Annotated in this window: 103 protein-coding genes (1 of these 103 only partly in view); 46 read left to right on the plus strand and 57 right to left on the minus strand. The window is 74.9% G+C overall.

Annotated elements, in window-relative coordinates:
• The first annotated feature begins 229 nt into the window (after positions 1-229).
• The 6 genes from ACFQ8Y_RS04830 (at position 230) to ACFQ8Y_RS04855 (ending at position 8,693) form a co-directional block, all read left to right on the plus strand.
• On the plus strand, positions 230-1,156 hold the full coding sequence (locus ACFQ8Y_RS04830) for a carbohydrate ABC transporter permease (protein WP_430563441.1): 927 nt from the start codon (positions 230-232) through the stop codon (positions 1,154-1,156).
• Complete coding sequence (locus tag ACFQ8Y_RS04835) at positions 1,153-2,088, plus strand: carbohydrate ABC transporter permease (protein WP_430551575.1); 936 nt, start codon at positions 1,153-1,155, stop codon at positions 2,086-2,088. Before ACFQ8Y_RS04830 ends, ACFQ8Y_RS04835 begins: the two co-directional genes overlap by 4 nt.
• Positions 2,089-2,158: 70 nt before the next feature.
• Positions 2,159-3,478, plus strand: coding sequence for an extracellular solute-binding protein (locus tag ACFQ8Y_RS04840; RefSeq protein WP_430551574.1), 1,320 nt, complete (start codon positions 2,159-2,161; stop codon positions 3,476-3,478).
• Positions 3,478-5,382 carry a BNR-4 repeat-containing protein gene (locus tag ACFQ8Y_RS04845; protein ID WP_430584761.1) on the plus strand — a complete coding sequence of 635 codons (1,905 nt, stop codon included), beginning with the start codon at positions 3,478-3,480 and terminating at the stop codon, positions 5,380-5,382. Before ACFQ8Y_RS04840 ends, ACFQ8Y_RS04845 begins: the two co-directional genes overlap by 1 nt.
• Before the next feature lie 90 nt (positions 5,383-5,472).
• The gene (locus tag ACFQ8Y_RS04850) at positions 5,473-7,755 is read left to right on the plus strand and encodes an FAD-dependent oxidoreductase (RefSeq protein ID WP_430584762.1); all 2,283 of its coding nucleotides are present in this window, start codon (positions 5,473-5,475) and stop codon (positions 7,753-7,755) included.
• An 83-nt stretch (positions 7,756-7,838) separates the two neighbouring features.
• Complete coding sequence (locus ACFQ8Y_RS04855; protein ID WP_430551571.1) at positions 7,839-8,693, plus strand: LacI family DNA-binding transcriptional regulator; 855 nt, start codon at positions 7,839-7,841, stop codon at positions 8,691-8,693.
• Between the two features lie 38 nt (positions 8,694-8,731).
• Here the strand turns inward: ACFQ8Y_RS04855 and ACFQ8Y_RS04860 are convergent, their stop codons facing one another.
• Complete coding sequence (locus ACFQ8Y_RS04860; RefSeq protein WP_430551570.1) at positions 8,732-9,523, minus strand: DeoR/GlpR family DNA-binding transcription regulator; 792 nt, start codon at positions 9,521-9,523, stop codon at positions 8,732-8,734.
• Between the two features lie 81 nt (positions 9,524-9,604).
• Here ACFQ8Y_RS04860 and ACFQ8Y_RS04865 point away from each other — a divergent pair, with 81 nt between their 5' ends.
• Positions 9,605-10,636 carry an acetylxylan esterase gene (locus tag ACFQ8Y_RS04865; protein ID WP_430584763.1) on the plus strand — a complete coding sequence of 344 codons (1,032 nt, stop codon included), beginning with the start codon at positions 9,605-9,607 and terminating at the stop codon, positions 10,634-10,636.
• A 4-nt stretch (positions 10,637-10,640) separates the two neighbouring features.
• On the opposite strand, the gene ACFQ8Y_RS04870 is transcribed toward ACFQ8Y_RS04865, so the two are convergent.
• The 5 genes from ACFQ8Y_RS04870 to ACFQ8Y_RS04890 all read right to left on the minus strand — a co-directional run bounded on the left by ACFQ8Y_RS04870 (position 10,641) and on the right by ACFQ8Y_RS04890 (position 14,158).
• Positions 10,641-11,084, minus strand: a complete 444-nt coding sequence (locus ACFQ8Y_RS04870) for an SRPBCC domain-containing protein (RefSeq protein ID WP_430584764.1) — start codon at positions 11,082-11,084, stop codon at positions 10,641-10,643.
• A 28-nt stretch (positions 11,085-11,112) separates the two neighbouring features.
• Complete coding sequence (locus ACFQ8Y_RS04875) at positions 11,113-11,460, minus strand: ArsR/SmtB family transcription factor (protein WP_430584765.1); 348 nt, start codon at positions 11,458-11,460, stop codon at positions 11,113-11,115.
• The gene (locus ACFQ8Y_RS04880) at positions 11,457-11,927 is read right to left on the minus strand and encodes an SRPBCC family protein (protein ID WP_430584766.1); all 471 of its coding nucleotides are present in this window, start codon (positions 11,925-11,927) and stop codon (positions 11,457-11,459) included. Before ACFQ8Y_RS04880 ends, ACFQ8Y_RS04875 begins: the two co-directional genes overlap by 4 nt.
• A gap of 87 nt (positions 11,928-12,014) precedes the next feature.
• A complete protein-coding gene (locus ACFQ8Y_RS04885; RefSeq protein ID WP_430551565.1) occupies positions 12,015-13,232 on the minus strand; it encodes a pyridoxal phosphate-dependent aminotransferase in 1,218 nt (405 codons plus the stop codon).
• An 8-nt stretch (positions 13,233-13,240) separates the two neighbouring features.
• On the minus strand, positions 13,241-14,158 hold the full coding sequence (locus tag ACFQ8Y_RS04890) for a helix-turn-helix transcriptional regulator (RefSeq protein ID WP_430551564.1): 918 nt from the start codon (positions 14,156-14,158) through the stop codon (positions 13,241-13,243).
• 102 nt (positions 14,159-14,260) lie between these two features.
• Between ACFQ8Y_RS04890 and ACFQ8Y_RS04895 the strand changes: the two genes are divergently transcribed.
• On the plus strand, positions 14,261-15,709 hold the full coding sequence (locus ACFQ8Y_RS04895) for an MFS transporter (protein ID WP_430584767.1): 1,449 nt from the start codon (positions 14,261-14,263) through the stop codon (positions 15,707-15,709).
• 85 nt (positions 15,710-15,794) lie between these two features.
• A complete protein-coding gene (locus tag ACFQ8Y_RS04900; RefSeq protein WP_430563456.1) occupies positions 15,795-16,475 on the plus strand; it encodes an SDR family oxidoreductase in 681 nt (226 codons plus the stop codon).
• 42 nt (positions 16,476-16,517) lie between these two features.
• Here the strand turns inward: ACFQ8Y_RS04900 and ACFQ8Y_RS04905 are convergent, their stop codons facing one another.
• Genes ACFQ8Y_RS04905 through ACFQ8Y_RS04915 form a run of 3 tightly spaced genes read right to left on the minus strand, consistent with a single transcriptional unit; the run spans position 16,518 to position 18,187 of the window.
• Complete coding sequence (locus ACFQ8Y_RS04905) at positions 16,518-17,201, minus strand: class I SAM-dependent methyltransferase (RefSeq protein WP_430584768.1); 684 nt, start codon at positions 17,199-17,201, stop codon at positions 16,518-16,520.
• A 5-nt stretch (positions 17,202-17,206) separates the two neighbouring features.
• A complete protein-coding gene (locus tag ACFQ8Y_RS04910) occupies positions 17,207-17,572 on the minus strand; it encodes a cupin domain-containing protein (protein WP_430551560.1) in 366 nt (121 codons plus the stop codon).
• Positions 17,573-17,602: 30 nt separating this feature from the next.
• Positions 17,603-18,187, minus strand: a complete 585-nt coding sequence (locus tag ACFQ8Y_RS04915) for a hypothetical protein (RefSeq protein WP_430584769.1) — start codon at positions 18,185-18,187, stop codon at positions 17,603-17,605.
• A 236-nt stretch (positions 18,188-18,423) separates the two neighbouring features.
• Here ACFQ8Y_RS04915 and ACFQ8Y_RS04920 point away from each other — a divergent pair, with 236 nt between their 5' ends.
• Positions 18,424-20,163, plus strand: coding sequence for a pyruvate dehydrogenase (locus tag ACFQ8Y_RS04920; protein WP_430551558.1), 1,740 nt, complete (start codon positions 18,424-18,426; stop codon positions 20,161-20,163).
• 48 nt (positions 20,164-20,211) lie between these two features.
• On the opposite strand, the gene ACFQ8Y_RS04925 is transcribed toward ACFQ8Y_RS04920, so the two are convergent.
• From ACFQ8Y_RS04925 to ACFQ8Y_RS04935, 3 genes are all read right to left on the minus strand, one after another.
• A complete protein-coding gene (locus ACFQ8Y_RS04925; RefSeq protein ID WP_430551557.1) occupies positions 20,212-20,463 on the minus strand; it encodes a hypothetical protein in 252 nt (83 codons plus the stop codon).
• Between the two features lie 85 nt (positions 20,464-20,548).
• Positions 20,549-21,634, minus strand: a complete 1,086-nt coding sequence (gene hisC / locus ACFQ8Y_RS04930; RefSeq protein ID WP_430584770.1) for a histidinol-phosphate transaminase — start codon at positions 21,632-21,634, stop codon at positions 20,549-20,551.
• Positions 21,635-21,655: 21 nt separating this feature from the next.
• Positions 21,656-22,612 (minus strand): RimK family alpha-L-glutamate ligase, encoded by a 957-nt coding sequence (locus ACFQ8Y_RS04935; RefSeq protein ID WP_430584771.1) that lies wholly within the window; start codon positions 22,610-22,612, stop codon positions 21,656-21,658.
• 107 nt (positions 22,613-22,719) lie between these two features.
• On the opposite strand from ACFQ8Y_RS04935, the gene ACFQ8Y_RS04940 reads away from it, so the two are divergent.
• Positions 22,720-23,118: a phage holin family protein gene (locus ACFQ8Y_RS04940; RefSeq protein WP_430584772.1), complete on the plus strand. Its 399-nt coding sequence runs from the start codon at positions 22,720-22,722 to the stop codon at positions 23,116-23,118.
• 21 nt (positions 23,119-23,139) lie between these two features.
• Here the strand turns inward: ACFQ8Y_RS04940 and ACFQ8Y_RS04945 are convergent, their stop codons facing one another.
• From ACFQ8Y_RS04945 to ACFQ8Y_RS04955, 3 genes are all read right to left on the minus strand, one after another.
• The gene (locus tag ACFQ8Y_RS04945) at positions 23,140-24,870 is read right to left on the minus strand and encodes a hypothetical protein (protein WP_430584773.1); all 1,731 of its coding nucleotides are present in this window, start codon (positions 24,868-24,870) and stop codon (positions 23,140-23,142) included.
• Positions 24,867-25,106, minus strand: a complete 240-nt coding sequence (locus ACFQ8Y_RS04950) for a hypothetical protein (protein ID WP_430563462.1) — start codon at positions 25,104-25,106, stop codon at positions 24,867-24,869. The genes ACFQ8Y_RS04945 and ACFQ8Y_RS04950 overlap by 4 nt, the downstream gene beginning before the upstream one ends.
• Positions 25,107-25,255: 149 nt before the next feature.
• Positions 25,256-26,170, minus strand: a complete 915-nt coding sequence (locus tag ACFQ8Y_RS04955) for a sigma-70 family RNA polymerase sigma factor (RefSeq protein WP_430584774.1) — start codon at positions 26,168-26,170, stop codon at positions 25,256-25,258.
• A gap of 105 nt (positions 26,171-26,275) precedes the next feature.
• Here ACFQ8Y_RS04955 and ACFQ8Y_RS04960 point away from each other — a divergent pair, with 105 nt between their 5' ends.
• The 3 genes from ACFQ8Y_RS04960 to ACFQ8Y_RS04970 all read left to right on the plus strand — a co-directional run bounded on the left by ACFQ8Y_RS04960 (position 26,276) and on the right by ACFQ8Y_RS04970 (position 30,695).
• Complete coding sequence (locus ACFQ8Y_RS04960) at positions 26,276-27,640, plus strand: FAD-binding oxidoreductase (RefSeq protein ID WP_430584775.1); 1,365 nt, start codon at positions 26,276-26,278, stop codon at positions 27,638-27,640.
• Between the two features lie 95 nt (positions 27,641-27,735).
• The gene (gene purB / locus ACFQ8Y_RS04965; protein ID WP_430584776.1) at positions 27,736-29,241 is read left to right on the plus strand and encodes an adenylosuccinate lyase; all 1,506 of its coding nucleotides are present in this window, start codon (positions 27,736-27,738) and stop codon (positions 29,239-29,241) included.
• A 101-nt stretch (positions 29,242-29,342) separates the two neighbouring features.
• The gene (locus tag ACFQ8Y_RS04970; RefSeq protein WP_430584777.1) at positions 29,343-30,695 is read left to right on the plus strand and encodes a glycoside hydrolase family 6 protein; all 1,353 of its coding nucleotides are present in this window, start codon (positions 29,343-29,345) and stop codon (positions 30,693-30,695) included.
• A 295-nt stretch (positions 30,696-30,990) separates the two neighbouring features.
• Here ACFQ8Y_RS04970 and ACFQ8Y_RS04975 read toward each other — a convergent pair whose 3' ends face one another.
• Entirely contained in the window at positions 30,991-31,860 is an 870-nt protein-coding gene (locus ACFQ8Y_RS04975) for a helix-turn-helix transcriptional regulator (protein ID WP_430551546.1), read from the minus strand.
• A gap of 113 nt (positions 31,861-31,973) precedes the next feature.
• On the opposite strand from ACFQ8Y_RS04975, the gene ACFQ8Y_RS04980 reads away from it, so the two are divergent.
• Complete coding sequence (locus ACFQ8Y_RS04980; protein WP_430584778.1) at positions 31,974-32,747, plus strand: SDR family oxidoreductase; 774 nt, start codon at positions 31,974-31,976, stop codon at positions 32,745-32,747.
• Between the two features lie 9 nt (positions 32,748-32,756).
• On the opposite strand, the gene ACFQ8Y_RS04985 is transcribed toward ACFQ8Y_RS04980, so the two are convergent.
• Positions 32,757-33,719, minus strand: coding sequence for an SH3 domain-containing protein (locus tag ACFQ8Y_RS04985; RefSeq protein WP_430563469.1), 963 nt, complete (start codon positions 33,717-33,719; stop codon positions 32,757-32,759).
• Between the two features lie 174 nt (positions 33,720-33,893).
• Here ACFQ8Y_RS04985 and ACFQ8Y_RS04990 point away from each other — a divergent pair, with 174 nt between their 5' ends.
• Entirely contained in the window at positions 33,894-35,522 is a 1,629-nt protein-coding gene (locus ACFQ8Y_RS04990; protein ID WP_430584779.1) for a family 10 glycosylhydrolase, read from the plus strand.
• Positions 35,523-35,540: 18 nt separating this feature from the next.
• On the opposite strand, the gene ACFQ8Y_RS04995 is transcribed toward ACFQ8Y_RS04990, so the two are convergent.
• On the minus strand, positions 35,541-37,103 hold the full coding sequence (locus ACFQ8Y_RS04995; RefSeq protein ID WP_430584780.1) for an AbgT family transporter: 1,563 nt from the start codon (positions 37,101-37,103) through the stop codon (positions 35,541-35,543).
• Positions 37,104-37,248: 145 nt separating this feature from the next.
• Here ACFQ8Y_RS04995 and ACFQ8Y_RS05000 point away from each other — a divergent pair, with 145 nt between their 5' ends.
• Positions 37,249-38,625, plus strand: coding sequence for a M20 family metallopeptidase (locus tag ACFQ8Y_RS05000; RefSeq protein ID WP_430584781.1), 1,377 nt, complete (start codon positions 37,249-37,251; stop codon positions 38,623-38,625).
• Between the two features lie 19 nt (positions 38,626-38,644).
• Here the strand turns inward: ACFQ8Y_RS05000 and ACFQ8Y_RS05005 are convergent, their stop codons facing one another.
• On the minus strand, positions 38,645-40,585 hold the full coding sequence (locus ACFQ8Y_RS05005) for a calcineurin-like phosphoesterase C-terminal domain-containing protein (RefSeq protein WP_430584782.1): 1,941 nt from the start codon (positions 40,583-40,585) through the stop codon (positions 38,645-38,647).
• 279 nt (positions 40,586-40,864) lie between these two features.
• Between ACFQ8Y_RS05005 and ACFQ8Y_RS05010 the strand changes: the two genes are divergently transcribed.
• From ACFQ8Y_RS05010 to ACFQ8Y_RS05035, 6 genes are all read left to right on the plus strand, one after another.
• Positions 40,865-42,223, plus strand: coding sequence for an acetamidase/formamidase family protein (locus ACFQ8Y_RS05010; protein WP_430584783.1), 1,359 nt, complete (start codon positions 40,865-40,867; stop codon positions 42,221-42,223).
• 53 nt (positions 42,224-42,276) lie between these two features.
• Positions 42,277-43,968 carry a phosphoglucomutase (alpha-D-glucose-1,6-bisphosphate-dependent) gene (gene pgm, locus ACFQ8Y_RS05015; protein WP_430584784.1) on the plus strand — a complete coding sequence of 564 codons (1,692 nt, stop codon included), beginning with the start codon at positions 42,277-42,279 and terminating at the stop codon, positions 43,966-43,968.
• A 13-nt stretch (positions 43,969-43,981) separates the two neighbouring features.
• Complete coding sequence (locus tag ACFQ8Y_RS05020; protein ID WP_430584785.1) at positions 43,982-44,833, plus strand: SDR family oxidoreductase; 852 nt, start codon at positions 43,982-43,984, stop codon at positions 44,831-44,833.
• Between the two features lie 69 nt (positions 44,834-44,902).
• Positions 44,903-45,367 (plus strand): MarR family winged helix-turn-helix transcriptional regulator, encoded by a 465-nt coding sequence (locus ACFQ8Y_RS05025; protein WP_430551536.1) that lies wholly within the window; start codon positions 44,903-44,905, stop codon positions 45,365-45,367.
• Positions 45,368-45,414: 47 nt separating this feature from the next.
• Positions 45,415-47,910: an MFS transporter gene (locus tag ACFQ8Y_RS05030; protein ID WP_430584786.1), complete on the plus strand. Its 2,496-nt coding sequence runs from the start codon at positions 45,415-45,417 to the stop codon at positions 47,908-47,910.
• Between the two features lie 5 nt (positions 47,911-47,915).
• Positions 47,916-48,731, plus strand: coding sequence for a YceI family protein (locus ACFQ8Y_RS05035; protein ID WP_430563476.1), 816 nt, complete (start codon positions 47,916-47,918; stop codon positions 48,729-48,731).
• A gap of 9 nt (positions 48,732-48,740) precedes the next feature.
• On the opposite strand, the gene ACFQ8Y_RS05040 is transcribed toward ACFQ8Y_RS05035, so the two are convergent.
• The 4 genes from ACFQ8Y_RS05040 to ACFQ8Y_RS05055 form a co-directional block, all read right to left on the minus strand.
• The gene (locus ACFQ8Y_RS05040) at positions 48,741-50,012 is read right to left on the minus strand and encodes a glycosyltransferase (protein ID WP_430584787.1); all 1,272 of its coding nucleotides are present in this window, start codon (positions 50,010-50,012) and stop codon (positions 48,741-48,743) included.
• 65 nt (positions 50,013-50,077) lie between these two features.
• A complete protein-coding gene (locus ACFQ8Y_RS05045; RefSeq protein WP_430584788.1) occupies positions 50,078-51,112 on the minus strand; it encodes a DUF1524 domain-containing protein in 1,035 nt (344 codons plus the stop codon).
• Positions 51,109-51,429: a GNAT family N-acetyltransferase gene (locus ACFQ8Y_RS05050; protein WP_430584789.1), complete on the minus strand. Its 321-nt coding sequence runs from the start codon at positions 51,427-51,429 to the stop codon at positions 51,109-51,111. The genes ACFQ8Y_RS05045 and ACFQ8Y_RS05050 overlap by 4 nt, the downstream gene beginning before the upstream one ends.
• Before the next feature lie 61 nt (positions 51,430-51,490).
• Entirely contained in the window at positions 51,491-52,162 is a 672-nt protein-coding gene (locus ACFQ8Y_RS05055) for a YitT family protein (protein WP_430563479.1), read from the minus strand.
• Positions 52,163-52,253: 91 nt separating this feature from the next.
• Here ACFQ8Y_RS05055 and ACFQ8Y_RS05060 point away from each other — a divergent pair, with 91 nt between their 5' ends.
• On the plus strand, positions 52,254-53,558 hold the full coding sequence (locus ACFQ8Y_RS05060; RefSeq protein WP_430584790.1) for an MFS transporter: 1,305 nt from the start codon (positions 52,254-52,256) through the stop codon (positions 53,556-53,558).
• Between the two features lie 21 nt (positions 53,559-53,579).
• Here the strand turns inward: ACFQ8Y_RS05060 and ACFQ8Y_RS05065 are convergent, their stop codons facing one another.
• The 5 genes from ACFQ8Y_RS05065 to ACFQ8Y_RS05085 form a co-directional block, all read right to left on the minus strand.
• The gene (locus tag ACFQ8Y_RS05065; protein ID WP_430584791.1) at positions 53,580-54,548 is read right to left on the minus strand and encodes an NAD(P)-dependent alcohol dehydrogenase; all 969 of its coding nucleotides are present in this window, start codon (positions 54,546-54,548) and stop codon (positions 53,580-53,582) included.
• A 91-nt stretch (positions 54,549-54,639) separates the two neighbouring features.
• Entirely contained in the window at positions 54,640-55,962 is a 1,323-nt protein-coding gene (locus ACFQ8Y_RS05070; RefSeq protein ID WP_430551527.1) for an MFS transporter, read from the minus strand.
• Positions 55,963-56,218: 256 nt separating this feature from the next.
• The gene (locus tag ACFQ8Y_RS05075; protein ID WP_430584792.1) at positions 56,219-59,998 is read right to left on the minus strand and encodes a beta strand repeat-containing protein; all 3,780 of its coding nucleotides are present in this window, start codon (positions 59,996-59,998) and stop codon (positions 56,219-56,221) included.
• An 83-nt stretch (positions 59,999-60,081) separates the two neighbouring features.
• Positions 60,082-61,941 (minus strand): hypothetical protein, encoded by a 1,860-nt coding sequence (locus ACFQ8Y_RS05080; protein WP_430584793.1) that lies wholly within the window; start codon positions 61,939-61,941, stop codon positions 60,082-60,084.
• A 150-nt stretch (positions 61,942-62,091) separates the two neighbouring features.
• Positions 62,092-63,231 (minus strand): VIT1/CCC1 transporter family protein, encoded by a 1,140-nt coding sequence (locus ACFQ8Y_RS05085; protein WP_430551524.1) that lies wholly within the window; start codon positions 63,229-63,231, stop codon positions 62,092-62,094.
• Between the two features lie 205 nt (positions 63,232-63,436).
• Here ACFQ8Y_RS05085 and ACFQ8Y_RS05090 point away from each other — a divergent pair, with 205 nt between their 5' ends.
• Both ACFQ8Y_RS05090 and ACFQ8Y_RS05095 read left to right on the plus strand, forming a co-directional pair.
• Complete coding sequence (locus ACFQ8Y_RS05090; protein WP_430584794.1) at positions 63,437-64,051, plus strand: ribonuclease H; 615 nt, start codon at positions 63,437-63,439, stop codon at positions 64,049-64,051.
• Positions 64,044-65,015: a DNA-3-methyladenine glycosylase family protein gene (locus tag ACFQ8Y_RS05095; protein WP_430584795.1), complete on the plus strand. Its 972-nt coding sequence runs from the start codon at positions 64,044-64,046 to the stop codon at positions 65,013-65,015. The genes ACFQ8Y_RS05090 and ACFQ8Y_RS05095 overlap by 8 nt, the downstream gene beginning before the upstream one ends.
• Before the next feature lie 4 nt (positions 65,016-65,019).
• Here ACFQ8Y_RS05095 and ACFQ8Y_RS05100 read toward each other — a convergent pair whose 3' ends face one another.
• From ACFQ8Y_RS05100 to ACFQ8Y_RS05115, 4 genes are all read right to left on the minus strand, one after another.
• Positions 65,020-65,199: a hypothetical protein gene (locus tag ACFQ8Y_RS05100; protein ID WP_380244887.1), complete on the minus strand. Its 180-nt coding sequence runs from the start codon at positions 65,197-65,199 to the stop codon at positions 65,020-65,022.
• A 154-nt stretch (positions 65,200-65,353) separates the two neighbouring features.
• The gene (locus ACFQ8Y_RS05105) at positions 65,354-66,025 is read right to left on the minus strand and encodes a DsbA family protein (protein ID WP_430551521.1); all 672 of its coding nucleotides are present in this window, start codon (positions 66,023-66,025) and stop codon (positions 65,354-65,356) included.
• An 83-nt stretch (positions 66,026-66,108) separates the two neighbouring features.
• Positions 66,109-67,578, minus strand: a complete 1,470-nt coding sequence (locus ACFQ8Y_RS05110; protein ID WP_430551520.1) for a flotillin family protein — start codon at positions 67,576-67,578, stop codon at positions 66,109-66,111.
• 56 nt (positions 67,579-67,634) lie between these two features.
• Positions 67,635-68,108 (minus strand): NfeD family protein, encoded by a 474-nt coding sequence (locus ACFQ8Y_RS05115; RefSeq protein ID WP_430551519.1) that lies wholly within the window; start codon positions 68,106-68,108, stop codon positions 67,635-67,637.
• Positions 68,109-68,254: 146 nt separating this feature from the next.
• On the opposite strand from ACFQ8Y_RS05115, the gene ACFQ8Y_RS05120 reads away from it, so the two are divergent.
• Together ACFQ8Y_RS05120 and ACFQ8Y_RS05125 are read left to right on the plus strand one after the other, a co-directional pair.
• Entirely contained in the window at positions 68,255-68,893 is a 639-nt protein-coding gene (locus tag ACFQ8Y_RS05120) for a histidine phosphatase family protein (protein ID WP_430551518.1), read from the plus strand.
• A gap of 64 nt (positions 68,894-68,957) precedes the next feature.
• Positions 68,958-69,491: a PH domain-containing protein gene (locus tag ACFQ8Y_RS05125; RefSeq protein WP_430551517.1), complete on the plus strand. Its 534-nt coding sequence runs from the start codon at positions 68,958-68,960 to the stop codon at positions 69,489-69,491.
• Positions 69,492-69,555: 64 nt separating this feature from the next.
• Here ACFQ8Y_RS05125 and ACFQ8Y_RS05130 read toward each other — a convergent pair whose 3' ends face one another.
• Positions 69,556-70,404: a type II CAAX prenyl endopeptidase Rce1 family protein gene (locus ACFQ8Y_RS05130; RefSeq protein WP_430584796.1), complete on the minus strand. Its 849-nt coding sequence runs from the start codon at positions 70,402-70,404 to the stop codon at positions 69,556-69,558.
• A 168-nt stretch (positions 70,405-70,572) separates the two neighbouring features.
• Between ACFQ8Y_RS05130 and ACFQ8Y_RS05135 the strand changes: the two genes are divergently transcribed.
• Complete coding sequence (locus ACFQ8Y_RS05135) at positions 70,573-71,853, plus strand: sensor histidine kinase (protein WP_430584797.1); 1,281 nt, start codon at positions 70,573-70,575, stop codon at positions 71,851-71,853.
• 4 nt (positions 71,854-71,857) lie between these two features.
• Complete coding sequence (locus tag ACFQ8Y_RS05140) at positions 71,858-72,547, plus strand: response regulator (RefSeq protein WP_430551514.1); 690 nt, start codon at positions 71,858-71,860, stop codon at positions 72,545-72,547.
• 37 nt (positions 72,548-72,584) lie between these two features.
• Here ACFQ8Y_RS05140 and ACFQ8Y_RS05145 read toward each other — a convergent pair whose 3' ends face one another.
• Positions 72,585-74,015 carry a DUF222 domain-containing protein gene (locus ACFQ8Y_RS05145; protein ID WP_430584798.1) on the minus strand — a complete coding sequence of 477 codons (1,431 nt, stop codon included), beginning with the start codon at positions 74,013-74,015 and terminating at the stop codon, positions 72,585-72,587.
• A 717-nt stretch (positions 74,016-74,732) separates the two neighbouring features.
• Here ACFQ8Y_RS05145 and ACFQ8Y_RS05150 point away from each other — a divergent pair.
• The gene (locus tag ACFQ8Y_RS05150) at positions 74,733-75,926 is read left to right on the plus strand and encodes a hypothetical protein (RefSeq protein ID WP_430584799.1); all 1,194 of its coding nucleotides are present in this window, start codon (positions 74,733-74,735) and stop codon (positions 75,924-75,926) included.
• Here the strand turns inward: ACFQ8Y_RS05150 and ACFQ8Y_RS05155 are convergent.
• The gene (locus ACFQ8Y_RS05155; RefSeq protein WP_430584800.1) at positions 75,880-76,542 is read right to left on the minus strand and encodes an MOSC domain-containing protein; all 663 of its coding nucleotides are present in this window, start codon (positions 76,540-76,542) and stop codon (positions 75,880-75,882) included. The genes ACFQ8Y_RS05150 and ACFQ8Y_RS05155 overlap by 47 nt on opposite strands.
• A 35-nt stretch (positions 76,543-76,577) precedes the next feature.
• Between ACFQ8Y_RS05155 and ACFQ8Y_RS05160 the strand changes: the two genes are divergently transcribed.
• Positions 76,578-77,909, plus strand: coding sequence for an NAD(P)/FAD-dependent oxidoreductase (locus tag ACFQ8Y_RS05160; protein WP_430584801.1), 1,332 nt, complete (start codon positions 76,578-76,580; stop codon positions 77,907-77,909).
• Here the strand turns inward: ACFQ8Y_RS05160 and ACFQ8Y_RS05165 are convergent.
• The 4 genes from ACFQ8Y_RS05165 to ACFQ8Y_RS05180 all read right to left on the minus strand — a co-directional run bounded on the left by ACFQ8Y_RS05165 (position 77,881) and on the right by ACFQ8Y_RS05180 (position 82,758).
• Positions 77,881-79,293: an amino acid permease gene (locus ACFQ8Y_RS05165; protein WP_430584802.1), complete on the minus strand. Its 1,413-nt coding sequence runs from the start codon at positions 79,291-79,293 to the stop codon at positions 77,881-77,883. The genes ACFQ8Y_RS05160 and ACFQ8Y_RS05165 overlap by 29 nt on opposite strands.
• 89 nt (positions 79,294-79,382) lie before the next feature.
• A complete protein-coding gene (locus tag ACFQ8Y_RS05170) occupies positions 79,383-81,038 on the minus strand; it encodes an ABC transporter permease (RefSeq protein ID WP_430584803.1) in 1,656 nt (551 codons plus the stop codon).
• Entirely contained in the window at positions 81,035-82,021 is a 987-nt protein-coding gene (locus tag ACFQ8Y_RS05175) for an ATP-binding cassette domain-containing protein (RefSeq protein WP_430584804.1), read from the minus strand. Before ACFQ8Y_RS05175 ends, ACFQ8Y_RS05170 begins: the two co-directional genes overlap by 4 nt.
• Entirely contained in the window at positions 82,018-82,758 is a 741-nt protein-coding gene (locus tag ACFQ8Y_RS05180) for a TetR family transcriptional regulator (RefSeq protein WP_430551030.1), read from the minus strand. Before ACFQ8Y_RS05180 ends, ACFQ8Y_RS05175 begins: the two co-directional genes overlap by 4 nt.
• Before the next feature lie 113 nt (positions 82,759-82,871).
• Here ACFQ8Y_RS05180 and ACFQ8Y_RS05185 point away from each other — a divergent pair, with 113 nt between their 5' ends.
• A complete protein-coding gene (locus tag ACFQ8Y_RS05185; RefSeq protein WP_430584805.1) occupies positions 82,872-83,720 on the plus strand; it encodes an SAM-dependent methyltransferase in 849 nt (282 codons plus the stop codon).
• A gap of 76 nt (positions 83,721-83,796) precedes the next feature.
• Positions 83,797-84,240, plus strand: coding sequence for a pyrimidine dimer DNA glycosylase/endonuclease V (locus tag ACFQ8Y_RS05190; RefSeq protein WP_430584806.1), 444 nt, complete (start codon positions 83,797-83,799; stop codon positions 84,238-84,240).
• Positions 84,241-84,282: 42 nt separating this feature from the next.
• On the opposite strand, the gene ACFQ8Y_RS05195 is transcribed toward ACFQ8Y_RS05190, so the two are convergent.
• The 6 genes from ACFQ8Y_RS05195 to ACFQ8Y_RS05220 are packed head-to-tail and all read right to left on the minus strand — an operon-like array spanning position 84,283 to position 89,452.
• Positions 84,283-85,197, minus strand: coding sequence for a prenyltransferase (locus tag ACFQ8Y_RS05195; protein ID WP_430584807.1), 915 nt, complete (start codon positions 85,195-85,197; stop codon positions 84,283-84,285).
• On the minus strand, positions 85,194-85,514 hold the full coding sequence (locus ACFQ8Y_RS05200; RefSeq protein WP_430563049.1) for a lycopene cyclase domain-containing protein: 321 nt from the start codon (positions 85,512-85,514) through the stop codon (positions 85,194-85,196). Before ACFQ8Y_RS05200 ends, ACFQ8Y_RS05195 begins: the two co-directional genes overlap by 4 nt.
• Positions 85,511-85,861, minus strand: coding sequence for a lycopene cyclase domain-containing protein (locus ACFQ8Y_RS05205; protein ID WP_430584808.1), 351 nt, complete (start codon positions 85,859-85,861; stop codon positions 85,511-85,513). Before ACFQ8Y_RS05205 ends, ACFQ8Y_RS05200 begins: the two co-directional genes overlap by 4 nt.
• Complete coding sequence (gene crtI, locus ACFQ8Y_RS05210) at positions 85,858-87,480, minus strand: phytoene desaturase family protein (protein ID WP_430584809.1); 1,623 nt, start codon at positions 87,478-87,480, stop codon at positions 85,858-85,860. Before crtI ends, ACFQ8Y_RS05205 begins: the two co-directional genes overlap by 4 nt.
• On the minus strand, positions 87,477-88,376 hold the full coding sequence (locus tag ACFQ8Y_RS05215; RefSeq protein ID WP_430584810.1) for a phytoene/squalene synthase family protein: 900 nt from the start codon (positions 88,374-88,376) through the stop codon (positions 87,477-87,479). The genes crtI and ACFQ8Y_RS05215 overlap by 4 nt, the downstream gene beginning before the upstream one ends.
• Positions 88,373-89,452, minus strand: coding sequence for a polyprenyl synthetase family protein (locus ACFQ8Y_RS05220; protein WP_430584811.1), 1,080 nt, complete (start codon positions 89,450-89,452; stop codon positions 88,373-88,375). Before ACFQ8Y_RS05220 ends, ACFQ8Y_RS05215 begins: the two co-directional genes overlap by 4 nt.
• 52 nt (positions 89,453-89,504) lie before the next feature.
• Between ACFQ8Y_RS05220 and ACFQ8Y_RS05225 the strand changes: the two genes are divergently transcribed.
• Complete coding sequence (locus ACFQ8Y_RS05225; RefSeq protein WP_430584812.1) at positions 89,505-90,029, plus strand: MarR family winged helix-turn-helix transcriptional regulator; 525 nt, start codon at positions 89,505-89,507, stop codon at positions 90,027-90,029.
• 15 nt (positions 90,030-90,044) lie between these two features.
• Here ACFQ8Y_RS05225 and idi read toward each other — a convergent pair whose 3' ends face one another.
• Together idi and ACFQ8Y_RS05235 are read right to left on the minus strand one after the other, a co-directional pair.
• Positions 90,045-90,632 (minus strand): isopentenyl-diphosphate Delta-isomerase, encoded by a 588-nt coding sequence (gene idi, locus ACFQ8Y_RS05230; protein ID WP_430584813.1) that lies wholly within the window; start codon positions 90,630-90,632, stop codon positions 90,045-90,047.
• The gene (locus ACFQ8Y_RS05235) at positions 90,629-91,438 is read right to left on the minus strand and encodes a tryptophan-rich sensory protein (RefSeq protein WP_430584814.1); all 810 of its coding nucleotides are present in this window, start codon (positions 91,436-91,438) and stop codon (positions 90,629-90,631) included. The genes idi and ACFQ8Y_RS05235 overlap by 4 nt, the downstream gene beginning before the upstream one ends.
• A 137-nt stretch (positions 91,439-91,575) precedes the next feature.
• Here ACFQ8Y_RS05235 and ACFQ8Y_RS05240 point away from each other — a divergent pair, with 137 nt between their 5' ends.
• Positions 91,576-93,069: an SDR family oxidoreductase gene (locus ACFQ8Y_RS05240; RefSeq protein WP_430563054.1), complete on the plus strand. Its 1,494-nt coding sequence runs from the start codon at positions 91,576-91,578 to the stop codon at positions 93,067-93,069.
• Between the two features lie 6 nt (positions 93,070-93,075).
• Here the strand turns inward: ACFQ8Y_RS05240 and ACFQ8Y_RS05245 are convergent, their stop codons facing one another.
• Entirely contained in the window at positions 93,076-93,429 is a 354-nt protein-coding gene (locus ACFQ8Y_RS05245) for a hypothetical protein (RefSeq protein WP_430551017.1), read from the minus strand.
• A gap of 60 nt (positions 93,430-93,489) precedes the next feature.
• Entirely contained in the window at positions 93,490-94,908 is a 1,419-nt protein-coding gene (locus ACFQ8Y_RS05250; RefSeq protein ID WP_430551016.1) for an adenylosuccinate lyase family protein, read from the minus strand.
• A 110-nt stretch (positions 94,909-95,018) separates the two neighbouring features.
• Between ACFQ8Y_RS05250 and ACFQ8Y_RS05255 the strand changes: the two genes are divergently transcribed.
• Positions 95,019-95,756 (plus strand): VOC family protein, encoded by a 738-nt coding sequence (locus ACFQ8Y_RS05255; protein WP_430584815.1) that lies wholly within the window; start codon positions 95,019-95,021, stop codon positions 95,754-95,756.
• Between the two features lie 16 nt (positions 95,757-95,772).
• On the opposite strand, the gene ACFQ8Y_RS05260 is transcribed toward ACFQ8Y_RS05255, so the two are convergent.
• Positions 95,773-96,399: a uridine kinase gene (locus ACFQ8Y_RS05260; protein WP_430584816.1), complete on the minus strand. Its 627-nt coding sequence runs from the start codon at positions 96,397-96,399 to the stop codon at positions 95,773-95,775.
• 47 nt (positions 96,400-96,446) lie between these two features.
• Entirely contained in the window at positions 96,447-96,791 is a 345-nt protein-coding gene (locus tag ACFQ8Y_RS05265) for a TraR/DksA family transcriptional regulator (protein WP_430551013.1), read from the minus strand.
• Between the two features lie 132 nt (positions 96,792-96,923).
• On the opposite strand from ACFQ8Y_RS05265, the gene ACFQ8Y_RS05270 reads away from it, so the two are divergent.
• The gene (locus ACFQ8Y_RS05270) at positions 96,924-98,591 is read left to right on the plus strand and encodes a glycerophosphodiester phosphodiesterase (protein ID WP_430584817.1); all 1,668 of its coding nucleotides are present in this window, start codon (positions 96,924-96,926) and stop codon (positions 98,589-98,591) included.
• Between the two features lie 85 nt (positions 98,592-98,676).
• On the opposite strand, the gene ACFQ8Y_RS05275 is transcribed toward ACFQ8Y_RS05270, so the two are convergent.
• Entirely contained in the window at positions 98,677-100,221 is a 1,545-nt protein-coding gene (locus ACFQ8Y_RS05275) for an amidohydrolase (protein WP_430584818.1), read from the minus strand.
• 39 nt (positions 100,222-100,260) lie between these two features.
• On the minus strand, positions 100,261-100,746 hold the full coding sequence (locus ACFQ8Y_RS05280; protein WP_430584819.1) for a heme-degrading domain-containing protein: 486 nt from the start codon (positions 100,744-100,746) through the stop codon (positions 100,261-100,263).
• An 81-nt stretch (positions 100,747-100,827) separates the two neighbouring features.
• Here ACFQ8Y_RS05280 and ACFQ8Y_RS05285 point away from each other — a divergent pair, with 81 nt between their 5' ends.
• Positions 100,828-101,766 carry a hypothetical protein gene (locus ACFQ8Y_RS05285; protein WP_430584820.1) on the plus strand — a complete coding sequence of 313 codons (939 nt, stop codon included), beginning with the start codon at positions 100,828-100,830 and terminating at the stop codon, positions 101,764-101,766.
• Between the two features lie 39 nt (positions 101,767-101,805).
• Here the strand turns inward: ACFQ8Y_RS05285 and ACFQ8Y_RS05290 are convergent, their stop codons facing one another.
• Positions 101,806-102,231, minus strand: a complete 426-nt coding sequence (locus ACFQ8Y_RS05290; RefSeq protein ID WP_430584821.1) for a hypothetical protein — start codon at positions 102,229-102,231, stop codon at positions 101,806-101,808.
• Positions 102,232-102,365: 134 nt separating this feature from the next.
• On the opposite strand from ACFQ8Y_RS05290, the gene ACFQ8Y_RS05295 reads away from it, so the two are divergent.
• On the plus strand, positions 102,366-103,247 hold the full coding sequence (locus tag ACFQ8Y_RS05295; RefSeq protein WP_430584822.1) for an alpha/beta fold hydrolase: 882 nt from the start codon (positions 102,366-102,368) through the stop codon (positions 103,245-103,247).
• A gap of 9 nt (positions 103,248-103,256) precedes the next feature.
• On the opposite strand, the gene ACFQ8Y_RS05300 is transcribed toward ACFQ8Y_RS05295, so the two are convergent.
• Positions 103,257-104,015: a TipAS antibiotic-recognition domain-containing protein gene (locus tag ACFQ8Y_RS05300; protein WP_430584823.1), complete on the minus strand. Its 759-nt coding sequence runs from the start codon at positions 104,013-104,015 to the stop codon at positions 103,257-103,259.
• Positions 104,016-104,122: 107 nt separating this feature from the next.
• Here ACFQ8Y_RS05300 and ACFQ8Y_RS05305 point away from each other — a divergent pair, with 107 nt between their 5' ends.
• Positions 104,123-104,758: a PepSY domain-containing protein gene (locus ACFQ8Y_RS05305; protein ID WP_430584824.1), complete on the plus strand. Its 636-nt coding sequence runs from the start codon at positions 104,123-104,125 to the stop codon at positions 104,756-104,758.
• Positions 104,759-104,841: 83 nt separating this feature from the next.
• A complete protein-coding gene (locus ACFQ8Y_RS05310) occupies positions 104,842-106,233 on the plus strand; it encodes a pyridine nucleotide-disulfide oxidoreductase (RefSeq protein ID WP_430584825.1) in 1,392 nt (463 codons plus the stop codon).
• Between the two features lie 13 nt (positions 106,234-106,246).
• Here the strand turns inward: ACFQ8Y_RS05310 and ACFQ8Y_RS05315 are convergent, their stop codons facing one another.
• A complete protein-coding gene (locus tag ACFQ8Y_RS05315) occupies positions 106,247-107,125 on the minus strand; it encodes an alpha/beta fold hydrolase (protein ID WP_430563065.1) in 879 nt (292 codons plus the stop codon).
• A gap of 240 nt (positions 107,126-107,365) precedes the next feature.
• Between ACFQ8Y_RS05315 and ACFQ8Y_RS05320 the strand changes: the two genes are divergently transcribed.
• The 4 genes from ACFQ8Y_RS05320 to ACFQ8Y_RS05335 all read left to right on the plus strand — a co-directional run bounded on the left by ACFQ8Y_RS05320 (position 107,366) and on the right by ACFQ8Y_RS05335 (position 111,717).
• The gene (locus tag ACFQ8Y_RS05320; protein WP_430584826.1) at positions 107,366-108,013 is read left to right on the plus strand and encodes a hypothetical protein; all 648 of its coding nucleotides are present in this window, start codon (positions 107,366-107,368) and stop codon (positions 108,011-108,013) included.
• A 139-nt stretch (positions 108,014-108,152) separates the two neighbouring features.
• Positions 108,153-108,476 (plus strand): hypothetical protein, encoded by a 324-nt coding sequence (locus ACFQ8Y_RS05325; RefSeq protein WP_430584827.1) that lies wholly within the window; start codon positions 108,153-108,155, stop codon positions 108,474-108,476.
• Positions 108,473-110,794 (plus strand): hypothetical protein, encoded by a 2,322-nt coding sequence (locus tag ACFQ8Y_RS05330; protein WP_430584828.1) that lies wholly within the window; start codon positions 108,473-108,475, stop codon positions 110,792-110,794. The genes ACFQ8Y_RS05325 and ACFQ8Y_RS05330 overlap by 4 nt, the downstream gene beginning before the upstream one ends.
• Entirely contained in the window at positions 110,791-111,717 is a 927-nt protein-coding gene (locus tag ACFQ8Y_RS05335; RefSeq protein WP_430584829.1) for a hypothetical protein, read from the plus strand. Before ACFQ8Y_RS05330 ends, ACFQ8Y_RS05335 begins: the two co-directional genes overlap by 4 nt.
• On the opposite strand, the gene ACFQ8Y_RS05340 is transcribed toward ACFQ8Y_RS05335, so the two are convergent.
• Positions 111,660-112,230: the 3' portion of a LacI family DNA-binding transcriptional regulator gene (locus ACFQ8Y_RS05340; protein WP_430584830.1), read on the minus strand. Its footprint extends 464 nt past the window's final position; the window shows 571 of its 1,035 coding nt (coding positions 465-1,035); its start codon lies off the right edge, out of view — the gene reads right to left on this strand; it ends in the stop codon at positions 111,660-111,662. The two genes, ACFQ8Y_RS05335 and ACFQ8Y_RS05340, sit on opposite strands and share 58 nt — an antisense overlap.

Below are 112,230 nucleotides of genomic sequence, written 5' to 3' on the forward strand. Positions count from 1 at the left end.
CGCCCCCGGGGGCCCTTTAAACCCCTCAACCCCCCCCCGGGGGGGCCCGCCGGCCTCTCGCGTGTTCACTGTTGTGTGATTTTGTGTTCTGATCTGTTCGCTCGCGGGCCAAGTTGTTACCGCACCGAGACCGCAGGAGTTTGACCAGATCGGCCAAGATCGGCCAGAGTGTGTCGCGGACACCAGCTCATCACCCTCGTTGCCGAGGTTGACCCACAGGGACGTGGACATGACGAGTTCACAAACTCACACTCTTGAACACAGAAACTCACAGACGACACCACGACGGCTCAGCGACGGACAGTTCGCCGTCCTGCTGCTCCTGCCGGGCGTCGCTCTGCTGGCCGGCGTCGTGCTCTACCCGCTCATCGCGGCACTGGTCACGGCGTTCTTCGAGCAGAGCCTCGTGCTGCCCGGACGCACGTTCGTCGGGCTGCAGAACCTCGTGGACGTGCTGCAGGGCGACTTCCTGCGGCTGCTGCGCCAGACGCTCGTCTTCACGCTCGGCACCACGATCCTGCCGTTCGTGGTCGGCTTCGCCCTCGCGCTGGCGCTGAACACGAGGATCCGCGGCGCCAAGGTGCTGCGCGGCCTCATGCTCATCCCCTGGCTCGTGCCCGGCGTCGTCGTCTCGTTCCTGTGGATGTGGATCTTCAACGCCAACTACGGCGTGATGAACGCGCTGCTCCAGACGGTCGGCCTCGTGGACGAGCCGCAGGCGTGGCTCGCCCAGCCGGGCACCGCGATGGGCGCCGTGATCCTCGCGAAGACCTGGCAGTCGTTCCCCTGGATGATGGTCATGCTCCTGGCCGGCCTCCAGACCGTGCCGGTCGAGCTGCACGAGGCCGCCGAGATGGACGGTGCGGGCACCGTGCGCCGGTTCTTCTCCATCACGCTGCCCCACCTCAAGGGCATCGTCGGCCTGGTGCTGCTGCTGGAGTTCATCTGGAACTTCCAGCACTTCGACATCATCTACGTCCTCACCGGCGGCGGCCCCGCGGGTGCCACCCAGACGTTCGCCACCGCCGTGTACGAGACCGCCTTCCAGGGCTACGACCTCGGCAAAGCCGGCGCGCTCGGCCTGCTGTGGATGGTCCTGCTCATGGCGCTCGTCGTCGTGTACGTCCGCTTCTCGGAGAAGGGAGAGGAGCGATGAGCGCGACGACGCAGCTCCCCGCCGCGCCCACCCCACCGTCGGCGTCCTCCCCGGCCGACGACGCGCCCCGCCCGCCGCAGCGCCTCCGCCGCGGCGCGCTGCGGTCGGAGCGCCCCGGCGTGCGGATCGCCGCCTGGGCCACCGTCGTCGTCTGCGGCGGGTTCGGCCTGCTGCCGGTGTACTGGCTGCTCGCCACGTCGCTCACGCCGCGCGACCAGGTGTTCAGCTACCCGCCGAAGTTCTTCCCGTCGGCGCCGACGCTGGACGCGTTCGCCTCGCTCGCCTCGAACGACCAGCTGTTCGGCTACCTGCGCAACAGCGTCATCGTCTCGGTGATCACCGCGGTGCTGTCGGTGCTCGTCTCGGCGTACATGGGCTACTCGTTCTCCAAGTTCCGCTACCGCGGCCGTCGCTCGCTCATGTACCTGGTGCTGGCGTCGCAGATGTTCCCGCAGGCGCTGCTGCTGGTCACGCTCTACAGCGTGTTCAGCGCCTACAACCTGCTGAACACGTACACCGCGCTGGTGCTGAGCTTCACCACGTTCACGCTGCCGCTGTGCGTGTGGATGCTCAAGGGCTTCTTCGACACCATCCCCGACGAGCTCATCGAGGCGGCGCGGGTCGACGGCGCCTCCCGGCTGCGGATCATCCACTCGATCGTGCTGCCGCTGGCCGCGCCGGGCCTCATCGCCGCGGGGCTGTTCGCCTTCGTCCGCGGGTGGAACGACTTCGTCTTCGCCCTCACCCTCGCCGGCCCGGAGAAGCAGACCCTGCCGCCCGGCCTGGTCAACACGTTCATCGGCGAGGCCTCGACGGCGTGGCCGGAGCTCATGGCGGCGTCGCTCGTCGTCTCGCTCCCGGTCGCCATCGCGTTCATCGCCCTGCAGAAGTACCTCGTCGGCGGCCTCACCGCCGGCGCCGTCAAGGGCTGACCGAGCCCGCGACGCCCGTCGTCTCCACCCACCTTCCCACCCCGAACGACCCTCGATGCGGAGGACCCCCATGTCTCTCACCCTTCCCCAGAGCGCCATGTCGCGACGTCGCGTGCTCCAGCTGCTCGGCATCGGCGCCGGCACCGCCGCCCTCGCCGCCTGCGCGCCGTCCGCCGGCTCCGCGACCGGCAGCGCCGCGTCGGCCGCCGCGACCGGCGGCGCGAAGACGGACTTCGCGTTCTCGTCGTGGTCGTTCACCGAGGAGGCCGCGGCCCCGGCCCTCGAGGCGATCGTCAAGGCCTACCAGGACCAGGCCGGCGTCACCGTGAAGGACGTCTCGTTCCCCTACAACGAGTACATCAACCAGCTCACGCTGCAGGTGAAGGGTGGCCAGTTCACCGGCGCGGCGCACGTCGACGTCGCGTGGCTCGGCTCGCTCGCCGCCATGGGCAAGCTGCAGGACCTGTCGGCGCTGACCGAGGGCCGCGGCTACACCGACGCGGCGCTGTCGGCGGCCCAGTTCGACGGCGTGCAGTACGGCCTGCCGTGGACCATCGGCGCCATCGGCCTCGTCGCGAACTCCGAGATCCTGCAGAAGGCGGACATCGACCCCGACGCCTTCCCGGCCACGGTCGACGAGTTCGAGAAGGCGCTCAAGGACCTCAAGGGCCTCGGCGGCGGGCTGATCCCCTACGCCGCGTCCACCAAGGCGGCCCAGCTCAAGGACATCCTCATCTGGATGGAGACGTTCGGCAGCCCGCTCGTCGACGGCGACACCGTCACCATCGGCGACGACGCGTCCGTCGAGGCCGTGACCTGGTACAAGTCGCTGTACGACCAGAAGCTCATCGCCGCCGACGTCGACCGCTTCGACGCCCGTTCCCTGTTCGCGCAGGGCCGCGCCGCGATCTACGACGACGCCCCCGTCGGCCGCAACGCCGTCCAGGAGGAGTCGCCCGACAAGGACCTCGGCAGCAAGCTGACGCCGCTGTCCCGCCCGGTGCTCACGGCGGGCGAGACCCCCCGTGCGCTGGTGTGGGGCGGCGCGATCGCCGTCGTCGACGGCGAGGGCGCCGGGACCGCCGCCGACTTCGCCCAGTTCGCGACGTCCGACCTCGACACGGTGCTGGCCGACTACGAGGTGCGCGGCCTGCCCCCCGTCACCACGGAGGCGCAGCAGTCCGACGTCGTCGCCGCCGACACCTTCGGGTCGCTGTTCAACGAGCGCATCACCGCGACGTCGACGAGCAACCCGTTCTGGAAGTTCACCGCGTACTCGCAGGTCGAGACGGTCATCGCCGAGCAGGTGCAGGCCGTGCTGGTCGGCAAGACCGACGCGAAGACGGCCATGAAGAAGGCCGGCGAGGCAGCGCAGAAGCTGGTCGGCTGATGGGCCGCCGGACCGCCCGCGGGGTCGCCCTCGCGTCGGCGGCGCTCGCCCTGGTCGCCGGCACGTCCCTCGCCGGCGCGGCGTCGGCGGCGCCCGCCGGCGTGAGCGCGCAGGGGAAGCACGCCGAGACGATCGAGCAGCTCCCCTACCCGGTGGACCGCTCCAACAACGCGGGCTGGTGGACGCCGCTCGACGTGGTGGACGGCGTCACCTACATGGCGTTCGACTCCCCCGCCGCCGACGCCGCGCGCCACGAGGTGCACGTCGCGGCGAAGGGCGCCGACGGCGCGTGGACCGTCGGCTGCCTGCGCGCCGACGACGGGTCCTGCGCGACGTTCCTGGACGACAGCGGGCACGACCAGCCGTCGATCGTCGTGGACGGCGAGGGCACGATCCACGCGTTCGTGTCGATGCACCACGTGCCGTGGCAGTACTACCGGTCGACGACGCCGGGCGACGTCACGTCGCTGGTCGACGCGAGCGCCGACCTGCCGGACCAGGGCGTCCCCATGACCTACCCGGTCACGGCACGCGGCGCCGACGGCGACGCGTACGTCATGGTGCGCGGCGGCCGGGACGAGGCCACCGTGCGCGACGGCCGCCTGTACCGCTTCGACACCGCGGCGGGCACCTGGTCGCGGGTGGCGGTCTTCGCCTCGGGCACGGGCGCGTCGGTCTACCCGGACGACCTGGAGGTCGGCACGGACGGGCGCCTGCACGTGCTGTGGGAGTGGCACCGCTGGGCCGCCGGCCCGTACCGGCACCTGGGCTCCTACGCGGTCTACGACCCGAAGGACGACTCGTGGCACGACGCCGCGGGCAACGCCCTGAGCACGCCGATCGCCCCGTCCGCGGGCGGCGCCGTGGTCTACCAGCCGTTCACCGACGGCGAGTCGCTCCAGACGGACGGCCCGACGGTGCAGACCGCCAAGCTGGCCGTGCACGGCGACACGCTCGCCGGCGTCGTCTACCGCTACGCCGCGGCGAAGGCCGGCGGCACGCCGGACCGCTTCGACGTGCGGTTCGCGCAGTGGGACGGTTCCGCCTGGCAGCGGGAGACCGTGATCGACGCCGACGACCTGGGAGCCGGGACCGACACCGTGGCCGCGCTCGACGCCACCTCCGCGGCGGGGACCACCCGGGCGTACGCCGTCGTGCAGGGCACGGTCGACGGCCAGGTCCGCACGCAGGTGGTCCGCGCGGAGCGCGGGCCGGCCGGCGGGCAGTGGCGCTTCGCCGGGCTCGGCGACGTGCAGGTGGGGCAGCAGCGCCTCGCCGCGCGCACGATCCGCACCGGCCCCTCGTCGGGCACGGACGTGCTGTACGTGAGCGCCGCCGAGTCGGGGCCGACGTCGGGCACGCTGTTCCACGCCCGCGTGCCCCGCACGGGCGGGCCCCTGGTCGGCAGCCCGATCGCGGACGTCGTGGCGGGGGTCCGCGGCGAGGACGGCGGTGACCCGGGCACCCCGGGGCCCACCGGCAACCTCGCCCTCGGCGGCACCGTCACGGCATCGTCCGCGCTGCGCGCCGACACGGGCGGCGACAAGGCCGTGGACGGCCTCCTCACCGACGCCAGCCGCTGGATCTCCGCCGCGGACGACGCCACCCCCACGCTCACCGTCGCCTGGGACGACGCCGCCCCGGTGGCGTCGGTCCGGGTGCACAGCGGCTACCGCGCCGCCGTCGACCCGGCCTCGGCCGTGCTGCGCGACTTCACGGTCGAGCTGCACGCCGCCTCGGGCTGGGTCGAGGTCGGCTCCGTCACCGGCAACACGTCGGGCACCGTCACCGTCCCCACCCCCGGCGTCACGGCCGACCAGGTCCGCCTGGTCGCCACCGACCCGTCGGCGTCCGAGACCGACGTCGCCCGGGTCTTCGAGATCGAGGTGCTGGCCGCGGGCTGACGCCCGTGCCCCGCGCCGCACACCCACCCCTGCACCACCAGAAGCACCGCGTTCGACCAGCACAACCACCGGATTGAGGACTGAGAGATCATGCGCACGCAGACCGTCGAGGCGGACGTCGTCGTCGTCGGAGGAGGGCTCGCCGGCGTCAGCGCGGCGGTCGCCGCCGCGCGGCTGGGCCGCCAGGTGGTGCTGGTGAACAACCGGCCCGTGCTGGGCGGCAACTCCTCCTCCGAGGTGCGGGTGTGGGTGTGCGGCGCCACCGCGCACGGCAACCAGCGCTGGGCCCGGGAGACCGGGATCGTCGGCGAGATGTACGTCGAGAACCAGTACCGCAACCCGGAGGGCAACCCGGTCTACTGGGACGACGTCGTGCTGGACACCGTCCGCCGGGAGAAGAACATTCGGCTGTTCCTCAACACGGACGTGCGCGACGTCGCCGCGACCGGCCCCGACGACGCGCGCCGCATCGAGTCCGTCACGGGCTGGACGATGGGCTCGGAGATCCTCACGACGTTCACCGCGCCGGTCTTCCTCGACTGCACCGGTGACGGCCTGGTCGGGCACCTGGCGGGCGCACGGTACCGGCTCGGCAAGGAGTCCCAGGCGGAGTTCGGGGAGGAGTGGGCGCCGCCGGAGCCGGTGCGCGAGTTCCTCGGCTCCACGCTGCTCTTCTACACCAAGGACCTCGGCCACCCGGTGAAGTACGTGGCGCCGGAGACCGCGATCGACATCACCACCACGCCCATCCCGATGAACCGCGTGATCCGCAGCGGCGACTCGGGCGCCCACTACTGGTGGATCGAGTGGGGCGGCGAGCTCGACATCGTCGACGACAACGAGCGCATCCGCGACGAGCTGCGCGGCGTGATCCTCGGTATCTGGGACTACATCAAGAACTCCGGCAAGTTCGACGCCGACAACCTCACGCTCGAGTGGATCGGCAACGTGCCGGGCAAGCGCGAGTACCGCCGCCTGATCGGCGACTACACGCTGCACCAGGGCGACGTCGTCGACCAGACCGTCTTCGAGGACGGCGTCGCGTTCGGCGGCTGGTCCATCGACCTGCACCCCGCCCAGGGCATGTACGCCGAGGGCGCCGGCGCGCTGCAACGGTTCTCCGAGGGCGTCTTCGAGATCCCCTTCCGCTCCCTGTACTCCGTGAACGTGGAGAACATGCTGTTCGCGGGTCGCGACGTGTCCGCCACGCACATCGCCTTCGGCGCCGCGCGCGTCATGGCGACGTGCGGCGCGATGGGCCAGGCCGCGGGCACGGCGGCGGCCCTGTGCGTGGAGCACGGCACCACCCCGCGCGGGATCTACACCGACCACCTCGACGAGCTGCGCCAGACGCTGCTGCGCTGGGACGCGCCCGCCGTCGGCATCGCCAACACCGACCCGCACGACCTCGCCCGCCGCGCCCGGGTCACCGCGTCCAGCACGACGACGCGGGTCGCCGCGCCCGTCGCCGAGCCCAGCGACGGCGACCCCTACGACGCGTACGACGTCTACGACCTCGACGTCGACCTCGGCATCGTGCTGCCCGTGGACCCGCGCCTCGACACGGTCGAGCTGCTCGTCTCCGCCCGCCGCGACACGACGCTGTCGGTCGAGGTGTTCTCCACCGGCAAGCCGCAGAACGTGGTGCCCGCCCACCTGGAGGCCAAGACCGACGTCGTCGTGCCGGCGGGCGACGAGCGCTGGGTCACGGCGCACGTGCCGTTCGCCCCCGACGTGCCGCAGAACGCCGTCGTCGTGCTGCGCGCCAACCCGGACGTCGCCGTCCGCCTCACCTCCCCGCTGCCGGCCGGGGTGCTCACGCTGGTGCATCGCGTCGACAACGACGACCAGAACGTGCAGATCAGCTCCGAGGAGCTGCTGGTGCAGTGGCCCACCAAGCCGCTGCGCGGGCGGTCCGTCGTGTTCCGCGCCGGCCCGGACACCCGGGCGCTCGCGCCGGAGCGCGCGACGAGCGGCTACCACCGCAACCACGGCGGCCCGAACCTCTGGGCGTCCTCGCCGATGGTGGCGGGCCGCGACGAGTGGCTGCGCCTCGACTGGGACGAGCCGGTGACCGCGCGCGAGGTCCGCCTCGTGCTCGACGACGACCTCGACGTCGAGCTGAACACCCTGCACCATCACCGCACGCCCGACGAGATCATGCCGACCCTGGTCAAGGACTACCGGGTCGAGGTGCTGCCGGCGGACGGGGGCGACTGGGTGACGGTGGCCGACGAGACCGACAACCGGTGGCGCCTGCGCACCCACCCGCTGCCCGACGACCTCGGCGCGCTGCGGGCCGCGCGGCTCGTCGTCCGCGCCACGAACGGCTCGGCGCAGGCCCGCGTGGTCGCGCTGCGCGTGCAGGAGTGACCGTGCCCCATGCAGGACTCACCCGCACCGCGCGCAGCGTCGCGACGGTGTCCCGGACGGCGGACCGGGCTACGCTGACCGCCGTGCACAGGAAGGAGCGCACCGGCATCGTGGCGCTCGCCGTGCCGGACCTCGAGGAGCCGTACTTCGCCGAGCTCACGGCGCTGCTCGTGCGGCGCGCCGACGAGCGCGGGCTGTCGATCCTCATCCAGCAGACCGCGGGCGACCACGAGCGCGAGGTGGACGTCGCCAACGGCATCGGGCTGCCCCCGACCGACGGGCTCATCCACATCCCCCGCGCCCTGTCCGTGGCCGACCTGACGCGCCGCACCTCCCCCGGGCCGTTGGTGCTGCTCGGCGAGCACATCCTCGTCAGCCCCTTCACGCACGTGACGATCGACAACCGGGCCGCGTCGTACGCCGCCACCGAGCACCTGGCGTCGGTCGGGTGCCGACGGGTCGCGTTCGTCGGCCCGCGGGACGCGCGCCCCTCGGACGCCGCCGACCGCCGGTACGCCGGCTACCGCGAGGCCGTCGCCGCGCTCGGGATCGCGGACGACCCCGCGCTCGTCGCCCAGGTCGAGTCGTTCACCCCCGCCGAGGGGCGGCGCGCCGTCCGCGACCTGCTGGAGCGTGGCGTCGAGCTCGACGGCATCGTCTGCTCCAACGACTCGGTCGCGTTCGGGGCGCTGCCCGCCCTGCACGAGGCCGGGCGGCGCGTCCCCGACGACGTCGCCGTCGTCGGGATCGACGACGTGCGCGGCGCGCAGTTCGCGACGCCGTCGCTCACGTCCGTCTCCCCCGACAAGGAGGCCCTCGTCGAGCGCGCGCTGAGCGAGCTGGAGCGGCAGATCGCCACCCCGCCGGGTGCCAACCTGCCGGTGCAGCACGTGGTCGTGGACGCGCGCGTCGTGCGGCGCGCGAGCACCGCCCGCTGACGGGTGGCGCCGCCCGACAGCGTGCCGGAGCACGGCGGTCAGTCGACCGGCACCACCCAGAGCTCGCCCACGTGCGCCTCCAGCAGCTCGCGCGCGTCGTCGTCCAGGCCGTCGTCCGTCACGAGGTGCTCCACCTCGTGCAGGTCGACGATCGTCGTGAGGCCGACGACGCCCCACTTGGTGTGGTCGGCGAGCACGACGGCGTCCTGGCCCGCGGCCAGCAGCGCGCGGTCGGTCTCCGCCTCCAGCAGGTTGGGCGTCGTGAGGCCTGCGTGCAGGTCGACGCCGTGCACGCCGAGGAACGCGAGGTCGAGGTGCAGGTGCTCCAGCGACCGGACCGCGACGGGGCCCACGAGCGCGTCGGACGGCGTGCGCACGCCGCCGGTCAGCACCACGGACTGCGTGTACGGCTCGTCGGAACGGTCGGGGCGGCGGAACACCTCCGCGACCGGCAGCGAGTTGGTCACCACGGTGAGGTCCGGGACGGCGCGCAGCTCCTGGGCGAGCACCCACGCCGTCGTGCCGCCCGAGAGCCCCACGGCCATGCCGGGCTCCACGAGCTGCGCGGCGCGGCGGGCGATGGCCCGCTTGGCCCCGACCTGCTGCTGCACCCGCGAGGCGAACCCGTGCTCCTGCACGGCGCCCGCGTCCCCGCGGGTGGTGGCCCCGCCGCGCACCCGGTCGAGCTCGCCCGCGTCCGCGAGCGCCTCGATGTCCCGGCGCACCGTCATCGCGCTGACGCCCAGCTCCTGCGCCAGCTCCGTGACGCTCGCGGCGCCCCGGCGGCGCACCTCGGCCACGATCCGCGACCTGCGTTCTGCGACGAGCACCCGCTCCCCTTTCGACCCGCGGCACAGTCTGTCACGCAGCGTGCCGCCCGTTCCCCCGGACCTCGAGAACCTGGAGCTCCCGTGACCCTGCCCGCCCCCTACGACGCCTGGTTCCCGGACAGCCCGATCGACGGCACCTACGGGTACGACGAGGCCGGCCTGCGGGCCGTGCCGCCCGCCGCCGAGCCGGACGGCTTCGCCGACCTGTGGCGGTCGTGGCACGCCGCGGCGCGCGGGGTCCCCGCCGACGTCGTGGCCGAGCCGGCGGGCCGCCGGGGAGCGCACGAGGTCTCCGTGGTGACGTTCACCGCCGACGGCGGTCTGCGCCTGCGCGCGTGGCTGGCGCTCCCCGTGGACGGCCCGGTCCGGGTGGGGATCGTGCACGGCCACGGGTACGGCGGGCGCGAGGCGCCGTCGTTCGAGCGGGTGCCGCACGACGCGGCGGTGATCTTCCCCGTCGCGCGAGGGCTCGGGACGCTCAACGCCGGGGTCGGGGCGCCGGACGTGAGCACCGCGCACGTGCTCGCCGGGATCGAGGACGTCGAGACGTACGTGCTCGGCCGCTGCGCCGTCGACCTGTGGCACGCCGCGACCGCGCTGCAGGAGGCGCTGACCGACGTCCCGGGCGTGCCCGCCGACCTTCCCCTGTACTACGCGGGGACCAGCTTCGGCGGCGGCGTCGGCGCGCTGGCCGTGCCGTGGGACGACCGGTTCGTGGGCGCCACGCTGGAGGTGCCGAGCTTCGGCCAGTACGACGAGCGCCTCGCCGTGCCGTGCACCGGCAGCGGCGAGGCCCAGCGCGCGTACGTCGCGGAGCACCCGGAGGCCCGCGCGGTCCTCGCGCTCACCGACGCGTCCGTCGCGGCGACGTACCTGCGGGTGCCGACCCGCGTGGAGTGCGCCCGGTGGGACGCGCACGTGCCGCCGCCCGGGCAGTTCGGCGTGGCGGCCGGCGTCTCCGCCGCCGAGCGCGCCGGGACCGGGGCGGAGCTGGAGCTGGCGGTGCACTCCGCCGGTCACGCGGAGTACCCGGGCCAGGCGCGCGAGATGGCGGCGGCGTTCGCCGCCACGCGCGAGCACGTCGCGCGGGCCGTAGCCCGCGCGACGCGGTAGGGCCTCAGTTCCAGTTGTCGATCTTCACGTCCCGGGGCGACGGCGCGGCGTCGCCGCCCTCGACCTGGGCCTTGAGGCTCTGCAGGAACGTGGCCCACTTGGTGCTGCAGTGGTGCATGAACTCGACGGGCTCGCGCCAGCCGCGGTGCGCGAACAGCAGGATCGTCCAGTCGCCGTCCTGGCGCAGGTCCCACTCGACCGTCGTGCCGACCCACTCGTCCGGGCCGCCGACGACGCGCCACACCACGCGCTCGCGCGGTCGCAGCTCCTCGACCGCCATCACGAACCCGCCGTCGGGGAAGCGGAACTCGATCTTCCCGCCGAGGCCGGCGTCGCCGGTCGTCTCCTCGGTCCACCAGCCGGCGAGACCGTCCACGGTCGTCAGCGCGTCGTACAGCTCCTGGGGCGTCGCGGTCGTCGTCCCGATCCTGTGCAGGATGTCCACCATCGTCGTGCTCCTCTCAGCTCGGTGCTGCTCAGCTCTGCCGTGAGCTCTGGATCGCCTCGGCGATCCCCTTGATGCGCTGCAGGCGGCGGTCCCAGGTGCGGCCGACGGCGGCCAGCTGGTCGGCGGCGCGCGCGAGCTGGGCGGCGTCGACCTCGCACCGCTTCTCCCGGCCCGCGGTCGTCGACCGGACGAGCCCGGCGCGGTCGAGCACGTCGAGGTGCTTCGCCACGGCCTGCCGCGTCACCGGCAGCTGCCGGCTCAGCGACGACGCGGTGCCGCCGCCGTCCGCGAGCAGCAGGTCGAGGATGCGGCGCCGGGTGGGGTCGCCGATCGCGGACCAGAGCGCGTCGTCGACCGGCGACGACGTCCCGGTCATGAGCGGACCTCCAGCGACGCCGCGTAGGTCACCAGCCGCGGCAGGTAGTAGGTCCAGCCCTCGACGTGCTCGCGGTAGCGCTGCTCGAGGACCGCGATCTCCCAGCCCTGCTCGCGGAAGCCGGTCTCGGTCATGCGCAGCAGCGTCCCGTCGCCCGACGGCACGAGCTCGAAGGTGACGAGCAGGGAGTTGCCCGGCGCCGCCTCCTGTCCCGCCGGATGCGTCCAGCGGAACGAGAAGGTCCGCGGCGGCAGCGACTCGACGACGGTGAGCTGCTCGACCGTCCGGTCGGCGCCCTCGCCGAACGCGATCTCCCCGGTGCCGCCGGACACGGGGTCGTACCGGGCGTCGTCCGGCCACCACTGGCGGACGTGCTCCGGGCTGCTCACCACCTCGAAGACGACCTCCGGCGCCGCCTCGACGTAGACCTCCCGTTCGATGCTTCCCAGCTCGCTCGTCGACCCCATGACCCCTCCTGCAACTAGTGGTTGCGCATCACCGTAGCCCGCAGGCCAGGGATGCGCAACCACTAGTTGCAGAACGGGTGGGTCTCGCTACCGCCGACGCGTGGCCAGGAACTCCCCGATGCGGCCGATCGCCTCGGTGAGGACCTCCTCGTCGGGCAGCGTGACGAGGCGGAAGTGGTCGGGCTCGAACCAGTTGAACCCGGTGCCGTGGGTGACCAGGATCTTCTTGGCCCGCAGGAGGTCGATGACGAACGCCTCGTCGTCCTCGATCGGGTACATCTCCGGGTCGAGGCGCGGGAAGCAGTACAGCGCGCCCTTCGGGCGGACGGACGTGACGCCGGGGATCTCGTTGAGCAGCTTGTCGGCCAGCATCGCCTGGTCGTAGAACCGGCCGCCGGGCACGATGAGCTCGTCGATCGACTGGTAGCCGCCCAGCGCCGTCTGGATGGCGTGCTGCGCGGGCACGTTCGCGCACATGCGCATGTTGGCCAGCAGGGTGAGGCCCTCGAGGAACTCGGTGGCGGTCTCCTTCGGGCCCGACACCATGACCCAGCCCGCGCGGTAGCCGCAGACGCGGTACGCCTTGGACAGGCCGCTGAACGTCAGGCACAGCACGTCGTCGCCCGCCGCGGCCGCGGCGTGGTGGTGCGTGGCGCCGTCGAACAAGATCTTCTCGTAGATCTCGTCGGTGAGGACGACGAGGTCGTGGCGGCGGGCGATGTCGACCATCGCCTCCACCATCTCCTTGCTGTACACGGCGCCGGTGGGGTTGTTCGGGTTGATGATCACCATGGCGTGCGTGTTCTCGGTGATCTTCGACTCGAGGTCCTCGAGGTCCGGCATCCAGCCGTTCTCCTCGTCGCACCGGTAGTGCACGGCCGTACCGCCGCACAGCGTGACGGCGCCCGTCCACAGCGGGTAGTCCGGCGCGGGGACGAGGATCTCGTTCCCCTCGTCGACGAACGCCTGCAGCACCATCGAGATGAGCTCCGAGACGCCGTTGCCGATGAACACGTCGTCCACGCTCGTGTCGCGCAGCCCGCGCGACTGGTAGTACTGCGCCACCGCGGTGCGTGCCTCGTAGATGCCGCGGGAGTCGCTGTATCCCTGCGCCTCCGGCAGGTGGTGCACGACGTCGGCCTGGATGGCCGCCGGTGCCTCGAAGCCGAACGGCGCCGTGTTGCCGATGTTCAGCTTGAGGATGCGGTGGCCCTCGGCCTCGAGGCGCTGGGCCTCGACGAGGATGGGACCGCGGACGTCGTAGCGGACGCCGCGGAGCTTGCGGCTCTGTCGGATGGTGCGCACGGGGACCATCATCCCCCCGCCGGAGCGGTGCCCGACACGGCCAATCCGCGACCAGCGGCCCCGTCGTCCCGCGACGTGACGGCGGGCGCCGCCCCCACCAGCGCGTCCAGCCGCTCCAGGCGTTGCGCGGTGACGTCGTCGGCCGGCGTCATGACGATGATGCGGTCGCCGCGGGCCCGGTCCAGCCACAGGCTCTGGAAGTGCACGTCGAGGCGGCCGGCGCGCGCCGAGGTGTAGTGCCGCAGCTGGGTGCCGTCCCCGGCGACGTCGTACGACTCCCAGTGCCGCACGAAGTCCGCCGACGACGCCCGCAGCCGCGCCAGCAGGGCGGTCCAGCGGGGGTCGTCGCGATGCTCGGGCTCGCGGGCCCGCAGCCGGGCGGCGATGTTGTGCAGCACGACGTCCTCCGCGTCGCCGAGCGCCCCGCGCCAGCGCGGCTCGGTGAACATCAGCCAGGCGCAGTTACGGTCCTCCGCCGGCCGGGCGTCGAGGTCGTCGAACAGGTAGCGGTACGCCCGGTTGGCCGCGAGCAGGTCGTAGGCGTCGGTCTGCACCGCCGCCGGGTACGGGAGCAGCCCGGCGAGCACCGCGAGCTGTTCCGGTCGCACCCCGGGCGGCGGTCCGGGCGCGACGGCGGTCTCACGGCCGGCGAGCACCATGAGGTGGCGGCGCTCGGCGTCGTCGAGCCGCAGCACCCGGGCGACGGCCTCGAGCACCTGGTCCGAGACGTTCCTGGCCCTCCCCTGCTCGAGCCACGTGTACCAGGTCACCCCCACGCCGGCGAGCTGCGCCACCTCTTCGCGGCGCAGCCCCGGCGTGCGGCGCCGGCCGCCGGCGGGCAGCCCGACGTCGCCGGGCGCCACGCGTCCGCGGCGCTCGCGCAGGAAGGCGCCGAGGGCGGCACGGTCGGGGGTCGTCGAGGTCACCGCCCCAGTGTCGCTCCCGCCCGGGCACGCAACCAGGTGGTGGTGGTACCACGATCGGCAGGCTCCTGGTACCAGGATGGGCGCGGACGCACCGTCGTCGTCATGACCACCACCACCACCCCGCCCGCACGACGCGTCGCGCGACCCGTGACGGCGTCGCCGCGCGCGCTCACCGGCCTCGGGCTCGCCGTCCTGCTCGTCGCGTACCTGCCCGTCAACATGACGTTCGGGTCGGTCAACCTGCTCGCCCCGGCTATCACCGCGGACCTCGGCACCGCGGTCTCGGGCGGGCAGCTCGTCCTGTCCGCGTACACGACGACCTTCGCAGCGACGCTGGTCGTGGCAGGCCGGCTGGGCGACCGCTACGGGCGACGGCGGCTCCTCGCCGCGGGCCTCGCGGCGTTCGCCGTGCTCTCCGTGCTGGCGGCGTTCGCCCCGACGCTGCCCGTGCTCGTGGCGCTGCGCGCGGGGCTCGGCGTCGCCGCGGGGCTGTTCACCCCGCAGGTGCTGTCCACCATCCAGGCCACCGCGCCCGACCGTCTGCGCACGCTCGGCGTCACCCTGTTCACCGCCGTCAGCGGCGTCGCGACCATCGCCGGGCAGGTCCTCGCGGGAGCCGTGGCCGGCGTCGCCGGCGACCACCTGGGCTGGCGCGAGGTGCAGGTCGCCACCGGGGCGATCGCCGTCGCGGCCCTGCTCGCGCTGCGCACCGTGCCGGAGTCGCGGTCGACGGCGCCGCTCGCCCTCGACCTGCGCGGCGCCGCCCTGCTGGCCGCCGGCCTGCTGCTGCTCGTGGTGCCGCTGACGCTCGGCGCGTCCGCCGGCTGGCCGCCCGCGCTGCTCGGGATGCTCGCCGCGGCGGGCGTCGTCCTCGGCCTGTTCGCCCGGTCGCAGCGCGCCGCCGAGCGGCGCGGTGAGCTGCCGGTCGTGCCGCCGAGCGTGCTGCGCACCCGCGTCGTGCGGGACGGGCTGGTGATGACCCTGCTGTTCTTCACCGGCTACGGAGCGTTCCTCTACGAGATCTCGGAGCTCGCGCAGGGCGCGCTGGGCGCCGACGCCTGGGGGACGGTCGTGCTGCTGCTCGGCTTCGGCGGCGCGTTCGTCGCCACGGCCCTCGCGACGCCCGCCATCGAGCGGCGTACCGGGCGCTGGACGATGACCGGCGCCGCCGTCGCGCAGGCCGCCGTGCTGGGCGGGCTCGCCCTCGTCGTCGGCGGCGGGCACGCCGGGACGACGGCGGCACTGCAGCCGCTGCTCATGGCCCTCGGCGCCGCGCAGGCGCTCATGTACGGGCCGGTGCTGCGCACCGTCCTGTCGCGCACGCCCACCTGGGCCGCCGGCGTCGCGGGCGGGCTGTTCACCACCCTGCAGCAGCTCGGCCTCGGCCTCGGGGTCGCCGTGCTCGGCGGGCTGTTCCAGGCCGTCGCGGCGCATGGCGGGGTGCCCGACGCCGCCGGCCTGCCGCGCGGGTTCGTCGTCGCCGTCGGCGTGCAGGCGGGGCTGGCGCTCGCCTTCGCCGCCCTGGCCGCCCGGATCGCGCGGGCCCGCTGACCGCGGGTTCCCCTGCCCACGGTGGCGACCCGCCCGCGGGCGCTTACGGTGGGAGTCCGGTCCCTCGCCCCGTTCGGAGGTCGTCATGAAGGTCGTCGTCATCGGTGCGCTCGGCAAGGTCGCGCGCCAACTCCTCCCGCTGCTCGCCGACGGTGGCACGGGGCCGGTGGTCGACGTCGTCGGGGTGGTGCGCAAGCCCGAGCAGGTCGACCGAGTCGCCGACCTCGGCGCCGAGCCCCTCCTGCTGGACGTGGAGCACGCCGGCACCGACGAGATCGCCGCCGCGCTGACCGGCGCGGACGCCGTCGTGTGGTCCGCCGGGGCGGGCGGCGGCGACCCCCAGCGCACGTACGCCGTCGACCGCGACGCGGCGATCCGGTCCATGGACGCCGCCGCGAGCGCCGGAGCGCGCCGGTACGTCATGGTGTCGTGGGTGGGCTCGACGCCGGAGCACGGCGTCCCCGAGAGCGCGGGCTTCTTCGCCTACGCGGATGCGAAGCTGGCCGCGGACGACCACCTGCGCACCACCGACCTGGACTGGACGATCCTCGGCCCCGGCACGCTGACGGACGAGCCGCCCACCGGGCGCATCGCCGTCCTGCCCGAGACCGGCGCCGTGCCCGCCGGGACGGACACGAGCGTGCCGCGCGCCGACGTCGCGCAGGTCGTGGCCGCGACACTGCGCGAGCCCGCGACCGTGGGGCGCTTCGTCCGGTTCTCCGCCGGGGAGACGCCCATCCCCGCGGCGCTGCGCACCCTGGACTAGAGCGGGCGCCTTCGTCAAGGTTTCGTTCACGGCGCTGACCGCCTACCGCGACAGCGACGCACGGCCGATCGTCGAGCGCTTCACGGACGCCGCCCGACGCCGTGCGCTGATCGCGCCGTGCGGGCGCACGCCCGGGTCGGTGCGCTCCGCCGTCTCGACGACGTCGAACCCCGCCCGCACGACCCGCGCCGCCAGCTCGTCGACGGGCCAGAACCAGGCGGTCGTCACGGCGTGGTCGAACGGCTCGACGCGCGGGCCGCGGCAGAACCCGAGCAGCAGCCCGCCGCCCGGCGCGACGGCGCGGGCGAGCTCCGCGAGCACGTCGTCCACACCCGTGCCGTCCCCACCCGTGCCGGCCACAGCCTCGGGCGGGGTGTGGATGAGCGAGTACCAGGCCAGCACGCCGCCGAGGCCGCCGTCGGGCACGCCGAGGTCGGCGAGCGAGGCGCGGCGGAACGGGACGCCGGGGTACGCCGCCCGGGCGAGGGCCAGGAACGGTTCCGCGAGGTCGACACCCTCCGCGTCGAGGCCCTGCCGGGCGAGGAAGTCCGTCCAGTGCCCCGGCCCGCACCCGGCGTCGACGACGCGCCCGGTCAGCCCGGCGGCCCACCGCTCGACGAGCGCCCGGTCGTCGTCGTGCACGGCGTCCATCGAGCCGAACAGGTCCGTGTACTCCTGCGCCCGGGCCGCGTAGGCGGCACTCGGGTCGTGGGCCGTCGAGGGCACGGTGCTCAGCCGAGCTCGCGCAGCGGCGCGGTCCGCTCGCCGCCGGCGTCCCCGGTGTTGACGGTCGCGGTCGGCTCGACGAGCAGCGCGTGCACCTCGCCGTCGGCCCGCGGGCAGTGCTCGACGCCCCGCGGCACGACGAACACGTCCTGCGGCCCGAGGACGACGTCACGGTCCCGGAGCTGGATGGTGAGCCGCCCGCTGAGCACGAGGAACAGCTCGTCCGTGTCGTCGTGCGTGTGCCACACGAACTCGCCGTCGAGCTTGACCACCTTCACCGCGTAGTCGTTGACGCTCGCCAGCAGGTGGGGCTGCCAGGGCTGCGCGATGCTCTCGAGGGCGGTCCGGATGTTCCTCACGTCGCTGCTCATCCGGTCAGCGTAGGCACGCGGCGACCTCGCTCAGGAGGGCTCGGGGGAGATCCGGTCCTGCAGGTCGAACAGCTCGTCGGCCGCGGCCGACGCCTCGGGGTCGGTGTCGACGTCGTACGCGGCGCTGGTGCGCCAGGCGAGGTCGTGCACGCGGGGCTCCTGCGCGGCGTCCGCGGCGACGATCGTGCGGACCGCCTCGACGGTCCCCTGCTGCGGGATGCGGACCAGGGAGCGCTCGGCGATCGCGGCGTCGCGCGCCGCGTCGTCGGCACCCTCGACCCGTGCCTGCCGGCGGGCCACGGAGGCGAGGACGCCGCCGGTGATCGGCCCGAGGACGGCGGCAAGGAGCACGGAGTAGAGCAGCGTCCGGGTCACGGTCAGGTCGGACGCCACGGTGAGCACGGCGAAGGCGAGCACGGCGACGAGCACGTACCAGACGTAGCCCAGTCGGGAGACCGCCCGGTACCAGCCCGGCTGGGGTGGGGCGGTCATGACGGCCGAGACGCCGTCGAGTCGTCCGAGGGCCTCGCGGATCGCGGCGGGGTCGCCGTCGGGGCTGGTGAGGAACGTCAGTCCCGACCGCTCACCGGTGACCAGCCACGCGATCTCTGCCATCGGGCCACTCCTCCGTCTCGGGATGCCGCCGTGTCCGCGACAACGGCGCGCGGCGAGGCGGCCGACGGCAGCCCGCCAGGAACCTAGCAGAGCGGGTCGTCCCCGGACGCGGGCAGGCAGGGGGACGACGCGCGCTCCAGGGACGGTGTGCCACCTCACGCCCCGACGTCCTGCGGAAACACGGCGTCGGAGGCAGGATCGAGACGGACCAGCCGCCGTCATCAGGAGGTCTCGTCATGGCCCGCACCGTCGCCGAACACCTCGTCGACCAGCTCGTCGCCGCCGGCGTGAAGCGCATCTACGGGATCGTCGGGGACTCCCTGAACCCCGTGGTCGACGCCGTCCGCCGCACCGACGGCATCGACTGGGTGCACGTGCGCCACGAGGAGGCGGCGGCGTTCGCGGCCGCCGCCGACGCCGAGGTGACGGGCGAGCTCGCCGTCTGCGCCGGGTCGTGCGGGCCGGGCAACCTGCACCTCATCAACGGCCTCTACGACGCCAACCGGTCGCGGCTGCCCGTGCTCGCCATCGCGTCGCACATCCCGAGCGCGCAGATCGGCACGCAGTTCTTCCAGGAGACGCACCCGGACCGCATCTTCAACGAGGCGTCCGTGTTCTCCGAGCTGATCTCGTCGCCGGCCCAGCTGCCGCGGGTCACACGGTCGGCCATCCAGCACGCGCTCGCCGCCCCGGGCGTCGCCGTGCTCACCCTGCCGGGCGACGTCGCCGACGAGCGCGTGCCCGACGACGACGCCCCGATCCTCGTGCCCGGCGCGTGCCCCGCGCGCGTCGTGCCGAACGACGGCGACGTCGAGGCCCTCGCCGACGCCATCAACCAGGCCAAGAAGGTCACGCTGTTCGTCGGCGCCGGGGCGCGCGACGCCCGCGACGCCGTCCTGGAGCTCGCCGACCTGGCGGCCGCGCCGGTCGGCCACTCGCTGCGCGGCAAGGAGATCATCCAGTACGAGAACCCCCACGACGTCGGCATGTCCGGCCTGCTCGGCTACGGCTCCTGCCACGAGGCGATGCACTCGGCCGACCTGCTGGTCCTGGTGGGTACCGACTTCCCGTACGACTCGTTCCTGCCCGCCGACGTGCGCACCGCGCAGATCGACGTCGACGCCTCCCACCTCGGCCGCCGCACCCGCCTCGACCTGCCCGTGCACGGCGACGTCGGCGAGGCCCTGAAGCTGCTCAACCCGCTGATCAAGCGCAAGAAGGACCGCAAGTTCCTGCGCTCCATGGTCGACAAGCACGCCGGGATCATGACCAAGGTCGTCGGCGCGTACACCCGCAACGTGGAGAAGCACACGCCCATCCACCCCGAGTACGCGGCCGTGCAGCTCGACGAGACGGCGGCCGACGACGCCGTGTTCACCGTCGACACCGGCATGAACAACGTCTGGGCGGCGCGGTACCTCACGCCCAACGGGAAGCGGCGCGTCATCGGGTCGTTCATCCACGGGTCGATGGCGAACGCCCTGCCGCACGCCATCGGCGCCGCGTTCGCGGAGCCCGGCCGGCAGGTCGTGGCCCTCGCCGGCGACGGCGGGCTGTCGATGCTGCTGGGCGAGCTCATCACGGTGCGCACCTACGACCTGCCGGTGAAGGTCGTCGTCTTCAACAACGCGACGCTCGGCATGGTGAAGCTCGAGATGCTGGTCGAGGGGCTGCCGTCGTACGGCACCGACTCACCGCCGGTGGACTACCGCAACATCGGCCTCGCCGTCGGGATCCCGTCGGTCCGCGTGGAGCGTCCCAAGGACCTGCGCCGCGCCCTCGCCGACGGCCTCGACCGCAAGGGCCCGGCGCTCATCGAGGTCGTCACCGACCCCAACGCCCTGTCCATCCCACCGTCCATCACGTCCGGCCAGATCCGCGGCTTCGCCACCGCGATGACGAAGCAGATCTTCGGCGGCGGCATGGGCGAGGTCATGTCCATGGCCCGCTCGAACCTGCGGAACCTGCCCCGGTAGCGGCGGTGCCGGCACGGCCGCCTCATGGCGGCCGTGCCGACCCCCCTGCTAGTAGCTGAGCATCGTGTACCAGTAGGGGTTCGAGGCGCTCCCGTGCTTGCCGCAGTACTCGCGGATCGTCACCTTGTACCCCTGGTTGTTCAGGGAGACCATCTTGTTGAACGTGCCCGCGTAGCAGTTGACGCGGCTGTCCCAGCTCCAGCCCCAGGTGGTGGCCTGGGCGGGGGCGGCCGACACCAGGGCGGCGACGGCGATCCCGAGGGTGGCCATGGCCCCCACGACGGCGCGACGAAGCTTCACTCGACTGTCCTCCTGCGATTGACGTGACCTCACGGACAGCCGGAAGGTAGCGCATCACCGCAGGTCGCGCGCGGGGTGACCGCCGTCAGCGCCAGGTGGCGGCGACGGCGAGGAAGGCGTCGTTCGCCTCGACCTCGCCGATGCTGACCCGCAGGCCGTCGCCGGCGAACGGGCGCACGAGGACGCCGGCGGCGGCGGCCTCGGCGGCGCGGGCCAGGGTCTCCTCGCCGAGGGGGAACCAGACGAAGTTGGCGTGCGTCTCGGGCAGGTCCCAGCCCTGCTCGCGCAGGGCGGCGGTGACACGGTCACGCTCGGCGACCAGCGCGTCCACCCGCTCGCGCAGCTCGCCCTGCGCCACCGGCTCCAGGGACGCGAGCGCCGCGCGCTGGGCGACGTGGTTGACGCCGAACGGCGTCGAGACAGCGCGGATGCCGGCGGCGAGGCGCGGCTCCGCGACGGCGTACCCGACGCGCAGGCCCGCCAGCCCGTACGCCTTCGACAGCGTGCGGAGCAGGACGACGTTCGGGTGCCGGCGCAGCAGGTCGACGCCCTCGGGCGCCTGCGGGTCGCGCACGAACTCCAGGTACGCCTCGTCGACGATCACCAGCACGTCGCGCGGGACGGCGGCGAGGAACTCCTCCAGCTCGTCGGCGTGCACCACCGGCCCGGTCGGGTTGTTCGGCGTGCAGACCATGACCACCCGCGTGCGAGGCGTGACGGCGGCGGCCATGGCCGGTAGGTCGAGGCGGCCGTCCGCGCGCACCGGCACCGTCACGGCGGCGCCGCCCGCGACGGCGACGACGATCGGGTAGGCCTCGAACGACCGCCACGGGAACACGACCTCGTCGCCGTGCTCGACGACGGCCTGCAGCACGTGCCCGAGCACGGCCACCGAGCCGTTGCCCACGACGACCTGGTCGGCCGGGACGCCGACGTGCGCGGCGAGCGCCTCGACCAGCTCCGTGGCGTACATGTCGGGGTAGCGGTTGGTCTCCTCCGCCGCGCGCGTGATCGCCTCGAGGACGGACGGCAGGGGCGGGTACGGGTTCTCGTTCGACGACAGCTTCCACAGCTTCGCGCCCTCGGCGGGCCGCGCGCCCGGCACGTAGGCGGGCAGCGCGGCGACGGCGGCGCGCAGGGGGACGGTCGACGAGTCAGCGGGGGTGGTCACAGCGTTCAAGGATGCCACCGCTCAGTGCGCGCCCGACGCACCCGCCGTCACCGGCTCGCGGACCAGGCCGGCGAAGAACCGGGCGATCGCGTCCGCGGCCGGCACCTCGACGGCCCCCTCGACGTCCGGGCTGTAGTTGGTGTTCGTGTTGATGTCGTACGGCACGGTGCGGCCGTCGACCGTCTCGAAGAACTCGACCCCGGCGATCTCGATCCCGTGCTCGGCGAGCAGCCGCTCGAGCCGCGCGACGAGCGGGTGCTCGGCCGTGATCTCGGGCCGCAGGGCGAAGAGCGGCGGCGGGGCGACGCCGTCGGCGCCCGGCAGCGCGCACGCCTCGGCGGGGCACAGCTCGAACCCGGTCGAGGTGTCCACGCGGACGGCGTAGTGGAACCGGCCGCCGACGAACTCCGCCCGCGTGACGAACGGCTCCGGCGCGACGAGCAGCTCCTGCAGCAGCCACACGCCGTCGACGGGCTCGTCGAGGAGGCCCGCGTCCAGGGCGGCGGCGAACGTCTCGACGTCGTCGAACCGCTGCACCCCGAGGCCCTTGCCGCCGCGGTTGTGCTTGGTGATGAACGGCGCCCCGAACCGCTCGGCCGCCGCGCGCAGCGCCGCGCGGTCCGTGACGGCCGTCGTGCGCGGCACGTCGAGCCCGGCGGCCCGCAGCAGGGCGTACTGCCGCACCTTGCTCACCTCGAGCGCAGCGGCCCGCGTGCCGTTGACGACCCGGCGCCCGGCGGCCTCGGCGCGGGACAGCACCGCCTGCGCGGCCTCCGGCGCGTGCGGCACCCCGCGCGTGTGCGCGGACGCGCTGAGGCGCGACCAGTGCACGGCCCCGGGCGGCTCCTCGGCGAGGTCCAGGGCGACGGCGCCCAGGTGCACCGGTTCCAGCGGCACTCCCGCGCGGTCGAAGGCCCGCTCGAACGGCGGCAGCCAGTCGGGGTTGTCGTGCAGGACGAGGACGGAGGACTCGCTCACCCGGCGAGCCTACGCGCGTCGTCCGCGCGCCGGGACCCGGACGCCGAGCCTCGCGCCGCCGAGCGTCGCGCCAGCCTCGCGGGGGGATGACGTGCCACGATGGCGGCATGAACTTCATCGTCCGCACCCTCGTCACGGCCGTGGCGCTGTGGCTGAGCGACCTGATCTTCACCAACCTCGAGATCCTGCCCCCGTACGACGGCGACAACGTGCTCGAGTACATCCTGGCGGTCCTCGGCGTGGCACTGGTGTTCACCATCATCAGCAGCTTCGTGAAGCCGATCGTCAGCATCATCTCGATCCCGCTGCTCATCCTCACGCTGGGCCTCTTCTACCTGGTCATCAACGCCGGCGTGCTGTGGCTCACCACCTGGATCACCGACCAGGGGTGGTTCGGCGACTGGGGCGTCGACGTCAACGGCGGCTTCTGGTGGTTCGTGTGGATCGCCCTCATCCTCGCCGTGCTCCAGGCGATCATCGGCGCGTTCGCGCCGAAGAAGGGCTGACGCAAGGCATCCTCCGCACGCTCAGTGCAGCATCGCCCCCGTCGGGTTCCCCGGCGGGGGCGACGTCGTCCCGAGCACGGTCGTCCCCTGGCCGGGACCCGGGCCGGGCGCCAGGACGAGGGGCGGCTCCGGGTCCACCCGGCGCACCGCGAAGAACCTGGTGCGCGAGCGGGTGCCGTCGAGCAGCCGTTCCAGCCGGCCCGTCACCCCCGCCACCTGCACGTTCCCGGAGCGTTGCGCGGCCGACAGCGTGCGCAGGTGCGTGGGCATCGCGTGCGCGAGGGAGACGCTCCCGGCCGCCGCGACGTCGACCGGGTCGGCGGAGTCCAGCAACCGGCGCCCCACCGTGACGCGGTCCACCGTGGCCGGTCCCTCCCCGCGCGACCGGCCGTCGACGTTCTCGACCAGGCTCTCCTCGTTCTCCACGTGCAGCGTCGGCACCCCGCCGGGGATCGCGAACGTCGCCGTCGGCGACCCGGCGGTCACCACGCCGCCCACCGGGTGCCTCGCGCAGAACCCCGGTGACGCCGCGAGCGCCGCCGCGGAGATCCCGCCGAGGCTGTGCCCCACCAGCACGACAGGCTCGTCCGGAGCCGCGCCCGCCGCGTCGAGGGCCTGCTCCACTGCCACGGACACGTCCGCCGTCTCGTGGGCCATGAGGCTCAGGTCGGTCGCCGCGTCGAACGGGTTCGAGGACGACAGGAACCGCTGCGTGCCGGGGATGAGCACGGTCCACGACGTCGTGCCGTCGCCGTGCACGACCTCCTCCACCGCGAGCGTCCCGGCGGGGACACCGGCCGCGGGCCGGTCGACGATGCCGCTGCCCTGGGGGTAGAGGTCCGCGGTGCGGGCGAGCGCCTCCGCGACGGAGCCCGCCGGCCGGTCGGCCCACCGGGGCCGCGGGCCGGCGAGGTCGGTGTCGGTCAGGGCGACCACCTGCGGCACGGAGTCCGGCAGCAGCGCGGCCACCACGTCGGACAGCGAGGCCGCGCCGCGCGTCACGGGGTCCAGCGCGGCGGCCGGGCCCTCCTCGATCCCCCGCCGCAGGTCCTGCCAGGTCAGCGGCCGGGTGGCGCTCAGCCCCGCCGCGAGCCCCGCGACCGCCTCGTCGGAGAGCGGCGCGACGGCCCGCCAGACGTCCGAGAGGCGCCCGCCGGCGTCCGCCGTCACGGGAGCCGTCGGCGGATCGGGGGGCCGGGCCGCCGACGGCGCGGCCACGGCCGGAGCCGGGGAGCCGTCGCGCGCAGCCGCACCGTCCAGGGCGTCCGCCACGGACGCGACGGCGAGCACCGGCCTCGCCCCGAGCCCGAGCACGACCCCCGCCGCACCCGCCAGCAGCGTGACCGCACCGCCGGTGACACGCTGCGCCAGGCTCTCCGCCTCCCGGTACAGGCCGGCCGCGAAGCGCAGCCGGCGGGCGCACCGCTCCGCCGCCGATCCCCGCCCGCGCAGCCGGGCGCCCGCCTCGTCCAGCCGGGCCGCCGCCGTCTCCCGGCGCGCGGCAGCCGCGGCGTCGTCCTCCGGGACGCCGGGCAGCGGCAGGGCCGGTCGTGACCACGGGTCGGGGGCCCACACCGCGCCCCGCAGGGCCCCGGCGGCGCCGAGGCACCGGTGGGATGCCTGCAGCAGCCGGTCCGCCGCGGCGTCGAGCAGCACGGCAGCGCCGTGCACGGCCTCCGCGTCGACCCGGGAGACGGCCCGGCCGCCCCAGACGTCCAGGGTCTCCTCGGGCGGCAGCCCGCGCGTCGTCACCGGGCCAGCACCTCGGCCGCCTCCTCGAGGAGGCGCAGGTCGGCGTCGAGGCCGACGAGCAGGGCGGCGACGTCGTCGCGGAACCGGTCCGCCGCCGTCGACTCCCAGGCCACCGCGAGGCTGCGCCGCGCGCTCGCCGTGGCGTCGAGGACGTCGCGGTGCGCCGTGAGGACGGTGGCACGCGCGGCACCCGTGTCGGGGGCCGGGGACGAGAAGGGCGGGGCCGGTGAGGTCATGCCCGCGACGCTAGGCCGCGCCCTCGCCACGCCCGCCCGCCGCCCCCGACCCTGTGGACGACGTCGCCCTGGGGACAGGCTCCCGACCGCACGACACGTGCCGGCGACGTCAACCGACGTCCGATGCCGACGTCCGCTGCCGACGTCCGCTACGACGGCAGCACCCCGACGAGCCGGTCGGCGTCGGACAGGATGTCGATGCCGACCACCCGGCCGTCGCGCACCGTGAACGCGAGCAGCGAGTAGACCGTGCCGTCGTCGAGCACCGTGACCAGCCCCGGCGACCCGGCCACGAGCGCGAGCCGCGAGAACCGCGCGGTGCCGAAGTGCAGACGGGCCTGCTCCGCCACGGCCCGCGCGCCGCGCAGCACGCGGGACAGGTCCCCCGGCCCGTAGTCGAGACGCACCACGACCTCGGGGTCGAGCAGCGCCACGAGGCGGTCGAAGTCGCCCGTCTGCGACGCCGCGAGATAGGCGGCGACGACCTCCCGCCGACGCGCGACGTCGTCCTGCGCGGGTACCGCGTCACGCACCTTGCGGCGCGCGCGGCTGGCGAGCTGGCGCGTGGCGGGGAGCGACCGGTCCAGGAGCGGCGCGATCTCCTCGAAGGGGACCGCGAACTGGTCGTGCAGCACGAACGCGACGCGCTCGGCCGGCGCCAGCGTGTCCAGCACGACCATCAGCGCGGCGCCGACCTCGTCCTGCTCGACCGCCCGCCGCTCGGGGTCCTCCGGCCCGTCGACCGGCGCCACCTGCAGGTCCGGCAGGCGCCCGTCCCACGCCGGCCCTTCCCCCGCCGATCCGTCCCACGCCGTCTCCCGGCGCGTGGCCCGCGAGCGCAGCAGGTTGAGCGCGACTCGCCCGACGATGGTGGTGAGCCAGCCGCCGAGGTTCTCCACCCCCGCGCTGCCCGCCGCGTGCGCGCGCACCCAGGCGTCCTGCACGGCGTCCTCGGCGTCCGCCGTCGAACCCAGCACGCGGTAGGCGACCGAGCGCAGGTGCGGCCGGAACGCCTCGAACTGGTCCGCCGTGAACTGGCCTGCCGCGAACTGATCCGTGCTCACCGGTCACACTCCTTCGTCGGGCCGTGTCAGAGAGGTGACAGCGCACGCTGCCGGTGACACCGAACCACGAGAGTGCGACACCGGCCCGACGGACCAGGAGCCCGCATGACCTCCCTGACCTCGAACGATCTGGCCTCGACCGACACCTTCTCCCACGCCCTCGCGAGCAACCTCGCGGGCCGGCTGCTCCTGCCCGGCGACGAGGGCTTCGACGCCGCCGCCACGCCCTGGAACCTCGCCGTCCGGCAGCCCGTCGCGGCCGTCGTCGAGGCGGCCCACGCCGACGACGTCGCCGCCACCGTGCGGCACGCGCGCGCCGCCGGGCTCACCGTCGCCGCGCAGTCCACGGGGCACGGCGCGTCGGGCGACGTGGCGGGCACGGTCCTGCTGCGCACCCGGGCGCTCGACGCCGTCGAGGTGGACCCGGCACACCGCACCGCCCGCGTCGGCGCGGGGGCGTCGTGGGGCGCGGTGCAGGCCGCCGCCGCGCCGCACGGTCTCACCACCCTGCTCGGCAGCGCGCCCGGCGTCGGCGCCGTCGGCTACACCCTCGGCGGCGGGCTCGGCTGGTTCAGCCGCGCCCACGGCCTGGCGGCCGACCACGTGCGGTCGTTCGACGTCGTCTCCCCCGCGGGCGAGCAGGTCACCGTCACCGCGGCCGACGACCCCGAGCTGTTCTGGGCGCTGCGCGGCGGGGGCGGCGACCTGGCCGTCGTGACGGCGATGGAGATCGACCTGGTCGAGCTGCCCGCGTTCTCGGGCGGCAAGGTCGCCTGGCCGGCCGCGCGCGCCGCCGAGCTGCTCGCGGTGTTCCGCGAGGTCACGGCCGCCGCACCGCCCGAGCTCAGCGTCTGGCTGTCCCGGGTGGAGGCGCCCGGCGCCCCGGCCGTCGTCGTCGTGCACGCCGCCCACCTCGGCGACGCGGCCGAGGCCCGGACCCTGCTCGCACCGTTCGCCGCCGTCCCCGACGTCCTCGGGCCAGGCGTCCACGCCGCGATCGGCCCGGTCGCGTTGGCCGACGTCGGCGACATCGCCGCCGACCCGACCGACCCCGCGGCGGGGAAGGGGCGCGCCGAGCTGCTGCGCGGCATCGACGACGAGGCGGTGGAGCGCCTGTTCACGACGTCGGTCGCGCCGCTGCTCATGCTCCAGCTGCGGCACCTGGGCGGCGCCCTGGCCGCGCCGGGGGACGACGCGGGCGCCCTCGGCGCGATCTCGGAGCCGTACCTGCTGTACGCGTTCGGCCTGGCGTTCGAGCCCGGCCTGGCGACCGCCGTCGGGCACCGGCTGGAGGCGCTGCCGGCCGAGCTCGCGGGGAACGCCACGATGCGCAAGCCCGCCACGTTCCTCGCCCCGGGCGAGAGCGCGGCGGCCGCGTACGACGGCGCCGCGCTCGCCCGCCTGCGCGACCTCAAGCGGTCCCGCGACCCGCTCGGCACGGTCCGCGGGAACTACCCGCTCCTCGGCTGACCACCCCGACCGCTGCGAGCACGAAGACGGCCCGGTTCGCGGACTCGGACCGGGCCGTCTTCGTGCTCACAGCACCTCGGTGGGCCCGTGGGAGAATGTGGGCCGTGACCTCCCCCGCGCCGCAGACCTCGCCGTCCGACGTCCAGACCCGCGTCAACCTCGCGGACGTCACCCCGCCGATCGCCCTCGGGCCGCTCGACGGCCGCTACCGCGGCGCCGTCGCGCCGCTGGTGGACCACCTCAGCGAGGCCGCGCTCAACCGGGCGCGCATCCACGTCGAGGTCGAGTGGCTGGTCACGCTGTGCAACGGCCCGTCGACGAACGAGGGCACGGCCCCCGGCGCCGTCGTCCCCGGCGCCCCGACGCTGACCGACGCCGAGATCGCGTACCTGCGCCGGATCCCCGCCACGTTCGGCGCGGACGAGATCGCCGAGCTCGCCGCCATCGAGCGCGAGACCGTGCACGACGTCAAGGCCGTCGAGTACTTCATCAAGCGCCGCATCGCCGCCGCGCCCGAGGCCCTCGGCGAGACCAGCCTCCCGGCCGCGAGCGAGCTGGTGCACTTCGCGTGCACGTCCGAGGACATCAACAACCTGTCGTACGCGCTCATGGTGCAGGGCGGGGTGCGCGACGTGTGGCTGCCCGCCGCGACCGCGCTGACCGACCAGCTCGCCGACATGGCGCGCGAGCACGCCGCGGTCCCGATGCTGAGCCGCACGCACGGGCAGCCGGCCACCCCGACGACGATGGGCAAGGAGCTCGCCGTCCTCGCGCACCGCCTGCGCCGCCAGCTGCGCCGCGTCGAGGGCGCCGAGTACCTGGGCAAGCTCAACGGCGCGACCGGCACCTACGGCGCGCACGTCGTCGCCGTCCCCGGCGCCGACTGGCCCGCGGTCTCGAAGGCGTTCGTCGAGCACCTGGGCCTGGTGTGGAACCCGCTGACCACGCAGATCGAGTCGCACGACTGGCAGGCGGAGGTCTACGCCGACGTCGCCCGCTTCAACCGCATCCTGCACAACCTCGCGACCGACGTGTGGACGTACATCTCGCTGGGCTTCTTCACGCAGATCCCGGTCGCGGGTGCCACGGGCTCGTCGACGATGCCGCACAAGGTCAACCCGATCCGGTTCGAGAACGCCGAGGCGAACCTCGAGATCTCGTGCTCGCTGCTCGACACCCTGTCGGCCACGCTCGTGACGTCCCGCCTGCAGCGCGACCTCACCGACTCCACCACGCAGCGCAACATCGGCCCGGCGTTCGGCCACTCGCTGCTCGCGATCGACAACGTCCGCCGCGGCCTCAAGGCGCTCAACGTCAACGCCGCGCTCATGGCCGACGACCTCGACCACAACTGGGAGGTGCTCGGCGAGCCCGTCCAGTCCGCGATGCGCGCCGCCTCCGTCGCCGGCGTCGAGGGCATGGAGAACCCGTACGAGCGGCTCAAGGAGCTCACGCGTGGCCAGCGCGTCGACGCCGCCAGGATGCGCGAGTTCGTCGCCGGCCTCGGCCTGCCCGACGACGTCGCCGCCCGCCTCGCGGACCTCACGCCCGCGTCGTACACCGGCATCGCCGCGCGGCTGGTCGAGGACTTCCTCGCCTGACGCGGCGTCCTGCGCCGTCCGAAGCGTTTAGGAGCTCCCAGGCCGCGCCGGCGCGCTCCTAGCGTGGCCCCGTCCGCACCCACGACGCGACGGAGCCTCGCATGCGCACCGAACGACGCCCTCGACCGACCTCCCGGGTCGCCGCCCTCACCGCGGCCGTGCTGGCGGGCGGCGCCGGCCTCACCGCCGGCGCCGTCACCCTCGCCACGTCCGCCGCGGGCGCGACGACGGCCTGCGAGGTGGACTACGCCGTCACGAGCTCGTGGCAGGGCGGGTTCCAGGCCGACGTCACGCTGACCAACCTGGGCGACGCCCGCTCGGGGTGGGAGGTCTCGTGGCAGCAGGCCGACGGCGACCACGTCTCCCAGGTCTGGAACGGCCGGCTCGTGCAGGACGGCGCGCAGGTGCGCGTGGCCGACGCCGGTTGGAACGGCACGCTGGCGACGGGCGCGACGGCGTCCTTCGGGCTGATCGCGACGTCGGCGGGGGCGGCGAAGGTGCCGGCGAGCTTCAGCCTCGACGGCGTCGCCTGCACGGGCGACCTCCCCACGACGGACCCCTCGGACCCGCCCACGGAGCCGACCGACCCGCCCACCGACGAGCCCGGCGGGCCCGCCGACGCGACGTTCTTCGTCGACGAGGGCACGCAGGCGTGGGACGCCTGGCAGGCGTCGTCCGGCACCGACCGCGCGCTGCTGGAGAAGATCGCCACCACGCCGCAGGCGTCCTGGGTCACCGACGCCGACCCCGCCGAGGCGAGTGCCGGCGTGGCCGACTACACGGGCCGGGCCGCCGCGGCGGGCGCGACGCCGCTGCTGGCGGTGTACGCGATCCCGGGCCGCGACTGCGGCTCGCACTCCGGCGGCGGCACGGACGAGGCCGCGTACCGCGCCTGGGTCGAGCAGGTCGCGGGCGCGATGGTCGGCGAGCCGTGGGTGGTGCTGGAGCCGGACGCCCTCCCGCAGCTCGGCGACTGCGACGGCCAGGGCGACCGCGTCGGGATGCTGGCCGACGCCGCCCGCATCCTCGACGAGGCCGGCGCCCGCGTGTACCTCGACGTCGGCCACTCGGCCTGGCTGCCCGCCGCGGAGGCGGCGTCGCGGCTGCAGCGGGTGGGGCTGGAGCACGTCGCGGGCTTCGCGCTCAACGTGTCCAACTACCGCACCACCGACGAGTCGCGCGCCTACGGCGAGGAGGTGTCCGCCCTGCTCGGCGGTGTCCCGTTCGTCGTCGACACGTCGCGCAACGGCAACGGCTCGAACGGCGAGTGGTGCAACCCGCGCGGCCGTGCCCTGGGTGAGCGGCCCGCCGTCGTCGACGACGACAGCCACCTCGACGCGCTGCTGTGGGTCAAGCTGCCCGGCGAGAGCGACGGCGCCTGCAACGGCGGCCCCGCCGCCGGCGCGTGGTGGCAGGAGATCGCCCTGGAGCTCGCCCGCAACGCGAGCTGGTAGCAGCCCCGCCCCCTCGCCGAACAGGCGGTCGACACCGTTATGGGCCTCCGACGACGCCCGTTCCGGGACCGACCGCCTGTTCGGCGTCGAGCCCTGCCCAGCACGATCCCGGTGAGGACCCCCGCCATCAGCGGCACGGCCTGCCGTGTCCGCACCCAGAGCGTCGCGGCCAGGGCCAGGACCATGAGCGGCGCGACGAGGGCCTCGGTCGACCACGCCGGTCGCCGAACATGCGATGTCGCACCGAATACCCGTCGATTCCGTGCGCAACCGCCTGTTCGGCACCGCGCCGGGGTCAGCGCGCCATGGCCTGCTGCCCGACGACGGCGAGCAGGGCGAGCTTCTCCTCCGCCTCGGAGCGCGGCGGCGCGGTGAGCACCAGCAGCGCCTGGGTCTGGTCCTCGGTGAACAGCACCTGGCAGTCCAGCTCGATCGGCCCGACCTGCGGGTGCACCAGCGTCTTGTGGTCGGCGAACCGCTGGTGCACCTCGTGCCGGTCCCACAGCTCGGCGAACTCGGCGCTGCGCGCCCGCAGCTCGCGCACCAGCTCGCCCGCACGCGAGCGCGGCCCGAGCATCCCGTGCGCCACGCGGAGCGTGGAGACGAGCGAGCGCCCCTGCCGGTCGCGGTCGTCCTCGGGGTACAGCAGCCGCTCGGAGGGGTCGGTGAACCAGCGGTAGACGTCGCTGCGCGCCCACCCCGTCAGCGCCGACCGGTCGCCCAGCAGCGCCACGGCGAGGTCGTTGGCCACCAGCGTCTCGCCGAGCGCGGACAGCACGAGGGCTGGCGTGTCGGACAGGCGGTCGAGCACGCGCAGCAGCGCGGGCGACACGTGGGACGACATCGTCACCCGGTCCGGCGTCCCCCGACCGGCCACGCGGAACAGGTAGTCGCGCTCGTCGTCGGTGAGCCGGAGCGCCCGCGCCAGCGACGCGAGCATCTGCTCGCTCGGCTGCGGGCCGCGCTGCTGCTCCAGCCGCGTGTAGTAGTCGGCGGACATCGCCGCGAGCGCCGCGACCTCCTCCCGCCGCAGCCCCGCGGTCCGACGTCGCGCCCCGGCGGGCAGGCCGACGTCGGCGGGCTGCACCGCCTCCCGACGACGTCGCAGGAACTCGGCCAGCTCTCGACGGTCGGCGGCACGCTCGGTGCGTCCTTCATGAGCCATGCGCCCATCGTCCGCCGACGACGCCGGTCGAGCCAGGCCGTAGCCAGGGATCGCCGGTCCCCCGACGACCGCTCCTCTCCCGCCCGGGCGGCGGCCCGCGCAGGGTGGTGGCCATGGACCTCACCCGCAGCACCGTCTTCGTCCCCGGCGCGACCAGCGGCATCGGCCTCGCGCTCGCCCTCCGGCTCCAGGCCCGCGGCAGCACCGTGATCGTGGGCGGCCGCCGCACCGCCCTGCTCGACGAGATCGTCGCCGCCCACCCCGGGATCGACGCCGTCCGCATCGACACCGCCGACCCGGACAGCATCGAGGCCGCCCGACGCGAGGTGCTCGGGCGCCACCCCGACCTGGACGCCGTCGTCGCGATGGCCGGCATCATGCAGGCCGAGGACTGGACCTCCGAGGACTTCCTCGCCACCGCCGAGCGCACCGTGACGACCAACCTGCTCGGCCCGATCCGCCTGGCCGCCGCGTTCCTGCCGCACCTGCGCGCCCGCGCGGGATCGGGCGCGGGCGCCGCGTTCGTCACGGTCTCCTCCGGGCTGGCGCACGTGCCGCTCGCCGTGACGCCCACCTACAACGCGACGAAGGCCGCGATCCACCGGCTGAGCGAGGGCATCCGGCTCCAGCTCGAGCCGGCGGGGGTGCGGGTGATCGAGATCGTGCCGCCCGCGGTCCGGACGGCCCTCATGCCGGGGCAGGAGGACAACCCGGTCGCCATGCCGCTGGACGCGTTCGCGGACGAGGTGGTCGAGCTCCTCGCGGCCCGGCCCGACGCCCACGAGATCCTCGTCGAGGGCGTGAAGCCCCTCCGCTTCGCGGAGACCTCGGGCGCGTACGACGCGACGGTCGCGCGGCTCAACGCCACCGACCGTCACGCCGCCTGACGCCCGCGCTCAGGGCTTCGTCGACCCGACGTACTTCGACGCGACGTAGCCCTGGCGGCCGTTGACGAAGACCTTGACCCACCCGCCGGAGGAGTCCCAGATCTTCTTGACGGCCTTGCCCTTGTTGAGCGTGTCGATCGCCTTGTAGCCGGTGCCGGGGCCCGAGCGCAGCCGCAGGCCGTCGACCTTGACGTAGCGGGTGCCCAGCGAGGTGAGCCCCGGCGAGACGTAGTTCGCGTGCATCCAGCCGGTGGTGCCGCCGTAGGTGACCTTGCGCCACACGCCCGAGCCGGCGCCGGGCTTGGCGGTGAGCCAGCGGTTGACCTTGACGGTCTTGAGCGTGCGGTAGCCGGTGCCCGGGCCCGAGCGCAGGTTGACGCTGGTGGTCGTGTAGTAGGTGCACGACTTGGGCACGACGCGCTTGTTGGCCCACGCCGCGCCCGTGCTGAGGTTCGCGCCGTGGTTCTTCATCCACGGCAGCGGGTCGGTGGTGCTGCCCGACCCCTTGTACGCGCCCTTCCAGATCTCCAGGTGCAGGTGCGGCGCGGTGGAGGTGCCGGAGCTGCCGACGTCGGCGATGCGCTGGCCGCGCTTCACGTACTTGCCGGCCTTCACGTACTTGTCGCCGTCGACGACGTGGCCGTAGACGGCGAAGACCTTGCCGCCGTCGGCGTTGGAGCGCACCACGACGACCTGGCCGAAGCCCGGCGCCGAGCCCGCCTTGATGACGGTGCCCGGCGCGACGGACTTGATCGCGGTGCCCTTCTTGGCGCTCATGTCCTGACCGAGGTGGTACGTGGACGCCGCCTTGATCGGCATGCATCTCGGCCCGTAGTAGGACGAGAGCCCGTAGCTCTTGTCAGGGAGCGGCCGGACGGCGGCCGTCGCCGCCCCCGCTCCCGCGATTCCTGTCGTGAGCGCCACGGCCGTGGCGATCCCCATGGTGACTCCGGTCGTGATGATGCGTCGCACGGTGCGCATGGTGGTGCCCTCTCAGCGTCAGGGTCCTGAGGCATCGTTGCCCAGCCGCACGGTAAGCACAGGGTGCGGGGTGGCGCGCGCGGTGCCGCATCCGCGACACTCGTCTTCACAGGTACCCGTGAGCGTGAAACTCCCTTACCCACGCCTGACCACCGGAGGTCTGCAATGACGCACCCCGTTCCGACCGGCCGAGCCGACCACAGTGCGAGTTCCCGCGCCCTCGGCCGCCGCGGCTTCCTCTCCCTCGCGACGGCAGGTGTCGCCGGCTCGGCGCTGTCCGTGACCGTCGGCTCGATGGCCTCCGCCGCCGCGGCGACGGCGGAGGCGGCCGGTCCCACGGCCCGCAAGCGCGAGCTGCGCGCGATGTGGATCTCGTCGGTCGTCAACATCGACTGGCCCTCGCGCACCGGACTGACCGCCGACGAGCTGAAGGCCGAGTACCTCCACTGGCTCGACGTCGCGGTGGGCATGAACCTCAACGCCGTCTTCGTCCAGGTCCGGCCGACGGCGGACGCCTTCTGGCCCAGCCCGTACGAGCCCTGGTCGCAGTACCTCACCGGCACGCAGGGCGGCGACCCGGGCTTCGACCCGCTCGCGTTCGTCGTCGCGGAGACGCACGCCCGCAACCTCGAGCTGCACACCTGGTACAACCCCTACCGGGTCTCCATGCAGGCCGACCCGACGAAGCTCCTGCCCGAGCACCCGGCCCTCCAGCACCCGGACTGGGTGTGGCCGTACGGCGGCAAGCTCTACTTCGACCCGGGCCTGCCGGAGGCGCGCGAGCACATCTACGCCGCGATCCTGCACAGCGTCGAGCACTACGACATCGACGGCGTGCACTTCGACGACTACTTCTACCCGTACCCCGTGGCGGGCCAGACCCTGCCCGACGCCGCCACGTACGCCGAGCACGGCGGCGGCTTCGCGACGGTCGAGGACTGGCGGCGGCACAACGTCGACGAGTTCGTCCAGACCGTCTCGGAGCGCATCAAGGAGCTCAAGCCCTGGGTCAAGTTCGGCATCAGCCCGTTCGGCATCTGGCGCAACGCGTCGACCGACCCGCGCGGCTCCGACACGGGCGGCTCGCAGAGCTACGACCTGCAGTTCGCCGACACGCGCAAGTGGGTGCTGGAGGGCTGGCTCGACTACATCAACCCGCAGATCTACTGGCAGTTCGGGCTCGCCGTCGCGGACTACCGCAAGCTCGTGCCGTGGTGGGCCGAGGTCGCGGCGACGTCCGGCACCCACCTGTACATCGGGGAGGCGCTCTACAAGGTGACGTCCGGCGTGTTCACCGACCCGGCGGAGCTGAGCAACCACCTCACGTTCTGCGCGGAGGTGACGGCGCAGGGCACGCCGGTGCTCGGCAACGTGTACTTCTCCGCCGTCCACGTGCCGCAGGACCCGCAGGGCTCCATGTCGCGCGTGCGCGCCGACCACTACGCGCACCCCGCGCTGGTCCCGACGATGCCGCACCTGCCCGGCACCCGCGTCCAGCCGCCGGTGCTCACGCACGCCCGCCCGGGCGGCGACGGCGTCGAGCTGCGCTGGGTGGACGCGGCACCGCACCGTCGTCGCGCGACGTCGTTCGCCGTCTACCGGGCCGCCGGGAAGGGCGCCCGGGTGGACGTCGAGGACGCCACGCAGCTCCTCGGCACGGTCCGCTCCGACGGCGGCGTGCTGCACGGCTTCACCGACGCGACGGCGGTACGCGGCGAGCGCTACGCCTACGCCGTCACCGCCCTCGACCGGCTGTGGAACGAGTCGGCCCCGAGCCGCACGCAGCGCGCGTGAACCGTCCCGGCGACGGGATCATCCGTCCAGGAAGATCCCGTTGCCGGGCCCCACGGGCAGGTCGAGGAAGAAGAACACGCTGAGGATGGCCGCCCACACCAGCCAGAAGCAGACGGTGAACGGCAGCAGCCGGGCCATCACGGTGCCGAGCCCGGCGCTCGGCTCCCACCGGCGCAGGTAGGCGAGCAGCACGATCATGTACGGGTTGAGCGGCGTGATGATCTGCGTCGCGGAGTCGCCCACGCGGAACGTGGCCTGCACGAACGCGGGCTCGTACCCGATGAGGGCGAACATCGGCACGAAGACGGCGGCCATGAGCGTCCACAGCGCCGAGCCCGAGATGATGAACAGGTTCAGCAGCGACGCGACGACGAGGAAGCCGAGGATCGCGCCGTAGCCGGTGAGCCCGATCGACTCGAGCGCGGAGGCCCCGGTCACCGCGATCCACTGCCCGACGCCGGACCAGTTGAACAGCGCGATGAACTGGCCGAGCACGAACGCCAGCACGACGAACCCGATCATGTCCTTGAGCGCCTGGCCGAACATGATCGGCACGTCCTCGATGCGACGCACCGTCCCGACCGCGCGCCCGTAGACGATCGCCGGCACCAGGAACATCGTGAAGACGATGAAGACGATCGAGCTGAGCAGCGGCGACTCGGGCAGGAACGCCCCGTCCTCGTTGCGCCACGGCGACGCCGGCACGAGCACGGCGGCGACCATCACGGCGGCCACGCCGAGGGCCACGACCAGGGCGTTCCGCAGCCCGCGCCGCTCGTCGTCCGTGGTGGCGGCGGACGCGTTCGCGAGCGGGTCCTCCCCGTCCTCCACGACCTGCTCCATGGGCACGCCCTGCCGGCGGATGCGCGGCTCGAGCACCTTGTCGATGAGGAAGCCCGCCAGCAGGGCCAGGGCGATCGACGAGACGGCGTTGAAGAACCAGTTCGACAGCGGGTTCACGGGCGAGCCCGGGTCGGGCAGGATCTGCGCGACCGAGCTGGTGATGCCCGCGAAGAGGGCGTCGAGGCTGGTGACGAGGATGTTCGTCGAGTACCCCGCGCCGGCCGCCGCGAACCCGCCGAGCAGGCCCGCGACCGGGTGCCGACCCGCGGCGCGGAACACCATCGCCGCCAGCGGCGGGATGATGATGAACGCGGTGTCCGACATGATGCTGCCCATCACGCCGACGAAGCCGACGGCGTAGGCGAGCGCCCACCGCGGCGCGGACCCGAACGCGTACCGCACGGCGGCCCCGAGCAGCCCCGACTTCTCCGCCACGCCCACCGCCATGAGGATCGGCAGCACCGTGACGAGCGGCGGGAAGCCGAGGAAGTTCTCGCCGAGGTTCTCGGTGAGCCAGGTCATCCCCTCGGCGGTGAACAGGCCCTTGACCTCGACGACCTCGTCGCTGCCGGGCATCTGCACGGTGACCCCCGCGAGCGCCATGCCCGTGGACGCCAGCGCGATGACGCCGAACAGGATGAGGAACAGGGTGAACGGCTCGGGCAGCTTGTTGCCGACCCGTTCGACGAACGCCAGGAACCGGTCGGTGCGGGATCGTGCGTCGACGGAGGTGGTCACGCGGTCTCCTCGGGTCGGCCCGCCACCGCGGGCGTGTCCGCCCGAACGTAGTGGCCCCGGTCATCCGTCGCGAGGCATTCGTCCGCATCGTGAGATTCGCGTCGTTCCTCCCGTCCGCCGCGACCGCTTCCCTACGATGCCTGACATGACCGTGCCCGACGCCGTGCCCCACGAGGACCACGTTCCCCCCGCCCGCCCGAGCACCGCCTACCTCGACCACCTGTTCCACGAGAGCGAGGAACGCCGGCGGGCGGCCCCGCCGTCCGACGTCGCCCCCTCCCTGCTGCCCGACGCCGTGGCCGACGCCGTCGAGCGCGCGGCCGAGGCGCTCGAGCCCGACCTGCGCGACGTCGTCGAGCGCCTGCACGCCGACCCGGAGCCGGCCTGGGAGGAGCACCGCAGCGCCGCCCTGCTGGTCGACGTCCTGGCCCGGCACGGCGTCGAGGCCGAGCTGGGCGCGCACGGCGTGCCGACGGCCTTCCGGGCGGAGCTCCGGGGGGCCGCCGACGGGCCGACGATCGCGATCTGCGCGGAGTACGACGCGCTGCCCGTCATCGGGCACGCCTGCGGGCACAACGTCATCGCCGCCGCGGGCGTGGGCGCGTTCCTCGCGCTGCGCGACGTGCTGTCGGCCGAGGGCCCCTCGGGCGCGGCGCCCGCCGGCCGCGTCGTCCTGCTCGGCACGCCCGCCGAGGAGGGGCACTCCGGCAAGGAGGTCCTGGCACGCGCCGGCGCCTTCGACGACGTGGACGCGGCGATCATGGTGCACCCGTACGGGCAGGACGTCGCCGAGCAGGTGTGGCTCGGCCGGCGCCTGCTCACCTGGACGTTCACGGGCCGCCCGGCCCACGCGTCCGCCCAGCCGTTCATGGGGCGCAACGCGCTCGACGCCGCGAACCTCGCCTACCAGGGCATCGGCCTGCTGCGTCAGCAGCTCCCGCCGGTGGACCGCGTGCACGCGACGGTCGTCGAGGGCGGCACCCGGCCCAGCATCATCACCGAGCGCGCCGTCATGCGGCTCTACGCCCGGTCGAAGTACCCGGACACCCTGCGCGACCTGTCCGCGCGGCTCGACGACGTCGCGCGCGGCGCGGCGCTCATGACCGGCACCGAGGTCGAGATCGTGTGGGACGACGGCGCCCTGCCGAGCCTGCCGGTACGCACCAACGCGGCGCTCACGGAGCGCTGGGTGGCGGCGCAGCGGCGACGCGGGCGCGACCCGCTGCCGCCCGGCGTGGTGTCCGAGACGCTCGCGGCGTCCACCGACTTCGGCAACGTGTCGTTCCGCGTGCCCGGCATGCACCCGCTGATCCAGGTCTCGGCGCCCGACGTGGCGCTGCACACCGCCGAGTTCGCCGACGCCGCCGGCGGACCCGCCGCCGTGCCGGCCGCCGTCGACGGCGCCGTCGGGCTGGCGCTCACCGCGCTGGAGTACCTGTCCGACGACGCGCTGCGGACCGCCGTGCACGACGAGTTCGTCGCGCACGGCGGCCCGCTGGACGTGCCGACCTACTTCGACTGAGGAGATCGGCGGGTGCCGGTCAGCGTGCGCTGAGCTCCGCCGGGTCGGCGGGGCCCTGCGGCGCCGGCTGCACCGGCGCGTCGTCGCTCGGCACGTCGCCGCGCAGCACGGTCGCGGTGGCGGCGGGCCGGTCGTCGGTCACCGTGAACCGCAGGGTGTCGGTGAACTCCCGGCCGTGGTTGTCGGTGGCCGTCACCGTCGCGGCGTGCGTGCCCGCCCCGAGGTCCTCGGGGAGCGGCAGCCGCCACAGGTGCGCGTTCGACCGCGTCGCGTTCCCGCTGGTGAGCAGGTTGCGCGTGGCCGCCGTCGGGTCGGAGTACTCCCAGCCGGTGCGCAGCGACTCGCCCGTCATCGGCTGCGTGTGCTCGGCCTCGACCGCGGCGCCGCCGTCGATCGACACCTCGACGTGCGCCGCCGACGAGCCGGCGTAGAAGTTCGCGGTGAGCCAGCTGTCGCCCGCGAGGTCCTCGGCGCTCACCAGACGCTCGTCGCCGAGCGCGGGCGCGTCGCCCTCCTTGCCGCCGTCACGCCACGCGAGCGCCTCGCCGGCCCAGTCCCGCCAGTGCGGCGTGTTGACGCCGAGCGCGAGCTGGAGGTCGTCCGGCTCGCCGCGGACCGTGTACCGCTCCGCGAACGCGTTGCCGTCCAGGTCCAGGGTGAGGACGCCCGGACGGGCGCCGTCGGCCATGTACGCGAACGGCAGGCCCTGCTCGTCCAGCCCGCCGGAGTACCAGTCGCCCGAGACAGCGCCGGCCACGAGCTGGGTGTGCTCGAGCTCCTCGACGCCGCCCGCCTGCCACTCGGCGCGGGTGTCGCCCGGCAGCAGGTTCTCCAGCATGTGCGTGTGCCCGCCGACGGTCACCGCGTTGCGCCCGCGGAGCACGTCGTACAGCTCCGGCGCGTTGTCCGTGATGACCTGGCGGTGGTCGACGATCGGGGCGTGGGCCGCGACGACGACGAGCTTGTTCCTCGGCACCTCCGCGAGGTCCGCCTCGAGCCAGGCGAGCTGCTGCTCGTCGACCTTCTCGAGGTAGCCGCCGTTCTTGCCGTCCGGCTTGGCGCCGTTGTAGACGATGTTGTCGAGGACGACGACGTGCGCCTGCCCGACGTCGTAGGAGAAGTAGCCGGGCCCGACCTCCTGGCGGAACGTGTCCAGGGACCGGGAGTCGTCGGCGGCGTCGTAGTCCATGTCGTGGTTGCCGGGCGCCATGCGGACCGGCCCGTTCGCGGCGGCGTAGATGTCCTTGAGCTCGGGGTAGAGGCTCAGGTCGTCGCCCACGTTGTCGCCGAGCAGCAGGATGCCGCAGCTCGCGTAGTCGTCGCGGGCCATGAGGTCCGCGACGGCCCCGTCCCGGGCGTAGCCGACCTGGGTGAGGTCGTACGTCTGGGTGTCGGCCGCGATCGGGCAGCTCTGCTTCGCCCTGCCGGTCGCCTTGGACTTCCCGAGCGGGAAGTTGACGGCCTTCGGCAGCGGCCCGGTGGGCTCGAGGCCGCCGTACCTCAGGTCGGGCGACCCCTCGGGCAGGTGGTTGTAGCTGAACTGGGCGATGGCGTTCTCGTCCACCGGCACCTGGTAGCCCGCGGGCTGGGTGACGAAGACGGTCATGTCGTCGAAGGCCGGGACGCTGTAGCGCCCCTTGCCGTCGGTCGTGACGACGTCGCGGCCGTTGGACACCTGGACGCCGGCGACGCCCTTCTCGCCCTTGTCCTGGGTGGAGTCCTCGTCCTTGTCGTGGAACACGGTGCCGGTGAGCACCTCGGGGTCGGCGGCCTCGCCGCGCACGACCTCGACGTGGCCGGTGTACAGGCCGGCCTGGGCGCGCTGGGCGGCCGCGGCCGCCCTGACCTCGGCCGGGTCGGGCGACGGCGCGGCCGCGGCGCCGGGCGCCACGAGGACCAGCCCGACGAGCGAGGCGGCGCCGGCGGCGGCACAGGCCTGGCGGATGCTGCGGGGGTTCATGTACTTCCTCCGGGGTCGTGAGAGAGCGGATCGAGTACACGCCCTCGTCAGGGCGCTCCGGCATGCCGATGGCGACGACGGTAGGCGGCCGAGGCAACCGTCCGGTGTCGCCGAGACGCCGGGCAGCGGAACGCCAGGGCGTCCTCGGCGAACTCCCAGCGAACGCGGCCCGTCCGTTACCCGGCGGACACCGGCGGCGAACACGCCCGTCATGCGCGCTCCCTACCGTCGGGCGCACCCGGACGACGGGGCCCTGCCGCACGAGCACGAGGAGCGCACATGCACGACGGACGAGACGCTGCCGAGACCCTCACCGCCGGCCTCGGCCGCCGACGCTTCCTCCAGGCCGCGGCCGGCGTGGGCGCCGGGGCCGCGCTGACCGTCGGGGCGGCGGTCCCCGCCGCCGCCACCTCGGGCGGCACCACCGCCGCGGGCCGGGGCGGGGCGGCGGGCTTCGGCGGCATCCTGCAGCCGGGCCGGGGCCGCATCCGCGGGGACCACTACCTGCGCTCCGACGTCGACGACGTGCTGTGGGGCTACGTCCCGTCGGTGCACGCGACCGCCGTGGCGCGCGTCCGGTCCGGCCGCACGATCACGATCGACTCGGTGTCGCACGAGGGCATCCTCGAGGACCAGGGCCGCGACCCGGTCGCCTGGTTCGGCGAGCGTGGCATCCACCGCCGCGAGGTGCTGGACGACGCCGTCGCCATCGCCGGCGGCTACGACCGCACCTCGCGCAACTTCGACGCCGACGGCCCCCACGTCATCACCGGCCCCGTGCACGTCGAGGGCGCCGAGCCCGGCGACGTGCTGAAGATCGAGACGCTCGACGTCGTCCCGCGCGTGCCGTACGGCGTCATCTCGTCGCGGCACGGCAAGGGCGCGCTGGCCCTCACCGCCTCCGGCGCACCCGCCGGCATCACGCTCGACGAGGTCATGCCGCCCGTCGCGACGGACGGCCGCGGCACCGGCGTCCCCACCGAGTACGGCAACGTGTCGGTGCTCGCGCAGATCCGGGGCGGCAAGGCGGCGATCGGCGAGGGCCGGTCGCGCGTGTCGTTCCCCCTGCGGTACTTCTTCGGCACGATGGGGGTCGCTTTCTCGGAGAACACCGGCCTCACCGCCCCCGAGGCCAACTCGATCCCGCCGACGCTCGGCGGCGGCAACATCGACATCAGCCGCCTGGGCGCGGGCTCCACGTTCTACCTCCCGGTGCGCGCGCCGGGCGCGCTGTTCTACGTGGGCGACCCGCACATGGCGATGGGCGACGGCGAGGTGGCGCTCACCGCGATGGAAGGCTCCCTGCGCGGCACGTTCCGCCTCACGGTGTGCAAGCCAGGCTCGGGCGACGCGCCGTCCGTCGCCTACTCGTACCCCTTCGCGGAGACGGAGGACGCCTGGATCCCCATCGGCCTGTCCGACCCGGACGGCGCCGTCGGCGGCAACGGCAGCGACCTCGACGTCGCGATGCGGCGCGCCGTCGTCAACGCCCTCGACTTCCTCGAGCACGACCAGGGCCTGGACCGCGCGATCGCGTACGCGTACCTGTCCGCGGCGGCCGACTTCGCCGTCTCGCAGGTCGTCGACCGGACCGTCGGCGTGCACGGCCTGGTCCGCAAGGCCGACTTCCGACGCTGACGGCGCGCGGGACCGCCCTGACGCCCGACGGCGACGACTGGCAAGATCGACCCATGCACGAGCGCGCAGGGAAGCCGGCCCAGGACATCGACCTCATCGACGTCGACCAGGTGGTGGGGGCGTACTACGACCTCGTGCCCGACGTCTCCGACCCGGCGCAGCAGGTGGTGTTCGGCACGTCCGGGCACCGCGGCTCCAGCCTGGACACGGCGTTCAACGAGGCGCACATCGCGGCGATCACGCAGGCGATCGTCGAGTACCGCGCGTCGCAGGGCACGGACGGCCCGCTGTTCATCGGCCGGGACACGCACGCGCTGTCGCTGCCGGCGTGGCAGACGGCGCTGGAGGTGCTGGCCGCGGCGGGCGTCACGGTGATGGTCGACGCGCGGGACTCGTTCACGCCGACGCCCGCCGTGTCGCAGTCGATCCTCATCCACAACGGGGCGACGACGGGCGACGGCGTGCGCACGCAGGGCCCCGGCCTGGCGGACGGCATCGTCGTCACGCCGTCGCACAACCCGCCGCGCGACGGCGGCTTCAAGTACAACCCTCCGCACGGCGGCCCCGCCGGGTCGGAGGCGACCGGCTGGATCGCCGACCGCGCCAACGAGATCCTGCGCACCGGCGGGCTCGCGTCCGTGCGCCGGGTCGCGCTCGAGGACGCGCTCGGCGCCGACACCACGCACAAGCACGACTTCCTCACCACGTACGTCGACGACCTGCCGAACGTCGTCGACCTCGAGGCGATCCGCACGGCCGGCGTGCGCATCGGCGCGGACCCGCTGGGCGGCGCGTCGGTGGAGTACTGGGGCGCGATCGGCGAGCGGTACGACCTCGACCTCACCGTGGTGAACCCGCAGGTCGACCCGCGCTGGTCGTTCATGACGCTCGACTGGGACGGCAAGATCCGCATGGACTGCAGCTCCCCGTACGCGATGGCGTCGCTGGTGGAGCGCATGGCCGGTCGTGACGGCGGCGACGCGCCGTTCGACGTCGCGACCGGCAACGACGCCGACTCGGACCGGCACGGCATCGTCACCCCCGACGCCGGGCTGATGAACCCGAACCACTACCTGGCCGTCGCGATCGAGTACCTGTACGGCGGCGCGCGGCCGGGCTGGCCGGACGGCACCGCGGTCGGCAAGACGCTCGTGTCGTCGGCGCTGATCGACCGCGTCGTGGCGGGCCTGGGCCGGCAGCTGGTCGAGGTGCCGGTGGGCTTCAAGTGGTTCGTGCCCGGCCTGCTGACCGGCGAGGTCGGCTTCGGGGGCGAGGAGTCGGCCGGGGCGTCGTTCCTGCGCCGCGACGGCCGCGTCTGGTCCACGGACAAGGACGGCCTGCTGCTGGCGCTGCTCGCCTCCGAGATCATCGCGACCACGGGCCGCACGCCGTCCGAGCACCACGCCGACCTCGTCGACCGTTACGGCGAGTCCTGGTACGCCCGCGTGGACGCGCCGGCCACGCGCGCGCAGAAGTCGCGCCTGTCGGCCCTCTCCCCCGACGAGGTCAGCTCCACCACGCTCGCCGGGCAGGACATCACGGCGACGCTCACCGAGGCGCCGGGGAACGGCGCGAAGGTCGGCGGCCTCAAGGTGACCACCGCCGACGCGTGGTTCGCCGCGCGCCCGTCGGGCACGGAGGACGTGTACAAGATCTACGCCGAGTCGTTCGTGTCCGCCGACCACCTCGCGGAGGTGCAGGCGGCCACGAAGGAGCTGGTCGACGGCGCGCTCGGCGACGCCTGACCGGCCGCCCGCCGTGCCGGCTCCCCGCACCTACGTCGTCACCGGCGCCGACTCCGGCCTCGGCCGGGCGGTCGCGGACCTGCTCGCCACGCGCGGGCGGGTGATCACCTGCGGGCTGGCCGACGACGTGGACGTGCGCGCCGACCTCACGACCGTCGCGGGCCGGGCCGACCTCGTCGAGCAGGTGCGGTCGCTCGGCGGCGGCCGGGTCGACGGCCTCGTCGCGGCGGCGGGTGCCGGCGCGCCCCGGCCGGAGACGGTGGCGCTGAACTACTTCGGCGCCACCGCCGTGCTGGAGGGGCTGCGCGGGTGCCTGGCGGCGTCGGACGCCCCGGCCGCGGTCGTCGTCTCGTCGTCGTCGACCCTGAACCGCGGCAGCGGTGCGCTGGTCCGCGCCTGCCTCGGCGGCGACGAGGAGCGCGCGCTCGCGGTCGCACGCCGACTGGTCCGCACCGGGCGCGGGAGCCAGCTCTACCGGTCGAGCAAGGCGGCGCTGAACCTGTGGGCACGGTCCACGGCCGTGTCGCCGGCGTGGACGCGCGCGGGCATCGTGCTCAACGCCGTGGCCCCGGGGATCGTCGCCACGGACGTCGTGACCCGCACCTGGGCGCGCGACCGTCTGCTGCTGGAGACGGCGCTCCCCCAGCCCCTCGGCGCGCCCGGGCCGGTCGCGCCGGTCGCCGACCTGCTCGCGTTCCTGGTCTCGCCCGAGAACCGCTTCATGACCGGCCAGGTCGTCTACTGCGACGGGGGCACCGACGCCCTGACGCGCGGCGGTCGCCCGCAGCGGGTGTACCTGCGGTACGGCGTCCGTGAGATGGCGACGATGTGGCGCGAGGCGCAGAGGCGCACGACCACTCCCTGACACCCATTTGATTTCAGCAGGCAACCTTTTTATGTTTGCTCCCCGCAACCAATATGGGGGTGGGCAAGCATGCCTGAGCACGTGCGGTACGAGGAGCTCCAGCGCCAGCTGCGCGCCGTCGGCGCGGTCAAGCGGACCATCGTGCGGAACCTGCCGCAGGACTGCGCCGTCGGGCCGACGGCCGTCATGTCGACCCTGCGCCGCCAGGGGCCGATGCGGCTGAGCCGCCTCGCCGACCAGCTCTGGCTCGACCTGTCCGTCACCAGCCGGCACGCGTCGCACGCCGTCGAGCAGGGCTGGGTCGAGCGCACGCACGACCCGGACGACCGGCGGTCCTGGATCCTCAGCCTCACCCCGGCGGGACGGCACAAGCTCGAGCAGATCTCCGAGCGCACCACCGGCCTGTTCGCCGAGCGGATGGGCGACTGGGACGACGCCGAGATCGACCGGCTGACCGAGCTCATGGCGCGCCTGCACGGCAGCTTCGCCGAGTGCCCGACGTCGGCCCGCGCCGCCGTCCCCGCCCGGGCCTGACGGCCCCCGCCCCCACCTCGACCCCGCAGCACCTCGAGAGGACCTTCATGGCATCGACCACAGCGGCGGCGCCCGCGCACGCCAAGCGCGGCGCGCGCACCGACCACCAGCCCGGGGTCTCGATGAGCCACCGGCAGATCCTGGAGGCCCTGTCGGGCCTCATGCTGGGCATGTTCGTCGCGATCCTGTCCTCCACGATCGTCTCGAACGCCCTGCCGGAGATCATCGCCGAGCTCGGCGGCGGCCAGTCGGCCTACACCTGGGTCGTCACGGCCTCGCTGCTGTCGATGACCGCCACCACCCCGCTGTGGGGCAAGCTCGCCGACCTGTTCAGCAAGAAGGTGCTGGTGCAGGTCGCGCTGGTGATCTTCGTGCTCGCCTCGGCGGCCGCGGGGCTCGCGCAGTCCGCGGAGTGGCTCATCGTCTGCCGCGTGTTCCAGGGCATCGGCACCGGCGGTCTGTCCGCCCTGGCGCAGATCGTCATGGCGACGATGATCGCGCCGCGCGAGCGCGGCCGGTACTCCGGCTACCTGGGCGCCACCTTCGCCGTCGCCACCGTCGGCGGCCCGCTGCTCGGCGGCGTCATCACGGACACCGACTGGCTGGGCTGGCGCTGGTGCTTCTACGTAGGCGTCCCGTTCGCGCTCGTCGCGCTGATCGTGCTGCAGAAGACGCTGCACCTGCCCGTCGTGAAGCGCGACAACGTGAAGATCGACTGGGGCGGCGCGTTCCTCTCGACCGCCGCCGTCTGCCTGCTGCTCCTGTGGGTCACGTTCGCGGGCGACAAGTACGACTGGAACTCGTGGCAGACGTACGCGATGACGGGCGGCGCGCTCGTCCTCGTGCTGCTGTTCGTGCTGGTCGAGTCGAAGGTCTCCCAGCCGATCATCCCCATGCGGCTGTTCCGCAACCGCACGGTGGCGCTCTCGTCGGTGGCCTCGCTCTTCGTGGGCGTGGCGATGTTCGCCGGCACCATCTTCTTCAGCCAGTACTTCCAGCTGGCGCGCGACAAGTCGCCGACGATGGCCGGCGTCATGACGATCCCCATGATCGGCGGCCTGTTCGTCTCGTCGACCCTCTCCGGCCTCATCATCACCAGGACCGGCCGCTGGAAGGGCTGGCTGGTCTCCGGGGCCCTGCTGCTCACCGCCGGGCTCGGCCTGCTGGGCACCATCCGGTACGACACCGAGTACTGGCACGTCGCCGTCTTCATGGCGGTGATGGGCGTCGGCGTCGGCATGATGATGCAGAACCTCGTGCTCTGCACGCAGAACCAGGTGGCCCCCGCCGACCTGGGGTCCGCCAGCTCGCTGGTCACGTTCTTCCGCTCGCTCGGCGGCGCGATCGGCGTCTCCGCGCTCGGCGCCGTCCTGGCCCACCGGATCCCCGACTACGTCGCGGACGGCCTGGCGAACCTGGGCCCGAAGGGCGCCGAGCTCGCCCAGGGCGCGGCGGGCGGCTCGGGCGAGATCCCCGACATGGACCAGGTGCCCGAGCCCCTGCGCGGCGTCCTCGAGAGCGCGTACGGGCACGGCATCGCGGACGTCTTCCTCATCGGCGCGTGCGCCGCCCTCGTCGCCTTCCTGCTCGTCGCCTTCATCAAGGAGGTCCCGCTGCAGACCAAGGGCGCGATGGAGCAGTCCGCCGACGAGGAGGCCGGCTCCGCGGCCCCGGAGGCCCTCGAGGACACCGAGGCCTACGCCCCTGAGCTCGTCGCGGTCGGCGCCGGGCCGACCGCTCGGCGCGCCGCTCCGGCGGCGGACGTCCTGCCCGACGGCGGCACGGACGGCATCACCGTGCACGGCCTGGTCCGCGGCGCCGAGGGCGCCCCGCTGCCGCAGGCGGCGATCACGCTCATCTCGCTGGGCGGGCGACAGCTCGGCCTCGCGATCGCGCGGTCCGACGGCGCGTACGCGGTCGACGCGCCGGGCGCCGGCACGTACGTGCTCATCGCCTCGGCCGACGGCTTCCAGCCGCAGGCCTCGACGATCGTCGTCGGCGCGACGCCGCTGGCCCACGACGTGCTGCTCAGCGGCACCAGCGGCCTGCGCGGCGTGGTGCGCGGCCCGGACCTGCACCCCGTCGCGGGCGCGATGGTGCTGGTCACGGACGTGCGCGGCGACCTGCAGGCGAGCACGGTCACGGCGGAGGACGGCGCGTTCGCCCTCGAGGAGCTCGTGCCGGGGCCCGTCACGGTGGCCGTCAACGCCGCCGGGTTCCGGCCCCGCGCGCTGCCCGTCGAGGTCGGCGCCGCCGGCGTCACGCGCGTCGAGGTGGAGCTCGCGGCGGGCGCCCGGGTGACCGGCGTCGTGCGCGCCCCGCACGGGCCGCTCGCGGACGCCCGGGTGACGCTCGTCGACGCGGCGGGCAACGTGGCCGGGACGGCGACGACCGGCGCGGACGGCGCCTACGCGTTCACCGACCTGGACGGCGGCGAGTACACGGTGATCGCGACGGGCTACCCGCCTGCCGCGACGGCCGTGAGCCTCGCCGGCGCGGGCGTCGACGGGCACGACCTCACCCTCGCCCACCCCGCGGAGTGAGCGGCGTGCTGACCGCCACGGTCCGGACGCGCGACGGGTGGGCCGTGCCGCACGCGGTCGTCACCCTCACGGACGCCGCCGGCGCGCAGGTGCTGCGCGCGGACGCGGACGACGACGGCGCGGTCCGCGGCGAGGCCGCGCTGGCCCCGGGCGCGTACGTCGCGATCGTCACGGCGGTGGGCTACGCGCCCGCCGCGACGTCGGCGATCGTCACCGCCGCGGGCCGCGCCGCCCTGGGGGCCGTGACGCTGGCCCGGCAGGGCGGCACGGAGCTGCCGCCGCCGGGCCCGTGGACGATCGACCCCGCGCACTCGTCGGTGGCGGCGGTGGCCCAGCACCTGGGCATCTCCAGCGTGCGGGGCCGGTTCACCGAGCTCGCCGGCCGGATCGACGTCGCGCCCGGCGACGTCTCCCGGTCCGGCGTGGCCGCCGTGATCGCCGCGGCGTCCATCGACACCGGCAACGCCTCTCGGGATGGCCACCTGCGGTCCCCGGACTTCCTCGACGTGGAGCGGTACGAGCACATCACGTACCGCTCGACGGGGATGACGCCGGTCGCCGACGGTCGCTGGACGGTGCACGGCGACCTCACCCTGCACGGGCTGGCGCACCCGGTCGACCTGGACCTGACCTACCTGGGCACCGGCGCCGACGCGCAGGGCGTCGTGCGCGCGGCGTTCCGCGCCACCACGGAGCTGCGCCGCGACGCCTTCGCCATCCGGTACAACGAGGTCGCCGCGGCCGGCGTCGCGATCGTGGGAACGACCCTCAAGGTCGAGCTGGAGATCCAGGCCGCGCAGGGCGCCGCGCTGCCCGCCTGACCGCGCGCCCTACGCGCGGCCGGCGCCGTCCAGTTCCTCCAGCTCCGCGACGAGCGTGCTGTGCTCGGCGTCCCGCCGGATCGCCGCCCCGAGGGCGCGCGCCGAGCGCGCGTACGACGGGTCGTCGAGCACGCGCCGGACGGCGTCCGCGAACCGCGCCGACGACGCCGTGCGCGGCAGCCGGACGGCCGCGCCCCGCAGGGTGACTCGGACGGCGTTGTCCGCCTGGTCGCGCCCGTGCGGGACGACGACGGCGGGGAGGTCGGCGGCGAGCGCCTTGAGCAGGGTCCCGTGCCCGCCGTGGGTCACGACGGCCGCGGCCTCCCGCATCGCCCTCCCGTGCGGCGCAGAGGCGACGACCGTGACGTCCGGCGTGCCACGGACCGCCGCCGGCGACACGGCGGGGCCGGTCGTGACCAGGCCGCGCACGGGCAGCGTCGCGAGCCCGTCGACGACCCGCTGCAGGACGCCGACGTGGTCCTGGAACGTCGACGACATGGCGACGAGGACGAGCGGGGCGTCACCGGGCGGCGGCGACCAGTCGTCGTCGTCCGCCCAGGACGGGTCGTCGAGCACCGGACCGACGTACCGCGCCGCGGGGGGCAGCGTCGCGGGGAGGTCGAACGCCGGGCTGGTCATGACCAGGTGGCGCCGCGCGCGGTGCACCTGCTCCCACGAGTGCGCGATCGGCCCGACGCCGAGCTCGGCGCGCAGGGCGTTGAGCCGCTCCAGCGTGTAGCGGTCGAGCCCGACGACCGTCATCCGACGCATGGCCGCGTCCCGCGCCCTGCCGAGCGGGCCGCGCGCAGGCACCAGGCCCATCCCGACCGGCGTCGCGCCCGGGGTGGGCGGGACGTAGACGTTGGGCATGAGGACGTCGAACGGGATGCCGCGCGACTCGGCCGCCATCATGGCGCCGAACGCGAAGATCGACGAGACGACGAGGTCCGGCCGGTCGTCGTCGATCGCCGCGGCGACGTCGCGCGCGTGCCCGGGCGCGGGCCCCGCGATCGCACGGTCGCCCATGAGGCGCGCCTGCGCGAGCGGGCTGGTGCGCTCCCAGTCGCGGAACGGGTCGTGCGCCGGGTCGCGGTCCGGGCGGTTCGGCCCGTGCTCCCAGCGCACGACGCGCGCCCCGGTGGCGCTCGCCTCCGGGAGCATCGAGTCCTCCACCAGCACCGTCACGCGGTGGCCGCGCTCCACGAGCCGTCGCGCGGCGCCGAGCTCGGGCGGTACCGTGCCGCCGCCGTCGGTCAGCGCGAAGAGGTAGGTGTGCGGCATCGCGGCCCCTCGGAGGTCGACTCACGGTGTTCGGCGTGCTCGGCTCCACGGTAGGCCGGACACGCTCACTCGCAGGCGGTCCCGTCCCCGTCGCGGTCCAGCCGGGAGGAGTAGCCGGGGTCGCCGCGGTGCACCGGCGCCGCGCCGGCCGCCCGCGCCGCGTCGCAGTTCGCGAACGGCTCCTGCGTGGGACCCGTGTCGTCCGAGCTCGTGTCGTCCGGGCTGGTGTCGTCCGGGCTGGTGTCGTCCGAGCCGGCGTCGTCCGGGCCGGCGTCCACCCGCGGCGCCGGCCCGCCGGACGGCAGCGGTTCGTCGGGGCACCGGGACAGGATGCCCGCGATGGCGTCGTGCTCGGCCTGCGTGACCCACAGCGCGTACGCCTGCTTCACCGCGACCTGCCGCGCCACGTACTGGCAGCGGAACGCCTTGGACGGCGGCAGCCAGGTCGCGGCGTCGCCGTCCCCCTTGCCCGAGTTGGTCGGGCCGTCGACCGCGAGCAGGTTCAGCGGGTCGTTGGCGAGCTGCCGGCGCGCCACGCCGTCGAGCTGCTGCGCCCCCTTCTGCCACGCGTCGGACAGCGCGACCACGTGGTCGATCTGCACCGCCGTGGACGTCGCCTGCCCGCGCAGGAAGTCGATCCGCGTGGCGGTGTACGGGTCGGCGAGCACGCCGCTCAGCACGATGCAGTCGTGCGTGTCCGGGTCGGTGACGGTGCGGGTCAGGTCGCGCGCGAGGACGTCGTTGCGGGTGTCGCACCCGTTGTGGTCGACGTCGGCCCACGCCGGGCCGAACTGGTCGCGGGAGTAGCCCGTCTTGGGCGCGCGACCCTTGACCGGCAGGCCCTCCAGCGCCGCGAGCGCGGTCCCCGCTGGTGACGTGCCCGACGACACGGGCGCGTCCGAGGGCGCCGGCTCGTCCGACGGAGCGGGCAGGTCGGACGGCGCTGCCAGGTCGGACGGCGCTGCCAGGTCGGAGGGCGCGACGTCGTCGACACCGGGGGTCGCGGGCTCGAGGCCGCCGGCGCACGCGCCGAGCAGGAGCGCGACGGAGACCCCCAGCGCCGCGATGCCGCCGCGCCGGGTGGTGGTCGCCGCCCTCACCGGGCGGGGTGCGCGAGCAGGTCGGCGTACTCGGGGTGGCGCTGCACGTAGGCCTTGATGAACGGGCACAGCGGCACGATCTTCTCCCCCGCGGCGCGCACCTGGTCGAGCGCGCCGGCGGCGAGCTGCGACCCGATCCCCTGCCCCTCGAACGCCGGGTCCACCTCGGTGTGCGTGAAGACGACCACGGCCGACCCCTCGTCAGCCTTCCGCTCGTAGTACGCGCCGCCGGCGCGGCGGCCGTCGTCGAGCCGGGCGAGGAAGACCTGGTGGTCGCGGTCGTCGACGACCGTCACGGAGGTGGGGGTGGCGTTCATGGCCCCCATCCTGGCCGCTGACCCCGACATCTGTCGCCCCCCGTGCCGGACGAGACGGACCTCACGGCGCCTGGTGGACCGGCTCCTCGTCGCCGGGCAGCAGGCGGTGCAGCAGCGGCGTGTTGACCCGCACGGTGAAGAAGTCGATGAGGGGCCCGGCGAAGAACGCCGTCATGACGGTCCCCACCCCCACCGGGCCGCCGAACAGGATCGCGAGGCCGACGAACGCCAGGTCCTGCACCACCCGCACCACCCGGTAGCGCCACCCGGTGCGGTCGACGACGATCGGCGCGATCGCGTCGTATGGCGCCGTCCCGATCCCCGCGGTCATGTAGGCCGACGCGCCGGCGGTGAACAGCACGATCCCCACCCCGAAGAGCACGGCCTGCAGCAGGTGGCTGGGCGGGTCGGGCACCAGGGGCGCCAGCAGCGCGCCGAACCACTGGACGAAGAACCCCGTCATCACCATGTTGATGACCGTGCCCAGCCCGACGTAGCGGCGCGCCCACACCACGACGGGCACGAGCAGGACGGCGTTCACGGCGAGCTGGTACGCCCCGAGCCCGATGCCGAGGTGCCCGCTGACCCCGATGTTCGCCGCCGTGAACGGGTCGACGCCGACGTGCGCGGACAGCAGCACGGCCGACCCGAGGGCGAGCACGGCGACGCCGCCGAGCGCCCAGAGCGCACGCGGCACGAGCTGCGCCGCGCGCACGCGGTCCCTGGCGGTCATGGTCCGTCACGCTAGAGGCCCCCGGCCGGGCGCGCGCGGTGGGGCTGCGCCGCACCAAGCCCCACACCCGCGGGGGTGGGAGAATCCGGCCGTGACCGAGCCCGTCCCCGAGGGCCCCGACACGGCGTCGGGCGCCCGGAAGCGCAACCCCTATCTCGACGTCCTCCAGGTACCGGGGGCGCTCCCGTTCTCCGCCGCCGGCGTGATCGCCCGGCTGCCGATGTCGATGGTCGGCATCGGCACGGTGCTCATGGTGCAGGCCCTGTACGGCTCGTACGCGATGGCGGGCCGGGTGTCGGCGGTGCTGGTGGTGGCGCAGGCCCTGGTCGCGCCGCAGATCGCGCGCCTCGTGGACCGGTCGGGCCAGGCCCGGGTGATGACCCCGATGCTGGTCGCGACGACGGTGGGGCTCCTGGGGCTGGTGGCGGCCGCGACCCTCGGCGCCCCGGAGTGGGTGCTGTGGGTGTGCGCCGCGGTGGGCGGGGCGAGCCAGGGCTCGTACGGGTCGCTCGCCCGGGCCCGCTGGTCCCACGTGCTCCCGGAGGCGCGGCGCGTGCACACCGCCTACTCCCTGGAGTCGGCCCTCGACGAGCTGGTGTTCATCGTGGGCCCGGTGCTGGCGACGACGCTCGCGACGACGGTCATCCCCTCGGGCGGCCTGCTGGTCGCGGCCGTCGTGGGCGGCGGGGGCGCCGCCTGGTTCCTCACGCAGCGGCGCACCGAGCCGCCCGCCCGGGGCGCGGCCGTACCCGCGGACGGCGAGCGCGTCGGCTCGGTGACGCATCCCGACGCCGTCCGCCTCGAGCGCCGCTCGGCGATCCGCATGCCCGGGATGCCGGTGCTCGCCGTCGTCTTCGTCGGCATGGGCGTCATGTTCGGGTCGAGCGACGTCGCCACCGTGGCGTTCGCGGAGGAGCAGGGGGTCAAGGGCCTCGCCGGGCTGGTGCTCGCCTGCTTCGCGCTGGGCTCGATGGTCTCGGGCCTGGCGTACGGGGCCCGGCACTGGGTGTCCCCGCTGTCGGTCCGGTTCACCGTCACGGCCTGCGGGATCGCCGTCGGGGTCTCCCTGTTCTTCTTCGTCCAGAACCTCGTGGTCCTGGGCGTGGTGATGTTCGTGGCCGGGTTCGCCATCGCCCCGACGCTCATCAACGGCAACGCCCTGGTGCAGGCGCTCGTCGCGCCGCACCAGCTCACCGAGGGCCTCACGTGGGTGGGCACGTCGCTGGGCGTCGGCGTCTCGCTCGGCTCGTGGCTGGCCGGCGTCGCAGTGGACGCCGTGGACTCGCACGCCGGGTTCCTCGTCACGATGTCGGGCGGCTGGGCGTGCGCCGTCCTCGCGGTCGTCGCCCTGCCGGGGATGCGCAGACGGAAGCCCTACACGGCCGCGACGCCCTGACGCTCGCGTCCCCGGGTCCGGTCAGGGGACGACGACGGTCTTGCCCCGGGAATGGCCGAGCCCGAGCTCGTGCACCGCGTCGGGCACCTCGGCGAGCGGGCGCACGGCCTCGACGGCGGGGGCGAGCCGCCCCTCGACGACCATCGTCGCCAAGGTCTGCAGGTCGTCCGGCTGGGTGATGCCGACGAACCCTCGCAGCCGTTGCCGCAGGAACGGCGACCACAGCAGCCCGCGGAGCTGGCGCTCCGCCCCGCCGAGGAGCCCGCTGGTGGTCACCCCGGCACCCAGCAGCACGAGCGTGCCGCGGGGCGTCAGGGCGCGGCGCAGGTCGCGCAGCGGCCGGTTGCCCGCGACGTCGACGACGACGTCGTGCAGCCCGGCCGCGGTGATCGGTTCGCGGGTGTAGTCGAGAACGCGCTCGGCGCCGAGCCGCGTGACCAGCTCCGCCTTGCCGGGGCCCGCGACCCCGGTGACGGCGGCACCTCGCGCCACCGCGAGCCCGACGACGAACGTCCCGACGCCGCCACCCGCGCCGGTGACGAGCACCCGCTGGCCGGCGCGCACCTCGCCGATGTCGCGCACGGCCTGGAGCGCCGTGGTGCCGGACACGCCGAGGGTGGCGGCCGCCTCGGGAGCGAGGTCCGGCGGGCGCGCGGCGAGCTTGTTCTCCGGCGCGAGCGCCAGCTCGGCGAACGTGCCGGCGCCCGTGCCGAACACCTCGTCCCCGACGGCGAACCGTCGCGCCCCGGGGCCCACGGCCTCGACCGTGCCGGCGAGCTCCTGACCCGCGACGCGCGCCTTCGGGCGGCGGAGCCCGAACGCGAGGCGCGCCACCGGTGGCCGTCCCGTCGTCAGGTACCAGACGCCGGCGTCGAGCGCCGCGGCCCGCACCCGGACCAGCAGCTCGCGGCCGGTCGGCTCCGGCGGGTCGACCTCGGCGAGCCGGAGCACCTCGGCCGTGCCGTAGCGGTCGTGCACGATCGCTCGCATCGTTCCTCCCGCGGGCCGGCGAGGGCTGCTGGTCGGGGTTCCTCGACGATACGCACGCCCGCGGGAGCACGCCGTGGCGAGCGCTCGGGGCTCAGGGCTCCGGATGGTGCGCGTCGTACCGCCAGAACCGGGGTTGCAGCCGCACGACCAGCCACAGCACGGCGACGCACGCGAGCCCGCCGACGACGGCCGCCCAGCCCTCGCCGAACCACGTGGCCTCCGAGCCCAGCACCATCTCCCCGAGCCGCGGCCCGCCCGCGACGACCACGATGAACACGCCCTGGAGGCGGCCGCGCATGTGGTCCGGCGTCGCGGTCTGCAGGATCGACTGGCGGAACACGGACGAGATCGCGTCCGACCCGCCCGCGAGCAGCAGCGCCACGCCCGCGAGCACGACGGCGCCCCACAGCACGCCGTCCGGCGCGTCCGGCCCGACGGCGACCAGCACCGCGCCGAAGGCCGTGACACTCAGCCCCCACGCCGTGATCGCCCACACGATGATCCGGCCCTGCCACCGCACGCGGACCAGCGCGCCGGAGAACACGCTCGCGAGGATGCCGCCGACGGCGAACCCGGCGGCGAGCACGCCCGTCGTCGTCTCCCCGCCGCCCAGGTAGAGCGCGCCCGCCGCGGGCCACAGCACGCGGGGGAAGGCGAGGACCATCGCGGCCAGGTCGACGACGAACGTCGTGCGCACGTTCGGCCGCGTCGCGAGGTAGCGCAGCCCGTCGAGCACCGAGCTCAGCCCGACGACGCGCCGCCGGGCGGGCGCGGCGCCGGTCACGTCGTCGTCCCTCTGGTCGTCCAGGGTCAGCTCGGGCGGGACGGCGGGCAGCCGCCACACCGCCCACAGCGCGGCGGTGAACAGCAGCGCGTCGAGGGTGTACGCCCAGGCATACCCCAGCCGGGCCACGAGGAGCGCGCCCACGAGGGGGCCGCAGGTGAGGGCCACGTTGAACGACAGCGTCTGGAGCGCGTTGGCCGCCGGCATGAGCTGCGGCTCCAGCAGGCGCGGCACGATCGACGTGCGCGCGGGGTTGTTGATGGCGAACGCCGCGGACTGCAGCGCCACGAGCCCGTACAGCAGGTTCACCGAGCCGACGTCGAGCCACGCCTGCGCCGCGATGGCCGCCGTCACCAGCCACAGCACCGAGGACGCGAGCAGCGAGACGCGGCGCCGGTCGTAGTGGTCCACCAGCGCCCCGCCGTACAGCCCGAGGGCGACCAGCGGCACCAGCGCGGCGATCCCCAGCGTGCCCACCGCGAGCGTGGACCCCGTCAGGGCGTACACCTGCAGGCCCACCGCGACCACGGTGACCTGCGTGCCGATGTTCGAGACGCCGAGGCCCCACCACAGGCGACGGAACGCCGGGGAGACGCGCAGCGGCGTGAGGTCGGCGATCAGGCGGGGCACGGTGTCCCAGGGTAGGCGTGTTCCGCGGGCAGCCCCGGGCGGGTCCGCCGAGACCCTCCCCCGAGAGCCCGGTGATCGTCCGCCCGGGGCCGCCACGCGTACCCCGCGTCGCCGGTGCGTCGTGGGTGCGGCCCGGCCCCCTGCGCCGTGCCGCACCCCGCCGACCCCAGCCGGGGCGGAGCTGCCACGGGACACTCCCCAGTGATCCCCCGTGACAGCGCCGCCCCGTCCGGAGCCGGTACCGGCTCCGACGGGGTCAGCGGGTCTCGACCGCGACGACCTCCCTCCGGCGGCGCAGCACCAGCGCGACGCCCGCCAGCATCAGCAGCAGCGCCGGGCCCAGCAGCCGCAGGTCGCCGCCCGTCGTCGGCAGCGACTGCATCGCGCCGGTCCCGCTGGCACCGTCAGCGCCGGACGCCGCCGTGGCGCCGTCGGACCCGGTACCGATCAGCTGTCCCGAACCGTCCGCGCCGGCGGCCTCGGCGACCGGTCCGCCCACCGGGGTGGTCGAGCCGTCGCCGGACCCGTCGTCACCCGGGTTGGCGGTGCCACCGTCGCCGGGGTCGGTCCCGTCGCCCGGGTCCGTGCCGTCCCCCGGGTCCGTGCCGTCACCAGGGTCCGTGCCGTCACCAGGGTCCGTGCCGTCACCCGGATCGGTGCCGTCACCCGGATCGGTAGCGGTGGTGCCGTCCTCCAGGACGTCGTCGACCAGACCGTCCTCGGCGAGGACGTCGTCGGTGACGGCCCCGAGGTCGCCCTCGAGCAGGTCGTTCACCGTGTCGTTGACGTCCTCGACGACGTGCTCGACGAGCTCGTCCGTGACGCCGTCCTGCGGCTCGTCGGCACCGATGATGTCGTCCACGGTGCCGTCCTCGCCGGCGATCCCGTCGACGGTGTCCTCGACGAGGTCACCCGTGCCGAGCACGTCGTCCACGGTGCCGGTCGAGTCGACGACGTCGTTCAGCACCGGGTCCAGACCCTGGTCCTCCAGCACGTCGTCGACCAGGCCGTCCTCGGCGGTCAGGTCGTCGACGACGCCCGGCAGGTCGCCGGCCGTCACCGAGTCCAGCGTCGAGTCGACGTCGTCCACCACGGCCTCCACGACGCCGTCCGTGACGCCGTCCTGCGGCTCGTCGGCGCCGACGACGTCGTCGACCACGCCGTCCTCACCGAGCAGGCCGTCCGCGGTGTCCTCGACGAGGTCACCCGTGCCGAGCGCGTCGTCCACCGCACCGGTGGAGTCCACGACGTCGTTCAGCACCGGGTCCAGACCCTGGTCCTCCAGCACGTCGTCGACCAGGCCGTCCGCGGCCGTGAGGTCGTCGGCCACCGCGCCGAGGTCGCCCTCGGTGAGGTCTCCCACCACCTGCTCGACGTCGTCGAGCGCGTGCTCGACGAGCTCGTCCGTGACGCCGTCCTCGGGCTCGTCGGCACCGACGACGTCGTCCACGACACCGTCCTCGCCGGCGAGGCCGTCCACGACGTCCTGCACCAGCGACCCGGTCCCGACGGTGTCGTCGACCGTGCCCGCCAGGTCGGAGACCTGGTCGACCACGTCGTCCGCGGCCGCGTCCACGCCGCCGTCCTCCAGCGCGTCGTCCAGCAGCCCGTCGTCGGCGGCGACGTCGTCGACCACGCCCGGCAGGTCGCCGGCCGTCACCGAGTCGAGCGTCGAGTCGACGTCGTCCACCACGGCCTCCACGAGACCGTCGGTGACGCCGTCCTGCGGCTCGTCGGCGCCGAGGACGTCATCCAGCACGCCCTCCTCACCGGCGATCCCGCCGACCACGTCCTGCACCGCCGACCCCGTGCCCAGCAGGTCGTCCACCGCACCGGTGGAGCCCACGACGTCGTTGAGCACCGGGTCCAGGCCCTGGTCCTCCAGCACGTCGTCGACCAGGCCGTCCTCGCCGGTCACGTCGTCGACCACGCCCGGCAGGTCGCCGGCCGTCACCGAGTCGAGCGTCGAGTCGACGTCGTCCACCACGGCCTCCACGAGACCGTCCGTGACGCCGTCCTGCGCCTCGTCCGGGCCGAGGACGTCGTCCAGCACGCCGTCAGCACCGAGGAGGCCGCTCACCGTGGACCGCAGCAGCGACCGCGTGCCCAGCACGCCGTCGACCGTGCCCGCGGCGTCCGCCACCGACACGGTCAGGTCGTCCACCGCGCCGTCCAGGCTCGGCAGCGCGCCGGTCAGGTCACCCAGCCCGGCCGAGTCGCCCGTGCCGGGCAGCGAACCGAGGTCACCGAGGTCACCGAGGTCACCGAGGTCACCGAGGTCACCGAGGTCACCGAGGTCACCGAGGTCACCGAGGATGGTGTCGGTCGCGCTGTCCTCCAGCGCGTCGTCCAGCACCCCGTCGTCGGCGACGACGGAGTCCACGACGCCGTCCAGGTCACCGGCGGTCAGACCGCCCAGCGCGGCGTCGACGTCGTCGAGCAGGTGCCCCGCGACCTCGTCCGTCACACCGGCCTCGGGCTCGTCGGCACCCAGGACGTCGTCCACGACGCCGTCCTCACCGACCAGCCCGTCCACCGTGCCCTGCACCACCGGCTCGGTACCCAGCGCAGCGTCCAGCGAGCCCGCCGCGTCCGAGACCCCGGACAGCACACCCTCGACCGTGGCATCGACATCCGTCAGCGCACCAAGGCCACCCAGCGACCCCAGATCACCGAGGTCACCCGGTCCAGCACCCGGCAGCTCACCGCCACCGAGACCAGGCAGACCATCCACGACACCGGTCAGGTCACCGACATCACCGAGGCCACCGAGGTCACCGAGGTCACCGAGGTCACCCAGGCCGTCGACCGACCCCAGGTCGTCGATCCCGGGAAGACCGTCGGTCGCGTCTCCCTCGAGCGCGTCGTCGACGAGGCCGTCGTCCGCGACGACGGAGTCCACGACGCCCTCCAGGTCACCGGCGGTGACGCCGTCGAGCGTGCCGTCGACGTCGTCGAGCGCGTGCTCCACGACCTCGTCGGTCACACCGGACTCGGGCTCGTCGGCACCGAGGACGTCGTCGAGGGCGCCGTCCTCACCGGCCACCGCGTCGACGGCGCCGTCGGCGACCCCGCCCACGGTGTCCTGCACCGCGGTGCCGGTACCGAGGACGCCGTCCACCGCACCGGTCGCCGTGTCGACGGTCTCGCCGACCTGCTCGAGCGCCGCGTCGACGCCCTGGTCCTCGAGCGCGTCGTCCACGACACCGCCGTCGGCTGCGACGTCGTCCACGACGCCCTCGACGTCACCGGCGGCGAGGTGTCCCGTCGCCTGCTCGACGTCGTCGACCACATGCTCGGTGACCTGGTCGGTCACGCCGGACTCGGGCTCGTCGGCGCCGAGGACGTCGTCCACGACACCACCGTCGCCGGTGACCCCGTCGACGGTGTCCCGGACGTCCGAACCGGTCCCGAGCGCCTCGTCGGCGGCTCCCGCCACGTCCGACACCTCGTCGGACGCACGGTCCACGGTCTCGTCGACCGCGCCCCCGGCTCCTCGGTCCGCGGGCTGCGGCGTGCCGCCGTCGCCCCGGTCGTCGCCGGCCGAGCCGCCGTCGGCGCCGTCGTTCCCGGAGTCGCCACCCGCCGGTTCGGCGGGCTGGTCCTCGATCGCGTCGTCGACGACGCCGTCGTCCCCGGCGACGTCCTCGACGACGCCCTGGACGTCGCCCGACTGCACGTCGTCCGCCGTCTGGTGCACGTCCTCGGCGACGGCGTCCACGAGGTCGTCGGTCGCCCTGTCGGACTCCTCGTCCGGCCCGGCGACGTCGTCGACCGCGCCGTCGTCGCCGGCGACGGCATCGACCACCGCCTCGACGCCCTCCGTGTCGACCTCGGGGAGGTCCACGGGCGTGTCGAGCTCGGCATCGTTCGTCTCCTCGGAGACCTCGCTCAGGTGGAGGTCGACCGAGGTGTCCGCACCGACGGTGGCGTCGACGACGTCATCGTCCGCGGCTTGGGCCGTCACGGCCCCGGCGACCACGAGGCCGCCTGCGACGAGCGCGACTTTCAGCGCTCGTCGGACATGGGTATGCATGATCCGCTCCTGACTGGCGTGGTGCGCGGGAGGCGGATGCCGCCCGCGGTCGCAGTCGCGCGTGAGGGCGCGACGCGGCCACGTCAGGCAGGAGAGACGGGGATGTCGAGAGCGACCGCCGGGAGGCGGTCGAGCTGGTCGCCCGCGGGGGCGATCCACGCCCGCGCGGTGAAAGGGTCGCTGCCCGCGAGGTCGGCCGCGGCGTCGCCGCCCGACGCCCCGCGGACGCTCGAGGAGGGGCCCGACGGCGCGCTGCTGGCGGCGGGCGCCGACGGCGTGGCCGGCGCGGGCTCACGGTCGGCGGGGACGAGCGCCTGGTCGGCGGCGTCCAGCACGCTGCCGACGTCGGAGAGGAACGCCCCCGGCGCAGGCTCGAGGACGGCCGTGCTCACGACCGCGGGCTCGGACCCCGAGGTGTGGCGCGCACCCGGGGCGGCGGCGTCGACGTTCGTCGCGCGGTCGGCGGGAGCGGCCGGTCCCGGCGCCGGCTCGGCGGGGTCTTCCGCGGCGGGCAGCCCGAGCACGGGCTCCGGGGCCGGCAGCAGGACGGGCTCGACCACCGGGGCGACGGCGTCCACGACCGGCTCGACAACGGGCTGCAGCGTCCCGCCGACGGGGTCGACCACGGGAGCGAGCGCATCCACCACCGGGGCCGCCACGTCGAGGACCGGGTCGACGACAGGCTTCAGCGAACCCGTCACGGGGGACACCAGTCCGACGACGGGCTCGAGCACCGGGTCGAGCGTCCTCACGACCGGAGCGACGACGTCACCCACCCCGTCGGTGACGGGCGCGAGCGGACGCGTCACGTCGTGCACCACGTGGCCGACCGGCTCGAGCACCGGGGACAGCGACCGGGTCACGGGGGCCAGCGTCTCCGCGGCCGCGCCCGTCACGGGCTCGAGCGCCCCGCCGACCGGTCCGGTGATCTCCTCGACGACGCCCGCCACCGGGTCCACGACCGGCGACAGCGGGCTGAGGACCCCCTCGACCAGCGCCCCCACCGGCTCGGTCACCGCGCCGACGGGCGCCGTCACCGCCTCGACCGTGCGAGCGACGGGCTCCAGCACGGTGCCGCGCTCCGCGTGCTCGGCCGGTGCTTCGGTCTGCTCCGGCGCGGCGTCCGGCCGTGCCGCCTCGGCGGGGGCGGGCTGCTCGGACTGCTCAGGCACCTCGGACTGCTCGGGCTGCGGTTCGTCCGCCGGCTGCTCCTCGACGGCCAGCTCGCGAGCCAGGTCCTCGGCTGCCTGCTCGGCGGGCGCCACGACCTCGTCGTGCACCGCCGTGCGCAGCCGCTCGGCCTTCTCACGGACCGGTGCCACGGCATCGTCGACCGCGTCACGCACACGTTCGGCTCGGCGGTCGGCCGACCGCTCACCGTCGTCGGCGGCAGGCTCGTCGGCCTCCGGCTCGTCGGCGGCAGGCTCGTCGGCCGCAGGCTCGTCGGCCGCAGGCTCGGCGGCCTCCGGCTCGACGGCGACGGGCGCCTCCGCCTCGTGCTTCTCCACCGAGCTCTTGTCCACCGCGGGCTTCTCCACCGCGGGCTTCTCCACCGCGGGCTTCTCGGGAGCAGCCTCCTCGGCCGGGGACTGCGCGGCACGCTCACTCTCGACGGGCTCCTGAGCAGCCCGCTCGTGGCGCGGCTTCGGAGCGTCCGCGGCCTTCTCCTGCCCCCGCTCCGGGGGTCGAGACTCGCGGTCCCCACGGTCCCCACGGTCCCCACGGTCCCCACGGTCCCCACGGTCGCCGTCGTCGTGGTCGGTCAGCGACCGGACCACGGACGTCAACGGGCCCTCGTGGCCGCCGTCGTCGGCTGACGCGGTGCCGGCGAGGGTGACGCTCAGCGCGGCGGCCCCGGCGAGCCCGACGGCGGCCCCGGCCACGCGCGCGACCCAGCGCCGGCGGCGTCCTGCCGCCGGAGCACGGTCCACGCTGCGTGTCACTCGGCCCCCTTCGATGCCACGCCGGGTCAGGCGCTGCTCCGTCATGACCCAGCTCACACTGTGACGCCCGAGCAACGGTCACGCAACAACAGCGGGTGAGACTTCACCCGGCGGCGGGTCCGACCACCCAGGCGTGGCGCCTGTCGCGGGTCAGGCCACCGACGTGCCGAACAGCAGCCCCAGCGCGTAGGTGACGGCGGCGGCGCCGAACCCGATGGCGAGCTGGCGCAGCGCGCGCGTCCACGGCGACGTGCCGGACAGCAGCCCGGTGATCGCGCCCGTGATCAGCAGCGACACGCCCACGAGCGCGGCGGCGACGGCGATCGCCGGGAAGCCGGTGAGCCCCAGCAGGTAGGGCAGCACGGGGATGATCGCGCCGGACGCGAAGAAGCAGAAGCTCGAGATCGCCGCCCCCCACGCGGTGCCGTGGGTCTCGAGGTCCGCCTGCTCGTCGACGGCCGGCGCGTCGTCATCGAGGTCCGACGCCACCGCTCCCGTGGCGGCCAGCCCGGCCAGCACGTGGTCGGCCCGGCCCTGCGCCTCGTCGGACGACATGCCCCGGGCGCGGTAGACGAGCGCCAGCTCGTTGGCGTCGACGTCGAGGTGCGGCAGCACGGTGGCGCTCTTCGGGTCGGGGGTGGACGCCTCGAGCAGCTCGCGCTGCGAGCGCACGGACACGAACTCGCCGGCGCCCATGGACAGCGCGCCGGCGAGCAGCCCGGCGACGCCGGTGAGGAGCACGGTCTGCGACGAGACGCCGGAGGCGCCGATGCCGAGCACGAGCGCGAGGTTGGAGACCAGACCATCGTTGGCGCCGAAGACGGCGGCGCGGAACGTGCCGGACATCCGGTTGCGTCCGCGCGAGGCGAGCGCGCGCACCACCTCCTCGTGGATCTGCTCGTCCGCCGCCATCGTGGCGGTCGCGTGCTCGTCGGCGTCGTACGACGAGCGGGCCTCCGCCCGCTGCGCGAGCGCGAGCACGAAGACGCCGCCGAACCGCCGCGCGAGGAGACCGAGCATGCGGGTGCGCAGGTCACCGCGCAGCGGCCGGCCGACGTCGTCGCCCAGGAGGTCGAGCCAGTGCTGCTCGTGCCGCTTCTCGGCGTCGGCGAGCGCGAGGAGGATGGCGCGCTCCTCGCCGGTGCGCCGGCGGGCGAGGTCGCGGTAGGTGGCGGCCTCGGCGCGCTCGTCGGCCAGGTAGCGGCGCCACTTGCGGATGTCGGCCGGGCGGCGCGCGGGGCGGTCGGGCGCGGGCGGGTCGGTTTCGGGCATGGCGGAGCCGTCGGTCATGTCGTCATGATCATCGCTGGAGACGCCTCCTGGGTTCCGGGCGGAGCCGCCGCGTCTTCCGGGGCCGCGCGCCCGAGTTTTCGGCCGTCCGCAGCCCGCCCGCCCCTCGCTCTTCGGGCGGCGGCGTGGACAGGGCCCCGAGTGTCACCGGCACGGGGCACAATGGGGGCGGCAACCAGGGGCTCGGACACTGGGAGACTCCGGCGTGATCATTGTCAGCACTGACGGCTCGTGCCTCCGCAATCCCGGGGGCGCGATCGGCTGGGCGTGGATCGCCCACGAGGGCGGCCGCTTCGACTCGGGCGGCGCCGCGTCCGGCACCAACCAGGTCGCGGAGCTCACCGCGCTCCTGCGCGCGATCGAGGCGCATCCCGGGGCAGAGCCGCTCCTCATCGAGTCGGACTCGCAGTACGCGATCCGGTGCGCGTCCGAGTGGATCCACGGGTGGAAGCGGAAGGGCTGGCGTACCGCGTCCGGAGACCCCGTGAAGAACCTCGAGCTGATCCGCACCATCGACGCCGCGATCACCGGCCGGGAGGGCCCCGTCCGGTTCCGGTGGGTACGCGGCCACGTGGGCAACCCGTTCAACGAGCGCGCCGACCAGCTCGCCGGCCTCGCCGCGCAGGACTGGGCCGCCGGCCGCGGCGGCGTCGACGAGCTGCTGCTCACGGAGGACGCCGGCGCGGGCACCTCCCCGCGCGAGGACGGCGCGGAGCGCCCCGCCGCACGGCCCGCGCGCGACGCGGATCCCCTTCGCGACGTCACGCCCGTCGGTGCGCGCGGCGACACCGGCTGGGAGCTCGGAACGCTCTTTGACTAGCGCACCCCCTCTGACCAGCGCGGCGACCGTGCCGTCGCCGGCCGCACGACCGACGGCCGACGTCACGGTGGAGCACGCGTCGGAGCGGCCGCTCGACCTCGGGCTGACGCTCAGCCCGCTGCGGCACGGCGCCTACGACCCGACGTTCCGACGCACCCCCGACGGCGCGTTGTGGCGCACCACGCTGATGCGCACCGGGCCGGTCACGCAGCGGTTCGTCGCGACGGGCGCGCGCACCGTCGTCGTGCAGCACTGGGGGCCGGGCTCAAGGGAGGCCGCCGACGCCGTGCCGGAGCTGCTCGGCGAGGGCGACGACATCTCGGCCTTCAGACCACCACCGCAGGCCCACGACGCCGCGCGCCGCACCCCCGGGCTGCGGATGTGCCGCAGCGGACGGGTGCTGGAGGCTCTGGTGCCCGCCGTCCTCGAGCAGAAGGTGCAGGTCGTGACGGCGCACCGCGCATGGCGGTGGCTCGTCGCCCGGCACGGCTCGCCCGCGCCGGGGCCCGCCCCGGAGGGGCTGCGCGTGGTGCCGTCCGCGCGCGGCTGGGCCGCCGTCCCGACCTGGGACTGGCACCGCGCCGGGGTCGACCCGCGTCGGGCGGCGACGGCCGTGCGGTGCGCCCAGGTCGCGGCGCGGCTCGAGGACGCGGCCGGGATGCCTGCCGACGAGGCGCGCGCCCGGCTCGAGAAGGTGCCCGGCGTCGGGGTGTGGACGTCCGCCGAGGTGGCGCAACGCGCGTTCGGCGACGCGGACGCCGTGTCCGTGGGCGACTTCCACCTCGCCGGCGCGGTCGGCTGGGCGCTCACCGGCGAGCGCACCGACGACGAGGGGATGCTGCGCCTCCTCGCACCGTATGCCCCCCACCGGCACCGGGTGGTGCGGCTGCTGTTCCTCGACCGCAGGCCGCAGGCTCCGCGTCGGGGCCCGCGGCTGTCGATCGCGGACCACCGCGCGATATAGCCGGTCAGTCCGGCAGGCTGCACACGCCGTCCACGCAGACCGCGCCGTCGTCGCCCAGCAGCTGAAGCGGGCGTTCGTCCGCGCCGTGGTGGGGTGCCGCCGCCTCGGCCGCGCTGACGGTCATCAGCGTGGTGCGGCGCGGGTTGGCGATCGAGCGGTACGAGCTCTCGGTGGCGTCGTTCATGTTTCTCCTCCAACGGAACCACTGCCGCGGGACGACCGGGCGGGGTGGGCCCGAGACCGCGGCGCCCGCGACGGTGCGGGCTGGCCTCGATTCTCGGTGATACTGCGTCTCACGGCCAGGGCTGGCGGTGTGAGATGCGCCTCGCTCGCCCGGCTCAGGCCTCCGCGAGCACCTGGTCGAGCACCTGGACGAAGACGTCCGGGTCCTGCGCGCCGGACACGCCGTAGCGGCCACCGAGCACGAAGAACGGGACGCCGTTGATGCCGTACGCGCGGGCGCGGGCGATGTCGTCCGCGACGGCCTCGGCGTAGGTGCCGGCGTTCAGCGCGACCACGACGGCCTCGCGCTCCAGGCCGACCTCGACGGCCAGGTCGGCGAGGTCCTCGACGTGGCCCACGTGCTCGCCCTCGGTGAAGTACGCGCGCAGCAGGCGCTCCTTCATCTCGTCCTGCTTGCCGAACGCCTTGGCGAGGTGCAGCAGCTCGTGCGCCTTGAGCGTCTTCGTGTGCTTGACCTGGTCCATCCGGTAGGTGAGGCCCTCGGCGGCGGCGAGCGCCGTCACCTGGTCCTGCATCTGCTGGGCGGTCTCCAGCGGGATGCCCTTGTGGTCGGCGAGGAACTCGGTGGCCGTGCCCTCGAAGTCGACGGGGGTGTCGGGCGAGAGCTCGAACGAGTGGTACTCGACCTCCACCTCGGGGGCGGCGCCGTCGCGCTCCGCCATCCGCTGCAGCGCGGACTCGAAGCGGCGCTTGCCGATGTAGCACCAGGGGCACGCGACGTCCGACCAGACGTCGACCTTGAGGGGGGTGTTCTCGATAGCGGTCACGGACGTACGAACGCCCCGCCGCGGGAGGCGATTCCCGCGGCGGGGCGTGTCGTGCGTCGCAGACGCCGATGAACGACGGCGCGTCAGTTGAGCGGCGCGGCCTCGTCCGACTTCGTCGGCAGCTGCCCGCCGGCGATGCCCGCGATGAGCTGGTGGATGTCCACGCCCGTCAGCTGCTTGACGACGCCCTGACCCTCGCCGAGCACGGACGCGACCGTCTTGGTCACCGCCGACGCGCCGTCCGTGGAGACGACGGTCATGCCCTGGATCGAGCCGATCGGCTCGGCCGCGGCGCGGACGATCTCGGGCAGGCGCTCGATGAGCTCCTGCACGAGCGCGGCCTCGCCGTACTTCTTCAGCGCCTCGGCCTTGGCATCCGTGGCGACGGCCTCGGCGCGCCCCTCGGCCTCGACCGCGAACGCCTTCGCCTCACCCTCGGCCTTGATGCCGGCGGCCAGCGCGATCTGCCGGTCACGCTCTGCCTCACCGGCCCGGCGCACGGCCGCGGCGGAGGCCTCGGCGTCCTGGATGGCGGCCGTCTTGTTCGCCTCGGCGATGGTGGTGCGCTTGAACGCGTCGGCCTCGGTGGCGGCGTTCGCGGCGTCACGACGGGCCGTGGCCTCCTGGACCTCGGCGTACGCCTTGGCCTCGGCGGGCTTGCGGATCTCGATGTCGAGGCGCTCCTGCGTCACGCGGGCCTGCTCGGCCAGCGCCTCGCGCTCCTGCTGCGCCACGAGGCGGTCCTGCTCCGCGCGCGCGAGCTGGCCCGCGGCGTCGGCGTTGGCGTTGGCGCGGTCCGTGTCGGCCTTGATCGCGGCCTTCTTGAGGTCGAGCGCCTTCTGCCGCTCGGCGATCTGCTCGGCCGCCTCGATGACGGCGAACTCGGACACCCGCCGGGCCTCCGCCTCGGAGACCTCCGCGACCTGGAGCGCGCGGGCGCCCTCGGCGCGACCCAGGTTGGACAGGTAGTCCGACCCCGGCGTCGAGATGTCGGAGATGTTGAGCAGGTCGACCTGCAGGCCCTGCTCCGCCAGGTCGGTCTTGGTCGACTCGACGACGCGGTCCGACAGACCCTTGCGGTCGGAGATGATCTGCTCGATCGTCATGTCGCCGACGATGGAGCGCAGCGAGCCCTCGAGGGACTCCTTGATGATCTCGGTGAGCATCTCCTGCTGGGAGAGGAAGCGCTGCGCCGCGCGCCGCACGCCCTCGTCGTCGCCCCGCACCTTGAAGTTGATCGACGCCTTGATGGCGATCTTGATGCGGTTCTTGTCGACGCCCTCGACGGTGATGCCGATCTGCCGCTGCTCGAGCGAGATCGCGAAGCCCTGCTGGAGGATCGGCCAGACGAACGTGCGGCCGCCGATGACGACGCGCTGGCTCTGGGCGGCGGACTCCTTCTTGCCGGCGCCGCGGCCCACGATGACGAGGGCCTGGTTCGGCGGGACCCGGCGGATCCGCTGGGCGACGAAGATGCCCACCGCGAGGAACGCCACCACGAGGGCGAGCACCGCGATCGTGGTGATGAAGCTGCTGTCGGTCGAGTCGAACATGGTGCGCGCCGGAGCGCGTCTCCTTCCGGTCGGTGCTGCGGGGTCCTAGGGAGAGGTCAGCGGGCCTGCGGGCCGGGGACCCCGACGCGCACGGTGGAGCCGGAGTGCTCGAGCACCACGACGCGGGACCCGGCCGCGATGGGCTCGTCGGAGCGGGCCAGGCGACGCTCGAGCTCGCTCGGGACGTCGAGGGAGACCTCGCCCGACGTCGCCGTCACGGCCGTCGTCGCCGTACCGTGCGCACCCACGAGCGAGACGACGACGCCGTCGTCGCTCGACGCGAGCCGCCGGACCAGCACCTGCGCCAGGACGACGGCCAGGAGGCCGACGACCGCGGAGGCCACGTACGCGATCCACGAGGCGAGGTCGTTGGCGACGACGATCGTGCCCACGGCGCCGAAGACGACCGCGCCGACCCCGAGCGACGTGCCCGACAGCGCCCCGTCGCCGAGGTCGACCAGCTCGCCGACGAGGAGCGACACGAGCAGCAGGACCATCCCTGCGGCGCCGATGAGAACGAAGACGAGCACGGGTGGCCTCCCCGAGTGGCGAGTGATGAAGATGTGACGGTCCTGTGACGGCGACGACACCCTAGCGAACTCTGGGCGGTTCCTGGAAAGCCTGTCCACAGCGCCGTCCGGGTGCCGTCGCCGCAGGTCTGCGTGATGCTCGGAGCATGCCTCTCGTGCCGAGCAAGGACCCGCAGCTCGTGCTCCTGCGCCACGGCGAGACGGAGTGGAGCGTGAGCGGCCAGCACACCGGTCGCACCGACATCGCGCTCACCCCGGCCGGCGAGGAACAGGCCCGGACCGCCGGACGGGCGGTGGCGGGCATCGCGTTCTCCGCCGTCTACGCGTCGCCGCTCGAGCGCGCCCGCCGCACGGCCGCGCTGGCCGGCCACCCGGACGCCGTCGTCGACCCCGACCTCGCCGAGTGGGACTACGGGCCCGTGGACGGCCGCACCAGCGCCGACGTCGGCGCCCTCCTCGGCCACCCGTTCCAGATCTTCGACGACGGCGTGCGCGTGCTGCCGCCCGACCCGGAGCACGGCGACGGGCGGCCCGGGGAGCTCCTGGAGGACGTCGCGGCCCGCGCCCGGCGCTTCGTGGAGCGCGCCGACGCGACCCTGCGCGACGGCGGGAACGTGCTGGCCGTGGCCCACGGCCACCTGCTGCGCGTGCTGGCGACCGCGTGGCTCGGCATCGACCCGCGCTTCGGGTCCCGCCTGGAGCTCGGCACCGCCGCGATCTGCCAGCTCGGGTACGGCCACGACCTGCGCACCATCGAGGGCTGGAACCTGCCGCCGCACGTCTGAACGGCTCTGCACCGCGCTGAGCAGCGACGTCGCGCCCCGACCGGCGTCTGGCACGATGTGCGCCATGGCGCTGAACGACGACGACCTCATCGACGGCGAGCGCGTGGTCATGGACCTGCACGAGCACGCGAAGGCCGTGGTGTGGCCGTTCCTGCTCCTGCTCGTGCTCCTTGTCGCCGCCGCGTTCTCCTTCGTCGTCCCGATGGACGACGTGGTCCGGTGGATCGTGCTCGGCCTGCTGCTCGTCGTCGCCGTCGTGTGGGTGCTCGTGCCGTGGCTCAGGTGGCGCACCACCTCGTGGACCGTCACCACCAAGCGCATCGCCATGCGCTCCGGCATCGTCACCCGCGTGGGCCGCGACATCCCGCTCTACCGCATCAACGACGTCGCGCTCGAGAAGGACCTCCTGGACCGGCTGCTCGGCTGCGGCACCCTGCAGGTCTCCGACGCCACCGAGAAGGCGGGCATGGTGCTGCGCGACGTCCCCCGCGTCGAGCGCGTGCAGGTGCAGCTGCAGGAGCTGCTGCACGGCGCCGACGACGGCTCGGACGACGGCGAGTGGCCGCCGACCGAGCCGCCGCGCGGACGCCGTCGCTGAGTGACGGAGCAGCGTCCCCGGCCGATGCCTTCGGGAAGCTCCTCATCCAGGCGCCCGTGCGGCGCTACCCGCTGAGACCGCGCCTCCCGTACCGCGGGCGGACCAGCGTGATCCACGCACAGGCGACACCCATCGGGAGCAGGGTCAACGCCGTCACCGCGATGCCGTCCAGCGTGCCTCCCTCGTCGGCGGCCAGGGTCGTCGCGGTCAGCAACGACAGCACCATGTTGTTGCCCGCGTGGGCCAGGCTCGACGTCCAGACCGTCCCCGAACGCAGGCGCAGCCAGGTCAGCAGGATCTCTTGGAGCACGAAGGAGGCCGTCCACACCGCCAGGCCCAGAAGGACGTGCGAGAACTCGACGTACCCGAGAAAGGCCAGCGGGTAGTGCCACACCGCCCAGATCAGACCGGTCAGCAGGGTGGACGCCCAGGGCCGGTGCGGCACCAGCCGCAACCGTAGGTACGAGGTCCAGCCGAACTCCTCGCCCCAGTACAGCGGGGTGATCACGAGGGCGAGCGCCTGGAGGCCGACGACCGTCACCCACCAGGGGGTTCCGCCCTCGCCGACCATGCTCGTCGACGGTGCCCAGAGGCCGAGCACCGCGGCGGCGGCCAGGGTCCCGGCGGTGAGCGCGAGCGGGCCCCACCAGGCGATGAGGTAGTGCGGCCAGGCCTTGCGCCACCGCGGCCTGAGTCCCGCGTCCGCGAAGCCCTCGCGGGTCACCCACCGTCGCACGACGACGGCCGCCACAGCGGGGGCGAAGGCGAACGGGAGCTGGACCAGCGGGTCCACCACGGACCAGCCCAGCACAAGGCGAGCGACGAGGACGTACCCCCACGCCGGGACGAAGGCGAGCACCAGGAACCAGACGAGTCCGCCGGTCGGCGACGTCGTGCGAGGGGACGAGGGCATGGGGAGACGTGGTCCTTTCCGGAGGGCTGAGGGCACCGATCGATCGTCGCGTCCACGCGCGCGTCCGGAATCCCCACCGAGAGCGAGATCTCGCTCGCACGAAGGGGTGGACCGCACCTCCCTCCCCTGGGGGAGGTACGCCCGGTCGTCGACGGCGAGACTTGGCGCGTGCCGACCCTGACCCACCGCCTCTTCGGGCCCACAGCGCTCCACGCTGCGGGCTACACCGTCGCCGGCCTCGCCCTCGCCATGCTGCCGACACCGTTCGCGCTCGTCGCAGGGCTCGCCGTCCCGATGCCCCCGTCCGGCCGCGTCCTCATCTTCGTGGGCGTCTGGGCCACCCTGCTCGTCGCCGTCGGCCTGATCCCGGTGGTGCACGACCCCTACGTCCGCGTCACCGACCGGCTGCTCGGCACGAACCTGGGCGCGGTGCGGCCGGCCGGCGGCAGGCGGGTGGGGACAGGTCTGTGGACCCTCGTGCACGCCGTTGCCGCCTGTCTCGCCTGCGGGGTGTGCTTGCTGCTCGTCCTGACCGCCGTCGCTCCTCTCGTCGTGTGGCTCGACGGCGGCGGGAGCATGGCCCTCCTCCGCGGGCAGGTGACCGTCCCGGCGGGGCCGGCCGGTGCATGGACGGTCGTGCTGGCGCTGCTCTGCGGCCTCCTCGCCGCCGCCGCGAACGCACTCGTCGGCGCGGCCCTGCGCACCTGGGCGCCGCTCCTGCTCGGCCCGCGCCAGGACGACCTGGTCGCCGCGGCCGAGGAGCGCGCGGCGGTGCTTGCCGAGCGCAACCGTCTCGCGCGCGAGCTGCACGACTCGATCGGGCACACCCTGACCGCGTCGACGATCCAGGCGGCCGTGGCCTCGCGCCTGGTGGACGTCGAGCCACACGCGGCGCGAGCGGCGATGGCGAGCATCGAGCAGAGCTCGCGGGTGGCGCTGGAGGACCTCGATCACGCGCTCGGTCTGCTGCGCGACGAGTCGGCCGCCCCACGGCGCCCACAGAGGACTCTCGCCGACCTCCCGGAGCTCCTCGATCATGTGCGGCGCGCCGGGACCCCGGTGAGCGCAGAGCTCGGGCCCGACGCGACCTCCGTCCCGGCCACGATCTCGCGGGAGGCGTACCGGATCGTCCAGGAGGGGTTGACGAACGCGATGCGGCACGCGAGACGGGCTCCGGTCCGCGTGTCGGTCGAGGTGACGGCCGCCGCCCCGGGCGGACAGCTGACGATCGAGGTGGCGAACCCGATGCCGGCAGGGTCAGCACGGGCCGGACGCGTCGGAGCGGGGCCACGAGAGGAGGCACGCCACGGTGGCGGCCACGGTCTTCGCGGCGTGGCGGAGCGGGCGCGCACGCTGCGAGGAGCAGCGACCTTCGGCCCGGTCGACAGGCCGGAGGGACCGGAATGGCGCCTCTCGGCCCGACTGCCCCTGTCGACAGGGCGGGGGTGACGGCGTGCGCGTGCTGATCGTGGACGACGAGGAGCTCACCCGGAGAGGGTTGCGGGCCCTGTTGTCCCTGGAGCCCGACATCGAGGTGGTGGGAGAGGGCGCGGACGGCGCGGAGGTCGTACCGCTGGTGCTGAGCCTCCGCCCGGACGTGGTCCTGATGGACGTGCGGATGCCGGTGATGGACGGGATCGCGGCGACGGTCGCGCTCCGTGATGCCGTGCTGCGCGAGACGGCACCGCGCCAGGATGCGCCGGGGCCGCCGAGGGTCGTCGTGGTGACGACGTTCGAGAACGACGAGTACGTCTACGACGCGCTGCGCGCGGGCGCCGACGGGTTCCTGCTGAAGCGGGCACCGGCGGAGCGGATCGCGGCCGCCCTCCGTCTCGTGGTCTCCGGCGAGACCCTGCTGTTCCCCGAGGCCGTGCGTCGCCTGGCACTGGCACGCCCCGCCGCGGTGGAGACCGTTCCCGAGGGAACGCTGACGGCCAGGGAGCTGGACGTGCTGCGACTCATGGCGGGCGGGCTGTCCAACCAGGACATCGGCGCTCGGTTGTACGTGACCGTGGAGACCGTGAAGACGCACGTGGGGAACGTTCTGGCCAAGCTCCGTGCGACCAACCGGACGCAGGCAGTGGTCATGGCCTACGAGTCGGGCCTCGTGGAGCCCGGGAGAGCAGGGAACGTCATGCCCTGATCCACCGCCGAGGTCGGTCCCGGAGCACGCGGTCTGTTCAGAACGGCGGCAACGGTCCCTCACCAGGCCGGCCGCACGCGTCGAGGCCCCCGGCCGGCGGGTCCTGGTCGCGTGAGATCTGGTAAGGCGGGATCTCGTCAGGTGGTCCATGGACGACGGGCGGCCGGTCGAACCGGTGACCGGTAGGGGCTGTCCACGTGGTGCGCCCGTCGACCGGGTCGCGTTCGACCCGCCACCCGCCGACCGTCTTGGCGCGGTGGTGGGTGCGGCACAGCGCGTGCAGGTTGCCGCCGTGGGTCTGCGGGGCGTCGGACGCGGGGTCGAAGGGTTCGACGTGGTCGAGGTCGGAGCTCGCGGCGGCGGGCACCCGGCAGCCGGGGAACGTGCACGTGACGTCCCGCGCGACGACGGCCGCCCGCAGCGCCGCGCTCGGCCGGTAGGCGCGGGACGACAGATCCGTGAGCACCCCGCTGCCCGGGTCGGTGAAGAGGCGCTGCCAGACGGCGTCCGGGTCGGACGCGAGCGTCCGCGCCATCTCTGCCGGGATCGGCCCGTGCCCCGCCAGGATCGCGGGCAGGTCGTCCGAGCCGAGCAGCGTCGACGCCGCGACCGTCACCCGGATGCCCGCGCGCGAGCGCGACGCGAGCACCGGCCCGCCCACGTCCCCGCCCGGCGAGGTGCCGCCGCCGGCGGCCCGTCCAGATGCAGCCAGCTCGGTCGCGGACTGCCCCGTCGCGGGCTGCCCGGTCGCGGCCTGTCCCGTCGCGAGCTGCCCGGTGACGAGCGCGGTGAGGGCGTCGGCCCGGCACTCGTCGAGCCGTCGCGCCTCTCCCGGCGCGCGGCGCATCGCGAGCCCGGCGTCGTCGATGGCGGCGAACGCGCGGGCGGCGTCGTCCGCCGGGAGGTACGCGGTGAGGTAGGCCATCGCGTCGTCCACGGGCTCGAGCCGGACGAAGCGCTCGGCGCGCGCGGCGCGGTGCCGGGCGTCCGAGCCCTCCGGGTCGGCCTCGATCTCGGCCCGCCGCAGCCGCGCGCGGATCTGCGGCACGGTGAGGTGCTCGGCGTCGGGCAGCAGGCTGGTGACCACCTCGCGACGGACGTCGTCGGGCAGCCGCCCCACCTCGATCAGCGCTTCGGCCTTGCGCCGGTCGACGACGCCCGCGGCGAGCGCGTCCGCGACCTCGGGCAGCCGGGAGGTCCCGTGCGCCACCGTGACGTGCTGCGCAGCCGCGTGCCGGGTCAGCCCGAGCCGCGCCGCGACAGCGTCCACCACGAACTCGTGCCGCGAGGACCCGCTCGTGCGCTCCAGCATCTCCGCCAGCACCCGTGCCGACCCCGCCTGCGCCCACGCGGCGACCCGCTCCCAGGCGGCCAGCACCTCGAGGATCGTGAAGTCGTCCAGCTCGGCCTCGTCCAGCGCAGCCAGCGTGCCCGCGAGGTCCGGGCCCGGGCGGGCGTCGTCCAGCATGGCGAGCAGCGGACGATCCCGACCGACGCGAGGCCCCACCGCGTCGGCGGCCTCGCCGGCACCCGGACGGTCGGGCGCTGCGCCAGGAACCGATCCGCCGAAGATCGCACCGCCCGGGGCGGTCCCACCGGGGAGCACCAGGTCGGTCGGCGCCCACCGCACGTCGACGACGTGGTCACCGATCGGATCGGTACGGCCCACCGATGCGGCGTCGTCCAACCTGACGTCATCCCCTCTGAGCTCGTCCAACCCGGCGTCGAGCGATCCGGCGAGGACGTGTTCGAGGACCGTCGCGCGCGCCGCCGTGACGTGCGGCGCGCGCGACGTGCGTCGCTCCGGTGCGGCCTGGGCACAGGCCGCACCGGAGCCGGGCGTCCGAGAACCACGGGGGTCGGCCGCGGGCGGCGCGGCGTGAGCTCCGTCGTCTTCGAACATGTGTTCGACTCTAGCGAGGATCGACTGACACCACAAGAGGTTCATCGCGCGTCCGACGACCGGCCGGGCAGCAACCACGCCCCCGTCGGTCCGAGGGACGAGCCATGGTCACCCGCCGCCCGCCGCGAGCCTTCGCAGGCCGTCTTCCGCCGGCGATCACGGCCGTCGGCCGCCCGCCGGTTCCCGTGCGCGGGGGACGCGCTTCCCCCGCACGGGGGAGGCCACCCGCCACCCCCGGCGCGAGCGTGGGAGCACACCCACCGACCGACCGGAGGCAGCACGATGACCAGCACGTCCGTCCCCAGAGAAGTCCCCCGGCGCGACGCCGGCCCCGGCAGCGCCCCGCACGCCGTCGAGGCACCGCCGCCGGACCGCCGGCTCGCCGCCGCCGCGCTCGTCGCGTCCGCCGCCACGGCGGCCATGCTCGGGTGGTTCGTCGCCCGGCCGGACCTCGACCCCCTGCTCGAGGACGGGCGCATGCTCGCCGCCGGGCTGGTGCCCGCGGCGTCGCTCGTCCTGGTCCTGCTCGCGGCCGCGCTGCTCGGCGTCGTGACCGCCGCGGCCGCGCTCGCCCGCCCCATCGCCCGCGCCGCCGGGCGCCTCGTCGCGCCGGTCGGCGCCGGCGAGGTCGTCCTGTTCGGCCTGCTGGCCCAGGGGTCGGGCACGCTCCCCGCCGCCGGCTACCTCGTGTCGTTCGCGGTCCCCGTCCTCGCCGTCTGGGCGGGCGTCCAGGTGTTCCGCAACCGCCCCGCGTGGCGGTTGCCCCTCGCCGCCGTCGCGGTGCTCGCCGTCGTCGGCGTCGTCGTCGGCCGCGACGCGTTCGCCACCTGGGTCGGCGCGGTCTCGACAGGGCTCGCGCGCGAGCCGTGGGCCCTGCCCGCGGTGCTGCTGCCCCTCGCGACGGCGGCCGCCTGGGGCGGCCTCGTCGCCGTGCGCGCCTGGCGGCGCGGGTCGCTGCGGACCGCCACCGCCTGGGTCACCCGGCACCGGAAGCTGTTCACGATCCTCGCGGCGCTCGGGCCGCTGCCCTACGCGCTCGCCCGCGCCAGCTGGCTGACCCCGTGGCCGCAGCTCGGCAACGGCGAGGAGCTGACGCTGGCGGTGAAGATCCAGGGCCTGTCGCTCTCGTCCGGCGCCTGGCTCGGCATCGTGCTCACGCTCGGCCTGATCCTGCCGTGGGGCGAGCGGCTGCCGCGTTGGTTCGGCCGCCGCGCAGGACGCCCGGTGCCGCCGGCCGCCGCCATCGTGCCCGGCGGGATCGTCGCCGTCATGCTCTGCGGCGCCGCCGTCCCGATGCTCCTCCTGATGGGCGCCACGGGCGCCCTGTACTTCCCCGCGTGGTTCTGGGGGCCCACGCTCGCCCTCGCGGTCTGGGGCTACGCGGGCCACCGGTACGGGGTCGGCGACGCCGTCGAGGGCGCCCCCGGGGTCAGCGACCCAGGGACTTCTCGGCCCGCTCCCGCAGCTCGTCGCTGAGGCGCAGCTCGCCGCCGTCGTGGGCCACGACCAGGGCCTTCGCGACGTCGGCGAGCACGGGCGCGCCGTCGAGCCGGTTGAACGCCCCGAACCAGTCCGCGAGCGTCACGCCGTGCGACGGCCGGTGCACCACCTCGACCTCGTCGCCCGCGCCCAGGTCGCCGTTCTCCACGACCCGCAGGTACGCGCCGGTCCGGTTCGCCTGCGTGAACCGGCGCACCCAGCGCGGCGGCGAGCCGAGGCGGCGGGCGAACGTCTGGCACGGGGTGCGCGGCACCGTCGCCTCGAGGAGCGCCGTGCCCACGCGCCACTGCTCGCCGACGACGGCCCCGCTCACCTCGAGCCCGCGGGTGCGCAGGTTCTCCCCGAACAGCCCCGGAGTGACCTCGTAGCCCAGCTGCGCGCCCCACCAGTCGGCGTCCTCCTGGGCGTACGCGTACACCGCCTGGTCCAGGCCGCCGTGGTTGGCGCGGTCCGCCTGCACGTCCGCGTACAGCCCGTACGGGCGGGCCTTGACCCGCCCCTCCACGGGGCGCTTGTCGATGGCGGTGACGCCCACCGTCCCGGCGTCGGGCAGGAGGGCGAACACGCGGCAGACGGCGAGGAGCTCGGGCACGGCAGCATTCTCTCAGGTCACCTACCGTGGTCCCCGTGAGCGAACGCACCGAGAACCTCCCCCATGTCGTGGTCGTCGGCGGAGGGTTCGGCGGTCTCGCGGTGGTGAAGGCGCTCGCGAAGGCGCCGGTGCGGGTCACGCTCGTCGAGCGGCGCGTCTACAACACGTTCCAGCCCCTGCTGTACCAGGTCGCCACCGGCGGGCTGAACCCGGGCGACGTCACCTACTGGCTCCGCGGGCTGCGACTGAAGCAGAAGAACCTGCGGGTGCTGCACGAGCACCTGGTCGGCGTCGACCACGACGCGCGCACCATCCGGCTCGCCAACGACGAGACGATCTCCTTCGACCACCTGGTGCTCGCCAACGGCGTCACCGTGAACTTCTTCGACACCCCGGGTGCCAAGGAGAACGCGTTCGGCATGTACTCGCGCTCGCAGGCCCTGCGGATCCGCGACCAGCTCTTCATCCGGCTGGAGCGCTCCGCGTTCACCCCGGGGTCCGACGACGGCCTGCGCGTCGTCGTGGTGGGCGGCGGCGCCACGGGGGTCGAGGTCGCGGGGGCGCTCGCGGAGCTGCGCACCGCCGGGCTGGCGCCCGCGTACCCGGAGATCCACGGCGACGCGTTCGAGATCACGGTCGTGCAGCGGGGCGGCGACCTGCTCAAGGCGTTCCACCCGAGCCTGCGCGAGTACGCCGCGAAGGAGCTGGGCCACCGCGGGGTGAAGCTGCACCTGGGGGCGGGCGTCGCGGAGGTGCTGCCCGACGCCGTCGTGCTCACCGACGGCACCCGCATCCGCGCCGACCTCACGGTGTGGTCGGCCGGCGTGGGACCGCACCCCGAGGTGGACGACTGGGACCTGCCCCGCCGGAAGGGCGGGCGCATCGCCGTCGGCCCGGACCTGCAGGTCGAGGGGCGGCCCGGCGTGTTCGCGATCGGCGACATCGCCGAGACGCCCGACTGGCTGCCGCAGCTGGCGCAACCGGCCATCCAGGGCGGGCAGCAGGTGGCGCGGAACATCCTCGCGCTCCTCGAGGGCCGGGCCACCGAGCCGCTGAGCTACCACGACAAGGGCACGATGGCGGTCATCGGCCGCCGCGCCGCGATCGCCGAGATCACCCTGCCCGTCACGTCGAAGATGCTGCGGCTCACGGGCGGTCTCGCGTGGCTGGTCTGGCTGTTCGTGCACATCATGTCGCTCGTCGGCCCGCGCAACCGCGTCACGACGCTCGCGGGCCTCGTCACCCGGTACGGGTTCCCGTTCCACCGCCGCCCGATCCCGATCGTCGGCGACGTGCCCACGATCCGGCCGGCGAAGCCGGACGCCGCCCCCGACGGTGCTAGCGAGCGGCGCGCACCCGGCGCGTGACGGCGTAGACCGCGAGGATCACGACGACGAGGCCGCCGGTGGCGACGAGCTGGGCGCGCGCCGCCGGGTCGGAGAGCATGAGCCCGGCGAGCGCGACGAGACCCGCGAGCGTCACCCACGTGAGGTACGGGTAGCCCCACATGCGCAGCCGCATGGGCTCGCCCGACCGCGCGGCGTCGGCCTCGAGGCGCGGGCGCAGGCGCAGCTGCGACACGGTGATGAGCAGCCACACCACGAACAGCGCGGAGCCGACGGCGTTGAGCAGGATCGTGAGGATCTGCGCGGGCAGCAGCCAGTTGAGCCCCACGGCGACGACGCCGAAGAACACGGACACGAGCACGGCCACCCACGGCACCTCGCGGCGCGAGACCCGGGTGGTGGCGGGGGGCGCGTCGTCGCGCTGCCCGAGGGAGAAGAGCATCCGCGACGTGCCGTAGACGTTCGCGTTGAACGCGCTGAGCAGCGCCAGCACCACCACGACCTCCATGAGCCGCGCGCCGCCCTCGAACCCGGCCATCTGCAGCACGGACACGAACGGCGAGGCCAGCCGCGCGGCGTCGTCCCAGGCGATGAGCGCGACGATGATCGCCACCGAGCCCACGTAGAACAGCAGGATGCGCCACACGATGGTGCGGGTGGCGCGGGCCACCGCGGTGCGCGGGTCGCGCGCCTCGGCCGCCGCGATCGCGACGATCTCGATGCCGCCGAACGCGAAGACGACGGTGAGCAGGCCCGCCGCGATGCCCGCCCAGCCGGCGGGGGCGAACCCGCCGTGCGCGGCCCAGTCGCCCAGCACGCTGCCGGACACCGGGATGACGCCGACCACGATCAGCACGCCCACCACGAGGAAGGCGAGGATGGCGGCCACCTTGATCGCCGCGAACCAGAACTCCGACTCGCCGAACTGCCGCACGCCCACGAGGTTGATGCCGCCCAGCACCAGCACGACCACGGCGGCCACGACCCACTGCGGCACGTCCGGCCACCAGCCGCTGACGATGCCCGCGACGCCCGTCACCTCGACGCCGAGCACCATGATCAGCGTGAACCAGTACAGCCAGCCCAGTAGGAAGCCGGCCCAGCGGCCCAGCGCCGCCTCCGCGTAGACGGAGAACGAGCCGGAGGCGGGCAGCGCGGACGCCATCTCCGCGAGCATGCGCATCACGAGGACGACGAGCGCCCCCGCGATGGCGTAGCTGACGAGGACGGCGGGGCCCGCGGTCGCGACGCCGACGCCGGCGCCGAGGAACAGGCCCGCCCCGATCGCGGACCCGAGCCCCATCATCGTCAGGTGGCGGGTGCGCAGGCCGTGCGCGAGCTGGGTGTCGTGGCCGGCGCCGGGCTGGTCGCTCGCCGTCGTGCCGGGATCCGTGGGGGTGCTCACGGCCGACCACGCTAACCCGCCCCCGCGAGTTGTCAGGACCAGCGCCCGGTATACGGCGCGCAGAGCCTGACGACTCGCGGGGCGGGGCGCTACTTCGTGGCGACGTCCCGACGGCGGAAGCCGGCGAACGCCAGCACGAACAGCCCGAGCGCGACGGCGCAGAGCCCGGCCACGTGCACCCCGTCGACGTCGCCGGTGAGCGGGTCGGGCACCCACCAGAACGGCGAGATCCGCCGCGCCCAGTCGGGCAGGTGGAGCAGGTCGGCGAACAGGGAGACGACGATCGTGTACTCCAGCAGCAGCCAGACCAGCGACGTCGCCCGGGGGACCCAGGCGAACAGCGCCGCCGCGAGCCCGACGAACACGGCCAGCGCCGGCAGGTACAGCAGCCCCGCCTCGACGACCTGGCCGAACGTCACCTCGTCGGTGCCCGCCACCGCCGCGCCGCCGGCCAGCGCGAGGACGCCCGTCACCAGCACCACCAGCGTGCCGAGGGACGTCACGGCGAGGTTCGCCCCGAGCCACCGGCCGCGGGAGACCGGCGTCGCGAGCGCGTACTCCGCGCGTCCGGCGTCCTCCTCCGACCGGACCCGCAGGGCGGCGACGATGCCGTACGCGGCCGCGCCGAGCGCGGCGTACAGCGTGATGATGCCGACGAAGGCCTGGGTCACCTCGCCGCTGCCGAGGACGCTCGCGTACACCGGGTTGTCGGCGAGCGACTCGGTCATCGACCCGACCTGGTTGACGATCGTGCCGGTGGCGAACCACATGAACGCCAGCCCGAGCGTCGTCCACAGGAGGGCCATGCGCTGCTGCACCCACACGAGCGCGGACGGCGTCCGCAGGCTCGGCAGGGCGTCGGCGCGGCCGGGGCGGTCGGGCACCAGCCCGGCGCCGAAGTCCCGGCGCGAGGCGAGCGACGCCGCCACGACCAGCAGCAGCACGATGGCGACGGCGCCGAGGGCGGCGGGCCACCAGCGCAGGTCCACGTAGGCGCGCATCTGCTGCGCCCACGCGATCGGGGACAGCCACGAGACCCAGCTGCCGTGCTGCTCCTGCATGTCGCCGATGGTGCGCAGCGTGAACGCCGCGCCGAGCGCCGCCATCGACAGCCCCGTGGCGCCGCGGGAGTGCTCCGTCACCTGCGCCGCGACCAGCGCGATCGCGCCGAACGTCATGGCGCTCATCGCGACGCCGAGCGACATCGCCACCGAGTCCGTGGCCTCCAGCCCGCTGCCGACCAGCACCGCGGACGACAGCGCTGCGACCACCAGGTTGACCAGCAGCACCACGATCAGCGCCGACGCGACCGACGCGTGCCGCCCGACGGCGGCCGCGCGCACCAGCTCCGACCGGCTCGACTCCTCCTCGGCGCGCGTGTGGCGCACCACTTGCATGATGCTCATGACCGCGAGCGCCAGCACCATCCACAGCACGAGCTCGTTCGAGACCGCCGCGCCGACGGTGTAGTCGTCGGTGCCGTACCCCGGCCCGGTCATCGACACCATGGCGGGCGTCTGCACCAGCGCGGCCCGCGCCTGCATGCCGGCCGGGTCGTCCGCCATCGACGTGTACTCGCCGAGGGAGGCGAGGTACAGCGCCGGGATCGCGAGGGACCACACGAGCAGGCGCACGCGGTCGCGGCGCAGGATGAACCGCACCAGGCTCCACGTGCCCGTCAGCGTGGTGCCGCCGGAGCGCGCGGACCCTGCGCGGAGCCGCGGCGCGGCGGTGACGGCACTCATCGTGCGCCCGCCTTGCTGGTGGCGCCCTCGACCTGCACGCCGTCGGCGGCGAGCTCGTCGCCGTAGTGCCGCATGAACAGCTCTTCGAGCGACGGCGGCTGCGCGGTGAAGGAGTGCACGCCGAGGGCGGAGACGGCGGGCAGGACACGCCCCATCTCCGAGTTGTCGACGTCGAACGTCACGCGCGTGCCGACACCGTTCTCGCTGGTGGCGAGGTCGTGCACCCCGGCCATCGCCCCGATCGGGGCCGGGTCGCCGTCGACGACGGCGGTGACGGCCGAGCGCGTGAGGTGGCGCAGGTCGTCGAGGGTGCCGGACTCCACGGAGCGGCCGCCGCGGATGATCGTCACGGTGTCGCAGACCTTCTCGACCTCGCTGAGGATGTGGCTCGACAGCAGCACGGAGGTGCCGGCGGCCTTGGCCTCCCGCACGTGCTCGGTGAACACGGCCTCCATGAGCGGGTCGAGGCCGGAGGTGGGCTCGTCGAGCACGAGCAGGTCGACCTGGGAGACGAACGCCGCGACGAGCGCGACCTTCTGCCGGTTGCCCTTGGAGTAGGTGCGGGCCTTCTTGGTGGGGTCGAGCTCGAACCGCTCCAGCAGCTCGGCCTTGCGCTTCTTGTCGGGCTTCCCGCGCAGGCGGGCGAGGTAGTCGATGGCCTCGCCGCCGGTGAGGTTCGGCCACAGCGACACGTCGCCCGGCACGTACGCCAGATGGCGGTGCAGCGCGACGGCGTCGCGCCAGGGGTCGCCGCCGAGCAGCCGGGCGCTGCCGGAGTCGGCGCGCAGCAGGCCGAGCAGCACGCGGATGGTGGTGGACTTCCCGGCGCCGTTCGGGCCGAGGAAGCCGGCCACCTGGCCGGCCTCGACGGTCAGGTCCAGCCCGTCGAGGGCCTGGACGGAGCCGAAGGACTTGCGCAGGTCGTGGATCTCGACCGCGCTCGCGGCCCGCGGGCCGGTGGTGGTTGCAGCCGTGGTGGTCATGGTTCCTCTTCGTCGTGGTGGGGGGTTCCGTCGGTGGGGGCCTGCGCCCCGGGCGGCGGGTCCGGCACGTACAGGAGGTAGTCGTCGAGCATGCGACGGGTGGTGAGGAAGCCCTCGGTGAAGAGCTCGAGCATCGGCAGGTACAGCTCGTCCATGAAGCGGCGCATGGCCGCGGTGACGTCGGAGGCGTCCTGCGGCGGGTCGAGCGTGACGGACAGCAGCATCGCGCCGAGGGAGGAGTAGACGAGGTAGCGCACCCGCGCCGCCTCGTCCCGGCTGGGCCGCACGACGCCGTCGCGCACCGCCTCGGACGTGTACACCTCGGCGTCGGCGATCATGTGCTCGGTGAACTCGCGACCCACCGCGCCGCCCACCTGCAGCGAGCGCAGCACGTAGCCCACGAGCGGCGCGTACTGGTCCGCCGCGGCGAGCACCTGCAGCAGGCTGCCGCCCGCGGCACGGCCGATCGAGTCGCGCTTGACGTCGCGGATCCACGCGAGCACGTACTCGTCGCACGCGGCGTGCAGCTTGTCCTTGGAGCCGAAGTGGTGGATGACGAGCGCCGCGCTGACCCCGGCGTCGGACGCGATGGTCCGGACGGACGCGCCGAACCCGGACCGGGCGAAGCGGCGCATCGCGACGTCGAGGATCCGGCCGCGCGTGCTGCCGTCGGGTTCCGGCACGAGCGGCCCGCGGTCCTCGGCAGGAACCTCCGGCGCGACATCGACTGAACGCATGTTCAACAGACTAAACACGTGTTCAGCCACCCCGCAAGACCCTGATTTCCGTCGCCCCCGTGACGGGCGGGCGGCTAGCGTGGCCGGATCCGCCCCCGTCCCGCAGGAGCCCCGTGCCCGACCTGTTCGGCCAGCTGTCGGCCGTCACCACCCGCCCCGCCCTCTACGCGACGCTCACGACCCCCGACCTGTGGACCGACCCCCACATCTCCGCGCGCATGCTCGCCGCGCACCTCGACCCCGACGTCGACCTCTCGACCTACCGGACCGAGCTCCGGGACCGCGTGCTGGCGTGGCTGGTCGACCGCTTCGACGTCGGCGAGGGCACGTCGGTGGCCGACCTCGGCTGCGGCCCCGGCCTCTACACGACGCCGCTCGCCCGCACCGGCGCGGCGGTCACGGGCCTCGACCTGTCGACGCGGTCGCTCGACCACGCCCGCGCGCTCGCCCGCGCCGAGGGGCTCGACGTCCGCTACCTGCACCAGGACTACCTCGCCTACCGGGAGGACGTCCGCTACGACCTCGTCCTGCTGATCATGCGCGACTACGGCGCCCTGCCGCCGGAGCAGCGGCGGGCGCTGCTGGGCACGGTGCGCGACCACCTCGCCCCCGGCGGGTCCTTCGTGCTCGACGTCGACCACCTGCCGGCGTTCGCCGCGGTCCGGGAGGAGACGGTCTTCGCGCCCGACCTCATGGACGGCTTCTGGTCGGCGGACCCGTACTTCGGGTTCCGCACCACGCACCGGTACGACGAGGAGCGCGTCTCCCTGGACCGGTACGACGTCGTCGAGGCCGAGCGGACGCGCACCTTCTGCAACTGGGTCCGGTACTTCGACCCCGAGGAGCTGACCATCGAGCTGTCCGCCGCCGGGCTCCGCACCGTCGACGTGCTGGGCGACCTGTCCGGCGCCCCGTTCGACCCGGACGGCCCGCAGTTCGCCGTCGTCGCGACCGCCGGCTGACCGGCGGGGCGCCGAAGGCGCCGGGTGCTCGGCGTCGGGCTGCTCGTGCGGTGGGTGCGCGTGTCACGATGACCCGGTGCGCCTCTGGTCCCTCGCCCCCGACTACCTCGACCGGCAGGGGCTGACGGCCTGCTGGCGCGAGGCCCTGCTCGCCCAGGCGGTGCTCGCCGGGCGCACGAAGGGCTACCGCGACCATCCGCAGCTCGCCCGGTTCCGCGCCACCCCCGACCCGCTCGCCGCCGTCGGGGCCTACCTCGAGGGGATCGCGGCCGAGGCGTCCGCCCGCACGTACTCCTTCGACCGCGGCCGGATCCTCGACGCACCCCACGCCGGCCGCCCGCCGGTGCCGCGGATCCCGGTGACGGACGGGCAGCTGGAGTTCGAACAGGCGCACCTGGCCGCCAAGCTCCGCGTCCGCACCCCCGGCCTCGCGCCGGCGCTCGAGGAGGCCGAGCGCGTCCGTGCGCACCCGCTCTTCACCGTCGTCCCCGGCGCACGCGAGGACTGGGAGCGGGGCTGACCCCGAGCCCGATCCCGAGCCCCGACAGCCTCCGGGCCGGGGTCAGAGCCAGCCCAGGCTGACGGCGATGAGCAGCTGCGTCACCAGGAACCCGGTGACGAGGTTGAGCCACAGGAACCGCCGCCACCCGGCGTGCGCCTCCTCGCAGCGGTCGTCGGGCAGGTTCCGGTACGGCGCGACGCTCACCACGTAGGGCACGACGAGGACGGCGGCGAGAGCCGCGGGCCAGCCCGCCAGGACCAGCACGACGCCGGCCGCGGCGTAGGCCACCATCGCCCCGCGCACGGTGCGCGCCGCGCCGAGCCACGTGGCCACCGAGCCGATCCCGGCGGCGCGGTCCGCCTCGACGTCCTGCACCGCGCCGAACGCCTGGGACGCCATGCCCCACAGGAAGAACGCCGCGAGCACCCCGACCACCGGCCCGGTGAGGGTGCCGCCCGCCAGCGCCAGGCCGAAGACGGCGGGGCTGACGAAATGGGTGCTCGACGTCGCCGAGTCCAGCACCGGCCGTTCCTTGAACCGCAGCCCCGGCGCGGAGTACGCGACCACGGCGAAGACGCTCACGGCGAGCACCGCGGTGGAGGCGGCCGACCCGACCACGACCAGGTAGACGAGGAACGGGACGTTGCTCAGGACGGCGGAGCGCACCGTGAGGCGGTGCCACCGCCGCGACAGCACGACGCCCTCGATCCCGCCCTTGCGCGGGTTGCGCAGGTCCGACTCGTAGTCCCAGACGTCGTTGAGCCCGTACATCAGCAGGTTGTACGGGACGAGGAAGTAGAGCGTGCCGACGACGAGCTCCGCGACGCCCACCCGGCCGGCGCCGCCCGCCAGCAGGTACGCCGCGGCGAACGGGTACGCCGTGTTGATCCAGCTCACGGGGCGGGACGACCCGACGACCTGGCGCAGCGCAGCCGCCGGCCCCGTCGTCTGACCCCCTCGCGCGGGCGCCGTCATGCGTCGACCTCCCCGCGCCCGTCGTCGCCCACCAGCGCCCACAGGGCGGGCAGCAGCAGCGCGGCCACGACGGGCCACGCGAGGTCCTCCACCGGCGTGAGCCACAGCCGCACGCCCACGAGCGCCGCGTCGTCGTACCGGAACAGGTCGGCGGCGATCATGAGGCTGTCGAAGACGACGGTGAGCGCCACGAGCACGACGGCGGCGAGCGCCGTCGCCGCCCACCACCGGCGCCCGAGGCGGCGCACCCGCGCGACGACCAGCGCGACCACCAGCGCGCCGGCGACGGCGCCGACCGCGAGCCCCGCGTACGTCATCGCGCGTCCCGGGCGAGGCGTCCGGCGAGCGTGCGCCGCAGGAGCCCGTGCAGCACCAGCGTGAAATAGCAGAGGAACAGGATGAAGAAGAGCTCCTCGAGCGGCAGGTGCGGCGCGAGCTCGACGCCGGTCATGGCGGCGCCTCCGCGGGAGTAGAAGCCCGCCGCGATCGCCACGAGGTCCCACCCGAGGAACACCAGCGTGCCGACGGCGAGGACGGCGGCGCCGCGGCCGGGGTGCGCGGACCAGAGGACGAGCCGCGCGCGCCGGTCCACGAGGGCCATCGAGGCCAGCGCCCCGAGCAGCAGCGCGAGGTAGACGAAGGAGGTCCAGTGCAGGGCGATCACTCCTGGGACGCGAGGGCCGGACGGGGCTCGGGGAGCGGGTGGGCGGTCGTGTCGCCGCGCACCCGCTTCACGGCGAGCTCCGCGCTGATGAGGCACATCGGCAGCCCGACGCCGGGGATCGTCGACCCGCCGGCGTGGAGCAGCCCCGCGACCCGCCGCGAGCGGTTGCCCGCCCGGAACATCGCGCTCTGGCGCAGGGTGTGCGCCGGGCCGAGCATGCCGCCGGACCACGACGACAGGTCGGCCGCGAAGTCGCCCGGCCCCACGGTGCGCCGCACCACGACGCGCTCGCGCAGGTCGGGCACGCCCGCCCACGCGGCGACGCGGTCGATCGCGGCGTCCGCGACCGCCTCGACGGCGGCGTCGCCCGTGCCGTCCTCGCCGCCGCGGCCGAGGCCCGGGTCGGCCGGCACGGGCACGAGCAGGAAGAGGTTCTCGTGCCCGGGCGGGGCCACGGTCGCGTCCGTGCGGGACGGCGCGCACACGTACAGCGACGCCGGGTCGGGCACGCGCCCCTCGGCGATGGCGCCGAAGTTCTCCCGCCAGTCCGCGGTGAAGAACAGCGAGTGGTGGGCGAGCTGCGGCACGCGGCCGCGCACGCCCAGCATCACCAGGACGCCGCCCGGCCCCGGGTCGCGCCGGGCCCACCACGCCGGCGACCGGTCGCGCAGGTCGGGCGGCAGCAGGTCCTGCTCCACGTGGTGCAGGTCGGCCGCGGTGACGACGACGTCGGCGGGCGCGTGGTGCTCGTCCCCGGCGGCGTCCACCCAGCGCACCCCGGTGACCGCAGCCCGGGGACGGCGGGACCCGGGGACGGGGATCCGGGTCCGTGCCGCCCCCGGGCCGTTCCCGACGGCCGTGGTCGTGATCGCGGTCGCCCGCGCGCGGGTGCGCAGGGTGACCCCCGCGCCCACCGCGAGCCCGGCGACCGCGTCGACCACGCGCGCGAAGCCCCCCTGCGGGTATCGCACGCCGCCGTCGAGGTCCAGGGCGCTCATCAGGTGGTACAGGCTCGGCGCCCGGTCGGGCGACGAGCCGAGGAAGACCGCGGGGTACCCCAGCACCTGGCGCAGCCGCACGTCCTGGAACGACGCGGCCACCCGGGAGCCGAGGGACGCGCCCAGCAACGGGGCGAGCCGGTGCCACCGCTTCGCGACGTCGGGATGGGCGAACGGCCGCCAGGAGGCGAACGTCGTGTACAGGAAGTGCCGCAGCGCCAGGTCGTACGTGTCGTGCGCGGAGTCCAGGTACCGCTCCAGGCGCTCCCCCGCGCCGGGCTCGACCGCCTCGAACGTCGCGACGTTGGCGGCCCGGTCGGGCGAGACGTCCAGCGCGTCGTCGTGCCCCTCGAAGAAGACGCGGTAGGCCGGGTCGAGCCCGACGAGGTCCAGCTCGCGGTCGGCGCTCGAGCCCATGAGCCGGAACCAGTGGTCGAAGACCTCGGGCATGAGGTACCACGACGGGCCCGTGTCGAAGCGGAAGCCGGCGCGCTCCCAGGAGCCCGCGCGCCCGCCCGGTGCGGCGTGCCGCTCGAGCACCTCGACCTCGTGCCCGTCGCGCGCGAGCAGCCCGGCCGTCGCCAGCCCCGCGATCCCCGCACCGACCACGACCACCCTCACCGGAGCACCTCCCCCGCAAGGGCCCCGGCCACCAGCCGCGCCTTGACCGGACCCGGGACCCTCACCCGCTCCTGCCGGATCGTGGCGGCCGAGGTGGTCGCCAGCCGACGGGAGAGCTCCGCGAAGAGGTCGTGCGCCACCCGCACCGCGAGGCGCGAGCCGCGCGGCAGGTCGTCGATCGCGACGCGCGCGGCCGCCAGGTCGGCGTCGATGTCGGCGATCAGCCGGTCGCGGTCGTCGTCGCCGAACGCGTCCACGTCCAGCCCCGGGAAGTAGGCCCGGCCGCGGAGGTCCACGTCCTCGGCCAGGTCGCGCAGGAAGTTGACCTTCTGGAACGCCGCGCCGAGCCGTTCCGCGCCCGGGGCCAGGCGGTCGTAGGCCGCGTCGTCCCCCGCGACGAACACGCGCAGGCACATGAGGCCGACCACCTCGGCCGAGCCGTGCACGTACGCGGCGAAGCTGGCCTCGTCGTGCGCGGTCACCGAGAGGTCGGCCCGCATCGACGCGAAGAACGGCGCCACGAGGTCGTCCCCGATGCCGAACCGGCGCGCGGTGCGCGCGAAGGCGTGCACCACGAGGTTGCTGCTGCGCCCGCGTGCCCGCGCCCGCGCGACCTCGTGCTCGAGCTCGGCGAGCAGCTCGCCGCGCTCGGCGGCGGAGAGCCCGGGCCGGGGGTCGTCGACGATCTCGTCGGCCACCCGGACCAGCGCGTAGACGCCGCGCACGTGGTCTCGCACGTCGTCGCCGAGCAGGCGGCAGGCCCAGCCGAACGACGTCGAGTAGGCACGGACGACCACCGCGGCGCTGCGCACGGCCGCGGCGTCGTACGTCGGGTCGTCCGCCGCGACGCCGGGGATGCCGGGGACGGCCCGGTCCGGCGCGGTCGCGGCGCTCATGCGGCGCTCGTCGCGTGCGGTCCGGTCCCGACGAGACGCTCCACCACCGCGTCCAGGCCGAGGTCGCGGCCCAGCGCCCGGGCGTCGCGCTCGAGGTCCGCCACGAGGGTCTCGACCGCCGCACGGGCCCCGCACGCCGCGAGCAGCTCGCGGGCCCGCGCCAGCTCCGGCTCCCCGGCGTCGGGTTCGCCGAGCACGGCGCTCAGCTCGCCCCAGGCCCACGTGCCGCGGGCGAGCGCCACCAGCGGGGTGCACTTGCCCTCCCTCAGGTCGGAGGCGTTGCTCTTGCCGGTCACCTCCGGGTCCCCGAACACCCCGTCGAGGTCGTCGCGGAGCTGGAACGCGAGGCCCAGGTCACGCCCCAGGCGCAGGACGTCGGGCTCGAGGTCGTCCCGGCCCGCGAGGACCGCCGCGGCCCACAGCGGGAGCTGGAACGAGTACGCGGCCGTCTTGCGCTCGGCCGTGCGGAGCGTCTCGTCCAGGTCGGCGCACGGCCCGAGGCTCAGCCGGACGTCCGCGAGCTCCCCGTCGGCGGTGACGTGCAGGGTCTCGTCGAGGGCGTCGAGCAGTCGCTCGGTGGTCGCCGGGGCGGCCCCGCACAGCGCGACCGCCCGCACCGCGCCCGCGAGCGCCAGGTCACCGGCCAGGATGCCCGCCGCGGCGCCGTAGCCCTCGGCCCGCCGGTCGTCGACGCCCGCCTCCCGCGCCCGGGCCGCGAACGCCCCGGCGACGTTCGGGCGCCCGCGTCGGGTGTCGGCCTCGTCGATGACGTCGTCGTGCACCAGGAAGGCGTGGTGCAGCAGCTCGAGGGCCGCGGCCACGGCGAGCGCGACCTCCCGAGGCTCGGGCGGCGCCGCCGGTGCGAGCGCGTCGTAGGCGGCGAGCAGGAGGCGCGGCCGCAGCCGCTTGCCCCCGCGGCTCGTGCCGCGCACGGACTCCCACAGCCGGGCGTCCTCCGGACGGGGGCCGGTGACGAACAGCCGGTCGACGGCGTCCTCGATGTGCTCGGTGTCCGCGGTCGACGGGTCGCCGGCCCACGACGAGCGCTCCATCCGGCCCACCTCCTCGCCAAGCATGTATTTAGCCTAGCAAGATACTAGCCAGATGTGCAGTGGCTAGGATGAGCGCGTGACCCAGGCACCCACGGGGGGCTCCTACTGGTTCGGGGAGTCGGACGCGGAGGCCCGCAGCCTCCTCGAGGCGCTGCGGGCGTTCCGACGTGCCGACGAGGCCATGCGGCGCCGCGCCGGCCGCGACATGAAGATGAACCTCACCGACCTCCGTGCCCTCCAGCACGTCATCGCGTGCGAGGGCCACGGCGATCCGGCGACGCCGCGCGGGCTCGCCGCGTACCTGGCGATCTCCACCGCCTCGACCACGAAGCTGCTCGACCGCCTGGTCGCCTCGGGGCACCTGGAGCGGCGCCCGCACCCGTCGGACCGCCGCTCGGTCGTCGTCGTCGCCTCCGACGCCGCGCACGCCGAGGTGCGCGAGCGGCTCGCCCCGGTCCACGCCCGCATGCTCGAGATCGCGCGGGCCGTGCCGGCGCGCTCCCGCCCGGCCGTGCGGGACTTCCTGCTGGCCATGGCGGCCGAGGCCGAGCGGGAGTCCGACCACGCGGCCGGGACCGTGGCCGGCGACGCGCCCGCCTGATCCCCGCGGCGCCCGCTACGCGACGCCTGGCTGCGCGCCGCCCGGCGCGGTCCAGCCCGCCGCGCGCAGCTCGGGCACCTGCTCGACCATCCACGGGCTCACCGCCCAGGGCGCGAGGTCGACGAGCGCCTCGACGTCACCCGGCCGCACCCACCGCCAGTCCATGACCTCGTCCGGGTTCGGCGCGGGGTCGCAGTCCACCGACGCGAGCAGCACCGGGCAGATCTCGTTCTCGACGACGCCGCCCGCGTCCACCGCGCGGTAGCGGAACGACGGCAGCACGGGCTCGCCGTCGGTCGCCACGTCCAGCCCGAGCTCGTGCCGGCCGTGCCGCAGGACGGCCTGCGCCAGCGGCTCGCCCCGGCGCGGGTGCCCGCAGAACGAGTTGGTCCAGACGCCGGGCCACGTCCGCTTCGACAGCGCGCGCCGGGTGACCAGGAGCCGCCCGTCCGGGCGGAACAGGTAGCAGGAGAACCCGAGGTGCAGCGGGGTGTCGCGGGTGTGCACCGTCGCGCGGGGGGCGACCCCCAGCGGCGCGCCCGCGTCGTCGAGCAGGACCACGTGGTCCTCGGCGGCCCCGGGGCCGCCGTCGACCCCGCTCACGACGCACCCGCGACGACGTGGCCGCGAACGGCCCGCAGGCGCAGCACCACCGCCGCCCCGAGCACGACGACGGCCGCGGCGACGGCGCTGGCCGCGGCGGGTGCCGAGGCGGGCTCGCCCCCGGACCGCGCGACGGCCACCCACGCCAGGCCCCAGGCGATCGCCGCCGCCACGGCGATGCGTCCCTGCCCCCGCACCGCGAGCGCGACGCCGACGGCGGCGACCGCCGCGAGGATCCCCACGGCCCACCAGTCCGCCGCCACCGCCCCGCCGTCGAACCCCGCGGCCGCGAGGGCCGCCGCCACGTTGGCGACGGTGGCCACGCAGACCCAGCCCAGGTAGAGGCCGAGCGTCCCGTCCACGAGCACGCGCTCGACCACGCCGCTCGCCGGCGTCCGCACCAGGACCAGGAACGTCCGGGCGAGCACGGCGAGGAGCACCGCGATGACGAGCACGCTCCACCACAGCGCGCCGGCCTGGACGACGAGGATCCAGGCCGCGTTGAGCAGCATGGTCGCCGCGACCGGGAGCCGCAGCCGCCGCTGCCGGTCGTCGGCCGCGTGCGCGGGGAGCCACTGGAACACCGTGTAGCCCGCGAGGCCGAGGTAGATGACGGTCCAGATCGAGAACGCGGGGGACGCCGGGGCCACCAGGGTCGCGTCGGCCGCGAGCGCGCCGCCCGCGGCCTCCGACACCCGGGTGCCGCCGAAGACCCCGACGCCGATCATCGACCCCACCACGCACACCAGCAGGCTCGCCGTCACCGCGACCTGCTGCAGCCGCGGAGCGGTCGTCGCGTCCGCCATCGGATCCTCCTCGCACGTCGGACGTCGCCGCGGCGAGGCGCCGCGGCACCTTCCACCCTGCCACCACGCGCACAGTATTGCTAGCCTGGCTAGCAACTTGAGACCCGAGAGGGGTCCGCCGAGAAGGAGGTACGCCCGTGCCGACCGACGCGCCGCTCGTGCTGGTCACCGGCGCCACCGGGTACATCGGCGGGCGGCTCGTGCCCGAGCTGCTCGCCGCCGGGTACCGGGTCCGCGTGCTCGCCCGCCATCCCGAGCGCCTCACCGCGCGCGCCTGGGCCGACGCCGTCGACGTCGTGACGGGCGACGCCGGCTCGCACCAGGACCTGCGCCGCGCCCTGGACGGGGTCGAGGTCGCCTACTACCTCATCCACGCCCTCGGCGCGGGGCACGGGTTCGCCGACACCGACCGCCGCACGGCCCGCGGGTTCGCGGAGGCGGCCGCCGAGGCCGGGCTGCGCCGCGTGGTCTACCTGGGCGGTCTCTACCCCGACACCGCGGACCTGTCGCCGCACCTCCGCTCCCGCCGGGAGGTGGAGAGGATCCTGCTCGCCGGCCGGGTCCCCACCGTCGTCCTGCGGGCCGCGGTCATCCTGGGCTCCGGGAGCGCGTCGTTCGAGATGATGCGCTACCTCACCGAGCGCCTGCCCGTCATGGTCGCCCCGCGGTGGATCGACAACCGCATCCAGCCGATCGCCGTCCGCGACGTGCTGCGCTACCTGGTCGGGGCAGCGGAGGTCCCCGACGACGTCAGCCGCGGCTTCGACATCGGCGGCCCGGACGTGCTGACCTACCGCGGGATGATGCAGCGCTACGCCGCCGTCGCGGGGCTGCGGCCCCGCGTGATCCGCGCCGTGCCCGTGCTGACGCCCCGGCTCGCGAGCCTGTGGGTCGGGCTGGTGACCCCGGTGCCGCCGGCGATCGCCCGCCCCCTGGTGGGCTCGCTGGTGCACGAGGTCGTGGCGCGCGACCACGACATCGCGCGGTACGTCCCCGACCCGCCCGAGGGGCTCGTCGGGTTCGACGACGCGGTCGCCCTGGCGCTGGCCCGGATCCGTGACCTCGACGTGCGGACCAGCTGGAGCTCGGCGTCCACGCGCGGCGCGCCGTCCGACCCGCTGCCCGACGACCCGGACTGGGCCGGAGGCAGCCTGCTCGTCGACGACCGGGCCCGAGCGGTGGACACCACGCCGGAGTCGCTGTGGTCGGTGATCGAGGGCATCGGCGGCGCCCACGGCTGGTACTCCTGGCGCCTCGGCTGGGTCGCCCGCGGCGTGCTCGACCGCCTCTTCGGCGGCCCCGGGCTGCGGCGCGGCCGGCGGCACCCGCACCGGCTGGAGCCCGGGGACGCGCTCGACTGGTGGCGCGTGGAGAAGGTGGTGCCCGGACGGCTGCTCCGGCTGCGCGCCGAGATGCGCCTGCCGGGGCTCGCGTGGCTGGAGCTGGCGGTCGAGGAGGGTCCCGGCCCGAGCCCGGTGTTCCGGCAGCGCGCGATCTTCTCCCCGCGCGGCCTGCCGGGGCAGCTGTACTGGTGGGCGATCAGCCCGTTCCACGGGATCGTGTTCGGCGGGATGCAGCGCAACATCGCGCGCGCGGCCCACGAGCACGCGGTCGCCGAGGGGCGCCGCTGAACGACGTCAGTGGCGGGCCCGGCGGGCGCCGAGCGGGCCGCCGAAGACCAGCGAGATGCCGAGCACGTACCCGACGTCGTACCAGTTGCCGGTGTTGTGCACCTCGTACACCGACACGGAGTCGGTGAACAGGGAGACGATGAACGTGATCGGCAGGATCATGCCCTGCCACAGGCCCCACCAGAACCCGTAGGGCCCGACGCCGCTGATCGTCGACGTGTCGACGGCCGGGTTCGGGCCCGCCGCGCACGCGCCCAGCACCGCTAGCGCGGCGAGGGCGAGCGCCGCCGCCGTCACGCGGCGGGCCGTCCGGCCGCGGGACGCACCCGCCTGGCCATGCTCCCTCTGCGCACGTTCCATCTGCCCACGATGACACCGGCCGGCCGCCGACGCCCCGCGGACGGCGTCCGGCGCCCGGGTTCACCCCTCCCCGGGCCGCTGGCTCCCGACCGAGACGGGGATCCGGGCGGGCAGCGCCTCGAGCCGGTCCGCGGTCTCGTCCGCGCACGCGGCGAGCTCCCGCGCGATCTCCGTGCTCAGGCCGAGGTAGCCCGCCGGGTCGAGGAGGGTCCGCAGCTCGTCGTCGTCGAACGCCTCGCTGACCACGGGGTCGCCGTGCAGCAGCTCGAGGAACGGGCGCCCGTCGGACGCGGCCGCCTGCGCGACGGTGAACACGACATCGTGCGCCTTCTGCCGCCCGATCTTCTCGCCGAGGGCGAGCATGAGGGACTCCGAGCCGATCATGCCCTCGGACAGGCGGATGTTCGCCCGCATCCGGCCCGGGTCGAGCTCCAGGCCGTCCATCACCACCTCGAGCCGCGCGAGCATGTCGCCCGCCAGCACCGCGGCGGACGCCGAGACGTCCTCGAGCAGGGCCGTCATGGCGCCGTTCGCCTCCTGGTCGTGCAGCATCGACTCCAGCGCCGGGCCGGCGAGGGCGCGCAGCTCCGCCGACATCGTCTGCATGTCGAGGGCGAGCTGGGGGTTGCGCTTGTGCGGCATGGTCGAGCTGCCGACCGTGCCCTCCGGCACCGGCTCGAACGCCTCCGCGAACTCCGGCTGCATCAGCGTGTAGACGTCCCGGCCGATCTTGCCGATCGTGCCCGCGAGCTGCGCCAGCACCAGCACGAGCTCCACGATGCCGTCGTTGACCGACCGGGACGGCACGCGCATCGGGTGCAGCCCGAGCCGCCGCGCCACCCCCGCCTCGATCGCCCGGCCCGAGCCGCCGAACGACGCGAACGTGCCCGCGGCGCCGCCCATGAGCACGCAGAACAGCCGCTCGTCGAGGCGCTCCAACCGGTCGGCGTGCGCGGCGAGCTGGTCGATCCACACCGCCACCTTGAAGCCGAACGTCACCGGCACCGCGTGCTGGCTGTGGGTGCGGCCCGCCATCGGCAGCGCCGCGGACGACTCCGCGAGGCGGCCCGCCGACCGCAGCACGCGGCCCAGCTGGCGCAGCACCGCCCGGTGCGCGTCGCGCAGCACCAGCACGTCCGCCGTCTGGGTGATGTTCTGCGTCGTCGCGCCCCAGTGCACCCAGCCGCCGTGCTTGGAGCCGACGGCGCGCGCGAACTCCTCGATGAGCGGCACCAGCGGGTGGCTCGCCTCGGCGGTCGCGGCGAGCACCCGCCGCACGTCGAGCTTCTCGATGCGCGCCGTGAGTGCGATGGCGCGGGCCGACTCCGCCGGGATGAGCCCGGCGTCGGCCTCCGCGAGCGCGAGCGCCGCCTCGACGTCGAGCCGCGCCTGCCACCGGTTCTCCCGCGTGAACAGCCGAGCGATGCCGGGGTCGGGCACGCGGCCCTCGGTGAAGCGTCCGAACGGTGCGACGATCATGCGGCCCCCAGGGCGTCCGACGGCGGTGAGCAGCATGATCGCCCCGCCCGGCGGCGCTGTACAGCCCCGGCGCGCTGCGGGTGTCGGAGGTCCGCGGCACGCTGGGTCCCATGAGCGACGAGACGACGACGCGGGTCGCAGCCCTGGACGCGGTGGTGTTCGACGTCCCCGAACCGCAGGTCGCGGCGGACTTCTGGCAACGGCTGACCGGCGCGGAGGTCGAGCAGCAGGGGTACGGCGAGGACTGGATCACGCTGAACACCCCCGACGGCTGGTCGCTCGCCTTCCAGCCCGCCCCCGACCTGGTGCCGCCGCAGTGGCCCGGGCAGGAGCACCCGCAGCAGCTGCACCTCGACCTGCGCGTGCCGGACGTCGCGGCCGCCGTGCAGCGCGCCGTCGGGCTCGGCGCCACGGTGCTGCGCGAGAACCCGGAGTGGACGACGCTCGCCGACCCTGCCGGGCACCCGTTCGACCTGTGCCACGCGCCCGACAACGACGGTCTGACGATCATGGGCCTCACCTTCGACGTGCCGGACGCCTCGGCCGCCGCCGCGTTCTGGTCCGGCGTCCTCGGCGACCCGGTGGTCTACGACGCCGAGGGGATGGCGATGCTCGGCGGGGAGAGGGCGCTGCTGTTCCAGCAGGTGGAGGACTACGCCGCCCCGCGCTGGCCCGACCCGGCGTACCCGCAGCAGCTGCACATCGACCTCCAGATCGGCCCGCAGACGCTGGACGAGGCGGAGGCCGCGGCCCTCGCCGTCGGCGCGCAGCGGCTGCCCGGCGGTGAGGACACCTTCCGCGTCTTCGCCGACCCCGCCGGCCACCCGTTCTGCCTCTGCACGGGCTGACCGCCGGCCCGGCGGGTCAACCCGGCAGCACCAGCGCGGGGCGGTCGGGGTGGTCCACCCGCACGACGACATCGGCGCGGCGCTCGGGCTGCGCCTCGCGGCGGTAGCGCCCGTACGCCGCGAGGGTCCACGCGTCGTCGAGCGGCGTGTTCCGCGTCTCCGTCGCGGGCCGCAGCGCCAGGTGGACGGCCAGGTCGACGTCGAGCCCCCGGCCCAGCGCGAGCGACCCGTCCAGCACGACGACGGTGCCCGGCGGCGCCTCCTCGTACCCCGCGCGGGCCGAGCGGCCGGTGTCCGGGTCGCGCAGGCTCGGCAGCCAGCGGCCCCGCGTCACGACCGCGCCCAGCACCTCCCGGTTGAGCCCGTCGACGTCGATCCACTCGTCCAGGAGCGCGTCGGCGTCCCGGCGGCCGCGCTCGAGCCGCAGCGACCGGGCGCGCAGGAAGTCCCGGACCCGCACCCGTGCGACCGGGCGGCCCGCCGCGCGCAGCGGCTCGACCAGCGCGTCCGCGAGCGCCTCCGGGCGCGTGGACGGGTGCCCGTCGACGAGCACGCGCACCGGGACGTCGCCCGCCCCGCGACCCAGGACGCGCGCCACGACGTGATCCACCACGCCGTCCGGGGTCAGGGGTTCCACGCGCACGCCGTCATGCTGCCAGGTCGCGCGCCCTCCGACGCCCGGCCCACCCCTCAGCGCGCGTGCTCGACGCAGCGGGTGGCGGCGGGCCGCGCCTCCAGCCGGGCGGCGGGGATGGGCCGGCCGCACACCTCGCAGACGCCGTACGTCCCGGCGGCGACGCGGTCGAGCGCGGCGAGGAGCTGGTCGCGCTCGCGCTCCGCCTCGGCCGCGAGCGCCGCCGCCTGCTGCCGCTCCCACGCGAGCGTGGCGCCCTCGGGGTCGTGCTCGTCGTCGGCGTTGGAGTCGCGCGCCGACTCGACGATCCCGTCGACGGCGCGGCGCTGCGCCGCGAGGCGCTCCTCCACCTCCGCGAGGCGCGCGCGCAGACGGCCCTCGGCGTCCTCCCGGTCGGTCATCCCGGCAGTCTCGCACCCCACCCGAAGTTCGTCCGACCGTCACCGGCGGGTCACCCCGTCGGCCCCGGCCCGGACATCCGCGCTGCCTAGCGTGCCCGCCATATCCGTCCGACGACGCCAGGAGGGTCCACCATGACCGCACGCCGCCGCACCCTGCTCGCCCCGCCCGGGACGCGCACCGTCCCCGCCACGCTCGCGTTCGCCGTCGCCGCGGGGGTGTCCGTCGCCTCGTTCGGCGCGACCCTCGTCGCACCGCCCGTCGCGACCGCCGCGCCGCTCGCCGCCGAGCCCGGCGACGTCGTCTATGCCCAGGACTTCGACGACGTCCCGGACGGCGCGCTGCCCGACGGCTGGCGGGTCGGGGCGGGCGCGTGGGCCGTGCAGGACGGCCGCCTCGTGGGCGAGCCGTCGACGATCGGGCGCGTCACCTTCGGCCCGCACCTGGAGAACTACCGGCTCGAGGCCACGGTGCGCTTCGACGCCGTGAACAACGCGGCCCGCTGGCTCGCGCCGATCCTCGACATCGACTCCGCCGGCGGCGTGCCGTGGTGGCAGGCCGCCATGCGCTCCACCACGACGGCGAGCAACGGCCTCGAGCTGGCCGAGCGCACGTCGGGCAACGCGTGGAACGTGCCGTCCACGGCGGCCGCGCCGTCGGACGCCGGCGTCGGCAAGGACGTGCCGATCGCGATCGAGGTGCAGGGCAACCACGCCACCTGGGTCTTCGACGGCCAGGAGGTGCTGGAGGGGCGCATCGGCCGCACCGACGACGGCGTGCTCGGCTTCTCCGCCGACGGCGCGCGCGTGAGCATCGACGACGTCGTCGTCACGGAGCTCGAGCCGAAGCCCGTCGTGAACGAGCCCGGCGACCTTCCCGTCACCGCGGCGCACCGCGGCTACTCGTCGGTCACGCCGGAGAACACGCTCGCCGCGTACGCCGCGGCGATGAAGACCGGCGCCGAGTACGTCGAGATCGACGTGCACACCACCGCGGACGGCGTGCCGGTCGTCCTGCACGACCAGACCGTCGACCGCACCACGGACGGGACGGGCGACGTCGCGTTCCTGCGGTCGCCGTACCTCGGCTCCCTCGACGCGGGATCGTGGTTCAGCCCCGCGTTCACCGGGGAGAAGGTCCCCACGTTCGCGCAGGTGCTCGACCTCATGGACACCGGCAGCTCCGACCTGCTGCTCGAGATCAAGGGGCCGGAGACCCGCGCGGAGGTGGACCGGACGGTCGACATGATCCTCGAGGCCGGGCTGGAGGACCGCGTGGTGCTGCAGTCGTTCGACGAGAAGGCCCTGGAGTACGCGTACGACCGCGCCCCGCAGATCCCGCTCGGCCTGCTGCGCGGCGCCCTCGACGCGGACCCGGTCGCCACGGCGGAGCGCCTGCACGCCACGTACTACAACCCGTCCGGCTCGGCGCTGGCCACGCGGCCGTCCGTCGTCGAGGACCTCAACGCCGCCGGCGTCGGCGTCTTCGTGTGGACGGTCGACTCCGCCGCCGACTGGACCCGGTTCACCGACCTCGGTGTCGAGGGCATGATCACCAACCGGCCCGGCGCGTTCGTCGGGTGGAAGGCCGCGCAGGAGCAGGCCGCCCCCGAGCCCGAGCCCGCCCCCGGCCTGCTCACCCGGCTCGCCGACCTCGACCTCTCGACCGGGCAGGCGCAGCAGCTGTTCTCCGCCCTCGCCCGCGAGGACTGGGACCGGCTGGAGCGCGTCGTGACGAAGCACGTCGACGACGCCGAGCAGCGCGACGCCCTCCTCGCGGAGATCGCCGAGCTCCGCGCCTGACCGCCACCGTCGAGCACGGGATCCGTACCGCTACGGGCGCCGACGGCGGTACGGATCCCGTGCTCGAAGGACGCGCTGGTGGGCGTCAGAGGGCGTGGTGCGTCCACCGGCCCGCGACGAGCGTGCCGGCGACGGCGGTGCCGCGCAGCGCGTCGGCGAGCGCCACGGGGTCGTCGTGCGCCAGGGAGCCGCGGGCCGCGGGCAGCGCGAGCGGGTCGACGTCGAGCACGGCGAGGTCGGCGGGGCTGCCGACGGCGAGGTCGAGCGGGCGGCCGTCGACGGACGCCTCGAGCGCGGCGCGCACGTCGATCCGCTGCTCGGGGTGCCAGGGCGCGCGGCCGTCGCGGGAGCGGGTGACGGCGGCGGCGAGCGCCGTCCACGGGTCGAGGGGCGCGACGGGGGCGTCCGACCCGAGGGCCAGCGGCACCCCGGCGGCGCGCAGCTCCGCCAGCGGGAACGCGCGGGCGGTGCGGCCCGGCCACAGCTCCTCGGCGACGTCGCGGTCGTCCATCGCGTGCTCGGGCTGCACGCTCGCGGTGACGCCCAGCGCCGCGAACCGCGCCACGTCGTCGGCGCGCAGCAGCTGCGCGTGCTCCACGGATCCCCGCGCCCCGGAGGCCTCGAACGCGTCGAGGGCGAGCGAGTTCGCGCGGTCGCCGATGGCGTGGATCGCGCACCGCAGTCCCGCGGCGTGCGCGCGGGCCATGAGGGGCGCGAGCTGGTCGGTCGCGATGTTGAGGATGCCGTGCGCGTCCGGCCCGGCGACGCCCGCGTACTCCTCGAAGCAGAATGCCGTGAGCGTGTTGAGCGACCCGTCGCTGATCACCTTGAGCGGGCCCTGCGTCACCAGGTCGGACCCCTGCGGGTGTCCGAGCGGGTCCCCGTGCCGCAGCCCGGCGTCGAGCACGGCGTCCAGGTGCTGCTCCCACACCCCCGCGCGCACGCGCAGGCCGTCCCAGCCGCCGGCCACCCGGCGGCGCCAGGCCGTGAGGTTGTCCGCCACCTCGAAGTCGACGACGCCGACGACGCCGCGGGCGGCGGCCGCGCGGGCCGCGTCCACCACCAGGGCGTCCGCCACGGCGTCGTCCACCGTGACGATGCGCGGGCTGGCGGGCATCCACTCCTCCTCGCGCAGCAGCCCGGTGGGGTGCTCCGCGATGCCGAGGAAGCGCAGGCCCGCCGTCGACGCCCAGGCGCTGTGCAGGTCGCCGGACAGGAGGACGACGGGCACGTCCCCGGCGACGGCGTCGAGCACCGCGGCGGTCGGGTCGTCCGGCCACGTGGCCCACCGGAAGCCGTAGCCGACGAGCGGCGTGCCGCCGGTGGGCGGCGCGGCCAGGTCCAGCCGGTCGCGCACCAGGGCGGCGGCGTGCGCGGCGCTCGTCGCCGCGGACACGTCGAGGCGCTGGCGCACCATCGCCCACTGCGTGAGGTGCGTGTGCGCGTCCCACAGGCCGGGCACCACCGTGCGGCCGTCGACGTCGACCCGCTCGGGGAGGGTCGAGACGGGCACCGGGGCCGGGGAGCCCGCGGGCGTCACCGCGGCGACCCGGCCGTCGTCGAGCAGGACGTCGACGGGCCGGCCGGGCCGGCCGGCGAGGCGGGCGTTCGTCAGGAGCAGCGCGGGCACGGGGCCACCGTAGACGGCGGGCGTCGCGCCGTGCGCCGGTCAGGCGCCGCCGGCGGCCTGCACGCGCAGCGCCTCGACGACCAGCGCGTGGTCGTCGGCCTGCGCCAGCCCGGACACGGTGACGACGCCGACGACCCCCACGCCCTCGACCCGCACGGGGAACGCGCCGCCGTGCGCCGCGTACTCCTGCAGCGGCAGCTGGTGCTTGGCGTTGAAGTCCTCGCCCTTCGCCCGCGCGCGCAGGCCGGTGAGGTACGACGACGCGCCGAACCGCTCCACGACGCGCACCTTGCGCTGCACCCACGAGTCGTTGTCCGGCGTCGTGCCCTCGCGCGCCGCGTGGAACACCTGCTGGGGCCCCTTGCGGACGTCGACCGTCACGGCCAGGCCGCGCTCGGTGGCGAGCTCGACCAGCAGGCAGCCGAGCTGCCACGCGTCGTCGTGCGCGAACCGGGAGAGCACGAGCTCGCGCTCCTGCTGCTCGACCTCGGCGACCAGGGCTGCGACGTCCTCCGTGTTCCCCATGGGCCCAGCGTCCCACGCCCGCCGCCCCGCGCGCGGCGCGTCCGCGAGGGCCGGCCGACGCGGGTCGGTACCGTCGCCCGCGTGACCCGACTGGTGCTCGTCCACGGCCGTGACCTCGACGGACGCGACCCGGAGGCGCTGGAGACGCAGTGGCTCGGCGCGCTCGGCGCGGGGCTCGCCGCGGCGGGGTCGCCGCTGCGGCCCACGGACGACGACGCGTCGTTCGTCTACTACGGCGACACCCTGGAGCGGCTGGTCGACGGCCGCACGCCGCCGCCCGTGACGGTGCACGCGCTGGCCGCGGACCCGGCGGCCGTCCCCCGGCTCGTGGGCGGGCTGCCGGACGGCGAGCTGCGGTTCCTGCTCGACGTCGTGCGCGAGGTCCTGGCCGGCGCCGGCCACGGCCCCGGCGCCGCGCCGCCCGCCGTCGTGGAGGGCGCGCTCGGGGACGCGCTGGTCGAGGCCGTCGTCGCGGCGCTGGCGCTCGTGGACCGCGTCGTGCCCGGCGTCAGCGCCGCCGTCCTGCTCACGCTCACGCGCGACGTGTACGCCTATCTGCACGACGACGCCGTCCGGCGGGCCATCGACGCGGGCCTCGCCGACGCCTTGGCCGACGCGTCGGCCGGCGACGAGCCCGCCGTCGTCGTCGCGCACTCCCTCGGCAGCGTGGTGGCGTACTCGGTGCTCGCCGGGCGGGCCTCGGGTCCGGAGGTGCCGCTGCTGCTCACCCCCGGCTCGCCGCTCGGCATCCGGGCGGTCCGGGAGGCGCTGGAGTCGCGCGCGCCGCTGGTGTTCCCCGCGGGGGTGGGGCGCTGGATGAGTCCTCGCGACCCGCGCGACCTGCTCGCGCTGCACGACCTCACGCCCGACGTCTTCCCGCTGCCGGGGATCGAGGCCCTGCGCGTCACCAACCGCGCGCCCGGGCATCACGCCGCCGCGTACCGGCTCGACGACGGCGCGTGGGCGGGGTACCTCGCCCTCCCGGAGGTCGCCGGGCCGGTCGGCGAGGCGATGACGTAGCGCTCGGTCGCCGTCCCGGCACAGGACGACGACGAATCGCTACGTCGCGGCGTCCCGCCAGCCGGGCAGCACCCGCTCCAGCGCGTCGACGAGCTCGATCGAGCTGCCGTCCTTGCCGCCCGCGCCGAGGATCATCGGCGGGCGCTGCGGCTCGACGCGCGCCCCGCGCACCCGGTCGACCAGCGTCAGCGGGGCGGTGAGCACGTAGAACGCGCCGTCGGCCGTGACGGCCGCCGTGCGGTCGTGCCGCAGGTACCAGCCGCGCAGCGACGTGCGCGCCGTCCCGCGTCCGCCGTAGCCCTTGACCTGCAGCGGCTCGGGCTCCAGCCCGGCGGCCGCCGCGGCCCGGACGAAGTCGCGCAGCAGCGCCTCCGCCTCCGTGTGCTCGGCGTCCTGCCGCGCGCGCAGCCGATCCGCCTGCACGCGGGCCGCCTCCGTGCGCTGCGCCGCCCAGTCGTCGCCCATACCGCCAGTCTGCCACCCGGGACGGCCCCACCCGGCTCGCGACCAGGGTCGACGGCACCGACGATGGACGGACCGGCGTCCCACCGCCGGCAGAGCCGTCGGGACCCGCGGGACGCCCCGACGAGAGGAGACCCATGCGTCACCTCACGACCGAGGTCGACCGGATCACCACCTTCTATCGCGAGGCAGGACCCGCGGACGCGCCGGTGCTCCTGCTCCCTCACGGGTACCCGGCGTCGTCCTTCGCCTACCGGCACCTGCTCGAGGACCTCGGGGACCGGTGGCGCCTCGTCGCCCCGGACCTGCCGGGGTTCGGCTACAGCGCGACGCCCGACCCCGACCGGTTCCCCGGCACCTTCGACGCCTACGCCGGGTTCCTCGCGGACTTCGCCGACACCCTGGGCCTGGACCGGTACGTCCTGTGGCTGCACGACTACGGCTCCCAGTTCGGGCTGCGGCTCGCGATGCGCGAGCCGCAGCGCGTGGCCGGGCTCGTCGTGCAGAACGGCGACATCCACGAGGACGAGTTCGGGCCGAAGTACGACGAGCTGCGTGAGCTCTGGGCGCACCCCGGCCCGGAGTCGCGGCGCCGGTTCGCCGCCCACGTCAGCCTGGAGGGTTTCAGGGACGAGTTCGTCGGAGAGGTCCCCGACGACGTCGCCGACCGGGTCGCCCCCGACCTCTGGACGCTCCACTGGGCCCTCATGGGCACGCCGGAGCGGCGGGCGAACCTCGTCCGGCTGCTCGCGGACCAGCCGAGCACGCTGGCCTGGTTCGAGCGGGAGCGCGCCTACCTGCGCGAGCACCGGCCCCCGACGCTCGTCGTGTGGGGGCCGCACGACGGGTACATGCCCGAGGGAGCGGCACAGGCCTGGTTGCGCGACCTCCCGGACGCTGAGCTCCACCTGTTCGGCGGAGGGCACTGGCTGCTCGAGACGCACCTGCGGGAGGTCGTCCCGATCGTGCGGGACTTCCTCGAGCGGGTCCACCCGCCGCGCGGTCCGGCCGGACCCTGACGGCACTCGTCAGAGCTCGCGCTCCGCGTACGCGACGAGGGCGTCGCGCACGAACGTCGCGCCCTCGGTGCCGCCGTAGTTCTTCGCGAACCGGGGGTCGGCCACGTACATCTCGGCCAGGCCGACGACGTACTCCTTCGTGGGCCGACCCTGCTCGGAGCCCGGCGTGCCGGGGATGCCGCCCAGCCAGGCCGCGTGCCGGGCGGCGAGGGCCTGCGCCTCGTCGGACGTCGGGGCGACGCCGCGGCGGGCGGCGTCGCCCCAGGCGTCGCCGAGCTCCGTCGTCCGCGCCTGCCACTCCTTCTGTCCGGCGGGACCCAGGCCGCGCCACCACGCGTCGCTCCTCGCGTACGCGTCGGCGCCCCAGCGCTCGGTCACCTCCTCCTGGTGCTGCGTGTGGTCGAAGCCGTCGAGCATGTCCTCGGCCATGAGCTGTTCTCCCTTCTCGATCGCGGTCACGGTCCGTTCCACCGACGCGATCTGCCGCGTCAGCCGGTCCTGCTCGGCACGCAGCTGGCCGAGGTGGCGGCGCAGCGCGCCGGCCTCGTCCGCCTGCTCGTCGAGCACCCTGCCGACGTCGCTCAGCGGCAGCCCCAGGTCGCGCAGCAGCAGGATGCGCTGCAGACGGCGGACCGCCGCGTCGTCGTACCGGCGCAGCCCGCCGGAACCGGTGCCCGACGGCGGCAGCAGACCGATCTGGTCGTAGTGCCGCAGCGTGCGGCTGCTGACGCCGGCGAGCCGGGCGACGTCCTGGATGGAACGGGTCATGACACCGACGGTAGGGGTTGACGCAGCGTCAACCGCAAGGCAGCAGATGAGGGTCTTCTCCTCCGCATCTCATGCGGGGGCCACCGACCGCCCGGAGGATCGTCGTCATGAGCAACCGCACCGCACGCCGTCTCGCCGTCCCCGCCGCGCTCGCCCTGACGCTCGGCCTCACCCTCACCGCCTGCGCCGACGGCTCCGGTGACGACGGCGCGCCCGCCGGGGACGCCACGACGTCCGCCGGCGCGACCGACGACACCACGACCGACGACACCACGCCGGACGACGGCGGCGCGGCAGAGGACACGTCGCCGAGCGCGTCCGCGGAGCCGGAGCACCGCACGGCCGCCGGCCTGCTGGCGATCGCCACCGCGGAGAAGAAGGCGGGCGGCACCGCGTTCGCCATCGACGACCCGGACCGCGACAACACGTGGGAGGTCGACGTCGCGACCGGCACCATCAGCATCGAGGTGGAGGTCAGCGCCGACGGGACCGAGGTGGTCCGCACGCAGGAGGACGACCTCGACGCCGACGACCGCCGCGCGCTGGCCGACGCGACGCTCTCCCTGACCCAGGCGATCGAGCGGGCCGTGGCGTCGTCCGGGGGCGACCTCGACGACGCCGAGCTCGACGAGGACGACGGCCGGTACCACTGGTCGGTCACGGTGCTGGTGGACGGCGCGGAGACCGACTACCGCGTCGGCACCCAGGACGGGAAGGTCGTCCAGGGGCGCGACGACGACTGACCGCCGCCGGTGTCGCCCGGGGCACGCTCAATCACCCCCGGCGCCCGTTGACCGACCCGTGAGGCCGGTGGGTCACTGGAGACATGACCCGCTCGGTCGACACCGACTACCTGGTCGTCGGCGCCGGGGCGGCCGGGATGGCGTTCGTCGACGCGCTCGTCGACCACGACCCGACCGCGCACGCGACGCTCGTCGACCGGCGTGCCGCGCCGGGCGGGCACTGGCTGGACGCGTACCCGTTCGTCCGCCTGCACCAGGCGTCGCAGTTCTACGGGGTCGCGTCGACCCGCCTCGGCTCCGGGCGCGTCCAGGAGTCGGGCCCGGAGCAGGGGATGCACGAGCGCGCCACCGGCCCCGAGATCTGCGCGTACTTCGCCCGGGTGCTCGCCGACCGGCTCCTGCCGACCGGACGCGTGGAGCTGCTCGGCGGGCACGAGTACCGCGACGGCCTGCTCGTCGACCTCGTCTCGGGGGACGTCGTCGAGCCCCGCGTCCGCCGGCGGGTGGTCGACGCCCGCTACCTCGCCCCGTCCATCCCCGCCGTGGGCCCGCCGCCGTTCGACGTGGACGACGGCGCCGACGTCGTCCCCGCGGGCGCGCTGCCCGACGTCGGGGAGGCCGCCGCCTACGTCGTCGTCGGGTCGGGGAAGACGGCCACCGACGCCGTGGTGTGGTTGCTCGGGCGCGGGGTGGACCCGGACGCGATCCTGTGGGTGCGGCCGCGGGACCCGTGGATGCTCGACCGTGCCGTCGTCCAGCCGGACCCGGCGGTCTTCCTGGGCATGGCGGGGACGCTGATGGCCTCGGCCTACGACGCCTCGTCGGCGGACGATCTCTTCCTGCGCCTCGAGGACGCGGGCGTCATGACGCGCATCGACCCGGCGGTCGTGCCGACCATGGCCCGCACGCCGACGCTCGGCCGGTGGGAGCTCGAGCTGTTGCGGTCGGTGACCCGCGTCGTCCGCGACGGGCACCTGCGCCGGGTCGAGCCCGGACGGCTGGTGCTCGACGACGGCGAGGTCGCGCTCCCGCACGGCGCCGTCGTCGTGCACTGCGCGTCGTACGGCCTGCACGTGCGCCCGGGGCTGCCGATCTGGGACGAGCGGATCACGCTCCAGTCGGTGCGGGCGGGGTTCCCGCCGTTCTGCGCCGCCCTGGTCGGCTACGTGGAGGGCACCCGCCACGACCGGCCCGACGCCGAGAAGAACGCCCTCTGCCCGCCGACGCCCTACTGGAGCACGCCCGCCGACTGGGCGGCCATGCAGGGCCGCGGCGCGCGGGCCGCCGCGACGTTCATGGCCGACCCGGACCTCGCCGCCTGGGCGCACTCCGTGCTGCTCAACCCCGCCCGTGTCCCGCCCGAGGAGACCGCGCGGCCCGAGGTGCGCGCCGCCGTCGAGCGGTACCTCGAGTACGCCCCCGCGGGCATCGCCGGGCTGGAACGGATCGGCCGGGACGCCGGGGTGCGGATCTGAGGGCAGCGCGCCGTCAGCCGGCGAGCACCTCCCGCAGCCGGGCCGCGAACGCCGCCGGGTCGTTGCCCGGGGACCACTCGTTGGACGCGAAGCCGCCGTGGTCGCCGGGGAAGACGACGGTGTCGAGGCCGAGCGCCGCGGCCAGCGCCTCTCCCCCGCGGCGGGGCATCGAGCCCGGCGCCTTCTCGCCGACGGCGGGCACCAGCCGCACGGTGGTGCGGCGCAGCGCGTCGAGGTCGGGCTCGAACCAGGGCAGGGCCTTCATGTTCCCGTTCAGCAGCAGGTCGTCCCGGGAGCCGTCGTCCTCGGTGGGCAGGCCGAACGCGGCCGGGTCGGGCGCGGGTTGCGTCAGGTAGTCCTCGGTGAGCGGCGCGTCCTGCATGGAGACCTGGATGAACTTCGCCATCGCGGGGCCGAAACCGTCCCGCTCGTACGTCTCGACGATGTCGCGGGTGACCTGGCGCTGCACGTCGCGGTCCTCCAGGAGCGCCCACAGCGGGGGCTCGTGCGCCACGACGGTGCCCAGCTCGTCGGGGTGGTCCACGATCCACGGCAGCACGTTGACGGCGCCGCCGCTGGACGCGAACACGTCGACGGGACCGTCCCCGATCACCGGCCGGGCGGCGGCCACCACGCGGTGGAAGTCGTCGGCGTGGAGCTCGACCGACACCGCGCCGCCGGCGGCGAGCGTGCTCCGTTCCGTGCCGCGCGGGTCGTACGTGACGACGGCGCGGTCGTCGACGTGCCCGAGCAGCTGGGTGAAGCCCGACGCCGCCATCGGCGACCCGAGCAGGAACAGCGGCGGGTGCCCGCCGGGGGCGGCCGGGATGCGGACGTCGTAGGTGAGGACGGCGCCGGGCACGTCCACGGTGAAGGTCTGCTGGGTGCTCATGGGGTGCCTCCGTCGGCCTGATGGGGTTCTCATCCTGTGGTGGGGGAAGACGGCGCGTCACCCCCGAACTCATCGGTCGTGACCAGGCACGACGTCGCCGCGGCGCTCCGGGAGTGGGAGCCTGCCCCCAGGTTCCGCGGGTCCACAGGCCGCGGGCCCGGGCGCCTCGACGACGGCCGCCGCCCGCGAGGCTCGGCCACGGACGCCCGCCCCGGACGCCCCGAACCCGAGGAGCCACCCATGCCCGTCGCGACGCCGCCCCCGCCCACCTCGCCGGCACCCGGTCCCGCCCGGTTCGTCCCGCCCGACCTCGTCGACCTGCGCACCGCGTGGACCCGGGAGCGCGAGCTCGCGGCCGCCGCGGGCGGACCCCACCACGGCGGCCGGGGCGGCGGCTGCCCGGGCCGGCACGGCTGGTTGCTCGACGACGGGCTCGACGTCCTGCTGGAGCCCGTGCTCGCCGGCTCGACCACGCCCGGCTTCTACCCGTTCGCCGCCCTGGACGAACGGACCGCCGCCGGGCTGCTGGAGCGGCTGGACGAGGAGGAGCTGGCGACCGAGCGGCAGAACCTCGGCCCCACGCTCGGCACGGTGCTGCGGGCCGTCGTGCGGTACCCCGACCGCGTCCGCGCGCAGGGGTACGTCGTCGGGCCGCTGCGGTGCGACGAACGGATCACCGTGACCGGGGTCCTGCTCCGGCCGGGCCGGGGCGTGCGCCTCGAGGGACCGCACGGGCCCGGCGGCGAGAGGGCCGACGTCGTGCGCGCCCTCGCCGCGCTGGGTGTCGACGACATGCACGCGCCCCCGGACGAGGTCGCGCCCTGGCGGGGGCGACGGCTCGGCGGCGGCACGGACGACGGGCCGTGGTTCCGCGTCTGGTGGGACTGACCTGATGGGCCTCACCTGATGGGACTCACCCACCCGACCGACCCTGTGGATAACCTCGACCCGCCCGGTCCCACCGTCGTTAGCGTCGTGCCCGCGCCCCGGCGCAGCCTCCGACGGACCCACGACGAACAGGGACGGGATGACCCAGCTCGACCTCGACACCACGACCCTCGCGGCGGTGGGCGCGGACCTGCGCGCGGGCGCCACCACGCTCGCCGGCGCCCGCGCCGGAGCGCTCACCGCGGCCGCGGCGCCGGGCGTGAGCGGCGACGTCGCCCTGTCGGCCGCGGTGGAGGACCTCGCCGCGGCCTGGCGGTCGGCCCACGAGTCGCTCGTCGGCGCACTCGTATCGCTCGGCGCGGGGCTCTCGGAGGCTGCGGAGGTCTTCGCCGGTGCGGAGCGCGGGACCGTGCGCGACCTGGCCGCGCTGCTCGGCGCTGCCGGGACGGCGGACGGCGCATGAGGCCCGAGGTGCGGCACGGCGGGCAGCGCGGCGGCGGACAGGGCACCCTCGACGGCGAGCCCGGCGCGCTGACGGGCAGCCCGCCCGCGCTGGTCGACGCCGCCGACGCCGCGGCACGCGCCGCGGCACGGCTCGCGGACGTGCACGCACAGCTGCTGCGGGTGCACGCGTCGCTCGACGGTCAGCGCAGCACCGCCGTCGAGCGGGCGCGCGGGCGGGTCGCCACCGTGGCCGACGACGCCCGCGCGAGCGGCGGCCTGCTCGAGGCGGCGGCCGGCGCCCTGCACCGGTACGCGGTCACGCTCGGCGACGCCCGGTCCGCCGCGGGACGGGCGCTCGCCGACCGGGCGGAGGCCCTGGGGCGGGAGGCGCGGTGGCGGTCCGAGGCCGACGAGGCCCGGCGTTCCACGTGGAACATCGCCGGGGCGGGCCTCCTCCCCGCGGCCCCCGACGTCGGCGTGCCGGGAGCGGCGACGCCGCTCGGCGGCCCGGGGCAGGCGCACCAGCGGCTCGTCGTCGCGGAACGAGAGGTCGCCGCGGCGCGCGAGGACGTCGCGGCGGCGGAGGCGCGCTGGCGGTCCGCCCGCGACGCCAAGGCCGAGGGGTCGCGTCGCGCCGCCTCCGCCCTCGCCGCGCTCGCCGACGTCCGTGCGGTCCGAGCCGTCACCGCCGCGGGGGCCGACCCGGCAGGGCTCGTGGCCTCCGGGGACGCCGCGCGGCGGGTCGTCGCGCTGCTGCCGCGCGCCGCGTCGGGCGGCGACGACACCGCACGCCGCGCGCTGCGGGACGACGTCCGCCGCGTGCTGACCGGCCACGCGGACGACCCCGCGTTCTGGGCCGTCTTCTGGGACACCACGACGCCGCAGGACCTCTACCTGGCGCTCGGACCGACCTCCCTCGACCCGACCCGGCCGGTCCCGACCGAGCTGCGCACCGCCCTGGCCCAGGGCGCGGCCGCCTGGGCCGGCACGGCGTCGGACGCGGAGCTGCGCGAGTTCGGGCGGGACGTCGTCACCGGCGTCGGCGACTGGCCGCTCGGCCTGGGCGAGCGGTCCCGGATCGCCGCGACGCTCCTGCCCGCCGAGCTCCCCGCGGCGGCGCACGCCGCCGCCGGCGACGCGCTCGACGCGAGGTGGCAGGCCCGCGCGGACGAGCAGGCGGCCGCCACCGGCACCCGCGGCGGCCTCGGAGGTGAGGCCCTCGTCGACGCCACGATCACCGCGCCGCTCGCCGCGGCCGTGCTGGCGGGTTACGCCCGGCACCCACGGCTCGCGCTCGACCGGCTCGCCCCGGCTCAGGACGCCCAGGTCGCCGGCAGCGTGCGGCGCTGGTTCGGGTGGGTCCCGGACGGGGGCTGGCCCGACGACGGCAGGGGCGTCGCGGGCGCGTTCGCCGCCGCGGTGGAGGAGGGGACGACGTCGCACCATCAGGCCGACCAGCGGAGGGCCGCCGTCCTCGTCTCGCACGCCACGCCGGTCCTGCCGTCCGGGCTGCTCGCGGGCCCCACGCTGGACGACCGCGCCGGCGCCGACGTCGCGCGCGCGTACGAGCCGTACCTGCCGTCGGTGGGCGACGCGACCCTGAACCAGACGCTCCACCGCGGATCCGAGGGCGGGCCTCCGGAGCCCGCCCCGGCACCCGGGATCGACGCGGACGACGGTCTCGCCGCGGGCACGGGACGGCGCGCCGACGTCCTCCAGCCGGAGCTCGACGCGTTCGCTCTGCGCGACGTCGTCGCCGCGACGTCGCGCAGCCCCGAGGCCGCGCAGGCCTGGCTGGGGGCCACCGAGCGCTATGCGGCGGCGATGGTCGAGGTCGCGACGTCCGGCGCCTACGACGTCGACACCGCGCCGCGCTACCACCTCGCGGAGCAGGTGCTCGGCGGGGTGGGTGCGGTCACGGGCGCCATGCAGGCCGAGACGCTCGCCACCGCCTACGACGAGGTCGAGACCCGCGAGGCGCTCATCTCGCTGGCCGGCGACACGCTGGGGCTCGGCACCCTCGGCCGCAGCAGCGCGGAGGCCCTGGCCGCCACGGCGACGACCAAGGGCCTGGAGTTCCTCGACACGAGCGGCCCGGTCGCCGAGGCACGGGCCGAGGTCGGCGACGTCGGCCACCAGACGTACACCCGGTACGCGACGACGATCCACGACCTCTACCTCGCCCACGACCTCGACCTCGGCATCCCGCTCGACGAGGCGATGCGGCGCGCCGAGAGCGCGGACGTCGCCGCCGCCGACCACGAGAAGCTCTCCGTCGCCCGCCAGTTCTGGGGCGCGTTCAAGGACATGTCCCAGCCCGCCGGAGGAGGTCGATGAGCACCGTGCTGAAGCGTGTCTTCGCCAACCCGCAGGTCACGCCGGCGGTGGTGCTCGTGCTCCTCCTGGTGGCGCTCGTCACCGTCCCCCGGGCGCTCGACGCGGCGACGGACCGCCAGCGGCAGCGCGAGCTCGAGCAGGCGCAGACCTGGATCGCCGACCGCTGGGTGTTCACCACTGCCGACTTCCCCGCGCACGACACGGCCGAGCTCCCGGTGGAGCGGTGGTGGATGGACCGGGGCCTCGCGGGGGCGGGCTGGCTCGTCGAGCCCGTCCGGGCCACGGGCATCGCCCCGCTGTTCCACGCCCCGTTCGCACTGACCGGTGGGTGGTCGCCGGAGTCGACGTCCGGAATCTCCGGCGTGCGGGTCGACGGCGTCGACGTGTACAGCTATGTCGCCACTCCCCCGGGCCCCGGTTTCGACACCGCACGAGGATCGGATGGTGTCTGGCGGCTGCAGGAGGAGGCGTCGAGGGTCGCGGACTATCTCCTGGACCCCGGCTCCGCGTGGGAGGAGTACCGCGGCGCGGAGCTCCTGTCCGTCGCGTACGTCGGGACGCCCGCAGGCCCCCGGTGGTACGAGGATCACCTCGGCGAGCCGTTCGACGCCGGCGGGCCGGGCTATTTCGGCGTGGAGGTCCACGAGCGTGCCGATGACGACCTGGCGTTCCGGACCACGACGATCGGCACGGTGGTCGAGGGCTCGCTCGCCGTGGTGGGCGTCGTCGTACCCGACGGCGTGGTGCCGCCGGCCGAGCTGGAGCCGGCGCTGCTGCTCGAGCGCCTCTCCCAGAAGCTTCGCTCCCACCCGCCGGCACCGACGGACACGGTCGGCGGCGCCGTCAGCGGCACGGACCGCGGCGCTCAGGCCGACTCGCGCACCACCAGGGAGGTGGGCAGCGTGATGGCCGCGGGCTCCTGACCGTCGACGACCTCGAGCAGCAGCCGCACCATCTCGGCGCTGATGCGCTCGTAGGGCTGGCGCATCGTGGTCAGCGGCGGGTGGAGCTGCGCAGCGACGCCGGAGTCGTCGAAGCCGCCGACAGCGACGTCGCCGGGCACGCTGCGGCCGGCGGCCTGCAGCGCGACCAGGGCGCCGGCGGCCATGAGGTCGGAGTGCACGAACACGGCGTCGACGTCGGGCCGCCGCTCCAGCAGCTCGGCCATCGCGAGGCGGCCGCTCTCGCGGGAGTAGTCGCCGTGCGCGACCAGCTCCGGGTCGTAGGCGTCGCCCAGCACCTCGCGGTAGCCCTCGAGACGCAGCACGCCGCCCGGGGTGTCCATCGGGCCGGTGATGGTGGCGATGCGCCGCCGGCCGGAGTCCCACAGGTGCTGCGTCATCGTCCACCCGCCGGACCGGTCGTCGGCGGCGACGTACCCGACCTTGCCCTCGTACCCGAGCGGGACGCCGCACGCGACGGTGGGGATCTCGTGC

The organism is Isoptericola sp. NPDC056605, from assembly GCF_042792795.1.
Lineage (GTDB): Bacteria > Actinomycetota > Actinomycetes > Actinomycetales > Cellulomonadaceae > Isoptericola.

What these genes read in the sequence shown, in the direction of transcription:
- ACFQ8Y_RS05305 (WP_430584824.1), top strand. Translation starts at nt 104,123, where the DNA reads ATGAGCAACCGCACCGCACGCCGTCTCGCCGTCCCCGCCGCGCTCGCC.
- ACFQ8Y_RS05065 (WP_430584791.1), bottom strand. Translation starts at nt 54,548, where the DNA reads ATGCGAGCGATCGTGCACGACCGCTACGGCACGGCCGAGGTGCTCCGG.
- ACFQ8Y_RS04870 (WP_430584764.1), bottom strand. Translation starts at nt 11,084, where the DNA reads ATGGTGGACATCCTGCACAGGATCGGGACGACGACCGCGACGCCCCAG.
- ACFQ8Y_RS05250 (WP_430551016.1), bottom strand. Translation starts at nt 94,908, where the DNA reads ATGATCGTCGCACCGTTCGGACGCTTCACCGAGGGCCGCGTGCCCGAC.
- ACFQ8Y_RS05025 (WP_430551536.1), top strand. Translation starts at nt 44,903, where the DNA reads ATGCCTGAGCACGTGCGGTACGAGGAGCTCCAGCGCCAGCTGCGCGCC.
- ACFQ8Y_RS05145 (WP_430584798.1), bottom strand. Translation starts at nt 74,015, where the DNA reads ATGCTGGACGACGCCCGCCCGGGCCCGGACCTCGCGGGCACGCTGGCT.
- ACFQ8Y_RS05175 (WP_430584804.1), bottom strand. Translation starts at nt 82,021, where the DNA reads ATGACCACCACGGCTGCAACCACCACCGGCCCGCGGGCCGCGAGCGCG.
- ACFQ8Y_RS05100 (WP_380244887.1), bottom strand. Translation starts at nt 65,199, where the DNA reads ATGAACGACGCCACCGAGAGCTCGTACCGCTCGATCGCCAACCCGCGC.
- ACFQ8Y_RS04895 (WP_430584767.1), top strand. Translation starts at nt 14,261, where the DNA reads ATGACCACCACCACCACCCCGCCCGCACGACGCGTCGCGCGACCCGTG.
- ACFQ8Y_RS05295 (WP_430584822.1), top strand. Translation starts at nt 102,366, where the DNA reads ATGCGTCACCTCACGACCGAGGTCGACCGGATCACCACCTTCTATCGC.
- ACFQ8Y_RS04840 (WP_430551574.1), top strand. Translation starts at nt 2,159, where the DNA reads ATGTCTCTCACCCTTCCCCAGAGCGCCATGTCGCGACGTCGCGTGCTC.
- ACFQ8Y_RS04845 (WP_430584761.1), top strand. Translation starts at nt 3,478, where the DNA reads ATGGGCCGCCGGACCGCCCGCGGGGTCGCCCTCGCGTCGGCGGCGCTC.
- ACFQ8Y_RS05310 (WP_430584825.1), top strand. Translation starts at nt 104,842, where the DNA reads ATGACCCGCTCGGTCGACACCGACTACCTGGTCGTCGGCGCCGGGGCG.
- ACFQ8Y_RS04975 (WP_430551546.1), bottom strand. Translation starts at nt 31,860, where the DNA reads ATGGCTCATGAAGGACGCACCGAGCGTGCCGCCGACCGTCGAGAGCTG.
- ACFQ8Y_RS04875 (WP_430584765.1), bottom strand. Translation starts at nt 11,460, where the DNA reads ATGACCGGGACGTCGTCGCCGGTCGACGACGCGCTCTGGTCCGCGATC.
- ACFQ8Y_RS05200 (WP_430563049.1), bottom strand. Translation starts at nt 85,514, where the DNA reads ATGACGTACGCGGGGCTCGCGGTCGGCGCCGTCGCCGGCGCGCTGGTG.
- ACFQ8Y_RS04910 (WP_430551560.1), bottom strand. Translation starts at nt 17,572, where the DNA reads ATGAGCAGCGACGTGAGGAACATCCGGACCGCCCTCGAGAGCATCGCG.
- ACFQ8Y_RS05325 (WP_430584827.1), top strand. Translation starts at nt 108,153, where the DNA reads ATGACCCAGCTCGACCTCGACACCACGACCCTCGCGGCGGTGGGCGCG.
- ACFQ8Y_RS05215 (WP_430584810.1), bottom strand. Translation starts at nt 88,376, where the DNA reads ATGAGCGCCGCGACCGCGCCGGACCGGGCCGTCCCCGGCATCCCCGGC.
- ACFQ8Y_RS05050 (WP_430584789.1), bottom strand. Translation starts at nt 51,429, where the DNA reads ATGAACGCCACCCCCACCTCCGTGACGGTCGTCGACGACCGCGACCAC.
- ACFQ8Y_RS04950 (WP_430563462.1), bottom strand. Translation starts at nt 25,106, where the DNA reads ATGACCTCACCGGCCCCGCCCTTCTCGTCCCCGGCCCCCGACACGGGT.
- ACFQ8Y_RS05220 (WP_430584811.1), bottom strand. Translation starts at nt 89,452, where the DNA reads ATGCTTGGCGAGGAGGTGGGCCGGATGGAGCGCTCGTCGTGGGCCGGC.
- ACFQ8Y_RS05315 (WP_430563065.1), bottom strand. Translation starts at nt 107,125, where the DNA reads ATGAGCACCCAGCAGACCTTCACCGTGGACGTGCCCGGCGCCGTCCTC.
- ACFQ8Y_RS05290 (WP_430584821.1), bottom strand. Translation starts at nt 102,231, where the DNA reads ATGGGCGACGACTGGGCGGCGCAGCGCACGGAGGCGGCCCGCGTGCAG.
- pgm (WP_430584784.1), top strand. Translation starts at nt 42,277, where the DNA reads ATGCACGAGCGCGCAGGGAAGCCGGCCCAGGACATCGACCTCATCGAC.
- ACFQ8Y_RS05120 (WP_430551518.1), top strand. Translation starts at nt 68,255, where the DNA reads ATGCCTCTCGTGCCGAGCAAGGACCCGCAGCTCGTGCTCCTGCGCCAC.
- ACFQ8Y_RS04940 (WP_430584772.1), top strand. Translation starts at nt 22,720, where the DNA reads ATGAACTTCATCGTCCGCACCCTCGTCACGGCCGTGGCGCTGTGGCTG.
- ACFQ8Y_RS04880 (WP_430584766.1), bottom strand. Translation starts at nt 11,927, where the DNA reads ATGGGGTCGACGAGCGAGCTGGGAAGCATCGAACGGGAGGTCTACGTC.
- ACFQ8Y_RS05110 (WP_430551520.1), bottom strand. Translation starts at nt 67,578, where the DNA reads ATGTTCGACTCGACCGACAGCAGCTTCATCACCACGATCGCGGTGCTC.
- ACFQ8Y_RS04960 (WP_430584775.1), top strand. Translation starts at nt 26,276, where the DNA reads ATGACCTCCCTGACCTCGAACGATCTGGCCTCGACCGACACCTTCTCC.
- ACFQ8Y_RS04970 (WP_430584777.1), top strand. Translation starts at nt 29,343, where the DNA reads ATGCGCACCGAACGACGCCCTCGACCGACCTCCCGGGTCGCCGCCCTC.
- ACFQ8Y_RS05280 (WP_430584819.1), bottom strand. Translation starts at nt 100,746, where the DNA reads ATGGGGAACACGGAGGACGTCGCAGCCCTGGTCGCCGAGGTCGAGCAG.
- ACFQ8Y_RS05320 (WP_430584826.1), top strand. Translation starts at nt 107,366, where the DNA reads ATGCCCGTCGCGACGCCGCCCCCGCCCACCTCGCCGGCACCCGGTCCC.
- ACFQ8Y_RS04980 (WP_430584778.1), top strand. Translation starts at nt 31,974, where the DNA reads ATGGACCTCACCCGCAGCACCGTCTTCGTCCCCGGCGCGACCAGCGGC.
- ACFQ8Y_RS04850 (WP_430584762.1), top strand. Translation starts at nt 5,473, where the DNA reads ATGCGCACGCAGACCGTCGAGGCGGACGTCGTCGTCGTCGGAGGAGGG.
- ACFQ8Y_RS05195 (WP_430584807.1), bottom strand. Translation starts at nt 85,197, where the DNA reads ATGACGGCGCCCGCGCGAGGGGGTCAGACGACGGGGCCGGCGGCTGCG.
- ACFQ8Y_RS05255 (WP_430584815.1), top strand. Translation starts at nt 95,019, where the DNA reads ATGAGCGACGAGACGACGACGCGGGTCGCAGCCCTGGACGCGGTGGTG.
- ACFQ8Y_RS05265 (WP_430551013.1), bottom strand. Translation starts at nt 96,791, where the DNA reads ATGACCGACCGGGAGGACGCCGAGGGCCGTCTGCGCGCGCGCCTCGCG.
- ACFQ8Y_RS05000 (WP_430584781.1), top strand. Translation starts at nt 37,249, where the DNA reads ATGACCGTGCCCGACGCCGTGCCCCACGAGGACCACGTTCCCCCCGCC.
- ACFQ8Y_RS05130 (WP_430584796.1), bottom strand. Translation starts at nt 70,404, where the DNA reads ATGCCCTCGTCCCCTCGCACGACGTCGCCGACCGGCGGACTCGTCTGG.
- ACFQ8Y_RS05030 (WP_430584786.1), top strand. Translation starts at nt 45,415, where the DNA reads ATGGCATCGACCACAGCGGCGGCGCCCGCGCACGCCAAGCGCGGCGCG.
- ACFQ8Y_RS05125 (WP_430551517.1), top strand. Translation starts at nt 68,958, where the DNA reads ATGGCGCTGAACGACGACGACCTCATCGACGGCGAGCGCGTGGTCATG.
- ACFQ8Y_RS05235 (WP_430584814.1), bottom strand. Translation starts at nt 91,438, where the DNA reads ATGGCGGACGCGACGACCGCTCCGCGGCTGCAGCAGGTCGCGGTGACG.
- ACFQ8Y_RS04900 (WP_430563456.1), top strand. Translation starts at nt 15,795, where the DNA reads ATGAAGGTCGTCGTCATCGGTGCGCTCGGCAAGGTCGCGCGCCAACTC.
- ACFQ8Y_RS05245 (WP_430551017.1), bottom strand. Translation starts at nt 93,429, where the DNA reads ATGGAACGTGCGCAGAGGGAGCATGGCCAGGCGGGTGCGTCCCGCGGC.
- purB (WP_430584776.1), top strand. Translation starts at nt 27,736, where the DNA reads ATGTGGGCCGTGACCTCCCCCGCGCCGCAGACCTCGCCGTCCGACGTC.
- ACFQ8Y_RS05075 (WP_430584792.1), bottom strand. Translation starts at nt 59,998, where the DNA reads ATGCATACCCATGTCCGACGAGCGCTGAAAGTCGCGCTCGTCGCAGGC.
- ACFQ8Y_RS04830 (WP_430563441.1), top strand. Translation starts at nt 230, where the DNA reads ATGACGAGTTCACAAACTCACACTCTTGAACACAGAAACTCACAGACG.
- ACFQ8Y_RS05170 (WP_430584803.1), bottom strand. Translation starts at nt 81,038, where the DNA reads ATGAGTGCCGTCACCGCCGCGCCGCGGCTCCGCGCAGGGTCCGCGCGC.
- ACFQ8Y_RS05330 (WP_430584828.1), top strand. Translation starts at nt 108,473, where the DNA reads ATGAGGCCCGAGGTGCGGCACGGCGGGCAGCGCGGCGGCGGACAGGGC.
- ACFQ8Y_RS05270 (WP_430584817.1), top strand. Translation starts at nt 96,924, where the DNA reads ATGACCGCACGCCGCCGCACCCTGCTCGCCCCGCCCGGGACGCGCACC.
- ACFQ8Y_RS05055 (WP_430563479.1), bottom strand. Translation starts at nt 52,162, where the DNA reads ATGACCGCCAGGGACCGCGTGCGCGCGGCGCAGCTCGTGCCGCGTGCG.
- ACFQ8Y_RS05010 (WP_430584783.1), top strand. Translation starts at nt 40,865, where the DNA reads ATGCACGACGGACGAGACGCTGCCGAGACCCTCACCGCCGGCCTCGGC.
- ACFQ8Y_RS04990 (WP_430584779.1), top strand. Translation starts at nt 33,894, where the DNA reads ATGACGCACCCCGTTCCGACCGGCCGAGCCGACCACAGTGCGAGTTCC.
- ACFQ8Y_RS05180 (WP_430551030.1), bottom strand. Translation starts at nt 82,758, where the DNA reads ATGCGTTCAGTCGATGTCGCGCCGGAGGTTCCTGCCGAGGACCGCGGG.
- ACFQ8Y_RS04920 (WP_430551558.1), top strand. Translation starts at nt 18,424, where the DNA reads ATGGCCCGCACCGTCGCCGAACACCTCGTCGACCAGCTCGTCGCCGCC.
- ACFQ8Y_RS05085 (WP_430551524.1), bottom strand. Translation starts at nt 63,231, where the DNA reads ATGACCGACGGCTCCGCCATGCCCGAAACCGACCCGCCCGCGCCCGAC.
- ACFQ8Y_RS05300 (WP_430584823.1), bottom strand. Translation starts at nt 104,015, where the DNA reads ATGACCCGTTCCATCCAGGACGTCGCCCGGCTCGCCGGCGTCAGCAGC.
- ACFQ8Y_RS05150 (WP_430584799.1), top strand. Translation starts at nt 74,733, where the DNA reads ATGACCAGCACGTCCGTCCCCAGAGAAGTCCCCCGGCGCGACGCCGGC.
- ACFQ8Y_RS05335 (WP_430584829.1), top strand. Translation starts at nt 110,791, where the DNA reads ATGAGCACCGTGCTGAAGCGTGTCTTCGCCAACCCGCAGGTCACGCCG.
- ACFQ8Y_RS04835 (WP_430551575.1), top strand. Translation starts at nt 1,153, where the DNA reads ATGAGCGCGACGACGCAGCTCCCCGCCGCGCCCACCCCACCGTCGGCG.
- ACFQ8Y_RS05005 (WP_430584782.1), bottom strand. Translation starts at nt 40,585, where the DNA reads ATGAACCCCCGCAGCATCCGCCAGGCCTGTGCCGCCGCCGGCGCCGCC.
- ACFQ8Y_RS05040 (WP_430584787.1), bottom strand. Translation starts at nt 50,012, where the DNA reads ATGCCGCACACCTACCTCTTCGCGCTGACCGACGGCGGCGGCACGGTA.
- ACFQ8Y_RS04915 (WP_430584769.1), bottom strand. Translation starts at nt 18,187, where the DNA reads ATGGCAGAGATCGCGTGGCTGGTCACCGGTGAGCGGTCGGGACTGACG.